Here is a 91,304-nt window from a genome sequence, read left to right as displayed (position 1 = left end):
CTACCCCCGGTACCCGATATCCGCACCGGTCGGTACTCGATACCGCCCTACCGGTACTAAATAGCGTCGCGCGTCATTCAAGGCCCAAGCAACGATTTTCAGCGAGAATTCCGCCACAATCACCCCGAATCGCTTCCATCAAAAAGTGTAGTCTTCATAACCCGCCAAGATGACCGAGAATGTGACCTCCTGTCGCTGATTCTCGCCAGCCAAAACATTGGAGTCGTACGAATTGACAGCGACGGCGAACTCAGTAAAGAGCTATTACCAATAGATAACTTCGGAAGACTGGTTACGGAACATGGCAACACCACGGTGGCAGTAGCTTGGATCCGCCATTTTTCACGCGAATCTATAAAAAATATATCCTGCGCTAAAGAGGAAATAATTTATATCAAAGATCAGGCAATATCCTACATACAAACGCTTGAAGAGATTGCTTTATTTAGCGTAAACCATTTTTGTAACGCTCGGTCACGGCTTGCACAAATTCAGCTCGCCAATTCTATTGGACTTACTACCCCTCAAACGTCAATTGGATATGAAGCGGCGTTTCCCTTTTCAATTGCCAAACCGATTGGCCCCCACTGGGTAGAACCGACTCCGGGAACACTTCTTGGAGCTATGCCTAAACGTTTGAAGCTAGATGAATCAACTCGTGATGAGCCGGTACCTCTCCTATTCCAGAAGTATATGAACTCAGAGTATGAGCTCCGCTGCTACGTAATCGACCAAGAAGTTATCGTTTTCCGAGTATCAGGATATGACAATGCAGACGACCTGTGGCAAGAGAACAACGGCGTGAGCGTATCTCTATATAAATCTACCCAAAGATTAAAAGATATTCTAATTGAATACTCCCAACTATCCGGTTGTAATTTATGTGCCATCGACCTCCTAATACAAGGAGGTGACCCAATATTTCTTGAATGTAACGTTTGCTTCGATTGGCTATTCTACGAAGACCGAGCTGGCACGAATCTCGTCTCCAACGCCATTGCTAGATATTTACAAAGGACTTTAAACGATGCTTAGAATAGCGACAGTGGGCCATTTTCGGTTCAAGGGACCGTACCTCGTTTGGGACAACCCTCTAGAGCAAACTCAGACAATCTTAAACCAGAAGGCAAGGGAGGAACTCTTCCGCTTACTAGATAGTCAAACTATTAGTGGAGTAACGGTCGTGTCTAGCGAAGATTCATTTCCGGAACTCCAGAACTTAGGGGTACTACAGCATTTTTCTAATGAACCCCCCAATACCGAATGCACGGTTCTAGATATGTGGCCCGATACTCCTCCGCTCGCGCGCGACTACGCATTTGCCAGCGGAGTCCGTTCCGGCGAGACAATCGCTCAACTAGATGAGCATCACCAGCATTTAAGGGAAAAACTCGCGCTCACCGGCCCACCGCATCATGTATGGGAGAATCCGATTTTCGCCAAGCAGGAATTGAACCTTCCGCACGGCGAGACAATAAGCTACACCAGAAGCTTCAAATCTGTTTTGAATTCTCGAAAATCTGCACGTTTTACGAATACAGAGCTAAAATCAATTAGCCTTAGGTCACTAGCATCAATCCTTTACGATTCCGCAAGCTTTTCAAAGCGCCCAACAACAAACGAACAGAAGTCCGGAAACATCCATTTTCGTTCGGCCCCATCTGCCGGAGGATTGTGCTCAACCGAGCTCATTGTCCGCGTTAGTAGATGCGATTCAATCGACGATGGTTATTATTTATACCACCCGAAAAACCATTCCTTACTGTTTCTCAATCATCTAGAGCCCTATAAGGAATGGAAGACCGCGGTTGGGAAACAATCGCATGTCGTGGATGCCCCAATACATTTTATTACTGTTGGTGATCCTCGAGTCATATCCTGGAAATACGAAAGTCTAAACTCGATTCGAACGCTCTGGCTAGAAATTGGGCACCTTAGCCAAGTTATTCAAATGGTTGCTACAGCCACTGGCCACCTCTCTCGGGGCATTTCTCTCTTTCGGGAAGACATCATCGCTGACAACGCGGGACTAGATTGGCGATCTTTCCTCTGGGGCATGCTAATTGCAGTTGGGCCTAAGGACGACTGAGATGGCTTTGTTATAGGAGGAGCATTGAATATAAATGAAGTTGATCGCACCAACCCAAGTGATTTTAGACTATTCCTGTGGTCTGACCTCGTGGCTCAGATAGCCGGGGTAGGAGCCGGGCTTGCTATTCCGGTGGTCACTCTACGCTTGAGCGATAGCCTTACCCTTGCCGGCCTGTATGGAACCATCACCGGAATAGCTGCACTGGCAGGCGGAATCATCGGCGGCTCTCTTGCGGATATGTGGCGCCGCAAGCCACTCATCATTGTGACCAACGCTCTGGCCGGGGTACTCAACCTCGCGTTAGCGAGTCTCATCCTATCCGGAAGTTTCTCCCCCATGGTCTTCGGTGCGCTTCTCGGGAGCATGATGTTCTTTTACCGGATAGGTCAAGCTTGCTCCGACCCTTGCCTGCCCCAGCTCGTTGAGGAAGAACAGCTCGCCGCCAAACAAGGGCTCATCCAAGCACGTCTGCAATTTGCGGGACTCATCGGCCCCACTGTGGGCGGCGCGCTTCTAGAAGTCAACGTGGCACTGCCCTTCGTGTTTGTCGGTCTGGCAAATATCCTCACCATTGTCTTCTTCCTCTTCATCAGGGCTCGCCTAGACCCCACAAAGAAGGCAGAGAACAAGCTCCTACGCACGACGAAGGAAGGCTTAGCCATCGTGGCTCGCGCGCCACTACTTCGCGGGCTCATTGCCATGCAAACACTGTCGAACTGCGCAATTAACGGCTCGCTGTTCATGGCGGTCCTCATACTGGAGGAGGGGAATAACCCTGGATGGGTAACGGGACTAGCCCGCACGTCCATAGGCCTCATCGGGATTGTGGGGGCTTTGTCGACGGGTTGGTTGCAGAAGAAGTTCTCCTTCGCCACCCTTCAGGTAGGCACATGCGCCTGGGTTGCTGCATCAATCGCATGTGGTGCCCTGCTCAGCCCCAGCCTGTTGATGATCATCCCCTTAGGGCTGTCTGTTCTTACAGCCCCAGCCGCCGGCGCGGTAACCTATGCCGCACTCCACAGGCTTCTGGCAGAAGAAACTTTTGGCCGAGTCACCAATATCCAAATGAGCACCGTCGTTTCACTCTCTAGTGTGTGTGGTCGACCCCGCTGGCCGCATTGTCTCATCGCTGGACCTTGACCACTGGTTTGTGGGCCAATGCGCTCGCCGGGCTCCTCGCTATCGGGCCTGCCCTTATCTTTGTGCGCCGAGCCGATCGCGTCCTTGCGCAAGCAGACGCGAGGGAGAAAGGGAATTCCCCTAGCCACTCATGAGCGCAAGTCAACTGTTCCTATGAATGAGACTCGGCTTCTTCTTTGTGATTCCACGGAACGATGGCGCTGACATCAGTGGTCTGGCGAGTTTTCCACAGATCGTATTCCTCTTGAGTCCGAGCCAGAACTCCGCGGAATTCCCAAAGTAGGCCGACCAGCGCAAGGCCATATCGGCGCTGATACCGAGCGCACCGCGGGTGATTTTGCAGACTTGAGAGCGGGTAGTGCCAATGTCGTTGGCCAGGCGATACTGGGTAATTCCGCAGGGTTTGAGGAATCCTAGGAGAAGAATTTCTCCGGGATGCGGAACGGGAACAACATCAACATGATTGCGTGCTTCAGTGGTAGTCGATAAAGTCAACGCCAACAGCTCCTTCGGGGGCCTAAACGACAGGATGTGTTGGTGAACTTATATGTTTAGCCCATCTGGCCTTCTGGTATTAGGACTATTTCACTTATCCGGAGGGATAACGCAGCCTCGGACCTGAAATACCGTCGGGGACGTGCTGATGTGCTAGGTGCCGAGGTTCAAGACGATCCGACTCAGACAACGAATGAAACGGGCCCACAACTCCAGGCACAACAACACCCTCCTAAGGGAAAGTGTTGCAACGACCCTCTGAGCTCAAGAGGGGCATATAAAACGGGAGAAACCCCCATCTCCCACCGCGTATAGCGCGGTAAGAGTGGGGGCTTCGAAAGCGTGAAGCTCAGTAAAATTACTTGAGCTCGACGGAAGCGCCAGCCTCTTCCAGCTTGGTCTTAGCAGCCTCAGCGTCGTCCTTGGAAGCGCCTTCGATGATGGCCTTAGGTGCACCCTCAACCATTTCCTTAGCTTCCTTCAGGCCCAGGCCGGAGACGAGCTCGCGGACAGCCTTAATAACGCCGATCTTCTTAGCGCCAGCGTCGGTCAGAACGACGTCGAACTCGGTCTGCTCCTCAGCAGCGGCAGCGCCGCCCTCAGCCGGAGCGCCCGGTGCAGCAGCGGCAACCGGTGCAGCAGCCTCAACGTCGAAGACGTCCTCGAATTCCTTAACGAACTCAGACAGTTCGATGAGGGTCATTTCCTTGAAAGCTTCAATGAGCTCGTCCTTGGTGAGCTTAGCCATGATGGCAAGTCCTTTCTGTGTTGTGTGCTTGTTCCCCGGTGATGAGGTAGCAAGCACGGTGTTTTATATGTGCGTCTGTCGTGACGACTTAAGCTTCTGCTTCCTTCTTGTCCTGCAGAGCAACAACGGTGCGAACCGCCTTGGTTGCAGGAGCGTTGAAGACAGCGGCTGCCTTCGCCATAGAACCCTTCATAGCGCCAGCCAGCTTTGCGAGGGTGGTCTCGCGGTTGTCCAGCTTGGCGATGGCCTGAACCTGCTCCGCAGACAATGCGTCGCCGTCCATGTAGCCACCCTTGATGACGAGTGCCTTGTTGTCATCAGCGAACTTGGTGATGACCTTCGCAGCATCTACTGCCTCGCCCTTGATGAACGCAATTGCGGTCGGGCCAGTCAGCAAATCATCAAGACCTTCGATGCCAGCTTCGTTGGCAGCGATCTTGAAGAGGGTGTTCTTGGCGACGGAGTAGTCAACGTCAAAGCCCAGGTTGTTACGCAGCTCCTGCAGCTGGGATACGGTCAGGCCGCGGTACTCAGTCAAAACGACGGAGCTAGAATCGGCCAGCTTTTCCTTCAGCTCTGCCAAGTCTGCAGTGTTCTTTGGGTTTGCCATTGTCTCTCGCCTCCTTCCAAAACATCTCTTTTATTTTCCGCCGGGGCCTTCCGAAAAGAAAAGCCCCGTGCAAGAGCACAGGGCGTGCGACATGAGAAATGTCGCGGAATGCGCAAAGTGTCTCCTGCGTGGGCCGCCTCCAAGGTGGAGAACTTTCAATCCTTAGTGGATGACCAACGGTCTTCGGTGAACTTTGACTCGGCCACAAGGCCGTTCAAACTTCACAAGGGATACTACCGCGCTTTCCTCGTATTCCCAAATTGCCCACCCGCGTAGGCTATTTAGTATGACTTCCCTCATGTGGTTTCGCGATGACCTGCGCTTATCCGATAACCAGGCCCTTACCCGCGCCGCGGAGGCCGCCGCCGATAAAAACGGTTCAACGCCAGAGTTAGTGGCCGTTGTCCTCGATGAGCCCGCCTACCCCGGCAGCCGGCCGCTCGGTGGCGCCACTCACTGGTGGCGGGAGCGTTCGCTCTATGCCCTAGCGCAGGAGCTTGCCTCCCGTGGGGTGAAGCTTATGCGCGCTACCGGCGATGCCCGCACCGTCATTCCCCGCATCGCCCGCAAGGTTGGCGCCGATACCGTCACCTGGACCCGCCGCTACCACGGCCCGCTGCGCGAGGTAGACGCGAGGGTCAAAGCAACGCTTGCCGATGCCGGAATTAACGCCATCTCCTGCCCCGGTTTCACCCTCGTGGAGCCATGGGAGGTCACCAATGGCCAGGGCAAACCTTATAAGGTCTTTACTCCCTTCGCTGCCGCCGCGCGGTCCCAGCTCGCTGATGACGAACCGCTGCCCGTGCCGGAATTGCTGGCGGGGCGGGAGATGGGGGCATCGGCAAGCAGTAGCTGGCCCAACCCCAGCGCCGATGAACCGCAGTGGGCTGCGTCGCTCGCCCAGTATTGGACTCCCGGAGAGGCCGGTGCGCGCGAACGCCTAGCCCAGCTCGACTTAGCTCACTACGCCGAGGAGCGCGATATACCCGCGCGCAACGCCACGTCCCTGCTCTCGCCGCACTTGCGCTTTGGCGAGGTATCCCCGCGCGAGGTCTGGGTGGCCGCCGCCGAGGAGCCCGACGCGGAGAAATTTCAGTCCGAGTTGCTGTGGCGCGACTTTTCCTGGCACCGGCTCTACCAGCTGCCCGATCTGGCCACCCGCAACGTGCGGCAAAACTTCGACCGCTTCGACTGGTCCTGGGATGACCCGCGGCTGAAGGACTGGCAGGAGGGCACGACAGGCATTCCGCTTGTCGATGCCGGCATGCGCGAGCTCTGGCACACCGGCTACATGCACAATCGCGTGCGCATGGTGGTGGGTTCGTTTCTTACCAAGAACCTGGGCATCCATTGGCGCCTAGGCGAGGAGTGGTTTTGGGACACCCTGGTGGATGCCGACGCCGCCTCCAATCCATTTAACTGGCAATGGGTGGCCGGGTGCGGCGACGATGCCGCACCCTTCTTCCGCATCTTCAACCCGGAAAACCAGGCCCAGCGCTTCGACCCGGATGGTGCGTATATCCGCCAGTGGGCGCCCACGCTATCCGCCCCGCCCATCGTGGACCTCAGGCAGTCGCGCCAGGCGGCCCTAGATGCCTACGCCGAGATCAAAGACGCAGACTAATGCCCAATACCTAGGCCCTTCGTTTACACCGTAGGGCCTGATGATCGATGCAAAAGACCCCAAGGAAAATCCTCGGGGTCTTCGTTCACGCTCTATGCGCTATCACCGTCTTAGTCGGTGTAGCCCTTCTGCACGGAGCCGTCCACAGGAATACCTGGGCCGGAGGTGGTGGAGATGGTAGCGCGCTTGATGTAGATGCCCTTTGCGGAAGCAGGCTTCAGGCGCTGGATTTCATCCATGAGGGCGCCGTAGTTCTCAGCGAGCTTCTCAGCATCGAAGGAAGCCTTACCAAGGATGGCGTGCAGGTTTGCAGCCTTGTCCACGCGGAAGGAGATCTTACCGCCCTTAACCTCGCTAATTGCCTTAGCAACGTCATTGGTCACGGTACCGGTCTTCGGGTTAGGCATCAGACCACGTGGGCCCAAGACGCGGGCGACGCGGCCAACCTTGGCCATCTGGTCGGGGGTAGCGATGGCAACGTCGAAGTTCAGGTTGCCCTCGTTGATCTGCTCGATCAACTCGGAGGTACCAACGATGTCAGCGCCAGCTTCCTGAGCTGCGGTAGCCTTTTCGCCCTCTGCGAAGACGGCGACGCGAACGTCCTTACCGGTGCCGTTAGGCAGGGAAACGGTGCCGCGCACCAGCTGGTCAGCCTTGCGTGGGTCAACGCCCAAGCGGAAGACGACGTCAACGGTGGCGTCGAAGTTCTTGGAGGAGGTCTCCTTGGCCAGCTTTGCGGCCTCGATCGGACGGTACAGGCGGGACTTATCTACCAGTTCCGCAACGGCCTTATAAGCCTTAGACTTGGTGCTCATTTAACAATTCCTTTTCTGGATTGGCGTGGTATTTGGCGGGCCGAAGCTGGCCCTACCACATAAAATTTTTACTTCTCCGGTGCGCCATCGATCTCGAGGCCCATGGAGCGGGCGGTACCAGCGATGATGTGTGCGCCGGCCTCGATGTCGCGGGCGTTGAGGTCCTCGAACTTGGTCTGTGCAATTTCCTTGCACTGATCCCAGGTGACGGAGCCGACCTTATCGGTGTGCGGGACACCGGAGCCCTTCTGAACGCCTGCGGCCTTCAGCAGCAGCTTGGCTGCCGGCGGGGTCTTCAGCTTGAAGTCGAAGGAGCGGTCTTCGTAGACGGTGATCTCAACAGGGACCACGTTGCCACGCTGGTTCTCGGTAGCGGCGTTATAAGCCTTGCAGAATTCCATGATGTTGACGCCGTGGGCACCGAGTGCCGGGCCAACTGGCGGTGCCGGGTTAGCGGCGCCAGCCTCGATCTGCAGCTTGATAAAGCCAGATACCTTCTTCTTTGGAGCCATCGAATTACCTCTTTCCTGTGGTACCGGACCTGCGTCACGATGAATAACGCGGCCCGTCCGGATGCTCACCTCAGTGGGCCACCGGAGGATGAAACGATTTTCGCGTGCGCACGCAAAAGGCGCACGGCGTTCCAGTCTAGAACACCGTGCGCCCTGCACAAAATCATTTTTTAAGAAATGCGCTCGATTTCCGTCGGCGACAACTCCACTGGGGTTTCGCGGCCGAAGATGGAGACTAGGCCCTGCATCTTGCCGGTCTCCGGGTCAATTTCGGAGATGGTGGCGGACACGGCAGCTAGCGGGCCGGACAGGATGGTAACGGCCTCGCCCACCTCGAAGTCGTGGGCGTACTTCTTGGCCACTTCCTTCTCCGGCATTTCAACGACCTGCTCGCCCTCTTGCTCGTTCGGGGCGGCCTCGCCCTTGGTGGCGGGAGCTTCATTCGGCATGAGGAACTTAGCCACGTCGCGAGTCTTCACCGGCGTCGCGTTGCCTTCGTTGCCCACGAAGGAAGTAACGCCGGGGGTTTCGCGGATGACGGACCAGGCGGCATCGTTTAGCTCAGCGCGTACCAGAACGTAGCCCGGCAGCAGCTTGCGCTTTACAATCTTCTTCTTGCCGTCCTTGTTTTCCATGATCTGCTCGATGGGGACGACTACCTCGAAGATGGAGTCTTCCACCTCAAGGGTCTGCGCACGCATGTCGAGGTTCGTGCGCACCTTGTTTTCGTAGCCGGAGTAGCACTGGATGATGTACCACTGACCCGGCTGTTTCTTCAGCTCGCGGGTGAATTCGCGCAGGCGCTTGCGGTAAGCGGCGTCCTCAGCTTCTTCCTCGGTTTCGGCGGAAGCCTCTGCCGTGCCCTCTTCTGCGGCGAGCTCGGACTCCGCCGCAGGCTCGGCCTCCGCCGAAGGGGCATCGGCAAGCGCAGCGTCTTCTGCGCCAGCGGTGTCAGCCTGAGCCGGTGCTGCGGCCTCCTCTTGGGCGTCCTCGACTGCGCTGGCGTGCTCTGCAGCCTGCTCCTGCACGTTGGACTGCATGGCCTCCTCTAGGGAGGTTCCTGGGTTTTCGACGTTATTCTCGTCGCTCATGAGTGGTACTCCAAAATGTCATCGGCGCGTGTTGTAGAACCAGCCTACCCGCGGCGCGTGTGGGCAAAAAGTATCCCGCCGTTCCGGAGTGCGGAAACAGCGGGATAAAAGTTTATAGGACCATTCTAGCTAATTAGTCAGAATCTTCTCAACTCCGAGGCCGGCCAGGGTATCGACGCCCCAGACCAAGGCGGTCATGACGATCAAGAAGGCGAACGTGATAAGGGTGTACTGCACCATCTCCCCACGGGTGGGCCAAACCACCTTCTTCATTTCAGAGACAACCTCACCGGGGAATGCGGCGATGCCGCCACCCGGACTATCGGTGCGGTTTTTATCCTCAACGCGGACGACGTTCTTCTTCGCCGAGTCCGTGGAGGTCGTGGAAGCCGCACCAGAAAGCTGGCGCTTACCGGTGGGACGCGGGGCCGCCGAGCCGTTCGGCTGCTGCTCATCGCTCACAGCTAACCCTCCTTGGGAAATGAAATCTTTTTCCGGGCGCGAAACCCCGCCCAGACATAACTTTGTCAACCCTAGCAAAAGCTGCACGGGCAGGAAAGCACGCCAGGGCGGGTGCGCCAATCTGTGACAAAAATATCCCCGCCACCTGGAAAGCTGGTGACGGGGATTCTTGCAGGGGCGACAGGACTCGAACCTGCAACCTACGGTTTTGGAGACCGTTGCGCTACCAATTGCGCCACGCCCCTATTTTCTTATCCGTGACGCTTGAACGTCACGCGCCGATGACCTTACCAGATCCCTAATTCCGCACGGAAACCAGTGCTCCGCTAAGGCCATAGGCACGGTAGTAAAAAAGCGCCGTAGTGGCGCTTTTCTTTCCCGGTAGCGATGGCGAGAATTGAACTCGCGACACAGCGATTATGAGTCGCTTGCTCTACCACTGAGCTACACCGCCATGGTGAACACCTTCATCCTGAAGGAAGGTAATTCCTCCAGACATGAATGGAGCCCCCTGACAGAATCGAACTGTCGACCTTTTCCTTACCATGGAAACGCTCTGCCGACTGAGCTAAGGGGGCATATCCCAGCATCAAGCACGTCAATATTTCGTTGTGCTCTCCGTTGCGGACTTCAATAATGTAACCTGCCACCTCCACTTTGCACAAATCGCCACGTCAGCGTCCATAAGTGGGGAATTTTCTGCGGCTTAGACGATGGTGCTCCTGCCCGCCCGATGTGCTTGAATGAAAGGCATGCTGGATCATAAAGACTGTCTTTCTCTCGACGCCGCGAAGCTCTACTACAACTCCGGTTTTTCGCAGGCGGAGGTGGCGGCGCACCTGGGGATTTCCCGGCCGACGGTCTCCAAATTGCTCACCCACGCCGCCGAGCGCAGCTTTGTCACCGTGAGCATCACCGATCCCCGCGAGCAGTCCGATGAGCTGGTTTCTGCGCTCTGCGAGCGTTTTTCGCTTGCCGATGCCCGCGTCACCGCCACTCCTCCCGGCGGATCCCTGCTTGCGGATCTAGGCAGCGCCGGCGCCGCCCTACTGGAAGAGCTCATTACCGATCACACTTCAGTGGGGCTTTCCTGGGGCGAAACCATGTCCGCGGTGGCCTCCCACTTGCGCAAGCGTCCGCTAGAGGGCGTGGACATCGTCCAACTCAAGGGCGGACACTCCCACTCGGAGCGCTCCACCAAGGATCTGCACACCATGCAGGCGTTTACCCAGGCTTTTAATGCGGAGGCGCACCTACTCCCCCTCCCGGTCATCTTCGATTCCGTCGAGGCCAAGGAGTGGGTCGTCCGCGACCGGCATATCTCCACAATCCTCGATATGGGGGCGTCGGTAGACGTGGCGGTATTTACCGCGGGGGCCATCGAAAAGGAGTCCCTGGCGCTGAACCTGGGCTACCTCACCGAGGAAGAAAGTGAGGAACTTCTCACCAACGCCGTAGGCGATGTCTGTTCCCGCTTTTATACCGCCGAGGGCGCCATCGCCTCCCCCGCCGTGGATGCGCGCACCGTCGGCATCGATTTGAAGGACTTAGCCCAACGCCCCACGCGCGTGCTCGTTGCCGGTGGGCACACCAAAACCCGCGCCATTAATGTCGCCCTTGAGATGGGCTTGGCCACCCACCTCGTGACTGATCAATCCACAGCTCACAGGCTATTGGAGCTTAATTAACATAAAACGCGTCACACTTAAGGAACATTTGTTAACTTTTCTATTGACATTGGTTCCGGGCGGGCTAGACTAACCCATGTACACACCCGAAGTTCACATGGAGGAGCACGTCAATGTCCGCCACCGACATTTCCACCCCGCACATCAACCCGCACGGCGCACCAATCGCAGAGACCGTCCTGCTGCCCGGTGACCCACTGCGCGCGAAGTTCATTGCTGATAACTTCCTCGAAGACACCGTCCAATTCAACGAGATCCGCAATATGCTGGGCTTTACCGGCACCTATAACGGCAAGCCAGTATCCGTCATGGGAACCGGCATGGGCATCCCGTCCATCGGTATTTACTCCTGGGAGCTCATCCACAAGTTCGGTGCGAAAAAGCTCATCCGCGTCGGCTCTATCGGCGCGATGCAAGAGGACATCGAATTGCACGATGTCATCGTTGCTTCCTCTGCCTCCACCGATTCCAACTTCTTGTCCCAGTATGACCTGCCAGGCACCTACGCCCCCACCGCATCGTGGAAACTGCTTAAAGCGTTGGTGGATGAATCCGAGAAGCAGAACCAGCACATCCACGTGGGCAATATCTTGAGCTCGGACATCTTCTACAACATGGACCAGACCGTGAACGACCGTTGGGCACACATGGGCGTGCTCGGCGTGGAGATGGAATCCGCGGCCCTCTATGCCACCGCCGCCGAGGCCGGTGTTGACGCCTTGGGCCTGTTTACCGTCTCCGACAACATCGTCACCGGCAAGCAGCTTTCCGCTGAAGACCGTCAGACCGCCTTCCGCACCATGGTGGAGCTTGCTCTGCCGCTCAACGCGCTGGATTAATAAGGACCCACCGCCATGCTGAAAAAAGTTAAGGCCACCCCGGGTGAGCGCACCCAGGTAAACCCCAAGGCCGCCGTCCCCATCCTGCTGTTTGTCTTCGTCTTCTCCCTTATCATTGACAATGGTTTCAAGACGATGACCATGCCGATCGCGGAAGCGCTCGAAATTTCCGATAAGACCGCGTCGCTGCAGGCCTCCCTGGCCGGCGTGATCATTGGTATCGGCGCCGTCGTCTACGCCGCCTTGGCGGACTCCATTTCTATCCGGAAACTGATGCTTACCGGCATCGTTTTTGTGGCCGTGGGTTCCATCCTGGCCTTCGTCTTCTCTGGTTCGTGGGCCATGATATTAACCGGCCGCCTGATTCAAACCACCGGTTTGGCCGCCGCTGAGACACTCTATGTCATCTACGTGACCAAGCACTTGAGCGAGGATGATCAAAAGACCTACCTCGGCTTTTCCACCGCCGCCTTCCAGGCTGGCCTGCTCATTGGCGCGCTGACCTCCGGGTTCATCTCCACCCACGTGTCTTGGACGGCGATGTTCCTCATCCCGCTCATCCTCCTGCTGACCATTCCGCCCATCATTAAGAATGTGCCGGAAGATGAGGCCGTGGAAAGCCACCTGGACGCGCTCGGCCTGTTCTACGTTGCCCTCTTTGCCAGCGCTCTTATCTTGTTCATGCAGGATTACACCTGGTACTGGCTCATCTTCGCCATCGTGGGCGTTGCCGCATTCATCGTGCACATCAAGAACGCGAAGAACCCCGTGGTTACCCCGGAATTCTTCACCAATGGCCGCTACGTGTGGACCATTATCATGGTGCTCTTTGTCTATTCCACGCAGCTGGGCTTTATCTTCCTGCTGCCGTTTGCAGCCCATGACATGCACGGCATGAGCTTGGATCAGGCCTCGCTGTTGATGGTGCCGGGCTATATCTGCGCCATCCTCGTCGGCATCTTTTCCGGCAAAATTGGCAAGGTCATGTCCTCTCGCGCCACCATTTACACCGCCTTTGGCATGGTTGCCGGCGCGCTCTTGTTCGCCGCGTTCTTCGCGCAGGTTCACGTTTCCGTGCTCATCATCGCCATCGTGGCCTTTGCCAGCGGCTTTGCCCTGATGTACGCCCCACTGGTCAATACCGCTTTGCGCAATATCAGCGCAGCCAAGTCCGGCATCGCCATTGGTTTCTACAACCTCACCATCAATATCGCCGTGCCCCTGGGCATCGCTTATACCGCCAAGCTGCAGGAATCCACCAGCTACACCACCACGCTGTTGGTCCTCACCTTCATCGCCGCCATCGGCTCTGGCCTCTATGTGGTCTCTGACCTCAAGATGGCCCGTAAAGAATCCGCTGCTATTTCCTAAAGGAGAAAATCATGACTTCTCGCAACGACGTTGCTTCCTACATCGACCACACCCTGCTCAAGCCAGAGGCCACCCCGGAGCAATTCCGCGCCCTGGTAAAAGAGGCCACCGAGCTTGGCACCTACGCCGTGTGCGTCTCCCCTTCCGCCCTGCCGCTCGAGACCCCGAAGTCCCTCCATGTCGCCACGGTCGTGGGCTTTCCCTCCGGCGCCGTCAAGCCGGAAATCAAGGCCGCTGAAGCCGCCCGCGCGGTTGCCGATGGCGCCGAGGAAGTAGACATGGTCATCAACATCCCGCTGGCCATCGAGGGCCGCGCCGAGGAGCTGCAGGCAGAAATCCAGGCCGTGCGCGATGCCATCCCGGGCAAGGTGCTCAAGGTCATCATCGAGTCTGCCGCGCTTTCCGATGCCGCCATCGTCCTCGCCTGCCAGGCCGCCGCTGCCGCCCAGGCGGACTTTGTCAAGACCTCCACCGGCTTCCACCCCGCCGGCGGTGCCTCCACCCACGCCGTCAAGCTCATGCGCGAGACCGTAGGCGACAAGCTGGGCGTGAAGGCCTCCGGCGGCATCCGCACCGCCGAGGATGCTCTCGCCATGATCGAGGCCGGCGCCAGCCGCCTGGGGCTGTCTTCCTCTGCCAAGATCCTCGAGGAGCTTTAAGCCATGTCTGTGGATAAGACCTTCGATTTCGACTACGCCCGCACCTGGGCCGAACACGATCCGGATGCGGACACCGCCCGTCAGGTGCTCACGTGGATCGAGGAAGATAACTCCGAAGAACTCGCCGCCGCCTTCGCGGGCCCCCTGAACTTTGGTACCGCGGGCCTGCGCGCCGCCGTGGGCGCGGGCGAATCCCGCATGAACCGCGCCGTGGTCATTCGCACCACCTACGGTCTTATTACCTGGCTCAAGCAGCAGGTCGATACCCCGGTCGTTGTCATCGGCTGCGATGCCCGCCACGGCTCCGCGCAGTTCCAGCGCGATGCCGCGCAGGTTATCTCCGCCGCTGGCGGAAAGGCCTTAGTCCTGCCTGCGCAGAATCCGACCCCGCTGACCGCCTTCACGGTGCGTTCCTTAGGCGCGGACGCCGGCATTATGGTTACCGCCTCCCACAACCCGCCTGCCGATAATGGCTACAAGGTGTATCTGGGTGGCCGCGTTGCCACCGGCCCGGGCGAGGGCGTGCAGCTCATCTCCCCAGCCGATAAGGAAATCGCCGCCGCCATCGCTAAGGCCCCCTATGCCGATGAGGTCCCGCTCACCTCTGATCACATCGAGGACGTCAATACCCGCGCGGAGTACCTCGACCGCGCCGCCACGTTGGTCGGTGAAAATACCGATATCACCATCGCTCTGACCGCCATGCACGGCGTAGGTGCCGAACTGGGTAAGGAACTGCTGTCTCGCTGCGGCTTTACTGTCTCGCTGGTGCCAGAACAGGCCGCTCCCGACCCAGATTTCCCCACGGTTTCTTTCCCCAACCCGGAGGAGCCCGGCGCCCTAGACCTTGGCATTCAGCATGCTGAGAAAATCGGTGCCGATATCCTTATCGCTTATGACCCTGACGCCGATCGCTGCGCCGCCGCCGTGCCTACCGATGGCACCTGGCGCCAGCTCAGTGGCGATGAGACCGGCGCCTTGCTTGGCGATTACCTCGCCCGCCGCGGCGCTACCGGCAACTTCGCCAACTCCCTCGTATCGTCCCGCCTGCTCGGGCGCATCGCCGCACACTACGGCCTCGGCCACGAGGAAACCCTGACCGGTTTCAAGTGGATCGCCCGCACCCCGGAGCTTGCCTTCGGCTACGAAGAAGCCATTGGTTTCTGCCCCGATCCCAACGCAGTGCGCGATAAGGACGGCATCTCCACCTCCGTGGTGCTCGCCAGCCTCGCCGCCGAATGCAAGGCCGCTGGAAGCAGCCTCCTAGGCCTCTTGGATGACATCTACGCCACGGTCGGCGCCCTGCACACGCAGCCGCTGACTTTCCGCGTCGAGGACTTGAGTCTGATTACCCAAGCAATGGACAAGGTCTCTGCCACCCCACCGACCGAGCTCGCCGGCTCCCCGGTGTCCAAGGTGGAAAAGTTTGCCCAAGGCTCGAAGTTCTTCACCGATAACGATGACCGCGTTATCGTTCGGCCCTCCGGCACCGAGCCCAAGCTCAAGTGCTACCTGGAGTCCCCCGACGCCGGTCGCCTCGATGCCATCGCGGCTGATTTGCGCGATTACTTCGGGCTCTAATCCGCCCGCTTACTGAAAACAGGTTTATGGGCCAGCAGGATTTCGCCACCATAGCGCGAATCTGCTGGCCCATAAGACTTTATAAGGCGGACTAGAGCACAAGGGCTCTTCTTTCCCTACGCGGGAAGCGCCCAACTCGGGCGGGCCCTCATGCCCTCAGGTCAATTACTTAACATCCAAGTATTCGACTAGTTCTTCCGCAATCTTTTTCGCACCCGTTGGGCCAAGACCCAAGAACCAGAGGTCATCGCTGACGCGGAAGGCCTTGCCTTCCTTCACCGCTGACAGATTCTTAAATTGTTCGGATTCAACAATTTTGTCCTCACCAGTGGCCGATGGATCGCCATAGCTGGAGTAGAACAGGTAATCTCCGTCTGCCTCAGAAATGGACTCTGGAGAAATCTCCGCTGCCAGCTCATCAATGTCCTGGTTTTCAGGGCGAGCCAGTCCTGCATCGCGCAGAATGACACCGATAAGGGACTTATTGGCGTACAAGCGGATCTTATCCGGCATGAATCGAAGCATAGAGACCGTCGTGTCCTTCGGCATCTTCTCCTTGATTTCAGCCAAGGTATCCGCATAGTCATTGAGGATATCGACGGTTTTCTCCTCTTCACCGAGCGCATCACCGATCAGCCGGAAGTCTTCCTTCCATGGATATCCTGGGCGGATAGCCAACACGGTCGGCGCGATATCGGAAAGCTGCCCGTACAGATCGTCCACGCGCAGTTGGCTGCCCACAATGAGATCGGGCTTGAGCTCCGCGATTTTTTCGACATTTACCTCCTGAATGGTGCCCACCGAAGGTACGTCTTTCACCTTGTCAGCCAGATAATCCGGCACTGGATTCGCACCCTTAGAGGTAACCATGCCTACCGGCTTAATCCCCAAGGACAGCACAGAGTCGAGCTCACCCATGTCCAGCACCACGACGCGCTCTGGCTTCTCTTTAATCTCAGTTTCACCATTGGCGTGCTTGATGGTGCGGGGGAATTGGCCCGGCTCAGCATCAGTTCCCAACTTGGCGGTTTCTTCATCAGCGGTACCAAAGCGCTCACCGCTATGGGAGACGCTTTCATTGCCCGGACCGCCCTTGGAATCGTCATTTTCGGCAGCACTGCAAGCAGACAGTGACAAGGCAATGGCGACGGCGGCAGCCATGCTTGATAGCAGGCGTTTTTTGTTAAACATTATTTCTGACATAATGGTTAGCCTAAGCTAACTTACTTATTTATTGAAAATAATATGACGCATACCAAATCAACGCTCCCCCCAATGGGTGTACCGAATACTCGTCGCCGCAGGTGGCGGGTCGGCGCCTTCCTTGCACTTGCACTTTTGCTAATGGTGCTTCTGATTGTGCTCAGCCTGTTCATCGGCGCGCAGTCTTTTACCCCCTCTGAAATAGTCGCAGGCCTCCGCGGCGGCCCCGGCAGCAGCACGGCTGGAGACATCCTGTATGAGCGACGAATCCCACGCACCGTCGCCGCCATCCTCGCGGGTACTGGGCTCGCGGTCGCCGGTTGCATTCTCCAGATCATCACCCGAAACCCGCTGGCAGATACCGGAGTATTCGGCATGAACGCCGGCGCCGCCTTCGCGGCCGCGCTCGCTCTTAGCGTATTCGGGCTATCTTCACCCCTAGCTTTTACCGCCGCTGCCTTGATCGGTGCGGGTGGCACCATGCTATTAGTTGCGCGCCTTGGCCGAGACATCTCTGGCGCCATAGATCCGCTCCGTATCGTGCTTGCCGGCGTGGCGTTAAGCGCTGTGTTCGAAGGCCTTTCTGAGGGCATGTCACTCCTAGATCCGCAAGCCTTTGCCCGAATCAAGGCATGGATGGTGGGCAGCATGGATATTGCTTCTACCACCCCGCTTTATCTCATGGGGTGCGGATTGGCCGTCGCCGCAGTGATGTTGGTTTTCCTAGCGCCCCGCCTGACCGTCCTGCCGCTGGGTGAACACGCTGCAGAAGCACTTGGCATCAACGTAGCCCAAACCCGCGCACTGGCCCTCTTTGTTGTATCTTTGCTCGCCGCAACGACCACTGCCGCAGTCGGCGTCTTAGCATTTGTCGGCATGCTTGTCCCCCATTTGGTTCGCCAAGTAGGCATCACCAATGAGCGCGATCAGATTTGGATTAGTGGGTTAATCGGTCCAAATCTGCTTCTCTTCGCCGACATCATTGGGCGGCTTATCTTGCCCGGCGAGTTACCCGCCGGAGTAACCGTCGCAATAATCGGTGCTCCTTTCCTCATTTTCCTTGCACAACGCAAGCAGGTGGTTCTATGAGGACCACAGACCTAAATGCCACGCGAGCCGCTACCACCTCGGTACGCACCATCGCTGCGCGATACCGCCGCCGCGAAACAATTGTGCTTTTTGTGGGCGTCGCCGCAGTCCTTCTCGCTGCCGTCGTAGCGCTGACGTACCCTGGCGCAGGACTAGATCGCGTGTCGGCTTGGCAGGCGCTTATTCACCCCGACTCCGGCTTCGGCACCACCGTAATCTACGAATGGCGCTTGCCCAGAGTCACCGCTGCCATCGTGGTAGGGGCTGGCCTCGCTATTGCCGGCACGCTTTTTCAGACCGTAACCCGCAACCCGCTGGGCTCGCCCGACATCATTGGTTTTAACACCGGTGCCTATACCGGGGTGATCGTGGTGAGCTACTTAGGGTTCAGCAGTTTTATTAACGTCGCATTAGGAGCGGTGGTTGGGGGCGGGATCACCGCACTGATCATCGTCGTCCTAGCCCTACGCAGGCAGGTAAGCGGCATGCGACTCATCCTGGTCGGTATCGGAGTCTCCCTTACGCTCTCCGCGGTCAACCGTTACCTCATCTTGAGCGCAGATTTGGACACGGCTATGGCTGCGGCCACGTGGGCTGCTGGTTCGCTCAACGGCATTGAATGGATTTTCGTCGGCCCAGCGGCCATCGTGCTGGCACTAATCATCGTGCTAACTTTCACGTTGAGGTCGCGTTGCGAGGCCCTAGAGCTTGCCGATGACACCGCCTACTCCCTCGGCCTAAATGTAACCCGCACCCGCCTTGTTCTAGTGTTCCTCTCTGCCCTTTTAACAGCACTGTGCACCGCGCTGGCCGGTCCGATTTCTTTCGTAGCCTTAGCGGCACCACACCTGACAAGGTTCCTTACCGGTGGCCAACGAGTCAGCCTCCCTGCTGGTGCACTTATCGGCGCCACCTTGCTATTGGTCTGCGACATCATAGGGCAACAGCTTTTCCACCCCACCATGCTTCCGGTTGGCGTCGTAACCGTCACCTTGGGCGGCACATACCTGATCATCCTCATGCTCTTCGCGCACCGCACCTACCGCAGGTAATTTTGAAAGGACTTTCCCCAAAATGGCTTTCCCAGATTCAGACAGCGATGGAGACATCGCGGTAGCAGTACAGGGCGCTACCGTCACTTACGGTGACTTCACCGCCGTAAACAACGTAAGCGTGGATTTCCCGCGCGGAAAATTTACGTGCATTATTGGCCCCAATGGCTGTGGCAAATCCACGCTTCTGCGCGCTATGGCGCGAGTATTGCCCACAGAGGCAGGCACTATTTCCTTAGAAAACAAAGCGATTGATTCTTTCGGCCGCAAAGAATTATCGCGGCGCATCGCGCTCATGGCCCAAGATGCAATAGCCCCTGAACATCTCACCGTAACGGAACTGGTAGCACGTGGCCGGTTCGCACACCTGGGAGCGTTGGGGCAACGCAGCAGCCAAGACTTCGACAAGGTATCCCAAGCAATATCGACGGTGGAACTGGATTCGCTGGCTGACCGGCGAATGAATGAATTATCCGGCGGTCAACGCCAACGCGCTTGGTTGGCCATGGCGCTAGCCCAAGACACCCCAGTGCTCCTACTGGATGAGCCCACAACCTTTTTGGATTTGGGCTATCAGCATGACTTGCTCACTCTGGTGAGAAACCTCAGCGAAAACGAGGACAAAACAGTCATCGCCGTAGTACACGACCTCCAGCAAGCGATACGTTTCGCCGACCATCTAGTAGCGATGCAAAGCGGGCAGTTAGTCGCCCACGGAAATCCCGTGGACATAATCACCTCAGAACTAATTGAGCACCTATATGGCCTACCCGTAGAGGTTACCAAGGCTGGGCAGCAAGGACGGACAGTAATCATTCCAGACTGAAGTTTGAAGTGTCCCAGGTTTTTCCTCTGAGTAGACGGGAAATCTGAACTAGGGCCTGACCCCCGGAAAGTAGACACATCGGGGGTCAGGCCCAGCGGATTCATAAGGCCTTGGACTACGCCACCCCACAAAAAGTGGAAACCGAATACTATCTCACTCAGCCCATCAACACAGGGTCGTAAACGGAGCGGAACTCAACCCAGGACGCTTCAAAATTTGGGAATCACCTACCCGTGGCCATTTCCTCTTTATCTTTATCCGGCCATACGGTCACTACTTTGTACGTGTTGTAGACCATTGCTACGAATACAACAATATTTCCAAAGATGAGCCACTGCGGTGCATCGTTCGGCAGAACTATCTGTAGAACAGCACTCACGAAACACAGCATTGCAATGTTCGTACCCAACGAGATGATCAGCATTCTACGTCCAAGGCTCATTTTTATCCCTTACTTTTTCGTGTTTCTTATATTTATCCGCACTGGTCAGCGGCTGTTATGATAGAGCCAGATGCGTTTGCCATGGTAACCGCAGCCATCGTAGGCCCAATAGGGCCTGTGAGCGGCGCGGACGCGACTTCGACTGCGGATCCCACAGTTGCTGCGCCCCCTAGAAGGACAGCCCCCGCACACCCAGCAGCAGACCGAGTCTGAATGAGAGTTGCGTCGACCAACTCTGGATCAACATTCGTTGAATACTTTGCAGCGATCTGGTTGCCCTCTACCGAGTATTCGATGTTTACTTTCTCTCCAGTGATGAGAGTCTTTGAAGTGGGCAGAGCTTCTTCTTTGCCATTCGGGCTTTCTACAACTACTGCGTCTGCTTCTTTATGAACATTGCCGTTTACTACTTCAGCGGAGTATCCACTCTCATTAGCGTCATTGATTACGAGAAGTGCCTGTTGCTCCTCCTGGGCCTTAGCAATCCTTTCCTTAAGGACATCATTTCCCGTCCCTGTGTTGGTTGACTGCTGAACCTCGTTCTGAGAATTTTCTGCGGATGTAGCGACTGGCACTGGTACGAGTACAGAAGCTAGTGCGATAGAAGCAGCAAGCTTAGTTCCAAACTTCAAGGAAAACCTCTTTTTGAATTCTGGAATACGAATGAACTCAGGTGGATGATAAGGTCTGCGCTCGTCCTGCGCAAGACATAACTGGAATATCCCCTTTTGACCTTTAAGCCCCAAGACACACTTTTTGTCGCATATGCCACGAAGCCCCACAAGCTTCAGCTTGTGGGGCTTTATGTTGTGCCAGGTAGAAGATTCGAACTTCTGAAGGCAATGCCGGCGGATTTACAGTCCGCTCCCTTTGGCCGCTCGGGCAACCTGGCATGCACTCTGCGGTGCGTGTATGTACTTTACTATGAATCACCCACCTACCTCCAAATCGCCAGCGCAGCGGGGAGAAATGGAATGTTAGGAGGGGCCACCAGCAAGCAGCTAGCCCACTCGGCGAACGGTGTAATCCGCGAGCTGGCGCAGCGCTTGGCTAGCGGAATTTTCCGGCAGTACGGAAAGCTGTTCTTCTACCGTGCGTAGGTAGGCATTAATGTCCTCTAGCGCCCTCTGCCGGCCGCCAGACTGGCGCAGGAGGGCGATGGCACGCTCGACCTCAGCATCGGTTTCTAGGGGTCCTGTCAGCAGCTCACGCAGCTGGTCGCCCACTTCCCCGTCCTCTTCCAGGGCGTAGAGGACGGGGAGGGTAAACACGCCCTCTCGCAGGTCGGTGCCCGGGGTCTTTCCGGAGTCTTTCGGATCGGAGAAGATATCGATGACATCGTCCACGATCTGGAAGATCATGCCGATGGCACCGCCAATGCGGTACAGCGCCGCAGCGTGGTCGGCCGAGGCGCCGGAGTGGTACGCGCCGAGGTAACCGGCAGAGGCGATAAGCACCGCGGTCTTTTCCTGAATAACGGCCATGTAGTGGTCCACGGGGTTGGCTTCACCGGCACCGATGGTCTCGCGCATCTGGCCGGTCACCAGCTCTTCAAAGGTATCCGCGAAGTGGCCCACGGTATGGGTATCTAGTTGGCTCATCAGGCGGGAGGCGTGCGCGAGGAGGGCATCACCGGCAAGGATGGCCACGGAGTTATTCCACCGGGAGTTGGCGGATTCCACGCCGCGGCGGCGGTCCGCCTCATCCATCACATCATCGTGGTACAGGGTGGCAACGTGCACCATCTCCACAACGGTGGCGGATTTAATAACCTCTTCACAGCCCGGTTTGGCGCCGTACTCAGAGGCAAGCAGGGCCATCATCGGGCGAAAGCGCTTGCCGCCCGCCTTGGACAGATGGCTTACCTTGTCCTTCAAGAAGTCCTGGCCGCGGTCAGTTTCACTGCGCAGCTTTTCTTCTACTGCTTCCATGCCCGCGCCAATGCGTTCATTAAGCTGTGGATCACCAAGATCCACGTGAGTGGCATGCGAGTGGCCGTGAGTCATTAAATAGCGTTCCTTGCAATTAAAAGCCAGAGATAATCGTTTATCTACCGTAGTCCAAACCAGCCCCCTTAACACACTTGAGGGGTTGAACTAGTGCAATGATAGTCCCTATGTCGGAACAGATCGATTCCCCCCGCCCTGTCGAAGTCGCCATCATCGGCGCAGGACCCGCCGGAGCCGCTGCGGCCATCCACGCCGCCCGCGCTGGCTATGAGACTATCCTCATTGATTCAGCCACATTCCCCCGCGATAAAACCTGCGGCGATGGCCTCACCCCACGGGCAATGCACCAGCTAGACAAGCTTGGCATCACCATTAACGCCGTCTACCGCAACCGCGGGCTTAAGCTGCACGGCTACGGCGGGGACGTCACCGCCCCGTGGCCGCAGACCTATCCTTCCCAGGTGGGCACTGCCCTGCCGCGCTTTAGGCTCGATGCGCAGCTGGTAGAGGCTGCCACCGCCGCAGGTGCCACGCTTATATCCGGTACCCCCGCGAGCGCCCCGGTCATGGAGGGCAACCGGGTGACCTCGTTTCGCATCGGCGAGCAGATTATTCGGCCGAAATGGCTCATCGTGGCCGATGGCGTGCGTTCTACCTTTGGCAAGCAATTGGGCCGCACCTGGCACCGCGATGAGGTCTATGGCATCGCCGCGCGCTCCTATGCCGCCTCCCCTCAGGCAACCGAGCCGTGGATGCACTCGCACGTGGAATTAAAAGACGAAGACGATTCCGTCCAGCCCGGCTACGGCTGGATTTTCCCGTTGGGCGCAGAGCTTGGGCAGGTCAATATCGGCGTCGGTGCGCTATCGACCGCACAGCGGCCGGCCAAGATTAATACCAAAAAGTTGCTGGAGTTCTACGCCGCCCAGCAGCGCGCGGAGTGGGGCCTTGGGGACATCGAGCATGTCACCTCTGCCCTGCTGCCCATGGGCGGGGCGGTCTCTAATGTGGCGGGGGCCAATTGGATGCTCATTGGTGATGCCGCCGCGTGCGTCAACCCCTTAAACGGCGAGGGCATCGACTACGGCCTCGAGACCGCAGCGCTCGCGATGGGCATGCTCGGGCCGAAGGATTTCACCCTCGCGTGGCCGGCCACCCTGCGCGAGCACTATGGCGAATCCTTCCTGCTTGCGCGCACGGCCGCCCGCCTGTTGACCTACCCGCAATTCCTGCCCGTGGCGGGCCCATTAGCACTGCGCGGTCCGGTGGGCCGCTTGCTGATGCCCGCTGCCGCACGCCTCATGGGCAACCTCATCACGGAGGAAGACCGCGACCTTATCGCCCGCCTGTGGCGCACGGCGGGCCGCAGCATAGGGGCCGTCCGGCGCGATACGCCCCTGTGGGCCTCCACCGCGGCGGTCTAGGAGGGCTGTAAGGGGTTTACTTCAGGGCATCGGCAAGCGGCTTCGTTGCCGAGTGCAAGGCGACGATGCCCAGGGTGAGGTTTTGCCAGCCCGCGTCGGCCCAGCCATTGCGGTTGATGGCCGCCGCCAACTCCTCTTGTCCAGGCCAAGCGCGGATGGATTCCGCGAGGTAAATATAGGCATCCGGGTTGGAGGAGACCACGCGCGCAACCGGGGGCAGCAGGCGCATGAGGTATTCCTTGTACACGGTGCCGAATACCGGGACGATGGGGGTGGAAAATTCCGCCACCGCCAGGCGCCCGCCCGGCTTGGTCACGCGCGCCATTTCCCGCAGCCCCAGCTCGTAATCGTGGATATTGCGCAGGCCATAGGAGATGGTGACGGCGTCAAACGTATTATCCGCAAAGGGCAATTTCATGCCATCGCCGGCCACCTTGGGTACGTCGCGCTCGCGTCCGGCGGCGAGCATGCCGCGCGAAAAATCGCAGGCTACGCACCACGCGCCGGATTTGGACAGCTCTTCTGTGGATACCGCGGTTCCGGCCGCGAGGTCGAGGACCTTCTCCCCCGGCTGCAGGTTAAGGCGCTCGCGGGTGCGCTTGCGCCAGCGCTTGTCCTGTCCAAAGGACAAGACGGTATTGGTGAGGTCGTATTTTTCGCCGACGGCGTCAAACATGCGCGCGACGTCGAAGGGCTTTTTATCCAGATCTGCCTTAGACACAAATGCCTAGTCTAGGCTACGCGCGCCCCAAGGGCACGAGCCGCCCACCGCGGCAGCTCTGGGCGCTGCCCCAAAATGGTCAGCGGCACCCGGCGGGTATCTTCCAGCACCTCTTCGTAATAGCCCACCAGCTGCTCGCACAGCGCGGTCCACGTCTTCGAAGAAATGGAGGCGCGGGCATTATCCCGCAACTCCGCATGGATCTCTGGGTTTAAGAGCGCATCGACGGCATTGGGCAGGTCATCGACAAAGCTATCCACGTCTAAGAGCAGGCCGTTATAGCCTTCTTGGATAAGGTCCACGGGCCCGCCTGCCCGCGGGCCGATGGTGGGCACGCCAGAGGCTTGGGCCTCCTGGATGGACTGGCAGAAGGTTTCAAATTCGCCGGCGTGCACAAAGACATCGAGCGAGGCATAGGCCTGAGCCAGCTCCTCACCGCTGAGCGCGCCGGTGAACACGGCGTTGGGAAGCTGTGCCTCCAATAGCGGGCGCTCGGGGCCGTCACCGACGATGACCAGCTGAATATCCTCGCGGCCATTAAGCGCGGACAACCGGTGCACGCCCTTTTCCGCGGCCAAGCGGCCGACGAAGCCGACGATGTTTTTCTTTCCACTGCGGTCCCAGCTGCGGCGCAGGCTAGCCGAGCGCTTTTGGGGATGGAAAAGCTCGGTATTGACGCCGCGGCCCCAATGGCGCACGTGCTTGATGTGGTGTTTTTCCAAATCCCGGATGGTCAGCGAGGACGGCGCCAAGGTCATCTGGCAGGAGTTGTGGATCGTGCGCAGCCACTCCCACACAGCGTAAGCCAAGGCGGAGGCGTGGTACTTGGTGGCGAATCCTGCGACATCGGTTTGGTAGAGCGCCACTGCCGGAATGCGCTGTTGGCGGGCCGAAAATGCGCCCGCCGCACCCAGCACAAACGGGCTAGCTAGGTGGATGATATCGGGCTTGAACTTCCGCAGCGCATCATCCACGGCCGTGGTCGGCACGCCCACCGGCAACGAATCCACCAGCGGCACGCGCACGGTGGGCACGCGGTAAATGGGAAAGCCCAAGTAATCAGGGATTTCTTCTTGGCCCTCGCGGGCACCGGGGGCGATGACAATCGCATCGTGTCCGGTTTCTTGCAGGTGCTCCAAAACGCGCAGCACCGAGTTTGTCACGCCATTGACATTGGGGAGGAACGATTCAGCCACGATTGCAACTCGCATGCCACCATAATGACCTATTTTTCTTGGCCTTTGGTGAATCCAATGAAAAATCTGGGTAAATTATTTTTCAGCCCGATTTTCAGCGCGGCGGGTGGTCACGGTAATAAGCCGCCACAGCCCCACGGCGGCAAGCGTAGACACAACCGCCACGGATAGCGCCGGTATGACCGCCAAGGTCCACTCGCGGCCTTCTACCTTCACCAAATCCGGATTATCCTCGGCATACTGCACCCATACCTGCTGGCCCTCGCCCAAGTCCGTGGGATAGAGCAAGCCTTGCCGCGGAGAATGATAGATCCCGTCGCTATCTTGAAAATCCACGGTGGTGCGCAGCGCGCCGACGTCCTTGACCGTTGCCAAAGCCCGGCTAGGCTGCGCGGAAATGGCGCGGTCATTGAGGAGGGGGCCTACCACCAGGCCCACCGAGCCCACGATCAGCGCCACGTAGATGGCCAGCACGAGCTGGTGCAGCCGACGCCGAACAACCGCGGGCCTATAGCGCGGGGCCACTTACTGGCCCACCTTCTGCGTGAGCTTATCCTGCAGCGCCCGGCGCGTGGCACGGGTGGTCTGCGCCTCCACGATGGTGATGCCCGTGGAGTATTCCTTAAGCTCTGCCAGGGTATCCAGCAGCTCCTGCGGGGTGGTCACCAGACGGTAGTCTGCGTCATAAGCCTCTGCCAGCTTGTCGATGCCCACCCCATGCGGCGTTCCAAAGGCCGGCTCGAAGGCATCGCGAAGCGCGGGCGCGCCTTGTTCCAGGGTTTCAAAGATGCCGCCGCCATTGTCATTGGCCACCACGATGGTGAGGTTCTCTGGCCGCGGCTGGTCCTCCGGGATCAGCAGCCCGTTGGCATCGTGCAAAAAGGTCACATCCCCTACCAGGGCCATCACGCGTGGGGCGCGCCAATTAGTGGGATCCAGCGATTGCGTGGCCAGGGCCACGCCGATGGCTTGGGAGACGGTGCCATCGATGCCCGCCACCCCGCGCGGGGCGTAGGTATCCACGCCGTCAAAGGGCAGCCCGATGAGGGAGGCATCGCGCACCGGATTCGAGGCGCCGAGCACCACCGTGTCATTGACCGCGAGCGTATCGCCTACCGCCGCCGCTACGTGCAGGCCGGTGAACCCGAGTTCTTCATCCTCCAGGGTTGTGCGCACGGCCTCGCCGACCATGTCGGTCGCGCCTTGGCAGATCTTGAGCCACTCGCGGCTTGGCTCCCCGGTGGTCTTGACGGTGGTGCCAAGGCGCGCGTTATCCCCGCGCTGGTTGGTAAAGTCCGCCGTGCGCGAGAGCACCACCAGCTCGATATCCGGGTCATTCATCAGCGCGAGCACGCCGCGATGCAGCGTGGGATGGCCCACCACGATGACCTGCTCGACCTTGGTATTGACCACGTAGTCATTGGCGGAGACCTGCGCCTTGCGGAAAATATGCGCCGCGGCCGGGTGCACGGGGTGGAAGGGCCCCGGCGCGGAGGGCTCCGCGATGGTCGGCACGTCTTCTAGGCCCTCGACCTCCCAGGCCTCATCGCCGGCGATAACAAGGGTATTTTTGCTCAAGTCCACCGCGACCTCGCCGTGGTCATAAAACCGCGGGGTGGCCGCGCGGGTGCCATCGCCACCTACTCGCTCCGGCAGGCTATCTCCTACCAGGGGTGCGTCAAAGGCGATATTGATGTGTACCTGGAGGTCGCGCTCAAACCGCTCTGCAATGGCGGCGATATCCTCTTCCGCATTGACCTGGGTGGTATCCGCATAGACGCCGAAGATGCCATCTTGCACGATGGTTTGGGAGGCGCCGGTGCCGATCAACCGCTCCGGGCGGTCCGCGCTGATAATGGCCAGCGGGGTATGGGAATAGTGCGCCTCAACCACCGCGGGCAGCGTATTGGCCACGGCCGTGCCGGAGGTCATCACCACCCCGACGTGGCGGTGCTGCACGCGCGCCATTCCTAAGGCGGTAAACGCAGCGCCGCGCTCATCAATGCGCGTATGCACCCGGATATCCTCGCGCGCGAGGAGGGCGAGCGACAGCGGTGCGTTGCGGGATCCCGGGCACAGCACCACATCGGTAAGGTGGCGCGCCAATTGGGCGGCCACCTGTTCAGCCAGCTGCATCGATTCATTCATGCTGCCAGATTTTACCTACTGCGGCGCAGCGGCCGGCAATCGCGCCGCGCCGCCGCCTTGCCTATAGCCGGTACCGCTGGTTAGCCCTGCTGCTGGTTGCCGCCATTGCCAAAGAGATCCCGCAAAAGGCGTTCCACGTCGAGGTCATCGCCTTCTTCCAGGCGGTCCTGAATTTCCGGTGGCAGCTCGGTAGGAATATCTTCGGGGAGATCGTCTTGCAGATTCGGCAGATTGCGCAGGCGCTCAGAAATACCAGGGCCCGCATCCTCGGTCTCGGTCACTGTGGTGGGCACCTGCGTGGTGGTGGTTTCCGTCACCGGTTCTGGCGCGGGCTTATCGGCATCGCTCGCGGCATTGCGCCACAAGAAGAACAGGGCGCCCGCCGCCAGGATGGCAACGACGGCGATGGCGGCAAAGACCCCGGCCATCCCGCCGTTTTTCTTCTTTCCCCTGCCGCGCTGGTCCGGGTCATAGTCCGACGGCACCGGCTCATACTGCTGCTGGGCGTATTGTTGCTGGCCATACTGCCCACCGGGCTGCTGATAGTTTTGTTGGTAATTCTGCTGGTAATCGGCGTTCGCGTCGAATTGCCGCGTCTCATTCTGCGGCTGCTGCGCGCCCGGGAAATACTGCTGTGGGCGCTGGCTGCGGGCATTACCGCCCGCATTATCTGGGACGCGGCCTATCTGGCGCGTGGCATCCTCGGCCGGGCCAGACCACTGGCGGGTCTCGTCAGTGCCGCGCCCATCATCATGAGAGCCTTTTCGGCCATTGGAACCGTTTTCACCAAAGCCATTATTTGTCATGCCTACCAGATGTACATCATTTTCCTGTGAGATCCCAGGGAATCTCCCAGATGCCAGCGTTGGACCGAGGGGAGATGCTAGCTCTGCAGCTGGCGCGCCCGCAGCGCCCGTCCGGTCGCGGTATCTTCCGCGGCCAGCTGGCTTGGGGTGGCATCCGCGATGATCTGCCCGCCGTCCGCACCGGCGCCGGGGCCCATTTCAATGATGCGGTCCGCGCTCGCTAGAACGTTGAGATCGTGCTCGATGACGATCACGGTATGCCCGGCATCGACAAGCTTGTGCAGCTCCGCATTGAGCAGGGCAATATCGGCTGGGTGCAGGCCGGTGGTGGGCTCATCCAGCATGTAGACCGTGTGCCCGCGCCGCGAATTGCGGGAGCGCTGCAGTTCCGTGGCGAGCTTGATGCGCTGCGCCTCGCCGCCGGAAAGCTCCGGCGCACCCTGTCCCAAGCGGAGGTAGCCCAGGCCCACGGCCTGCAGCGTGGCGATGGCGCGGTGGATCTTTGGTTCCTCGGCAAAGAATTCGGCGGCCTCATCCACGGTGAGCTCCAGCACCTCTGCGATGCTGCGCCCATGCCAGGTCACCTCGAGGGTTTCATCGTTGAAGCGGGCACCGCCGCATTGTGGGCAGGTGGTATAGGAACCCGGCAAAAAGACCAGCTCTACCTCGATTTTTCCGGCGCCACCACAGGTGGGGCACTGGCCCTGCTTCACGTTGTAGGAAAAGCGCGAGACCGTCCACTTGCGCTCCTTGGCCTCCGGGGTGGAGGCAAAGAGCTTGCGCACGTTATCGAAAAGGCCGGTATAGGTGGCCAACGTGGAACGCGGGGTGCGGCCAATGGGCTTTTGGGAAATCTGCACCAGACGGGAGACCTTATCCAGGCCCTCTACCCCGGCAAGCGAGAACTCGTGGCCGCCCTCGTCCGCGTCGTCTTTATCCTCATCGGCCACGGCGGTGGCGGATTCCTTGAGGGTTTCTGCCAGCACGGTGCTCACCAGCGTCGACTTGCCCGAGCCCGAAACCCCGGCCACTGCGGTAAATTGCCCCAGGCCAAAGTCCACATCGAGCCCGTCGATACTGCGCGCCGAAATGCCACGGAGGCGGAGGTGGTTGGAGGGGGTGCGTGGGGCATCGGCAAGCGCGAGCTCACGCTGCGCCAACGCGCGGGCGGTAGGGGTATCGGCGTCGTAGTCCTCGACCGGACCGGAATAAACCACCTTGCCGCCGCCCTCGCCGGCGTAGGGGCCAACGTCCACGAGCCAATCCGCCTGGGCCACCAAATCCATATCGTGTTCAACCAGCAACACCGAATTGCCGGCGTCAATAAACCGGCGGCACATATCCAGCACCGCCCCGCGCTCATCGGGATGCAGGCCGGCAGACGGCTCATCGAGCACATACGCCACGCCAAAGAGCCCGGAACGCAGCTGGGCGGCGAGCCGAATGCGCTGCAATTCACCCGCCGAAAGGCTCTGGGTGGGCCGGTCCAGGCTCAGGTGCGCCAACCCCAGCTCCAGGGCGGAGGTCAGCGCCGGCAACACCTGCTTGAGCAGCAGATCCTCCGCGGAATTCTCCTCCGGTTCCTGCGCGCTGAGTACCTCATAGACCTGGTCCAGCGGCAGGGCGCCCAGCTTGTCGATGCTCATTCCCGCATACATCACCTTGAGCGCCCGCGGGTTCAACCGCCGGCCGTGGCAGGTATCGCACTCGCGGGATTCCATGAAGGACAACGTGCGCTTGCGCAGCGATTCCGATTGGGTCTCCTGCAGCGTCTTGGTGAGGTAACTGGCCACCGAGCGCCACGTGCCCTCATAATTGCGCTGGATCTGGTCCGCGCCGCGCAGGGGTTTTACGGTGACCACGGGGCGTTCTTCGGTAAATAGGATCCAGTCGCGGTCTTCCTGCGGCAAGTCTTGCCAGGGGGAATCCAGGTCATAGCCCAAGTTCATGAGGATATCGTGGAAATTTTTGCCCGCCCACGCACCGGGCCAGGCCTTAATGGCGCCTTCCTCAATGGACAAGGTGGGATCGGGCACCATCGATTGCTCGGTGGGCTCGTGCACCACGCCCGCGCCCTGGCACTGCGGACACATGCCCTCTGGGGTATTTGGTGAAAAGGCATCCGAGTAGAGGCCCTCAGGGTTATCCCCGGCGCGCGAGTACAACAGGCGCACGCTATTAGATAGCGCGGAAACCGTGCCCACCGTGGAGCGCGCCCCGCCGCCGGAGGTGGATTGCTGCAGCGCCACCGTGGGCGGCAAGCCCTCCACCTGGCTTACCTGTGGGTCCACCGCGGAGCTAATGAGCCGGCGCGCAAACGGCGCCACCGATTCCAGGTAGCGGCGCTGCCCTTCCCCGTGGATGGTGCCAAAGGCCAGAGAGGATTTTCCGGAACCGGAGACTCCCGTCACCGCCACGAGTTGGCCGCGCGGCATATCCACATCGACGTTGCGCAGGTTGTGTAAGTGGGCATCGCGAACCTTGATTGTCATGACCACAATCCTACCCGCGCACCAGCTCCCTAAGGCAACGCTTCGGCCCGCCACCCCCGCCGCGCATTGCCTACCGATCTGTCTACCACTCCGCCTGCCCAAGAATTAATTTCACGCCCGCTCAGGGTGTTCCGGCTGGCGAGCGCGCCCTGCAACCACCAAGCTGCCGCCGGTGCATATTTCGCCGCCTCTCTTGCTGATAGACTTCATTGTCTATTATGACGATTCCGCTTGGTCTATAAGCTAGAAGGTAGGGCTCCGCGTTGACCGATAACACTTCATCCATCGCGCTGATTGGACTTGGCCCCCGCGGCATTTCCGTCCTCGAGCGCCTCGTGGCACAACTCAATACCGTCTCCCACCCGCCAGAGAAACTAACGCTGCACCTTATCGATGATGCCCAGCACGGCGGCGGCAAGATTTGGGATATCAACCAGCCCAAATACCTGTGCATGAATACCTTCGCCCACGGTATGACGCTGTTTTCTGAGACCAACTCCACGGTGGAGGCCCCAGTGGTGGAAGGCCCCACCATCTACGAGTGGATCCGCCTGACGCTTGGCGATGCCCACGTGTCCCCCGGCGCCCGCGATTACGTCGCCGCCCACCCGCTCGATCCGCAGGTGCTTGGGGAATTCGGCCGCACAGAGCTAGAGAAGCTGCGCCCCGAATCCTATTTGCCGCGCGCGCTGTACGGCCACTACATCCTGTGGGTCTTCCGCTCCGTCTTGCAGGATGTGCCGGAGTGGGTTGAGGTCAAGCAACACCACGCCCGCGTGGTGGATATTGAATCCCGCGAGGGTGCAGATATTTTGCACCTTAATAACGACACCACCGTTGCGGCCGGCTCCACCTTGGCGGTCACCGGCTGGCAAAACCAGGGCTATACCGAAAACGAGCGGTGGATCTTAAAGACCTTGGAAGATAACCCCAGCCTGCGCTGGATCCGCGCTGATAACCCAATCGACCAGGGTGTTGACTCCATCAAGGACAACGAGAAGGTCCTCGTGCGCGGGCTTGGTATGGGCTTTTTCGATATCCTCATCCTCTCCACTGTGGGCCGCGGTGGTAAGTTCGTCGAGGATTCCTCCAAGCCTTGGGGCATGCGCTATGAGGCCACCGGCACCGAGCCCACCTTTGCAGCCGCATCCCGGCGCGGCTATCCCTTCCTGCCGCAATCCAATGAAGGCGCCCTCCCACCGGCCGCGGAGATCCCGCGGTTAAAGAAGGTCGTCGCCGAGCTATCCCACCGCACGGGCGCGCGCTCCATCAACTATGACACCGAGGTATGGCCTGCGGTCGCCCGCGATGCCTACCAGGCCTATATCGATACCCTCGCCCGCGTCGAGCCGGAAAGCCTGCGCGCCTCCCGCGAGGAGATCATCGCCGCCCTCGATGCCACCCCGGTAGATGCAGGCGTGGCCTATAACGGCCTGGCCCAGCTCGATGAGGTCATTGCGCGCCATACCACCAAGGATTTCAGCCTACTGCGCTGGATGCACCTGCTCACGGAGGATTTTTCCAACCAGCAGGAGCTCACCGAGCACATCGCGCAGAGCCTGTGCGAGGACCTGGCAGAATCCCAGAAGGGCCCGGATAGCCCGGTGCGCGCCGCTTTGTGGTCGGTCGGTTTCTCCCGCAAACCCACCCAGGTTCTGGGCGCTGAGGGCCGCTATACCCTGGAGTCGCGCCACCACATGTTCGATAAGGCCATCTCCTTGGGCCAGACCACGTGCTCCGGCCCGCCGCCCTTCCGCACGCAGCAATTGCTGGCGCTTGTCGATGCCGGCATTGTCAGCTTCGTCGGCGGCAACCCCGTCTTGGGAACGAATGCCGATGCCGGGGAATGGACCATCAGCTCCAGCGCGTCTGGTGGCAAGCGCATCCCGGGCACGACGCTTCTCGATGCCTGGGTGCACAAGCCCGATATCCGCCGCACCCCGCACGATTCCTTCATGCACTCCCTCGTGGAATCCGGGCGCGTGCGCGCCTTTACAGAAACCGCCAGCGATGGCATCGAGGTACCTACCGGCTCGCCCGCCGAAGACCCCGATACCCGCCAGGTCCACAACGCCGATGGCACCGTGGATGAGCGCCTGCACCTCGTAGGAATCCCCGCCCACGCCGAGTACCCGGATACTACCTTGGCCCCGCCGATTCCCGGCACCGATTCGTGGTTCATCCAGGAAGCCGATAAGGCCGCCGTGCACGCGGCCCAGGTAGCACTCGCGGGGCAAGCGTAGCTAGCAGCGAGGGGGCAGGCAACCGCCTGCCCATTACGCTGTTAGCAGTTCCGTTCGGAGGAGCCCAGGATTCATACTCCTAGCCCCATGCTGGGGCAGGTTATGTTTATCTGCGTTCGGACCTGACCCCCATTTGGTGGACACCTGATATCCAGCCCAGTCGGACTGGGAAGAAAGGTAATCTACCATCATGTCCAGGTATTCCGAACAGTTCAAACGCGATGCCGTGGCCCTCTATAAGGAACAATGAGGGCCTCTCGCTGAACTCAGCATTAGCCGAACTCGGCATCAACCGAGCTTCGCTGCATTCTTGGGTCAAAAAGTACGGCACCGGCAAACGTGCCCGCATAAAAGCCGTGCATGATAAAGCCCAAGCGGCGAATGATTCTGCGCGAATCCGCCAGCTAGAGAAAGAAAACGCAAAACTGCGCGAAGAACGCGATATCCTGCGTAAGGCCGCGAAATATTTTGCTTAAAGCAACTCACTGGTGATCCGCTTCCAGTTCGTCGATGACCACCGAATAAAGTACTCGCCTCACACGGATGTGCCACGTGTTAAAGCTCAATCGTTCCTCGTTCTATAAATGGGTCCACACCCGTAAAAAGCGCAGTTTAAAGATGCATTCCGACGGTCTTATTAGTGCAAGAATAAAGACCATCTTCGACGATGAGCACGGGCTTTACGGAGCTCAACGCATCGCCGCAAGCCTTAAAGCCGATGAGAGCTGTGGTCCGACGAATCACAAGAAAGTTGCACGAATCATGAAAACCATGGGACTTCAAGGCTTTACTAAACGGCGTCGATGCACCACCACTAGGCGCAAGCCTGGTCACCGCGTCATGCCAGATCTAGTAGGCCGCAAGTGCACGGACCTGACCCCCTGGTGGTGGACACGCTGAAACCAGCATGTCGCTGGGGAAGTGAGGTACCTTTCCACCATGCCACGCAAGACCTACACCGAGCGGTTCAAGCGTGACGTAGTCTCGTTGTACGAGTCGACTCCCGGAGCAACGATCAACGCGATCGCCTCCGATCTCGGGGTCAACCGCAACTCCCTGCGCACCTGGCTCGATGCCTTCGGCACACGCACCAAAACCAATGCCAACGGTGAGAAAGTCGCCAGCCTCATCGCCGCGTCGGACTCCGCCACCGCTGCCTCAGGACTGTCGGACGCCGAGCGCATCCGCGTACTGGAACGCGAAAACGCCAAACTCCGCGAGGAACGAGAAATCCTTCGTAAGGCGGCCAAGTATTTCGCGGAAGAGACGAACTGGTGAACCGCTTCCGGTTCGTTGACGACCATCGAGACCTCTACGAGGTCAAGCGGTTATGCCAGGTCCTGGAAATCAGCTGCCCCTGCCCGCCGGCAACACCTCGTCGATGACGCGGTGCTGGGAGCGCAGATCAAGACCACCTTCAACGCCGAGAACGGCTGCTACGGCGCGAAACGAGTGACTGCGGCGATCAACTCCGATCCCGTCAACGACCGGGGCAAGGGCGGCCGTCTCAATCACAAGCGCACCGCCCGGCTGATGCGGCAGATGGGCCTTTTTGGTTTCACCAGGAAACGCCGGGTGAAAACGACGACGTCGAGTAAACGGGCCCCGAGGTTTCCGGATCTGCTGCAACGCCGGTTCACTGCGGACAGGCCGAACGCGGTCTACGTCGGCGACATCACGTACCTGCCGATCGCGGACGGGTCGAATATGTACCTGGCCACGGTTATCGACTGCTATTCGCGGCAGTTGACGGGGTTTGCGATCGCTGATCACATGCGCACCGAGTTGGTTGAAGAAGCCCTGACGATGGCCCGGAAGGTTCGCGGGAGCCTAGACGGGGCGATCTTCCACTCGGATCACGGCAGTGTTTATGCCTCTGATCAGTACCGGAGACTATGCGTGCGCTTCGGTGTCACCCAGTCGATGGGCGCGATCGGGACGAGTGCGGACAACTCGTTGGCGGAGTCGTTCAACGCCTCGTTGAAGCGGGAAGTCCTGTAGGATGAGTCTGTTTTCACTAGTCAGTTGGCCTGCCGCCAGGATGTGTTTCGGTGGTGCACGCGGTACAACACCAAACGATTGCATTCATGGTGCGGTTACCGCTCACCGAACGCCTTCGAAGACGCCGGGTTAGCTACACTTACTATCGCATCGTGATTAAATCCCCGTGTCCACTTTCCGGGGTTCGGGCCCCCGTCGTGCGACCGCTGCAGCAGCGACCCCTGCGCCGATAACAGCAATTCGGGTCGTCATCACGCATCCTTTCCGGGGGCAACAGTAAACAGATCACCATGGGCGTCGAAAGACTCAAGAGATTGAAGATCGGTCTCAACAGCAGCACGGTCAGAAGAGCCAAGAAAAACCATGCCAAACGCACCAGTTGTTACGCGATTCGACTTATCGATATAAGTGCCGATCTTTGGTCGCCGCGAGATTCTCTGAACGGTCGGGCGAGTTTGGACAAGATCCCAGTGGCACTGTTGAAGCACACCGTTTGACTGCGGGGTAGGCATGAGCCAGGCGACACACCCGTCAAGATTTCCGGCGAGTACTTCCTGTTCGGCAGCTTGTAAACCATCCACTAGCATCGTGGCGAGAACACTGATCTGGCTGAAACCGCGAGTCGGGAGATAGACCTCGTCGGGTACTTCGGGGCCCATACAGCGACCGTTGTATTCAATAAGTACCCACTGCCCCTTAGACCACCTCAGTTCCACGTGGGAGGCTCCGAAGTTTACTTCCAGAGCGTCAAGGAGCGATAAGGTATATTCCACGGCACCGGAATAGTGGTTGTCCTCCGGTCCTACTGTGATAGCTGAATATATGTGGGGAGCTCCAGATTCCTCCGTAAGTCCGTATCGGAAAACTTCGGTCACAATATGACGCCCTTCGGCTGTCACCGTGTTCACAAAATATTGAGGTCCGTCTACGTACTCCTGAAGAACCACGGAGGGTGATTTTTCTCCTAGCAAAGTCGTAGAATTTTGAATGGTAGTAATCGCTTGAAGAGTCTCGGGTTCTGTTTTGCAGAAATAGACATGGTCACTGCCCCGCTTCCCACAGGCTTGACAACACAATCCTTGACCAGGGACGGGTCTAGATAAAGGCTGTCTTGTGCAGAAGCGGGGGATAGGGTAACAGACCTTGGGGCACGCAGTCCATATTGGTGAGCAACATCAATCATTCCTTGCTTATGGCGACGGTGGCAGATCTTCTCTCTACCGTTATGCGGTAGTCCTAACTCAGCTGAAACCCACTCAGCTATGGATACTCCTGATTCGCTTCCCGGCACAACAAGGTCAAATTTTTCTTGGCTACATTCCCGGAGTAGGGGGCCAGGGCCCATGGATCGGAAATGCTCCCGTCTTCGTTAGCTGAGATGGCATACGGCGGGTTAGCAGTAGCAACCTCTACGTCCCTTTTTGGCGCAGGGTTGCCACCAGATCGGCGCTACTTGAAGAATCATCAACTACTAATATTTTCTTTTTCCGTGTTCCCCACATTGCTTGGCTTATGGTTATTGCCACAATGAGCATCAACAAAGTTAACTGAATTGGTTCGACTTGAGAGCCCAATGCCACCTCGGTAGCCATCACCACGGCCGGAAGGGCCGCGATGATCAGTGCCGAGATGAAAGGCGACGCTAAGGTAATTCCCCACTGCAAGAGCAGGATAGGAAAAGTAATGCACATCACCGATAGCAGGACGATTGACAGGGTAGAGCCTCGAAGCATCTCCGCTTCCACGGAAAAGAAAGCCACGAGACCGCTAATAATCCAAGCTAAGTGAAACCTCACTGCTGCAATCGTGAGAACGCTGTTCCCTTGTTCAGTAGCCCAGCGCGAGGAGTAAAGCACTCCTACCGCAGAAATTCCTGCGCCTACAGCTAGAGCGAAACCCAGATAAGACTGGGGTGAACTGCTTCCCGTTCCTAGGAAGAAAAAACATAGAGCCAGAACCACTACTGCAGTTGTGGACACCAATGAACTGCTGAGCCTTCTGGCCGACCAAGTCATTATTACTGCGACAATAAAAGGGCCGACTCCTGTTTCGATGACACTTGCTGCAGTGGGCTGCATCAAAGTAGTGGAAACATAGAATAAGCAGAAAGCGCCCGCAGTAAACAGATTGAGGCTTGCTGCAGTTGTCATTTTCATGGGGGGATGCGGTGTTTCCGTAGCTCGGTATTTTCTACGATAAAACGCTAAATAGACCACTGTGGAGATAATCGCTGCGATAAGAAACGCTGAAAACGTAGTAAAAGTAGATAGCTCTGGGTCTACTTGGGCTCCGACTATCGCAGTGCCGATTCCTTGCCATAGGACAGCTAGGGCTACGATAACCGCCCCTACACCTGGTTTATTGGACTGGATCATAAAACCTTACCCTCAAAATCCGTAAAGTTAACTTAATAGGTGCTGTTGCAAAGTTGGGCGGAGAGCAGCGAAGACTCAGTTTCTCATTCCCTGATGGCCGCTGCGTGTGGGCGTTGTTAGGCCGTCTCGAAGACCCGGTTGACGATCACCGCGTCCGGGTTCGGTTGCCCGTAGGCCAACATCGTGCCTTGCCCTTTCCGCAATGAGTGCATCGCCTCCATCCCTTTCAACGTCCGATATGCAGATGTCCGGTTCTTAAACGCGCCTTTCGGCCCGAGGATCCGCTTCAGTCGACCATGGTCGCCTTCTAGGATGTTGTTGAGGTATTTCACCTGCCGGTGTGAAGTGCCCCGAGTTTTGTTCCTAGGCATTTGCCTTGATTTCTATTATTCCCTGTTGCGGGGTCTTCTTCCAAAATTCGGTTTCCACCTCGGCTGGGGTTGGTCTGGGCTGGATTAAATAGACCATGTGGTTTGATCGTGTCTTCCGTGACAGCCCTTTGTTGGGCAGGAAGACTGATAATCATGAAGAAGTTTTCAAAACACACTCCTGAGCAGATCGTGGCCAACTTGATAAAGCCCGATCCATGAAGGCCTCGGGTAGTACCGTAGCCGAAGTCTGCCGCGACCTCGGTGTTAGCGAGGCAACCTACCGTCGCTGGGTCAAGCAGTACGGCGAGATGTCCCGCAGCGAAGCCCGCCGCTTTAAAGAACTGCAGGAAGAAAACGCCAAGCTTACCCGCCTACTCGGAGAAGCCGAGTTGGAAAAAGCGCTACTGAAGGAGCTTGCGGAGGGAAAATTCTGACCCCGGCACCCAAATATGAAGCCATCTATGACGCTGTATCCGTGGGCTATTCGGTGCGCTTTGCCTGTCGCGTGGTCGGGGTATCTAGAGCGGCGTACTACAACGCCCGCACACGCCACCAGCAGCCCAGCGTGGATAAGTACGCTGCTCTACGCAGGTGGCTCGTCACTTTCGCTGGTGAGCACCGACGCTGGGGCTATCGCCGTGCTTGGGTGAAAGCCAGGCCAGCTGATTTTACCTGTGGCCGTGATGTGGTGTATTACCTGTGGCGCCAGGAGGGTTTGCGGGTCTTGCCTCGCAAAGCTGGTAAGCAACAGTGCTTGCCTGTGCCAACGCCGCGCACCCAGCCAGCGACATGTCCGGGGCACGTGTGGGCACTGGACTTCCAGTTCGATAGTAACTTTCAGGGCAAAGCCTTTTAAGATCTGCAACGTGATCGACGAGTTTACCCGTGAGCATGTTGGTTTCGAGGTCGCTCGGTCAATCACCGCTACTGCCGTGATTGACCTGCTGGAGAACGTGAGCTGCTGTGCGTGGCAGGCCTCGGGTGTTACGTATGGATAACGGCCCGGAGTTCATCAGCCGTGAGCTGGCTAGTTGGGCTGCTAAGCAAGACACTGTCGAGGCGTTCATCCCACCGGGAATGCCATGGCATAACGGGTTTGTGGAGTCCTTCCACAACCGGCTACGCGACGAGCTGTGAGAGGACGAGATATTCGACGACCCCGACCATGCGTCGCGTTGCCTGCGACTGTGGTCGAAGCGCTATAATACCTATCATCCTCATTCGAGCCTAGGGTTTATCCCGCCGACTGAGTACGCCAACCAATGGCACCACCCCCAGGAAGGCACTCAAACCGCCCGGTCTTAAAAACCAGCCCGGCCCACATCGACATGTTTTCCGCCAAGATGCGGTCTTCCACGAGACGGACCACACGGTCCTTCGCATCCTGGTCAAATTTTCTCGGCACGTTCCAGATTTTCCCATCTACTCAAACGGAACAAAACCTGGGACACTTCACACAAGCATTTAGAAACTACTGCTCATCGTTAGGTGTACGCCAGTCCATGGGCGCGGTTGGAACGAGTGCCGATAATGCCCTGGCAGAATCATTTAACGCCACCTTAAAGCGGGAAGTACTGCGTGATAGGAAACTCTTTGAAAGTCCAATCAGCTGCCGCCAGGAAGTCTTTCGGTGGTGCATGGGCTACAACACCCGAAGGCGCCACTCCTGATGCAATCTTGTAGCTCCTGATGTCTTTGAAGCCGAGACTTCAGCTACACTAATTAAAGCAGCACAGCTACCCCGACGTGTCCACATTTCGGGGTCAGACCCTTATGTCGAATTCGCCCAATCGGGCTGGCAACAAAAAATTAAAGAACGCCCTATAGCAATCGTCTTTTGCATCGATCAGATTCCACGAGCGTTCCCGGCAATTCTATGAACGAAAACGCAAAGAAGGCAAAAGACTCAACGCCGCAGCAACCTAAAGTCAACACACCCCCAACAAGCCCACCCACGAAGTTGACAACCTATATAGGAACATCCTCTCGCTCTAGCCGTTTTCGAGCAGCCCAAGGAGCCGTTCGCGCAGCTCATTTTTGCGCTCCACCACCGCGGAGTCATCGCTACCGCTGCGCGGGCGGGGCAAGCCCACTTCAATGTCCTCGATGATGGTGGCCTCTGGCCCCGGCGACATGACCACAATGCGATCCGAGAGCAATACTGCCTCATCCACGTCGTGGGTGACCATGACCACCGTGCGGCGGTTTTCTTCCCACACATTCAACAGCAGCGACTGCAGCTGGCGGCGGGTAAGCGCATCCAACGCGCCGAAGGGTTCATCGAGCAATAAGATATCCGAGCCGATGGCGAAGGCGCGCGCCAAACCGACGCGCTGCTGCATGCCTCCGGATAACCGCGACGGGCGCCGGTCGGCCGCATGGCCCAAGCTGACCTCGTCGAGGAAGTCCTGCGCAATCTTGGTGCGCTCTGCCTTCGACAGCTCCGGGCGGGCCGATCGCAGTCCGAATTCGATATTCCCGCGCGCCGTCATCCAGGGCAGGAGCGCGTGATTTTGAAATACCACGCCGCGGTCTGGACCTGGGCCGGTCACGGCCTCGCCTCGCGCGCGCACCTCGCCGGTAGAGGGAAATGCGAGGCCCGCGATCATATTCAGCATGGTGGATTTGCCGGAGCCCGATGGCCCCAGCAGGGATACGAACTCGCCCTCCCCAATGGATACCGAGGTATCCCCAATGATCTTGGTTGGGCCGTAGCTTTTGGTAATACCAGCAAATTCGATATGGGCTTTAGTCATAGCGCACCACTTTCTGCAGGGAGGCAACGAGGTAATCCAGGGCCAATCCGATGACACCAATAAGCACGATGACCACGACGATGGCGTCAATATCGAGGCGGTTCCACATATTCCAGACAAAGAAACCGACGCCTTGGCCGCCGACGAGCATTTCCGCAGCCACGATGACTAACCAGGCGGTCGATAGCGATTGCCGCATGCCGGTGATAATCCCTGGCAGCGCAGCCGGCCCGACGATGTAGAGGAGCTGTTGCATCCGGTTCGTGCCGAGCGTGGCCGCTAGGTTCTTATACGTGGGGTGAATCCCGCGGACCGCCTCGATGGTATTGAGCAGCGTCGGCCACAAGGCGGAGAGGATGATGACGAAGACGGCGGTATTTTCGGCATCGCGAAGCAGCGCCAGGCCTAGTGGCAGCCATGCCAGCGGGGAGACGGGGCGCAGGATCTGGACAAAGGGATCCGTCGCGCGGCGGAAGGTTGCAGAAGAGCCCAGCCAAAAGCCCAGCGGAATGGCTATCACCATGGCGATGGCAAAGCCAATGAGCACGCGGCGCAAGGAGGCGACCATATGCCAAAGAATGCCCACTGAGGCCGGCCCATCCCGGTAGAAGGGATCCGAAAGAATCTCTACGGCCCTATCCCAGGTGTGCGCGGGAGTGGGGGCGATATCGGAAAGCCAGCCCGCAGCCGCGACCGCCTGCCAGAGGGCGATGAAGGCAATGAAAAGCGCAATACCCAGGCCCATTGCCTTCCACGGGCTCTCCCGCCGCTTCTTCCGGCTGGCGGTGCGGCCCGAATGGGGCGCTGCTGTGTGAGTGTCAGTGGAGTGCGCTGTACTGGTGCTAGCGCTGTCATTTTTTACTGTGGTCATAAGGCAAGAGTCCTTAACGCTGGTATCCGGCGGTGGGGTGCAGGGGATCGAAGCTATGGCCGTTGATTTTCACCGGGTCCGTGGTGAGATCGGCTTCGCGCGGTAAGACGGATTTCGTGACATCTAGCAACGCTTGGTCATCCATCCGCATCGCGCTTCCGCCCAGATCCCAGCGGGCCATTTGGGTGCCCATCCACGTAATTGCGGTGGCGGAGGTGCGGCCGCCAAACTTGATCATCTGTGGATCCACCGTGTCCTTGCCGTCCCAAGTGGTGTAGTTTCCGGCGAGCGCCCGCGAAATCAGCTCTTCCTTCTGGTTCAGGTACTTCTCCTTAGCCAGCATGGACGCCGATTCATGGACGTGGTCTGGGCTATCGACGTACTGCGCGCCTTCCTGCAGCGCCGCGACGACGCGGTCGCGCACGCCCCGGTCCACTTCCTTCGCCACGGCAACCGAGCAGCACGGGTGGTTGTCCCACATCTGGCGGGTGGGAACAAAGGCGCGGCCCGAGCCGGTAGTCAGGGCGCGCTGGTTGAAGGGCTCTGGGCCAATGAAGCCGTCGATGGTGCCGACCGAAAGTTGCGCCACCATATCGGCCGGGCGCAATAGGCGCAGCTCCACATCGGAAACTGGGTCGACCCCGCCGGCCACGAGATAATCGCGCAGCAAGAGGGCATGCACGGAGTACTCAAAGGGAATTCCCAGCACCATGCCCTTCAGGTCCGCTGGCCGCGACACGGTATCCAGGTGAGAGGTGGACAAGGTCAGTGCCTGCCCGTTGGTGTTTTGCGTAAAGGCTAACTCGGTGGGCCGGGAGGCGTTGGTGGCACCGGCATCAATGGCTAGCGGCATGGGCGAGAGCATGTGCGCTACGTCTAAGGCGCCGGTGGCATAGGCGGTCCAGAGATCTGCCCACCCCGCGAATTTGCGCAGCTCAACGTTGAGGCCCTGCTTTGCGAAGGCGCCCAGGCCATCGGCGGCGACCAGCGGGGACGCGCACGCGATGGGCACGAATCCGATGGTGAGGGTTTCCCCGCCCTGCCCGGATGTCCCGGACTGGGCATTGTCCTCCTGCCGCGGCGAGGAACACGCAGAGAGGACCTGCGAGCCCACTGCTACCCCGCCCATTGCTACTGCGCTGCGCAGTATCTGCCGTCGCGACAGCTTCCGATTGTGAACCATGCGTTCTTTCTTAACTAGACCAAGTGGTTTGTTCAGAACGAACCTAGGCCGGGCGCACTACGGTGTCAATTTCTAAATTCACAGGTCAGCAAATGCGGTGCACACATTTATATTCACTCTAGACCTGGCATTCTCTACAAAATAGACCCCTTGTTCTAGATTTATATTTGCCTTCGCGTTACCATGGCGCCATCAGTTAATAAACATCTGATACAAGGAGCAATTTAATGTCTGATCTCACCCCAAACCACAACGAAGGCGACGCTCTCGAGCCCATCGACGGCGAGAAGCTCAACGACCTAGCACAGAAGAACATCGACAACCCTGAGGGTGCCAAGAAGCACGTCCGCACCCACACCGAGGCTGACGGTTTCTTCCGCAATAACACCACCGTGCGCGACCACACCATCAAGGTGGGCGAGCCTTTGCCGCTGCTTGGCGATGACTCCGCACCCAACCCCACCGAGGTCGCTCAGGCCGGTCTTGGCGCCTGCATCAACGTTGGCATCCAGGCCATCGCTCAGCACCGCGGCGTTACCCTGACCAAGCTGGAGCTCGACATCGTTGGCGACATCGACCTCTCCCCAACCTGGGGCGTTGGTGACTTGGGCGAGGACAAGCGCCCGGGCGTTTCCGACGTCAACGTTAAGGTCAATATCGACGGCGACGCCGACAAGGAGACCCTGCAGAAGATCGTGGACGACGCCATCAAGTGGTCCCCGGTTGTTAATACCTACACCCGCCCGGCCAACCTCACCCACGAGTTGGTCTAAGGTTTAGATAGATAAAAGCGCCTGGCAAGTGCCAGGCGCTTTTTCTTATGCTTTTAGGCGCAACTACAGGTGCTGCCACGATTCCCGGAGGCGCTCGAACCACCACTCGCGGCGTTCGGCCGGCGCGGCTAGGTCGGACAGGCGGTCCGGTTCTGGGGCGAGGATCTCGGCGCGCAGGTGCCCGTCGTGTAGCTGGCGTGGCGCGGTGACGTCTTCCTCAAAAAGGCTGCCCGTGGCCAGGCCCGCTGCGGCCGGGGTAACGTCGATGTCCTCGTCATCATAGATTTGCGGCAACGCCGCCACCGCCGCCAAGCCCATATTGATGCCGATGGAGGTATCCAGCGCCGAGGCCACTGTAATATCCATGTGCCGTTCGCGCAGGTGCTGTGCCACCTCGAGGACGCGGCGCACCCCGCCCAGCGGTGCAGGTTTAACCACTGCTACATCGGCCGCCTGCAGATCCGCCACGCGGTATGGATCCTCAACCTTGCGAATGGATTCATCCGCGGCCACGCGCACAAAAAGCCCGTTGCGCATGAGCTGCCTGCGCACCTCCACCAGTTCTTCCGCGCTCGCGCAGGGTTGCTCCATATAGTCCAGCGGCATGAGTGCCTGGGCGGCCTCTACCGCTTCGGCCACACTCCAGCCGCCATTGGCATCCACGCGCAGCACCGGGATAACCCCCCGGGCGCTGACGTGCTCGCGAACGGCGTGGACGCGCGCAATGTCATCGGCAAGCGTCTGGCCTTTCTCCGCCACCTTGATCTTGAACGTCCGGCAGCCGGGGTAGCGATCCACAATCGCGGGTACCTCGCTGGCGGGAACGGCGGGAATGGTGGCGTTGACCTCTACCCACTCTCGGACTGGCTCCGGAAATCCCTCGTAAGCGGCCTCCAACCCGGCGCGCAGCCACGCGGCCGATTCCGCGGGCCCGTATTCCAGGAACGGCGCAAATTCACCCCAACCGGCTGGCCCATCAATAAGCAACGCCTCTCGCGTGGTGATGCCGCGAAACTTCACGGCCAGCGGGAGGGAGACTACGTGGGCGCGGTCGAGAACGTCATCGATGTTCATAGGCTCATGGTAGCTGGCACGCCGCTCGCGCTGCGGACCACAACCCATTGACCCCAGCCCCCACCCCGGCTACGTTGGTTCCTACCTACCCCTGAAGGAGGAACCATGTTACTGGCAGAGGCATTAGCAGAGCGCGCCCAGGCGCAGGACCGGCTCAATGAGCTGCGCGAGCGTCTACTTTCCGTCGTACGCGTGCAGGAGGGCGATACCCCGGACGAGGATCCGGCCGAGCTTTTGCGCGAGTTGGAGGGCATTACCGGGCGCATCGATAAGCTCGTGCAGGCCATCAATGCCACGAACGTGGCCACGGATTTTGATGGCGAGAAGAACCTGATGCAGGCCCTTGCGCTTCGCGATGGCCTCGTGCGCACCCGCCGCATCTACCACGACCTCGCCCAAGCCGCGGGCGCGCGGCAGGACCGCTATTCCCGCGCGGAGATTAAGTTTGTGGCCACGCTGCCGGTAGCAGAGCTGCGCAAGCGGGTCGATGACCTGTCCAAGCAGTTCCGGGAGCTTGATACCCGCATCCAGCAGTTGAACTGGAATACGGAACTGATAACTCCATAGCGAAGCTTTAGTCATGCCACGCCGCGCGCGTGGCGGTAGCCTTTACGCACATGCAGCGAGTATGCCCCCGCCTTCGAGGGGAAATTCGAGGACATGTAGGCACCCTTTGGCGTTAAAGGGTTGAGGGAGTTCGAGTCTTCCCACAGTATTGATGACCGCGCCAGCATAGGGTACACGGGTACATTGCGGGATAACCCCTCGCAGTTATTGAGTATCGATTATTACCAGCATGCTGGGCAGTGCGTAGAGGTGAGGGTTGGGAATGGGGACTAAACTTTTCGCGCCCACTATGCTGGGCGCTATGAGCGAGCAGAAGAAATACAGCACCGAAAATCCGTTCCGCGAGGAATTGTGGCGCCCGGTTGAGGGCTTTGGGGATCTCACGGACGTCACCTACCACCGCCTGGCGGCGGACGGCCGGAAGAATGGCATCGTGCGCATCGCCATCGACAGGCCCGAGGTGCGCAATGCCTTCCGGCCACACACCGTAGATGAGCTGTATCGCACCTTGGATCACGCCCGCCGCACCCCGGATGTGGGCACGATCTTGCTTACTGGCAATGGGCCCTCGCAAAAGGATGGCGGCTGGGCGTTTTGTTCCGGCGGTGACCAGCGCATTCGCGGCCGGTCGGGGTATCGCTACGCCACCGAGCACGCCCACGATGATGCGACGGCGGATGAATCCAGCGTCGACGAGGCCCGCGCCAAGGTCGAAGGCGGCCGCCTGCACATCCTGGAGGTCCAACGGCTTATCCGCACCATGCCCAAGGTGGTTATCGCCGTGGTCAATGGGTGGGCCGCCGGCGGCGGGCACTCGCTGCACGTGGTCTGCGATATGACCGTGGCCTCCCGCCAGGAGGCGCGCTTTAAGCAGACGGATGCGGACGTCGGATCCTTCGATGCGGGCTATGGCTCGGCCTACCTGGCCAAGATGGTGGGCCAGAAATTCGCCCGCGAGATCTTCTTTTTGGGCCGCACCTACGATGCCCAGCGCATGTATGAGATGGGCGCGGTCAATGAGGTCGCAGACCACGGCGAGCTCGAGGACACCGCCATCCGCATGGGCCAGGAAATCAATATGAAATCCCCCACCGCCCAGCGCATGCTGAAATTCGCATTCAACCTTACCGATGATGGCCTGATGGGCCAGCAGGTCTTCGCCGGCGAGGCCACCCGCCTGGCTTATATGACCGATGAGGCCGTCGAGGGCAAGCAGTCCTTCCTGGACAAGCGCGAGCCTAACTGGGACGAATTCCCCTATTACTACTAAGGAGTGCCCCGCACCGTGCTCATCGCATTTTGTATCCTGCTTGCGATCCTCGCCGTCGGGGGCGTTCTCGGCTCGCGCGTGTGGATGCTGCGCCGCATTAAAGAAGCCGAGGCCAATAACGAGCGGCCCTTTGATCAAGAGGACACGTACCGCTGATTCCCGCATCGACTCACCCCGGCCGCAACCGGGCTTTGTCCCGCCGTAGCCTTAAGATCTACTGCCGTGACTATCCTCGCCCCCTTGCCCGTTGATCCGCATGACCCCGCGGCCATCCTGCCGGACCTCGAATCAGCCATTGCCGGTAGGTCCTGCTTTTTGCCGCTGCCGCTTGCCGATGCCACCCGCGCCACCCTCCTGCGCAATTCCCAACGCGCCGGCGAGCCCATCGCCGCGGACATCGCGCTCGTGGTCTCCACCTCAGGGTCCACCGGCACCCCAAAGGGCGCTCAACTAACGCCGGCCAACCTGGTCGCCAGCGCCGATGCCACCCACCAGGTCCTCGGTGGCCCTGGGCAATGGCTCTTGGCGATGCCCGCCCACCACATCGCCGGCATCCAAGTCCTCGTCCGTTCCCTGGTGGCCGGGGTGGATCCGCTCTGCCTCGATCTCAGCGCAGGCTTTAATATCTCCGCCTTCGCCCGCGCCGCCGCGGAGCTCTCCCGCACCGGTGATCGCACCTACACCGCGCTGACCCCGCTGCAACTGGCCAAGGCCATGGATACACCGGAAGGTATCGACGCGCTCCAGAGTTTCGATGCCATCTTGGTGGGCGGGGCCGCCATCCACCCGCGCCTGCACGCCGCGGCCACGGAGCGGGGCATCACTATCACCACCACCTACGGTTCCTCCGAAACCGCCGGCGGCTGCGTCTACGATGGCCGCCCCCTGCCCGGGACGACCGCCCGCGTCCAAGACGGCCGCATCCTACTCGGCGGGCCCACCATCGCGCAGGGCTACCGCAACGCCCCAAGCCACGAGGCGTTTCCCGGAAACGGGTGGTTTGCCACTTCCGATGCCGGCGTCATCGAAGATGGCATCCTCACCGTAACCGGACGCCTCGATAATGTCATCGACTCCGGTGGGCTCAAGCTGCACCCAGAGGTCTTGGAACGCGAGATCCTCCGCGTGCCGGGTGTTGAGGAGGCGTGTGTCGTCGGTATCCCGCACCCGCGGCTGGGCCAGGCCATCGTGGCCGCCTATACCGGTAATGCCGAGCTTGGCGATATCTTCGAAGCCCTCGAAGACGCCGAACTTCCCCGCTGGCAGCTGCCTAAGGACTTAAAGCGCCTCGCGGACTTTCCCACCACCGGCCCCGGCAAGATCGACCGCCAGGCCGTTGCCGCCCTCTTTAGCGCCTAACCTCCACCGCGGGCCCCGGCCTCGACTCCGGCCTCGGCCCCGGCTTCCTGATTGCTAAACGCTGCCAGCCCAGTGGCACAATGGTGGCTATGACTTCATCAGCCGGTAATTATTCCGCTACCGCACAGGATTGGATCAATGGCGCCCGCCCGCATACGTGGGCTAATGCCTTCGCACCCGTTATCGCCGGTACGGGCGCGGCCTTCGGCATTAATAGCGGGCATATCGGCCGCGCGGTGCTCGCGCTCATCGTGGCGTGGGCGCTTATCATCGGCGTGAACTTTGCCAATGACCATTCCGATGGTATCCGCGGTACCGATGATGACCGCACCGGCCCGCAGCGCCTGACCGGCAGCGGGCTTGCGCAGCCGCGCCACGTGAAATACGCCGCCTTTGGCTGCTTTGCCGTCGCCGGTCTGGCCGGAATCTTCCTGTCGCTGGCCGCTGGTGCCTGGTGGCTCATCCTCATCGGTGCGCTGTGCATCGCCGGCGCGTGGTTTTATACCGGCGGCAAGAACCCCTACGGCTACCGCGGCCTGGGCGAGGTCGCCGTCTTTATATTCTTCGGCCTCGTCGCCGTGCTCGGCACCGAATTTACCCAAGCCGGTCGCATTTCTTGGACGGGCCTGGCCCTCGCCATCGGCATCGGCGCCATGAGCTCCGGGGTGAACCTGGCCAATAATATCCGCGATATTCCCTCCGATGCCGAGGCCGGCAAGATCACCCTCGCGGTGCGGCTGGGCAATAAGAACGCCCGCCTGCTCTTTACCGGCCTGCTGCTGTTGCCCTTCATACTCACCATCGCGGTCGCCTTTGGCAGCTGGCTCGCGCTCGCAGGCCTGGTCTACTTCCCGTTTGCACTCCGCGCGGTGCGCACCGTCAACCGCGGCGCCACCGGACCCCAGCTCATCCCCGTGCTAGGGCTGACCGGGCGCGCCATGCTCATCTGGGCAGTCATCGAGGCCATCGCCGTCGCCCTCGTCTAGTCAAGGGCCAGGCTTGCGCGCCTAGGCCTCCGCGCGGCCTTCCAATTCGGCTTGCACCCAGCGCTTGTGCGCCTTGCGCTGCGCGGAGTATTCCGCCAGCGTCTGCGTGGCCTCGATGCGCCAGTTTTTAAACATCAGCATCGATAGCGGCAGGGCAACAAAGAGCGCCAGGAGCGCTGCCATGAGGACGGGGATGGGGAAACCAATCGCTACCGCCAGCAGCTCAATGACCGCGGTGAGCGCGATAAAAAGCACCACGCGCGCGAGCCCGTATTTCCAAAGCGCCTTGCGGGAGCGACGGCGCAGTTCGGGGTCCGGTTTCGGTGGCTCAGGGTTGTGCGTCATGGGGGTCGATTGTACGCCGTACAGGTAGAATAATCTGCATGGGTCGACTAATCCTCCTACTGCTTTTTGTCCTCGCCGCCTACCTGGTGTGGAAGGCCTTTGGGCCATCATCCTGGAAGTCCCGCCAGGTTGAAGAACAACCGCGTTCCATCAAGGGCCCCGATGATGACGAGGAGTTCCTGTGGAACCTGGAAAAGGAGCGCTTCAAGCAGCGCCGCAAACAGGAGGTCGAGGAAGAAAAACGCCGCCAGCGCCGCACTCGCGACGCCGACGGCAACAATGGTTCAAAGGGCCAAGAAGACAACCAGGATTAATCCTTTGGCACGAACCGCATCTCCAAGCCCAGCGCTTCTGCCACGGCGGTAACCTTTTCCCACCGCACGCCTGCCCCACCGTGTTCGATGGTGTGGAGGGTGGAGCGGGAGATGTGGGCGGCATCGGCAAGCTGCTGCTGGACGATGCCCAACTCACGCCGCCGCTGCGCAATCTGCGCGCCCAAGCCCAGGATGAGCTCGTTATCGCCGGCGGGCTTTCCCTGCTTATTGCGCGGGCTATGGTTGGTGGCCATTTAGTTCAGCCCCGCATAGGAGTGCAGGCCGGAGACCACCATATTGATGAAGAAGAGGTTGAATACCATCGCCGCCATGGCCAAAACGTTGATCCACGGCGCCGCCTTGCGGAAGGCCGGGGTGGCGCGCGCATGCAGGTAGGCCGCATAAAGAATCCAGGTGGCAAAGGACATGGTTTCCTTCGGATCCCAGCCCCAGAAGCGACCCCACGCGGATTCGGCCCAGATGGCACCCAAGATGATGCCTAGGCCCAGGGTGGGCAGGGTGATAACGGCCAAGCGGTACGCCAAGCGGTCAATCTTGGCCGCGGATGGCAGCGGATAAGCCAGAGCACCAAAAATGCCACGCTCCGCGTTCTTTGGCTGCCACTGGCGCAACAGGGTCAATAGCGAGATGATGCCGGAAATGATGCCGATGGACGCGCCCAAGGACACCACCGTGACGTGAATGGGCAGCCAGTGCGATTGCAGGGCCGGCACCACAGGTGCGGACTCCGCATACAGCTTGGTAGACCCGTAAAACATCAGCGCCAGCACTGGGGTAAGGATCCACGGCCAGACCGTGCGCCATTCCTTGCGCTGCATGGCGATATTGCCCACCAAGAGCACGCCGAAGGACACCATCAACACGTACTCGTAAAGGTTGCCAAACGGGAAACGCCCCGTGGCCAGCCCGCGCAGCACGATAGCCGCGGCGTGCAGGGCAATGCCCACCCACATCAGCGAGCTGGTCATGCCGCCAAGCTTATCCAGCTTGCGTTCCTTGTCCGCGACTTCTTCCTCGCTCAAGGTTGCAGCCGCAGACGACGCCTCAGCCTCGTAGTCGGTGCCGACATCCGTTGCGCCCGTGCCGGTTGCAGCGTCAGCACCGGTATCGCCGCCGCCAGCTCCGGCGGCGGGAGCAGCCGCGGCACCAGCCTCGGCTCCAGCGCCGACCAATACCTTGGACGCCTCCGAGCGGTTGACGCGGTGCGCCTCGATAAGGCTGCGTATGCGGCCGTAGTACAACAGCGACATAAGAAGCGCGACGCAGTACACCACGAATGCGGTCTGCACCGCGAGATCCGAGAAGTTCGACAGATTCTGATCGATCTGCAAGGGAGTCCACCTAGCCTTCACACGTGCGGGATGATGCTGATTACCTTACTCATGCACACAGCGGGATCCAACTATAGTTGGATTACTCATCAGTATAGAGTTTGTCTTCTTCCACCTCATCTGGATCCGGAAGCTCCAAGAGCGCGCGGTGCAGCTCATGGAATTCCTCGGACCAGCCGGCGCGGTCGGTGCGGGCGAGACCACCCATCTCAATGGTGGTGCCGCCGGCGGAATCCGGCCGCAGGCGAATATAGACGCGGCGGCGCTTAATCATCAACGAGGCCACCAGGGATACCAACATGATTAGCGCGGATGCCAGCACCCACTTCTGGAATGGGTCATAGGAGACCTGATAATTGGCAAACTCGTTGGCGCCGTTGAAGGTGATCTTGGTGCCATCGTCAAGCGTGACGTCATCGCCTTGGCTCAGGTTCACGCGGTCGATCTTCTGCAGCTGCCCGGAGTGTACGAGGCTTGAATCCAGCGAAAAGAGCGACTGCGGCGTACCGGTATCGAGGCCAGCATCGCCGCGGTAAATATCGACCGCCAGCGCCGGATCATTCAGGCCCGGGTGAGAGGACTGCAAAAGCTTGCCGTTCTCACCGCTCCACTCGGCCGTTGGGGCGAAGAGGCCCTGGATGGCCAGCTGGTTTTGGCGGCGCTCGAAAAGATCCGGGTACATGCCCGCCGGCGGGTCAAAGCGCAGCACGCCCGAAGACAGGAAGAAGGTCGTGTCAGTGGGCTGGAATTGAATGGTCTGCGTGCGCTTTTCACCATCCGGCCACTCCACGGTCACCGTCGGCGCATAGCCGTGGCCCTGCAGGTAGACGCGGTTTTGTGCCAGGCGCAGCGGGTGGTTGACCTTGAGCTCGTAGTCCTTCCATTCGGAAGGATCCTTATAAATATCGTCGCCTTCCGCATAAGAGACATTGGAGGTAAACATCTCCGCCTGGCCATTGGGCAGGTACTTCGCGGTGAAGTCGTGCGCGGTCATGCAGAAGGGGTGGAGCCCGGTGCCATCGAAAAGCGGCCCTGCCCGGAAGGAGTCAAAGTTCGAGGTGGAGGTATTACAGAACTCCGTGGACTGCTCCAGCGAGGTATTGCCGCCCTGCGAGCCGGATTCCGTAACCACGATGACCTGGCCCTCGTAGTTGACCAGGCGGCCGGCGGCCACGGTGACCAAGATCGCCACCAGGGCGACGTGGAAAATGAGGTTGGCCAGCTCGCGGCCGTAGCCGCGCTCAGCGGAAAAGGCGTGCACCCCGGCGCGGTCCTCATTCGGGGTGTATTCTGCCACGCGCCACTTTTTCAGGCGCTTGTGGATCTCCGCGCTGAGTTCTTCCTCGCTCTTATCCGAATGCCCCTCGGCGCTTAGCGGCAGGCGGTGCAGGTACTTCGGCGCGCGCGTGGGCTGTGTGCGCCACGCCTTGTAGTGATCGATCGAGCGCGGAATGATGCAGCCAATGAGCGAGACCGCCAACAGCAGGAAGATGGCTTGGAACCAGATGGAGGAAAAGACATCAAAAAGCTGCAGCTTATCGTAGATTTCCGCCACGGTGCCATTGGATTCGATGAACTCCTGCACGTTCTGCTCGTTCAGATCGCGCTGCGGCAAGAGGGAGCCGGGGATGGCGGCGAGCGCCAGCAGGAAAAGCAGGGCCAGCGCGGTGCGCATGCTGGTAAGCCAGCGCCAGGCTTTGCGGATATATTTCACGTTTCTCCTAAATGAGGGTTGCGCCGTAGTCCACGGTCCATTTCTGGATATAGGAAATAAACTCGCCCCACAGGCCGGTAATCAGGGCAACGCCCACGAGGATCATCGCCACGCCGCCAATAATCTGAATGGTGCGCGAGTGCTTGCGGGCCCACGAGATGGTGCGCATCGCCCGGGCGGATCCCAGCGCCACCAGCAGGAACGGCAGGCCAAGGCCCAGGCAATAGCCCACGATGAGCAGGGCGCCGCGGGCGGCGGTCACGCCTTCGGTACCGGCGGAAATGGACACAATCGCCGCCAGCGTGGGTCCCAGGCACGGCGTCCAGCCCAGCGCGAACACGCCGCCCAAAAGTGGCGCGCCCAGCCACGTGGTCCAGCGCTTTGGCGCCAAGCGCGTGTCTTTCTGCAGCGCCGGAATCGCGCCCAGGAAAACCACGCCCATCAAGATGGTGACGCCGCCGCCCACGCGCATCAGCGTATCGGCGTTGAGCGTGAGCGCGGAAATCGCGCCAAAGACCGAGACCGTCGCCAGCACAAAGACCACGGTAAAGCCCAAGATGAACAGCGCTGCCGCCAGCACGACGGCCCATTGCCTGCGCTTGCCGACGCCCACCCCCAGCTTCTCGTCATAGCTCACCTCACCGCCAACCACGCTGGCGAGGTACGAGATATAGCCGGGCACCAGCGGGATGACGCAGGGGCTGGCAAAGCTGACGAGACCCGCCAGAGCCGCGGCGAGGATGCCGAGGATCAACGGGCCGGAGGTGGCAGCTTCGGCAAACTGGCCGCCGATATTTGCTGCGTAATCCATTTATTCCTTTTCTAACTTATCCACAACATCCATCACGTCATCGGTAGTGATGGACCGCAAGAAAACGGTAGCCGGACGGTGTTGTTTATCCAAGACGATCGTGGTCGGCACCACGGACGTAGGCACGCCGCCGAGCGCCGCGGCCGTCTTAAACGGCGGGTCATAGATGGAGGGGTACTCCAGCCCGTTATCGTCCAAGAAGTCATTGGATACCTGCGGGTTATAGTCGCGCACGTTGATGCCTAAGACGGTACCCAGGTCGCGTTTTTGCAGCTCTGCGTGCACTGCCTGCAGGTCATCGGCCTCAGCGCGGCACGGCGCGCACCACTGGCCCCAGGAATTCAAGACCACGACTTCACCCTCGTAGTCATCCAAGGAAATGGTCTTATTCGTATCGCGGACATCGGCGCCGCTGAAACTGCGCAGCGGTTTCCTATCGGCTTCCTCGTAGTGGATTTCCCGCTCCCCGCCCGGGGAGATGAATTCGAATTCGCCGCCGGTGGCCACCGCGTTCTGCGCGTTCTCGGCGTCCTGCGTGCAGGCGGTCAAGGTCAGGGCGGTTATAGAAAGCGCGGCTGCCACAACGCGCGTTGCCGCACGGGTGCGTGTACGTGCCATTAAATCTCCTGCGCCGGCGAGGAGTAGAAGATATCGGTGACCTGGTTATCCTCAAAAAGCAGCGAGGTTACCGAGGCCAACGCGCACTCGCGGTTCCACGGCGCATGCGGCAGGCGCTGGCCCAGCACCGTGCGCTGCACCATCACGATGGGCAGCTGGTGACTCACCAGCACGGCTTCATGCCCCTCCGCCGCGGTATGCGCGCGGTCGACCGCACCGAGCATGCGCTCGGCGATGCCCTCATACGCCTCACCCCACGACGGCTCCAGCGGGTTGACCATCTTCGGCCAGTGCCGCGGGTTCCACAGCGCCGAGCGCAAACCCTTGGTGCGCAGGCCCTCGAATTGGTTACCGGACTCGATGAGCGTCTTATCGACGTCCACATTTAGCCCCGTCACCTGCGCAATCGGCCGCGCCGTTTCCTGCGCGCGCTGCAGCGGCGAGGCCGCCAAATAGGTCACATCATGATCGCGGAAGCTTTCCGCCGTCCGCGCGGCCATGGAACGCCCGCGCGAGGATAGGTGATAGCCCGGGATGCGCCCGTACAGGATCTTGCCCGGGTTGTGTACCTCGCCATGGCGCACGAGGTGAACGATGGTGCGTGTCATGTCTCTCCTTATTGAGCAGGCCTAGTTACGCAGGCCTTATTGTGCGGGACGCGCTGCGGCCGCGGCCTTCGCGGCAGGCTTGAGGGCGGCATCGATGCGCTCGAAGTCGGCATCGCCAAGAGCATCAGAGACGAACCAGGTCTCGAACGCGCTCGGTGCCACGTAGATGCCGTTTTCAAGCAGCGCGTGGAAGAACGGGGCAAAGCGGAAGTTCTCCGCGGCCTGCATATCCGCGAAGTTGCGGCCCTCGCCCTCTGCGAAGCGAATGGAGAACATGGATGCCGCGCGCTGAATGTGGTGCGCCACGCCCTCGGCCTCCAGCGCGGAAGAAATCATCGCGCCGAGCTGGTCGGCCTTTTCTTGCAGGCGGGGGTAGAGGGATTCATCGGCAAGCTGCAGCGACTTCAGGCCCGAGGCCATCGCCACCGGGTTACCGGACAAGGTGCCCGCCTGGTAGACCGGACCATCCGGCGCCAGGTAGTCCATGACCTCGGCGCGACCGCCAAAGGCCGCAGCCGGCAGGCCACCGGAAACCACCTTGCCAAAGGTCACCAGGTCCGCCGCCACGCCATCGACGCCGTACCAGCCCTTATAGGAGGTGCGGAAGCCGGTCATAACCTCGTCGAGGATGAGCAGGGCGCCATCGGCATGCGCGATTTCCTTCAGCGCCGCGTTGAAACCCTCATTCGGAGCCACGGTGCCCATATTGCCGGCAGAGGCCTCCGCAATGATGCAGGCAATCTGCCCCTCGTTCTCCGCGAAGGCCTCGCGCACCGCATCCAGATCGTTATAAGGAACGACGATGGTGTCCTTCGCCGTCGCACCCGTCACGCCCGGCGAATCCGGCAGGCCGAACGTCGCCACGCCCGAGCCTGCCGATGCCAACAGCGCATCCACGTGCCCGTGGTAGCAACCCTCAAACTTCAGCACCTTCGCGCGGCCGGTGTAACCGCGGGCCAAACGCACCGCCGACATGGTCGCCTCCGTGCCGGAGTTAACCATGCGCACCTTATCGGCCGCAGTGCGCTTGACGATTTCCTCCGCCAGCAGCGCCTCACCCTCCGTCGGCGTGCCGAAGCTCAGCCCGCCGGTGGCAGCCTGCTGCACGGCCTCGACGATTTCCGGGTGCGCATTGCCGTGGATCATCGGGCCGTAGGAGCTCACGAGGTCGACGTACTCATTGCCGTCGACATCCCACAGGCGCGATCCCTCGCCCCGCTCAATCACGCGGGCCTGGCCGCCCACGGAGCCGAAAGCGCGCACCGGCGAGTTCACCCCGCCCGGGATGACTTTGGAGGAACGCTCGAACCACTGTTGCGACTGGGAAGTATTAGGCATGTCTGTCATTCTAGCGACTCGCGCGCCATACAAAAGTTTGACTGTGCATGTCGGTGGAATTCACAGCAACCCGCCAACGTTCCCTGAGGTTCCGTGATACGTCATAGAAAACGGCATTCACGCTGAGATGGCACACTGGGGAGGTATGAAGATCGCATTTTTAGGAACCGGACGCATGGGCACCGAGCTTGCCCGCCACCTACTCTCTGAGCACGAGCTGACGGTGTGGAACCGCACCGCCGAGCGCGCGCAACCCCTCGTGGACGAGGGCGCGGCGCGCGCCGATACCCCCGCCGCGGCCATCGAGGGCGCCGAGGTCATCATCACCTCCCTCTTCGGCCCCGACCAGATCCGCGAGGTGATCATCGAGCCGCAGCTTATCCCCGAGGGCATTACCTGGATCGACACTACGACGGTCTCGCCTGACGATGCCCGCGAGTTCGCCGCCGCCGTCGACTCCTACGTCCACTCCCCCGTCGTGGGCTCGCTGGGCCCGGCGCGCGAGGGCAACCTGGGCGTTTATGTTGGCACGCCCGACGATGACCGCCGCGAGGTCGCCCTCGGCCTTGCCGAGGCCTGGGCCGGCGAAGAGAAGCTGATTGGGGTGGAAACGGCGGCGACGGCGGCCATCGGCAAGCTGCTGGCCAACCTTGCCCTAGCCGTGACCGCCGAAGGCCTGCTCGAGGCCCTGCAGCTCGGCGAGTCCGAGGGTCTCGATTCCGAGGTAATCCTGCAGATGCTCGACATCACTGGCCTGTCGTTCATGTCCAATATGAAAGGCCCGTTCATCACCGGCGAGCGCAATACCGACCCCGGCGATTTCACCGTCGACGCCCTGGCCAAGGACGCCAAGCTCATGGAGAAGACCTCCGATAAGCCCCTGCCCGCCGTGTCCGCCGCCATCGAGCGCTTCGCCGAGATGCAGGACATGGGCCACGGAAACCAGGACTTCTCATCCATCTTCGTTTTCCGCAATAAGGGCTAGTTATTCACATGTCGCGTCAACGAACCGCGGCTTTTTAGCGCCTTTGGGCCGAATTATCCACAGGCTGCGCCCGCGCGCCGCGCTTTAGTTGCGCTATCACCTTAAGCTGCGGGGCATGACAGCACTTCAGGCATACCTCGCGGCCCTGGCGCCCGGCATCGACATCGTCGCCGGGTGCGCAGGCATGTCCGCCCGCGAGCTGCGCGCGGCCGGTGCGCCGAATCGGACGGCGCGCACGCTGCTCACGCTTGCCGATGCCTTCTTCTCCCCCACCTCCTTTTCCCGGCAACAACGCCGCGCCGTGGCCGCCGCCCGCGAACGCGCCCACGCGCTGCCAACGCTCGAGGTCATCGAGCGCTACGCCACGCGCGCCAAGACCAAGCGCCAGGCGTGGCAGCTGAGGGTGGAGCTCTGCCGCACCGCCGCGGATACCGATGAGATGGAAAAGCTCGCGCGCAAGAAGCTGCGTGAGATTAATCCGCCCACCCCGCCGCGCCCCGGCGTCCGCATTCGCCGCCGCAAGGATGCGCCGTGGACGCTCGCGATTACTGGGCCCTCCGCCCTCATCGCTGACTTGGAGTCCAACCTGGACGAAGATGCGCCCTTAGACTCCGTCGCGGGCCTTTTCTCCGGCTCCGCCGCCCCGCGCCCCACGGTGACGACCAATGCGATCATCACGCTCGACGAGCTCGACCGCATCATCGATGGTGACGGCGAAGAAATCACCATCCAGCTCACCAACGGGGCGCGGCTGACCGGCGCCGAATTGGTCGCGCGCACCCTTTCCGAGCGCGGCCTTATCACCCTCGTGCATCCCTTCGAGGGCGCGGTGAACCTCTACCGCACCGAGCGCATGGCCAACGAGAAGCAGCGGCTCATGGCCGCCGCTGAAAACCCCGTCTGCCCGTGGCCGCGGTGCAACTATCCCGCGGATAAGTGCCAAATCCACCACCTCGAAGCCTGGCAGCACGGCGGCGATACCAATATGGCCAACCTCGCGGCCTGCTGCCCGTACCACAACGGCGTCAACGACGATGACCCGAATGCCCCACCTCGCCGCGGTCGCCTCACCCGCAGGCGCGGGCGGGTGGTGTGGCAACCGCCCTGGGCCGATGCCGTGCCCGATGCCGTGCCCGGCCCCAGCGCCGGAACCTAGTATTCGCACCTAGCGCCCAGGTCCCGCCGCCATTCTTGGGAGAGGGACAGGTCCTCGCACATGCCAATTATCTGCGCGCATGTCAGGTTTCCGCACGCGCGGAATCGGCCGCAAACGCCTGTTCAGGCAGCAGTAACCCTGCTGCCTGTTTAGGCATGCCTAAAACCGTCGCGCTCCAGCTCCGGACCGCGACACGGTTCAGGCGCGGGACCGCCGGCGATTCTTAACTACCGGCAGCGCCAGCCACCAACTTCGCTAGGTGCGACCGGCACCAGTTGCAGCCGGCGCTAGTTGCAGCCGAGGCCAGCTTCTGATGCTCGATGCGGGTCCCAGCCGCCCAGCCACGCGAGCTAGCTGCCAGCGATGCGGGCGGCGGCAGCGCGCGCATCCGCGATGACCGCAGGCACGCCCACGCCGCCGGCCCAGGCACCCGTGACGTCGACGCCTGGGGACTGGGATAAGGCATCGCGCACGGCGGCCACGGTGTCGAGGTGGGTGGAATCAAAGCGGGGCAGGCCGCCGAACCAGCGCTGTGTGAAGATTTCGGCAACGCCAGCCGCGCGGCCGTCGAAGCCGGTCAGGTGCTGCAGGTCATCGAGGGCGTAGTCCACGAGGTCGTCTTCCTCGGCGCGGACGATGGCGTCGTCGCCGAACCGGCCGAACGAGGCGCGCACCAACGCTCCGCCGCGCTCTGCCAGGTGGGGCCACTTGCGCGATGACAACGTAAACGCCTTTGCATGCACGTCATCTTGGTCGGTGGCGACGAGGATGCCGGAGTTTTGCGGCAGCGCGGTGCCGGAGGGATCGGTGTCGGATTCGAATTTGAGGCCCACGACTGCCGATGCCGCCAGCTTCACCCCCTTCAACCGCGTCGCCGCATCCGGAGCCACCTTGGGCAGCAGACGCGCGGCGGTCGGTGCTGGTGTAGCTACCAGCACGCGGTCGAAGGGCGCGGTATCGCCCGGCGCGCCGGTCAGGTGGAACTTATCGCCATTGCGCGTGATGCCAGAAATGAACGTGTCAACGAAAATCTTCGCGTCGGATTTTTCCGCCAGGGTCTCGTAAACCTCGGCGTAGCCACCGCGGAAGGTCTGGAAAACGGGCCCGGAACCGCTGGGGTTATCCGCACGGGCTTCCTCAAGGGAGCGCACGGCCGCAGAAAGGGTGACGGGGTGGGAGGCGGCGAGGGAATCGAGGGCATCGGCAAGCGTGGGGATGGTGGCGCGCAGGCCCAGGTCATCGGCGGTGCATGAGTACACCCCGCCCAGCAGCGCGGAAACCACGCGGTCCACCAGGTCGCCGCCGTATTGTTGACGCACCAACTCACCGACCGAAACGTCGCCGCCCACGGTCCACTCGAAGGGCTGCTCGTTATCGATGCGCCGCGCCGTCTCCTCCGAAACCAGGTGCGCGACCGGCGCGGAATGCGACGGAATGCCCATCACCCCGCCCTGCGGCAGGGCCTTGAGCTCCCCGCTGTAAACCAGCGAGCGCAAACCTGACGGGTCAACTAAACTGCCGGCAAGGCCGAGGGAGTGGAAGAACTCCACCGCATCGCGCCGCCGGGCGAGGAAGGCCTCGGCGCCCATGTCGGTGGGGCCGTCATTAAACGGCACGGAATACAGCTTGCCGCCAATGCGCCCGGCGGCCTCGAAAACCTCGACGTCGTGATCACGCAGTTCGTAGGCGGCGGTAAGGCCGGCGAGGCCGGCACCGATGATGGCAATACGCATTTAGCCCTCCTCGTGAATGATGGATACGGCGCGGGTGATGGCCTCCGCGTCGGTGGTGGGCAGCACCCCGTGCCCAAGGTTCCAGATGTGGGTGTCGATATCGCCGCGCTGCTGGGCGCGCTCCACCTCGCCGCGGATGGTGCGCACGGCCTGGCGCACGGCATCGTCGCCGGCAAAAAGCAGCGCCGGGTCGAGGTTGCCCTGCAGCACACGCGAGTTCACGCGCTGGGCGGCGGCGTCCATGGCCACGCGGTAGTCCACGCCCATGACCTCGGAGCCGGCTTCGGACATCGCCTGTAGCAGCTCCCCGGTGCCCACGCCGAAGTGGATGCGCGGAATATCGACGCTGGCGAGGATTTCCTGCGAATATGGCAGCACGAACTCGCGGTAGTCACGCTCGTTGAGGTAGCCGGCCCAGGAATCGAAAAGCTGCATGGCGTCGATGCCGGCATCGACCTGCACCCGCAGGAAATTAATGATGGTGGGCACGAGCCGGCGCATGAGCATGTGCCACGTCTCGGGCTCGGCGTGCATGAGCGCCTTGGTGCGCTCGTGGTTCTTGGACGGCCCGCCCTCAATGAGGTAGCTGGCCAGGGTAAATGGCGCGCCGACGAACCCGATGAGCGCTTGGGTCTCGGTAAGCTCGCCGAGGATGCCCGCAATGCCTTGGGCGACTTCGGGCACGTCGGTATCAAGGATAGGCAGCTTGCCGATGTCCCCCTTCTCCCTCACCGCCTTCTCCATCACCGGCCCGCGGCCGGGCACGATGTCGACGTTGACGCCGGCGGCCTTGAGCGGGACGACGATATCGGAGAAGAGGATGGCCGCGTCCACGTCGTGGCGGCGCACCGGTTGCAGGGTGATTTCTGCGAGGAGTTCCGGCATGAAGCAAGAGTCCAGCATGCTGATGCCCTCGCGGGCGGCGCGGTACTCCGGCAGGGAGCGACCAGCTTGACGCATCAACCACACTGGCGGGCGGGAGGGGGTGCGGCCGAGGGCGGCATCGATAATGGGGGCGCGGTTAAGTCGAGACATACCCCTCATTATGAATCAAAAGTTGGAGCAGGGGCTAATTTGCCGCGCACGTCAGTCGCGCCCGTGGAGGCTGCGGTGGGCGATAAACCGGTTGGACTGGGGCCGGAAGAGCAGAACCACCGCGATTAGCAGCGTCACGGCGATAATCAGCAGGCCAAGCCCGCCAATGCCAAGCGCTAGGGCCGCGATATTGAAGAAGAGGGCAATCGCAATGACGACGGAGATAATACGGCGCGCCCACTTCGATCCGTTGGCGAGTTGCGCGGAAAAGAGCGCCAGAAGGATCGCGCCGATGATATTAAATACCGAGACGAATAGGCGGTTCGACCGCACGTACTCGGCGATGCGCGAATCCGAAGGCTCCATCTGCTCGCCGCCTCCGCCGAAGATGCCGACCATGCCGCTGACCAGCATGATGACGGCTGCAACAACGAGAACCCAATACGCCCACTGGAGCGGGCGCGGCCACACGGACAAGTCTTGATCCTGGGTGGTGTGCTGCACAGGGCGGTTATAGTCACGGGGCCCCGGGCGATGATTCTTATCCGCAGAACCGCCGTTCCGATCATCATCGCGCCGGCCGTGGCCGGGGAACATGCTGGTCATCGGTTGGCCTTGTGGTCATCGCCCCTGTTTTGGGAGCCGGAATTCCGCGGAGGCTGATTGCGACCGACTTTATCTTTGGGGTCCTTTTGCTTGGCGTCCTTCTCTTGGGCGTCTTTCTCCTTGGCCTCCTGCTTTTCGCGCTTCTCGCGCTCTTTATCCCGGCGCGCCTGTTCGAGTTCCTTTTCCAGCTCGCGCATTTGCTCCAGCTCGCCGGTGTAGTCGAGGGTCTCGGGCTTTATGGAGAAAATAAGACCTAATACGGCGGCGACGCCGACCAGGATTTGCACCATGCCGTCGGAGGCGAAGAGCCAGTCGGGGACGTCGGCACCCGCGGGCGTGACCATGAAGGTCAGCAGGATGCGGAAGCCAAAGTAAATGGAAAAGGCGAACCAGATGCGGCGCGAGGTGCCCGCGCGTTTTGATGGCCCCGCCAGCGACTTCAGCAAAAACAGCAGCAGCACCAGCACGCCGACGGCAATGGCAGCCGACAGCGCCACCGATCCATAGGCGGCCATTTCGATAAAGGAATCCGATACTTCCTCGCCGTCTTCGCCACCCGAGGTGCTTTCGACCATTTGCTTGGCCTGCGCCATGAGCACATCGTGGTTGAGCAGGGTCAGCACCACGTTGAGGATCTGGTGAACTGTCTCGCCGACGACGACGCCCAGCCATAGCCACAGCATGTAGACCACGGTCTCGGGGCGCTTGGAACCGCCCTTCGCGTCCTTGCCGCCCTGCCGGCCGCCGCCAGTTTGATTCGGACTCGGCTTCCCCTGCTGGCCGCGCGGTTTGCCGGGCTCCGGCTTGGGCCGCGATTCTCGTTGAGGCTCACGCTGCTTATCGCGCTGCGGCCCCGGGGTTCCGGGTTGTTGCCCCTGCTGGCCACGCGGATCCCCGGGCTGTGCCCCTGGAGCGCCCGGTTGCGGCTCCTGTTGACCGTGCTGTGGTCGCGGGTCGCCTGGCTGTGGGCCTGGGTTGCCCGGCTGTGGCTCCTTCTTGCCTAGCAGATCTCCAGGCTGCGCCCCCGGGTCACCCGGTTGTGGGCTCGGGGTGCCGGGGTGCGGCTCCTGCTGGCCGCGCGGGTCGCCCGGCTGCTGCGGCCCCAGGTCTCCCGGCTGCTGCGGCGAAGGCGGCGAAGCGGGCGGCGGCGTCGGACGAGAAGAAGGCTGTGTCACAAAAATCCTTTACTTGAGCAGGCGTGCGGCTTCGGTGGCGAAGTACGTCAGGATCTGGTCGGCACCGGCACGCTTGAAGGCGGTAAGAGACTCGAGCATGATGGCCTCGCCATCGACCCAGCCGTTGGCGGCGCCGGCCTTGATCATCGCGTACTCGCCAGAGACTTGGTACACGGCGACGGGTACCGAGGAAGTCTCCGCGATTGCGGACAAGACATCCAAATACGGCAAGCCCGGCTTGACCATGACGAAGTCGGCGCCCTCCTCGATATCGAGCTCGGCCTCCAGCAGGGATTCGCGGAAGTTGCGCGGGTCTTGCTGGTAGGTGCGGCGGTCTCCCTCAAGGGAGGAACCGACGGCCTCGCGGAACGGTCCGAAGAAGGCGGAGGCGTACTTCGCGGAGTAGGCCATGATGGAGACGTCGTCGCGCCCGGCCTCATCGAGATCGGCGCGGATGGCGGCAACCTGGCCGTCCATCATGCCAGACGGCGAAATGATCTGAGCGCCGGCTTCGGCCTGGGAGCGGGCCATCTTTTGGTAGAGCTGGACGGATTCATCGTTAAGCACGCGGCCCTGGTCATCGAGGACACCGCAGTGCCCGTGCGAGGTGAACTCGTCGAGGCAGGTATCGGCCATGATGATGAGGTCATCGCCAAATTCCTCGCGCAGGGCGGCGATGCCGCGGTTCAAAATGCCGTCGGGATTCCAGGCCACGGAGCCGGTGGCGTCCTTGTCCTTGTCCAGCGGCACGCCGAACAGATCCACGCAGGTAACCCCGGCCTCGAGGGCCTCCTCGGTCGCGCGGCGCAGCGAGTCAAAAGTGTGCTGGTACACGCCGGGCATGGAAGAAATCTCATTCGGCTCATCGAGGCCGTCTGCGATAAACATCGGCAGAATTAAGTCCGATGGACGCAGCGTGGTTTCGGCGACGAGGTTGCGCATCTGCGGCGTGGAGCGCAGGCGACGGGGGCGGCGGGCAGGAAATGAGCTCATTGGGTACTCCTTAGAGCGAGACTAAAAACTTACGCCTTCTCGACCTTAGTAGTCTTCTTGCGAGCGCGACGCTTCTTGCGGGGCGCGGGCAGGTTACCGGCGGCGCGGAGGGCGGCGACGTGGCTGGCGAGGGCATCGACAAGCGCGGGCACGTCCGCAACATCCGGCACGACATCAACGCGCAGGCCCAGCTCTTCTGCTGCTGCGCTTGCCGATGGCCCGATGCACGCAATGATCGTCCGTTGGTGCGGCTTGCCGGCGATGCCCACCAGGTTGCGCACGGTGGAACCGGAGGTAAAGGCCACGGCGTCGAAGCCGCCGGTCTTGATCATGTCGCGGATTTCTGCCGAGGGCGGGGCGGCGCGCACGGTGCGGTAGGCCACGACGTCGTCGACGTCCCACTGGAGGGCTTGGAGGCCATCGACAAGCGTATCGGCGGCGATATCGGTGCGCGGCAGGAGAACGCGGCTGACGGCGTCGATGTCCTCGACGTAATTGGGAAAAACCTCGAGCAGCCCTTCGGCGTTTTGCTTCTTCTTGTGCGGCAAAAGCTCCGGCACCATGCCCTTGGCGCGGATGGCATCGGCGGTCTTGGTGCCCACGGCGGCAAGATGCACGCCGGCAAAATCGCGCGCATCCAGGCCGAGCTGGGAAATCTTATCCCACACGGCGGTCACGGCGTTGACGGAGGTAAAGACGATCCACTTGTAGCGGCCCTCGACGATGCCCTTGATGGCGCGGTCCATCTGCGCCGGGTTGCGCGGCGGCTCGATGGAAATCGTCGGCACGTTCTGCGGGATGGCGCCGTAGCCGGCCAGGCGCGCGGACATGGGCCCGGCCTGTTCCTTGGTGCGCGGAACTAGCACGCGCCAACCGTAGAGCGGGCGGTTTTCCCACCACGAGTATTTGGTGCGGTCATCGATGCTGCGGCCGAGCGTCACCACCAGCGGGCCGGACAGGTCCGCGTCCAGCTTGGGGATGGTCCCCAGCGTCGTCTCGTACGTGCGCTGCAGACGCGTGGTGCCGTGGACGGTCACAAATGCCTCGGTTTCCGCCGGCATGCCGCGCTGCTGCAGCTCGGTGGAAATCTCCGCCAAGTCTTCCTTGGTGGCCTGCAAGACGATGGGCTGGGTGGCATTGGCGAGCGCGTCCCAGTCGGCGCCATCGGTGACATCGGCCTCTGTGTACGTCGAGCCCAAGGCTAGCCCGGCAAAAGACGGCACGGTTGAGGGCAGGGACATGCCCGGCACGACCTGGAACTCCAGGCCGGCGGAAGCCACGGCGTTGATCTCGGCCTTGATGGATTCGCGGTTGAGCGGGTTGCCGGTCACGAGGCGGATGACATCCTCGCCATCGGCCTCGGCAAGGCACTCGCGCAGCTGGCTCACGATGTCCTCGCCCGGTGCATAGATAACCGCGGCGGTCGGCGCCGGCGGGCGGGGCGGCTTGCGGCGCGCGCCCTTGGCCTTGGCATCGGCGCACATCTGCGCGTATTCCTCTTCCGCGGCGTCGAGCAGCTCTTGCGGGACGGGCAGCGCGGTGGCGACGGCATCGCGCACGCCCTGCATGACCTGCGGATCGGCCACGGCGATAGCGTTATTGGCCAGAACTTCGCGGGCGCGGACGGTCAGCAGGTCTGGGTTTCCCGGACCAGCGCCCACGAAGACGATCTTGCCCAACTGGGTGTCTGACACAGCATTGCTCATAAAGTTCTTTTCTAGATCTGGGCCCGCGGCACCGCACACGGACATGATCGCCTGCAGTGTTTCTCCCCGCGCCGTCGGTGGGTATCAAGGTCATAACGGCCAAAATCCCAGGCGCGACGTCCTGGGATGCCCTTAAAGGGGGCCGGGTATCATTGCAAAAAATGATCTATGGTATCTACACCTTAAATTATTAGCGCTTAAAGTAGAAATTACTGACCTAGCAGGTCGGCCGCGCCTTGGGCGAAAAGCTCATCAGAGACCCGCGTGCCCAACTCCGCCGCTTCCGCTGCGTCCATCGCAGCGCCGGAGGCGGTGGCGGTCAATTGGCGGGAACCATCCAGCGCAAAGACGCCGCCGCGCACCGTGAGTTGATCGCCGTTCCAGCGGGACGTAGCGGCCACGGGCGCGGTACAGCCCGCCTCGAGGCGGGCGAGAACGGCGCGCTCGGCAAGGGCGGCGGAGGTGGCTTGATAATCAACAATGGCGTCTAATGCCGCGGCCGCCTCGGTGCCGGCGGCGGCCTCGATGGCCAGTGCACCCTGGGCTGGGGCAGGCATGAATAATTCTGGATCGAAGATATCGCTCGCCCGATCCTCGTAGCCGCCGCGCAGCAGGCCGGCATAGGCCAGCACCACGGCATCAAGCTCGCCGTCGGTCACCTTGGACATGCGGGTATCGATATTGCCGCGCAGCGGGCGGATCTCCAGGTCCGGGCGCAAGGCGGCCAGCTGGGAGATGCGGCGCGGCGCCGAGGTTCCTACCCGCGCGCCCTCTGGCAGTTGCATCAAGGTCATCCCATCGCGGGCAACCAGCACCTCGCGGCTGTCCTGGCGCTGCGGGATGACCAGGCGGAAGCGGTCATCCTCGGCCGTGGGCAGGTCCTTGAAGGAATGCACGGCGATATCGCATTCGCCGCGGTACAGCGCCTCACGCAGCGCCTGGGTGAATACGCCCACGCCGATGCGCTCGACCGGGGCCATATTGGTATCGCCGGCGGTGGTGACGATGTGGAGTTCGGAATCGAATCCGGCATCGATAAGCCAATCGCGGACGTGTCCTGCCTGGGTGGTGGCGAGCTTGGAGCCACGGGTACCAATCTGGAACATTTACGCCTCCTTATTCAGCGTGGGCAATTCATTGACGGCCACGGCAACGCCGGAGCCTTCCAGCTGCAGGCCAAAGAGTTCCTGCAGGGCATTTTCGCTGCTAAAACTGCTATCCGATGCCGCCAGCTTCTTCGCCCGCACCGTCGGTTCATGCAGCAGCTTGTCGGCGACGCGCTTGAGGGCGCCTTGGACATCGGCAAGCTGCTTGCCCTCTAGCTCCGGGTGCTTTTGCTGCAGGCGAGCCGCCTCGCACTCCACGAGGTCCGCCGCGCGGCGGTGCAGGGCGCTGACAGCCGGCGCCACATCGCGCACGCGCTGGGCGGAGGTATAGGCGGCGAGCTCCTCATCCACGATGGCGCGGGCCTGCTCGTGCGGGTCCGTGCCAGCCGCAACATCGGTGGCGGCCGCAGACAGGGACTTGCTCAGGCGCTCGATATTCACCAAATCCACGTCATCGATTTTCGTTGCCGCGTCATCGATATCGCGTGGGAGGGAGAGGTCAATGAACATCAGCGGGTGCGCGGGCGGGATGTCGGCCGCGGTAATGGTAAAGCCCTCGGCGCCGGTGGCGGAGATGGCGAGGTCGACATCGGCAAGCGCGGTGGCGCGGTCCTGAAAGTCCACCACGCGGGTGCGCACGCCGGCCTCCTCAGCGTGGCCGGCGAGGCGCTCGGCGCGCTCGCGGGTGCGGTTGGCAATCACCAGCTCGCCGATGCCCAGCCGGCCCGCGTGGGTGGCCGCAAGCGAGGCCATCGCCCCGGCGCCGAGCACGAGCGCGGACTTGCCCTGCAGATCCTCCGCATTCAGGCGCTGCAGCGCCTGGTCAAAGGCGAAAGTCACCATTGAGACGCCGGCCTTATCGATCTCCGTCTCCGAGTGCACGCGCTTGCCGGCACGCAGCGCGGACTGCGCCAAGGCGTGGATGCGCGGGCCAACCGTGCCCTGCTCGGAGGCGGACTGGTAGGCAGAACGCACCTGACCGATGATCTGTTGCTCGCCCACCACCATCGAATCCAGGCCGGAGGTAACGGACATGAGGTGTTCCGCGGCGGCATCGGCATAGCGCACGTAAAGGTAATTGCGCAGCTCTTCCTCATCGACGTGGGAGACTTCCTGCAGCACCCGGATGACGTCCTGCACGCCGGTGTGGAAGGAATTGGTCACCGTATAGACCTCGAGGCGGTTACACGTGGAAATGATCATCGCCTCAGTAAGGGACTCGGTGTCAACCAACCGCCCGCAAGCGGAATGCTGCACCACATCGTCCATACTCAATTTTTCCAGCAACGCCACGGGTGCCGATTGGTGGGACATTCCCACAACGAGCACGCTCATGCTCCACACTCCTCAACCTTTTGATTGACCGCAATGGTTCCAAAGACTACCCCGCGTGGGCGCGGAACCCGAATCGTCAGCGCAGCTCCGCAGCCAACTCTTCGTTATCGACTTCCCAGCAGGCGAATTCTTCTCCGTCTATCACTACAACGGGAACGCGGTCACCGAATTCCATCTCGAGCTCGCGGCTATCTTCCACGTTGCGCACTTCCAGCTGGGCACCGGCCTCCTGGATAACGGGGGTAATCTGCTCTTTTACCCGTTTACAGGAACCGCAGGTGGGGCGCACCATGAGCTCAACTAGATGCTGGGACATAGGGGCGGGATTCTCCTCATAAGGACGCAGACGGGGGAAACGTTTACTATGGACATGTTAGTCCACCCCGCGTTTGCGAAAGCTGTTTATTCCACTCGTGTCCGCTTTACCTCCCCCCGGATTCCCCGAATCTCCCCGCGACTTTTTGGCCAATTGGACGGCCTCGCGCGGCAATCTGCGCAACTTTTTAGAAAACCAGGCGCTGGCCCCCTTGGGCGAGGAAGAACAGCGCGCCGCAGGTGAGGCGGCCGCTGCCGCCGCCTTAGAGGAATTCGGGCTCGAGCTCGAGGACTTCGCCTCCGGCATAGCCTCCGTCTCCGGTTCTTATGACGCCGCAGGCTCCCAGCGCATCACGGCCCAGGATCCGGACGTCCCCGTCGACGTGGGCGCCGCCGCCTTTTTCGACGTGGACAATACCCTCGTTCAGGGTTCCTCCTTGGTGGAATTCGGATTTGGGCTCGCCCGCCGACGCTACATCCGCATCTCTGAGATACTCCCGGTTGCCTGGAAGCAGCTTAAATTCCGCCTTTCTGGCGCAGAGAATGCAAAGGACGTCGCCGCCGGCCGCGCGCAGGCATTGGAGTTTGTCAAAGGCCGCAGCGTGGACGAGCTTATCGATCTCTGCGAGGAAATCGTCGAAGCCTCCCTCGCCCGCCGCGCGTACCCCGGCACCACGCAGCTCGCTGAGATGCATCTGGCCGCCGGCCAACAGGTGTGGCTGGTCACCGCTACCCCAGTCCAGCTCGCCCAGGTCTTGGCGCGTCGCTTTGGCTTTACCGGCGCCCTCGGCACCGTCGCGGAGGTAGAAGACGGCAAGTTCACCGGCCGCTTGGTTGGCGATATCCTCCACGGCCCAGGTAAGAAGCACGCCGTGGCCGCCCTCGCTACCATCGAGGGCCTCGATTTGGACCGGTGCACCGCCTACTCCGACTCCGCCAATGACATGCCCATGCTCACCATGGTGGGCACCCCCGTGGCCATCAACCCGGACCGCAAGCTGCGCAACATTGCAGAGAAGCGCGGCTGGATCGTCCGCGACTATCGCTCCATCCGCCGCGCCATCCGCACCTACGGCCTCCCAGCGCTTGTCACTGCGGCCTTTTCCTATGGCGGCTGGCGCTATTTCCGGAAGTAGCAGCGTACGCGGCGAAGCACTCTCAGCGTAGAAGCAGCTTCGGCACTAAAACCAGAAATCCTCCGCCGCCGCGCTAAGGCACGGTGCGGAGGATTCGTGGGCTGTTGGGTTTACTTGCCCAACTTGCGACGCTGCACGCGGGTGCGGCGCAGCATCTTGCGGTGCTTCTTCTTGGACATGCGCTTGCGGCGCTTCTTGATGACAGAACCCATAACAGGCGTCCTCACTTTCTTTTAGTACGTACTGTGAACCTGCCGGCGCCTGAAACGGCAAAGGTGCACTCTTTGCCACCTTGGCCGCACATATGCGGGCCATCACGGCGTGCCGACACGAATGCGATCTATCTTACCTAGTCCCCAGCGCGTCTCCAAAAGTGGCCCCGGCGGCGACCCGCGGAAACGGCGCGCAGCATATCGCTGCGCGCCGCAAAAGGGTGAAACGCGCTGCACAAGGGTGATGTGCGGTAATCGGACGACACACGGGAAACGAGACAGCGCCCACCACCGCTGACCAAGATTGGCCAACAGAAGTGGGCGCTGCCTTAAAGGCGCGAGCACCTACGCTCCGTAAACGGATGCCTCGAGGTACTCGTTAACGGCAGACTCGTGAACGCGGAAAGAGCGTCCGACGCGCACGGCCGGCATTTCGCCTGCGTGAACCAAACGGTAGACAGTCATCTTGGAGACGCGCATGATTTCGGCGACCTCCGCGATCGTCAGAAAGGTTCCTTTTTCTTCATTTGCCATAATTATCTAACCCTTCAGCTCGTTACGCGCTGTAGGCTTCCCCTCCCACAGGACTTCACGCACGTGCTTGTCCCAGCCTATCGTGAAACATGTGACTAATGCGACCCAAGTGCCAAATTTTTTCACAGCAGTTGTTCAGCTCACCGCCAAAAGCGCTGCGTAACAACCACCCCATGGCTCCCGTATGGCCCCTGAGTGGTGAGAGGTACCTACACCCCCACCACGGGGAACTGGCCGCATTAGGCGGGCTGCTAGCCCAGCTCCTTGGCCTTATCGGAGCAGGCTTGGGCGGCGCGGTAGAACGCACCACGCAGGCCGGACTCCTCCAGCTCGCGCACGGCCGCGGCGGTGGTGCCGCCTGGCGAGGTCACACCCGCGCGCAGCTGCGTTGCCGAGCGGCCGGAGTTGGCCAACATATCGCCGGAGCCGGCAGCTGCTTGGGCGGCGAGCTTTTCGGCGATATCGCGGGGAAGGCCGAGCTGCACGCCGGCATCGACAAGCGCCTCTGCCACAAGGAAGAAGTAGGCCGGCGAGGAACCAGCCAGGGCTGTCGCGGCGTCGATGTTCTTCTCCGGAATGACCGCGACCTCACCCACGGCCTCGAGCAGCTCCGTCACGCCCTGCATCTGGGCCTCAGTGACGTGCTCGCCGGCGGCGCAGGTGCACATGCCGCGGCGCACCAACATCGGCGTATTGGGCATAACGCGCACAACCGGCACGCCGTCGCCCGCAGCAGCCTGCAGGGCCTCCAGCGTCAGCCCTGCGGCCATAGAGACCACCACGGCGTCCTTAGCCGGGTTAATCTCGCCCAGCAGGTCCAGGATGGCATAAGGCTTGACGGAGGCGAAGATATAATCCGCGCCGTCCACCGCCTCAGCGTTATCCGTCGTGACGTTGACGCCATAGTTGCTCTTGAGCTCTTCACCGCGAGAGGCCGTGCGGTTGGTCACCGTGATATCGGAAGCATTGAAGCCCGATTCCACAAGACCCGAGGTCAAAGCCTCACCGATTTGTCCTCCACCTAAAATTGCAATCTTTGTCATAGTCTCCACAATGCCAAAAATAACGCCACCCGGCTACCTCCACGAAGGAAGCAGCCGGGTGGTTCTCAGCAATTCGCTGGTTTAGAGCATGACCAAAAGCAGTGGTCCGAACGTCAATATGAGGCCGGTAATGCCTGCAAGGAACATGGAGAACCCATCGCGGGCCGTGCGCAGCGCATGCGTAACGCCAGCCATAATTGCGGTCACGCCGAGTGCCAAGATAGATACGACGACGCGCGGGAAGTTATCCCAGAGCACTTCAAAGCCCTTGAAGATGACGATGGCCAAGACGATGCCCACGACCACCATGATGAGGATGGACATGGGGTTGAGCTTCTCGTGCTCTTCGGTGACTTCCTCGTCCCGCACCTGAGACAGCTCGCCGGTATCGTCAGACTTCTTCGCAGCCGCCGCAGGCTTCTGCTCAGGCGCGGCAGCCTTGCCCTTGGTTCCAGCGTCCTTGGTGTCTGCTGCGGTCTTCGCGCCAGCCTTCGCTCCCGTTACGGTCGCTGCAGCAGCGCCTGCCCCGGCAGCGCCAGCTGCGCCCGCCTTCTCCTTGGCTTCCTTGGCACCGGATTCAGCGGCATCAGCGGCGTCCTTGCGCTTGTCCTGCGAGGACTGCGACTTACCGATGCGCTGCATTACCGCCGTGTCATCCGCGGATGGCTGATGGGACTTCTTGTCGGCGTCCTTAGCGCCCGCCTTGTCCTCCGGACCCGACTGCGCAGGCTTCTTTGCCTCCTGTGCGTTTGTCTTCTGCGCTGGGGCAGGCTTGGCCGTCGGCTTCGAGCCAGACCCCGCCGCAGGCTTGGGAGAGGCGGTCGGCTCACTCGGCTTCCCGTTCTTCTTCGGCGCAGGGGACGCGGTTGGGGTACCAGCGGAAGGCTTCTCGGCAGCCGGCTTAGGAGAGGAGGATTGGGACTGAGATTGCTTGCTTTGCGCAGGCTTGCCGATGCCCTCCTGCCCCGCGGACGGCTTGCCTGCAGCGGACTTGGCGCCAGCAGGCTTAGCACCGGCAGGCTTGGACCCAGCTGGCTTGGAGCCAGTCGGCTGCGCCGCGGAGTTGTTCGCCGCGGTCTTTTTCTCAGCGGCGTTTTTCTCAGCGGACTGTTCGTCCTTGGACTTCGGCGCGCGGATGACAGGGGCGTCATCGTCGATGGATACGTTGGTGTGCTTCGCCTCAGGCGGGGTGGACTTTACCTTCTTCAGGCTGCCGGTGAGCTCGGCAACGGATACGCCGCCCTCATCGAGGCTCCGCCGACGACGGCGAGAGGTCTTCTCGTCTTTATCCGTGCGGTCCTTCTTATTGCGAGCCAGCAGCTCGGCCACGGTCAACTGTTTTTCGTCAGCCATGATCTCTTCCTATTCCAATCCCTTGTCGGTCCGGCGCAAAATAACACCTTCGCGCAGCGCCCATGGGCAGATTTCCAACTTCTCGATTCCAAGAGCTCGCATGCTTGCCTCGGCAACCAAAGCGCCGGCGACGATTTGGTGCGATCGGTTCGAACTTACACCCTCAAGGTCCGCTCTGTCTGCTGCAGTCATGCGCGTGATGAATGAAATCAACTGGCGCAGGCCCGGTGCGGTCAAGGTGCGCTTGACGTATGGCCCCGCAGACGATGGCGCCGCACCGGTAAGCCGCGAGAGGGTGCGGAAGGTTTTCGAGGTGCCCACGGCCAGGCCAGCCGGGCCCATTGCCTTCATCTGCGTGACGGCATCTTCAAGCTCCGCATCGATGAAATCGCGCAGCGCACTGACCTTCTTTTTCTCCGGCGGATCGGTATCGAACCAGTTGTGGGTCAGCCGGCCTGCGCCCAGATCGAGCGAGAAAGCCAGGTCAGGGTGTTCATCGGTACCGGTGGATAGCTCTAGGGAGCCACCGCCGATGTCCAAGTTGGTGATGCGTCCGGCGGACCAGCCGTACCAGCGGCGGGCAGCGAGGAAAGTAAGCTGTGCTTCCTCCACGCCCGAGAGGATCTGCAGGCGCACGCCGGTCTGCTTTTCCACCTCATCGAGTACCTCTTCAGAGTTAGGGGCAGAGCGGACCGCGGAGGTCGCGAAGGCGATGAATTCGGAGCACCCGAGTTTGTCACCCAGCTCACTTGCCTCACCCACGGCGGAAACGAGCTTTTTCAGGCCCTTTTCGTGGATGTTTCCCTTCTTATCCAGCTGTTCTACCAGCCGGAGTGGGGTCTTCCAATCGCTCATCGGAGTAGGCCGTCCCCCCGTTGCGGCATCGACCGCAACGAGGTGGACGGTATTACTTCCGACGTCTAATACACCTAATCGCACACCCATAGCGTAGTAGGTCTACCGTGGTTAGGTGTGAATCGCCCAAAATCTGACACCGTTTACCTAGGTTTTCCCGCGAGCTCGCCAGCGGCGGCATCGATTAAAGCCGGGCACGAAGAGGCCCCAGATTTTCCGCGGGAGTGGTTCGAATTTACCAACCCAAACGACCCTTACCACGTCTTTTCCATCGATCTCACGTGGGTGGAATCGCACTACAGCTGCCAATTTGGCACGTCGGCGTGCCGGGGCATCGATAAGAGCCAGCCCGATGTGGGCTGCTGCGTGCACGGTGCATATATGGCCGATGAACAAGACCGCGACCAGCTTTACGATGCCGTCTCCCGCATGCCCGCGCGCTATTGGCAGCTGCGCCCAGCGGGGGTAGATGAGTTCCTGGCGCAAGAAAACACCGATGAGCTAGAGCCCTGGTTGGAATGGGACGAGCTCGATGGCGAGGACGGCGAACCGGAACCGGCGCTGAAAACGCCCATCGTGGATGGCGCCTGCATCTTTGCCAACCGCGCCGGCTGGGAAACGGGCACGGGCTGCGCTCTGCACCAATGGGCAGTAGATAGCGGCGAGGAGCTGACCGTGGTCAAGCCGGAGGTGTGCTGGCAGCTGCCGCTGTGGCGCTACGAGGATTATGAAGAACGCCCCGATGGGCAGGAAATTTTGCGCACCACCATCGGCGAATATGACCGCCGCGGCTGGGGCAATGGCGGCGAAGACTTTGATTGGTACTGCTCTACCGATGGCGCCTGCCACGCCAATCCGCTGCCGATGTGGCAATCGCACGAGGACGAGCTCGTCGCGCTCATGGGGCGCGAAAGCTACGATATTTTGGCCCAACAATGCCGTGCCCGCGCAGAAGCCGCCGAGCACGGCGTGCAGCTTACCCAGCACCCGGCCAGCATCAAGGCCGGCTGGTACTAGAGCGCTAGCCGGCGCTAGAGTTCGAATTTATAGCCCAGTCCGCGCACCGTTACCAAGTGCTTCGGGCGGGAAGGGTGCTCCTCAATCTTGGTGCGCAGGCGCTTGATGTGCACGTCGAGCGTTTTGGTATCGCCCACGTAATCCGCACCCCAGATGCGGTCAATGAGCTGGCCGCGGGTCAGCACGCGCCCAGCGTTGCGCAGGAGGTATTCCAGCAGGTCAAACTCCTTGAGTGGCATGGCCACCGGCTCGTCCGCCACGGTGACGATGTGGCGCTCCACATCCATCTTCACGCGGCCGCCGGATAGGATCTGCTGGTCTTCTACCTCGGCGTCCTCCGCGGCGTCCGCGTGGGAGGACTGATCGTTGCCGCGGCGCAGCACGGCGCGGATGCGGGCGATGAGCTCGCGGGAGGAATACGGTTTGGTGACGTAATCGTCCGCGCCCAGCTCTAGGCCCACGACCTTATCGATTTCCGCATCGCGCGCGGTGACCATAATGACCGGTACGGAGGAGGTGGCACGTAGCTGCTTGCACACGTCGGTGCCGGACATACCGGGCAGCATGAGGTCAAGTAGCACGATGTCGATGTCATTGTCGGCGAATTTCTCCAGCGCGGAGGGGCCATCGAGGGCGATAATCGGCTCGAAGCCTTCCTTGCGGAGTAAGAATGCCAGCGGATCGGCCAGCGACTCTTCATCTTCCACGATGAGAATGGTGGTCATTGTGCTTTATCCTTTCGACGTGCTGCAACGCGTGCTACCGCACGCTGGAGCCCAGGAGCCGCCGCATCGACGGAATCCTTGTCTTCATTATCCTGCAAGTCAGCCTCGTGCGCTGGCTTCTCTTCCTTATATATGGGCAACTCGATGGTAAAAGTAGAGCCCGTGCCAGGCCGCGACCACAGCTTGATATTGCCCCCGTGGTTGGCCACCACGTGTTTGACAATTGCTAATCCTAGGCCAGTGCCTCCAGTCTGCCGCGACCGGGCTTGGTCAACGCGGAAAAAGCGCTCGAAGACGCGCTTTTGATGCTCCGGCGGGATGCCGATGCCCCGGTCCGTCACCCGGATCAGCACGACATCATCCCCCACTACCTTCTGTGAGACGGAGACCGGCAATTCCTCTGGCGAATAATTGATCGCGTTGGAAATAAGATTGGACAGCGCGGTTACCAAGAGGGACCGGTCGCCCATGACCTGCACGCCTACGGACGGCCCTTGAGTCAACCTGATGGAGCGCGCGTCTGCGGCAAGCTGATTGCGCGAAATCGCCTCATCAATCAAATCGTCTACGTAGAGCGGTTCCATCTCCGGCAGCGCCTCGGCGCCCTGCAGCTTGGACAGGGAAATCAGCTCGCTGACCATATCCGCCATGCGGTTGGCCTCTTTTTGCACCTTGGTACCGAAGTACTTCACGTGCTCCGGATCCTCGGGGTCTTGCAGTAGGGCCTCTGCCAGCAGCGCGATGCCACCCACCGGGGTTTTCAGCTCGTGGGAGACGTTGGCTACGAAGTCACGGCGCGCGGATTCCATGCGCACGTTTTCGCTCTCATCAGTGCCGTAGATGATGATGAAGCGGCCATCGTTCAGCGTCAGCGGCTTGATAACGGCCCTCACCTGCGTGACGCGGTGCCCGGTGCGGCGCTTAGGGATGGCCAAGTCCACGGTGCGGGTTTCCTTATCCTCGAAGACCTGCTCCGCGGTCTTCCAGATTTCCGGATTGACGGCGCGATCGTGGACCACAGACATCTCGTGCGCCGCGGGGTTGGACAGGATGATTTCCTGGTTCCTATCGAGCACCGTCAGCGCCGTGGGCGAGCCCTGGACCGCGAGGTGGAGGCCTTGGCTCACGGTGGTGACCTGGTTTGCCTGGGCATCGCTCGCGCGCTGGCGGCGTGCCATGCGCTCGCGCACCCGGGAAATCAATGGCAGCGCCACCGCGCAGGCAACCACGCCCGCGAGAAAGACAAAAATTAATTCCACGTCATTAAGCCTAACCATTAGAAAGTCCCCAGGGAGCACCTCCCCGGGGACTTATATGCAGTAGTGGGGTTACTTGTCACCACCCTGCGCGGCGACGGCAGCGGCCCCGGCCTCGGCGGCCTCTGGGTCCAGGTAAGTGCCGCCCTCGTTGACCACGGAGCCATCCTCCGCAATCTCGTACACCAGCGGAATGCCGGTCGGGATATTCAGCCCGGCGATGTCATCATCGGAAATGCCATCGAGGTGCTTGACCAACGCGCGCAGGGAGTTGCCGTGCGCTGCGATCATGACGGATTCGCCCTTCTTGGCCCGCGGCAGGATCTCTTCCTCGAAGTAGGGCACGAAGCGCTCGACAACGTCCTTCAGGCACTCCGTCTGTGGGACCTTGTCCAAATCCGCGTAGCGGGGGTCGTTGGCCTGGGAGTACTCGGCGTCATCGGCAAGCTCGGGCGGGCGCGTGTCATAGGAACGGCGCCATGCCATGAACTGGTCCTCGCCGTACTCTTCCTTGGTCTCGGCCTTGTTCAGGCCCTGCAGCGCACCGTAGTGGCGCTCGTTGAGGCGCCAGTCGCGGATGACCGGGATCCAGTGGCGGTCGGCCGCATCCAGCGCGATATTGGCGGTGCGGATTGCGCGGCGCAGTAACGAGGTGTACAGCACGTTGGGCAGGATGCCCTCTTGCGCGAGCAGCTCGCCGCCGCGCTTGGCCTCTGCCTCACCCTTTTCTGTCAGATCAACATCGACCCAACCGGTAAATTGGTTGGATTCATTCCAGGTGGATTGGCCGTGGCGAAGAAGAATCAGTTTTCCGTTAGTCATGCCTCCAGCATGCCACGAAACCGCCCGGCGCGTCAGTGAGGCTAGTCTCCCATCGCGCGGCGTTGGTGGCAGTCAGGCACGGGAATCTGCTGGGCTTCGGCATAAATCTCCGTCAGCTCCCGGGCCGTGTTGGTCCAGCTAAAGCGCACGGCGTGCGCGACGGCGGCCTCGCCCATGGCGATGCGCCGGGGGTCATCGTCCAGCAGCTGGGTCAAGGAATCCGCCCACTCCTTCGGATCGTGGGACGGCACCAGCAGCCCGGTCTCACCATCGACGACAGCGATGGACAGCCCACCCACGGCCGCGGCGACGACCGGCGTGCCAGAAGCCTGGGCCTCGAGCGCCACTAGACCAAAGGACTCGTTGTAGCTGGGTACCGCCACAATATCCGCTGCGCGGTACACACCCACCAGCTCCTCGGGCGGGCGGGGCCCTAAAAAGCGCACGCGCTTTTGCACGCCCAACTCCCGCGCCAATTCCCTATACGCCTCCGGCGAGGCATTGGCCCCGGATGGCCCACCGCAGATGAGCACCCGAAAATCGCGGGTGGGCTCGCGGTGGCACAGTTCGGCGGCGGTCCGGATAAGGACTTCGGGCCCCTTGAATTTCTGTAGCCGCCCCACAAAGGCCACGACCTTGGTATGCAGCGGGATGCCCAGCTCGCGGCGGGAACGCTCCGTATTGCGGTCGGTACCTGGGGTAAATAGCCCCACGTCGGCGCCCGGGGAGACCACGCGGATGATATCGCGGTCAGCATCGTAATGCTCGGCTAGGTCGCGGGCTTCCTGATCGGTATTGACCACGAGGAGGTCTGCGTTATCCACCAATTGTTGCTCGCAGATGCGCCGCGCTTCTGATTCCACGGTGTCCTCGGCCGTGCGGTAGGCGTTTTTCACCGCGGCCAAGGTGTGGGCGGTGTGGACCAGCGGAATGCCCCATAGATCGCGCAGCAGCCACCCCACCTGGCCAGAAAGCCAGTAGTGGGAATGAATGAGGTCATATTTTTTGCCCTGCCATTTAGCAAATTGCACCACGCCGCCGGAAAAGGCCGCGAGTTGGGTGGGCAGATCTTCTTTTTCTAGCCCCTCAAAGGGGCCTGCCACGATGTTGATCACCCGCAGGTTGGGGGCCACGTCCACGATTTCTTTGTGGCTGGGGCGGGTCGCACGGGTATAGACATCTACCTCTACGCCTAGCTGGGCTAATTGGCAGGCAATATTTAAAACGTAGACGTTCATTCCGCCGGCATCCCCGGAGCCAGGCTGCTCAATGGGGGAGGTATGCATAGAAATCATGGCGATGCGCATGGTGACCCATCTTAGCGGCGCTATACTGGCCCCTGCCAATAACCTACGCTACCGAAAGGTCACGCATTGTCCGCTTATGAATCAAAGGCATGGCTCCAGTATTACCCGGAGTGGACGCCGCATAGCCTCGACTATGGCAACACCACCCTGTTAGACCTGTATGACAACAACCTCAAGGTCAATGGCGATAAGTCAGCCACGTATTTCTTTGGACGCAGCCAAAACTATTCCGAGCTGGACCGCCAAGTGCGCGCCGCCGCAGCCGGCTTGAAGGCCTTCGGCGTGCGCCCCGGTGACCGCGTAGCCATCGTTGCCCCCAATAGCCCGCAGTACATCGCGGCCTTTTATGCCATCTTGAAGCTCGGCGCCCAGGTTGTGCTGCACAACCCGCTTTATACCGCCCACGAGCTGGAGGGGCTTTTCCAGGATCACGGCGCGCGCATCGCCATCGCCTGGGACAAGGCCGCCCCCACCCTGGAGAAGCTGCGGGCTACCACCAACCTGGAAACGGTCGTGTCCATCAACATGATCAACGCCATGCCCACCCTGCAGCGCGCCGCGCTGCGCCTGCCGCTTCCCCCGCTCAAGGCCAAGCGCGAGCAGCTTTCTGCCCCGGCACCAAATACCGTGCCGTGGGAGGCGCTGATTGGCGATGCCATCGGTGGCAACGGCAGCGATATTAAGACGCCAGAGGACATTGATAAAGACACCGTCGCGCTGGTGATGTACACCTCCGGTACGACCGGTGCGCCCAAGGGCGCGATGCTCTCGCACGGCAACCTCGTATCCAACCTGCTGCAGGGCAAGGCTTGGGTTCCAGGCTTGGGCGATAAGCCAGAGCGCATGCTCGCCGCCCTACCCTTCTTCCACGCATATGGCCTGACCATGAACGTCACCTTGGCACAGCTTATCGGCGGCGAATTGGTCATCCTCCCCGTGCCGCAGATCCCGCTCATCATGCAGCTGATGAAGAAGCACACCCCGACCTGGGTCCCGGGCGTTCCTACCTTGTACGAGCGCATCGTCAAGGCCGCCGAGGAGCAAGAAGTACCCATCAAGGGCGTGCGCGCGGCCTTCTCTGGCGCATCCACCCTGCCTTCTGAGACCGTCAATAAGTGGGAAAACGCCACCGGCGGCTTACTCGTGGAAGGCTACGGGCTTACCGAGTGCTCCCCCATTATCGTGGGCAACCCCATGAGCACCGACCGCCGCCCCGGCTACGTGGGCATTCCCTTCCCGGATACCGAGGTGCGCATCGCCAACCCCGATAACCTGGATGAGACCCAGCCAGACGGTGTTGAGGGCGAGGTGCTGGCCCGCGGCCCGCAGATTTTCAAGGGCTATCTTAATAACCAGGAAGCCACCGATGCCGCCTTCCACGATGACTGGTTCCGCACCGGTGACATGGGCATCATGGAAGAAGACGGCTTCATCCGCCTAGTCAGCCGCATCAAGGAAATCATCATCACCGGCGGCTTCAACGTCTACCCGGGCGAGGTCGAAGAAATCCTGCGCGAGCACCCCAGCGTCGACGACGCCGCTGTCGTGGGCCGCCCGCGCGACGATGGCTCCGAAGATGTCGTTGCCTGCCTCGATCTTGCCGATGGCGCCGCGCTCGACCCCGAAGGCCTCAAGGAGTACTGCCGCGAGCGCCTGACCCGCTACAAGGTCCCGCGCACCTTCTACCACTTCGAAGAACTGGCCAAGGACCAAATGGGCAAGATCCGCCGCCGTGAGGTACAAGAAGACCTCATCAACCGCCTCGAAGCGGAGAAGAACTCCTAAAACACCTAGAGTTCCCACCACCATGCTGCGCACCATCGATACCCCCATCGGCCCGCTGCTGCTCACCGCGGATGCAGACGGGCTGTCCCGCGTTGACTTCGTCGCGATCCAGTTGGGTCGCGACGGAACCAGCAAGGGTCGCCGCAAACCCAATGAGGTTCGCGACGAAAACAGCAAGGGGCACCGCAAAACCAATCAGGTTCGCGGCGAGGAAAGCGGCGGAGTACATGGGGGCATCGACAAGCGCGGTGCAGACATCTTAGATGCGGCGCAAGAGCAGCTCGCGGAGTATTTCGCTGGGCGCCGCCGCGAGTTTGACCTGCCGCTCAACCCGGCGCCGACGACGGAATTTCGCGCCCAAATTCACGCGCAGTTGGACACCATTGGCTACGGCGAAATCTCAAGCTATGGCGAGCTCGCAGCCGCCGTGGGGCGCCCCGCTGCTACCCGGGCGGTCGGCACCGCCTGCGGCGCCAATCCCCTGCCGATTATTCGGCCCTGCCACCGCGTGCTGCGCAGCGATGGAACGCTCGGCGGCTATGCCGGTGGCCTGGATATCAAGCGTTTTTTGCTGACACTCGAAGAAAACTAGAGGATTTCCTCACGTTCTGGGTATACTCGCCCTTTGTAATATTTTTCTTTAGCAAACGAAAGGGCAGCGCGTGTCCGCATACGAATCCCGGGCCTGGATTAAGCACTACAGCGACTGGACCCCCGCCACGCTTGATTACGGCGATAAAACCATCGTTGACTACTACGTCAATAACCTCCGCATCAATGCGAATAAGTCCGCTACCTACTTCTTCGGCAGTACACAGAGCTACGCGGACCTAGACGCACAGGTGCGCGCCGCCGCTGCGGGACTTAAGGCCTTTGGCATCCGGCCTGGCGATAGGGTCGCCATCGTCATGCCTAACTGCCCCCAACACGTGGTGGCGTTTTATGCCATCCAGCTGCTCGGGGCCACCGCGGTGGAACACAATCCCCTCTACACCGCCCACGAGCTCGAGGGGCTTTTCCAGGACCATGGCGCGCGTGTGGCCATCGCCTGGGATAAGACGGCGCAGACGCTGAATAAGCTGCGCGCCACCACCCCACTAGAGACCATCGTGTCCGTCAACATGATCGATGCGATGCCACCGCTCAAGCGCCTCGCACTCCGGATTCCCCTGCCGCCGCTGGCCGCCAAGCGCGAGCAGCTAACCGGCACGGCCCCGAATACCGTGGCCTGGTCCACGCTTATCGGTTCTGCCATCGGCGGCGATGGCAAGGACCTCGAGATTGCCAAGGTCACGCAGGACGATATCGCGCTTATCCTCTACACCTCCGGCACCACAGGCAAGCCCAAGGGCGCGCTGCTTTCGCACGGCAACCTCATCTCCAACTGCGTGCAGGGCGAAGCCTGGCTGACGAATATGGACGCCACCGACCAGCGCTTCCTCGCCGCATTGCCGCTCTTCCACGCCTACGGCATGACCACGCTGTGCGTGCTCAGCATCTACTTCGGCGCCGAGCTCATCTTGGTTCCATCCCCGCAGATGCCGCTCATCATGGACATCGTTAAGAAGCACACCCCCACCTGGCTACCGGGCGTGCCCACGTTATACGAGAAGATCATGGACGCCGCCGAGGACAAGGGCGTGGATCTTGCCGGCATCAGCAACGCCTTCTCCGGCGCCGCTACCCTGCCGGTTGACGTGATGGAGCGCTGGGAATCCATGACCGGCGGCCGCCTCGTGGAGGGATTTGGTATGACCGAGACCTCCCCCGTGCTCATTGGCAACCCCATGAACGGCAACCGCCGCCCGGGCTATGTGGGCCTGCCCTTTCCCGATACCGAGGTGCGCATTGGCAACCCGGATAACCTCGATGAAACCCAGCCAGATGGCGAGCCGGGCGAGATGCTGGCTCGCGGGCCGCAGATCTTCCAGGGCTATTTCAATAACGAAAAGGCCACCGAGGAGTCCTTCCACAACGGCTGGTTCCGCACCGGCGATATGGCCACCATGGATGAGGACGGCTGGGTCAAGCTGGTTAGCCGCATCAAGGAAATCATCATCACCGGCGGCTTTAACGTCTACCCGGCCGAAGTCGAAGAGGTGGTGCGCAAGCACCCAGACATCAAGGAGGTCGCCGTGGTGGGCCGCCCGCGCAAGGATGGCTCCGAGGACGTCGTCGCCTGTCTCATCCTGCGCGATGGCGCCGTCTTGGACCCAGAAGGCCTCAAATCCTTCTGCCGCGAGCGCCTGACCCGCTACAAGGTTCCGCGCACCTTCTACCACTTTGAGGAGCTGGCTTCGGACCAGCTGGGCAAGGTCCGCCGCCGCATGGTGCAGCAGGATCTCCTCGATCTCCTCAAACAGAAGGCTTAGTATTAACCACCATGTCAGACCTCGAGTACGACGCCACGCTGACGGATTTCCTCGCCACCGCCGTAGCCAACTTCCCCCACCGTCCCGCCACCTTTTTCGCGGGCGAGACCCTGAGCTACGCGGAGTTGGATACCCGTATCGCCGCTGCCGCCGGCGCCCTGCGGGAGATGGGAATCCGCCCCGGCGACCGGGTGGCGCTGGTCTTGCCCAACTCCCCGCAGCACCTCATTGCCTTTTTCGCGGTGCTGCGCCTGGGCGCGGTCGTGGTCGAGCATAACCCTCAGTACACCGCCCACGAGTTGGCCCCGCTCTTTGCCCACCACGGCGCCCGCATCGCCTTGGTCTGGGATCAGGTCGCCGCCGTGGTCGATGGCCTAGCCAGCACGGTGATTCCCGTGTCCTTGGAGGCGCCCCTTCCCCTCTCCGGCGCCCCAGTGCCTCACCGCCAGGCCGCGCTTGCCGATGCCGCCCTCATCCTCTACACCTCCGGCACCACCGGCCAGCCCAAGGGCGTGGTGCTCACGCACGGCAACCTCGCCGCGAACTGCATCCAATTGGAAGCCCAGGCCGATCTGCGCCCGGGCCACGAGCGTTTCCTCGCCACGCTGCCGATGTTCCACTCTTATGGATTGACCATGAGCGTCTTGCTCGCGGTGCGCTGCGCCGCCGAGATCATCCTGCTGCCCTCCCCACGCCCCGCAGCCGTGGTCGGCGCCTTGGCACAGCGCCGCCCGACCTGGATGCCGGGCGTTCCCACCATTTATGAGCGCGCCATGGGCGAGCTGGCGGCAGAATCTGCCTCCGAGGCGGCCGCTGAGCCGACCGCCGAGCAGGCCACAGACCTGGGCGGGGTGCGCTACGCCATTTCCGGCGCGGCATCGCTGCCCGCGCGCATCATCGAGCCCTGGCAAGACCGCACCGGCGGCATGCTTGTCGAGGGCTACGGTCTTACCGAGGCCTCCCCCGTGCTGACCATCAACCCGCTTGGTGAGGGTCGGCGCGTGGGGACCATCGGCAAGCCGCTTGCCGATACCGACTTGCGCATCGGGGATCCCGCTGACCTTGACCGCAGCCAACCCGATGGCACGCCCGGCGAGATCCTTGCCCGCGGGCCCCAGGTTTTTTCGGGCTACCTCGATAATCCCGCCGCCACGCGGGAGGCATTCCACGGCGATTGGCTGCGCACCGGCGATATGGGTGTGCGCGAGGCCGATGGCCATTTCCGGCTGGTGGGCCGGATTAAAGAGGTCATCATCACCGGTGGCTTTAACGTCTTTCCCAGCGAGGTGGAACATGCATTGTTGAGCCACCCCGCGATAAGCCAAGCCGCGGTGGCCGGCGTCCCGCGTGCCGATGGTTCCGAGGATGTCGCCGCCTGCCTTGTGCTCCACCCCGGCGCCACCTTCGACGCGGAAGCGCTGCGCGAGCACTGCCGCGGCCTCCTGGCCCGCTATAAGGTCCCGCGGCATTTCGTGGTGCAAGAAGAATTGCCCACCGATCAGCTGGGCAAGCTGCGCCGCCGCCAGGTACAGGAAATCTTGGTGGCGGAAGTGTCCTCCCGCTAACTCGCGGCGCACAGTCGGCTGAAGAATCTATTCTGTGAAGTGACACTCGCAGCGATTAGGCTGGGGAGTATGACTGAACAGAACCAAGAAAAGATTAACGTCAAGTCCTTCGAGCTCGACCACCGCCTCGTCAGCGCGCCTTATATCCGGGTGGCTGACCGCACCGATTTGGGCGGCGGCGTCGAGATTATCAAGTACGACCTGCGCTTCTGCCAGCCCAATAAGGAGCACCTGGACACGGAGGCGCTGCACTCCGTGGAGCACATGATGGCCAACTTTATGCGCAACTACACCGATAAGCTCACCGGCTTTGCCCCTATGGGCTGCCGCACCGGCTTCTACGCCATTACCAACGGCATGGAGCAGGATGAATTGCTGCGCGCCGTTGAGGGTGCGCTGAACGATATCCTCACCGCCACCGAGGTTCCCGCCGCCAACGAAGAGCAGTGCGGTTGGGGCGCACACCACAGCTTGAAGGGCGCGCAGGATGCGGCCCGCAAGTTCCTAGACGCCAAGCCGGAGTGGCTCGAGGTCATGGCTGCCTAGGAGCCCGCAAGCAACACTTCCGTCCAAAACAACCGCGTTTCGCCAAAAATGAGGGCGAATTTTAGAAGAACGCGGTTGTTTTGGACGTTTTTATCTCCGCGCGGGCCTAAAACCCGGCGCGAACCCAGCGGCTAAGGCCCCGTCGCGCCGAGAGGCGCGGCCTAGTCCTCGTCCATGGATAGGCCCAGCCACACGGGCTCGGGCACGAGCTCGACGCCGAAGGCCTCGCGGACGCCATCGCGAATAGTGCGGGCCAGCGCGACAATATCGGCGGCGCTCGCGTTTCCGCGGTTAGTCAGCGCCAGGGTGTGCTTGGTGGATAGCGTTGCCGGGCCGGATCCGGGGTAGCCCTTTGTAAAGCCGGCGTTATCGATAAGCCAAGCGGCCGAGAGCTTCTCGTGCGGGGACGATTCGCCCTGTGCGGTGGCGACGGGGTGGCGGGGCATGCGGTCGGCGGGGGCATCGCCAAGCGTGGCGCGCACCTTGTCTTGGATGGCGTCGGCGACGCTGGATTCGACCACGGGGTTGGTGAAGAAAGAGCCGGCGGACCAGGTGTCATGGTCGGCGGCATCGAGCACCATGCCCTTGCCGCGGCGCAGGGCGAGGACCTCCTCGCGGACCTGGGCGACGGGGCGGCGCTCGCCGGGGGCATCGGTAAGCTGCCCAAAGCGCAGGGGGCGAGAGAGCCCATCCGTGGTCAATTGCAATTCGACCTCGAGCACCACCGCGCGGCCGGTGAATTTCAGGTTGGAATAGCGGTAGGCCAGATCGAGATCGGAGACGGGAACCCACTCATCGGCATCGGTGCGCAGGTTATACAGGCGCACACGGGTCAAGACCTCAGAAATCTCGGCGCCATAGGCACCCACGTTTTGCACGGGCACCGCGCCCACCGTGCCGGGGATGCCGGACAGGCACTCGATGCCGCCCAGGGACTGCGTCACGGATTCCGCCACGACCTCGTCCCATACCGCACCGGCTTGGGCGCGCACGAGGCCAGTTTCGGTATCCATGTCCACCGCGGCAAAGTCGAGGACGACGGCGACCACGTCTACCTCACCATCAGAAACCAGCAGGTTGGAGCCGCCGCCAACCACAATGAAGGGAACTTTTTCTTTCTCGAGGTACCGCAGTGCCGCAACTGCCGCTTCAGGCAGCGAGCAACGCAACGTGACCCGTGGCTTTCCCCCCACGCGCAAGGTGGTGAGATCAGCAAAGCTCGCCGTGGGATCCACGTCTACGCCGTCGATTGCTGTGAGTTGTTGCGTCAAAAATTTATCAAGCACGTATACCAAGGTAGTCTGTTAAGCATGTCAACTCGTAGTGAAAACACCGTAACCATCAATCAGCCTATCGACATGGTTCACAAGGCGCTGCTCACCCAGGGGTACTGGGAGTACATCGTGGCAAACCTTTCCCCGGAGGCAGGCCAGGTTCACGATTTCTCCGATAACGTAGCCACGCTCTACGAGGTCCTGCCGACCACCCTTTTGCCAGAGGCAGTGCGCGCCATGGTCTCGCAGGACCTCAAGGTCAAGCGCGTGGTCACCGTGGGCGAGCTCAACGGCCAGGCCGCTGACGTCAACTACACCGCTGACGTCAAGGGCACCCCGGTGGACTTCAAGGGCGATATTTCCCTGGCCGGCGAGGGCGAGATGACCAAGCTGACCTACACCAACGAGATCTCCGTCAAGATCCCGATGATGGGCGCAGCCATCGAGCCGAAGGTGGGCGAATCCCTGGCAGAGCTCTTTGATAACGAGGGCAAGCTGACCGAACAGTGGATTTCTGAAAACTCCTAAGGCACTCCCAACCTTAGAATCCACCGATTCCCATGGCCGACCACGCTCATAACCTGCGCGCCAGCGCAGCAGCGGGTCGGCCTTTTGGCGTTATTACCCGCGGCACCACCAATTACAACCGGCTGCGGCGCTGCGATAGGTGGATGGTCGCCCACCCAGAAATTTCGGCGCTGCTGCGCCACGTGCGCACCCCGCTCGCGCTCGACGTGGGCTACGGTGCCTCCCATACCACCACCGTGGAGTGGGCGCGGTGGCTGCGCCGCATCAATCCCCGCGTGGATGTGCGCGGGCTGGAAATCCACCCGGACCGGGTGCTACCGCCGCGCGATGGCGTGCGCTTTGAGCTGGGCGGATTTGAGCTTGCGGGCTACCGTCCGCAGGTGGTGCGTGCCTTTAATGTGCTGCGCCAATACGACGTGGACCAGGTTGCGGAGGCCTGGCAGACGGTGTGTTCCCGCCTGGCCCCTGGCGGGTTCTTCGTGGAAGGCACCTGCGATGAGCTGGGCCGGCGCGCGGCGTGGATCCTGCTCGATCAGCATGGCCCGAAGACGCTGACGCTCGCGTGGGATCCCTTCGACGTGGCCCGCCCCTCCGATGTGGCCGAGCGCCTGCCCAAAGTGCTCATCCACCGCAACGTGCCCGGCGAGCCCATCCACGAGCTCCTGCAGGCCGCCGATAGGGCCTGGGATCGCGCCGCTGGGTGGGCCCCGCACGGCCCGCGGGTGCGATGGCGCATGGCACAAGCCCTGTTTGCCGATGCCCCCTTTAACCTCCAGCCTCCCCGCCGCCGGCTGCGCGATAATACGCTCACTGTGAGCTGGGAGAGCATCGCGCCCCGCTAATATCCAGCACACATTGCCACCGGCCGCCTCATGCGCCACACTGGTAGTCATGGCTGCAAAGAAATCGGGCGGATCGCTCGCTTGGAAAATTGTCGTAGGCGTCCTCGTAGCGCTGCTTATTATCATCCTCATCGCCGAATTTGGCCTGCGCTGGTTCATTAGTAATCAGATGACCGAGGAGTTTAAAAATAGCGCCAAAGAAGAAGGCATCGAGGCAACGGAAGATCCCTCGGTAAGCTTTGGCGGCAGCCCCCTCCTCTTTGGGCTTATGCGCGGCTCGATTTCCCAGATGGACATGACCACGCCGTCGACCCTGCAGATCGAAGGCTCCCAGATCAAGGGGCAACCCGCCTCCGAAATCCACGTGGAAGATATGTCCACGGATGCGGATAACCCAGTGGCCGGCTCCCTCCGCGCCACCACCACCGTTCCGGATGACTACCTGCTGGCTAGCTTCCAAAAAGGAATCTCGGACCAATCCGGCAGCGACACCATTGGGAATATGGTGGTTACTGAAATCACCGCGAATGACCAGAGCGACGAGCTGGAAGTGAAGTTCGGCGGCGGCTTGGCCAGCCTTTCGCTCAAGCCCACCGCCCGCGACGGCAAGCTAGAGATCAATGCCACCGAGGCCGCCATCTTTGGCCTGTCGCTTCCTGAGCAAGCAACTAGTTCCATTTCCGAGGCACTGCAGGAAGGCATGTCTGATGAGCTCATTGCCAAGGACTTGCAGGTCGAATCCGTGGACGTGGGCGATGGCAAGCTCACGCTCACCTTTACGGGCACCGATGTTCCCTTGAATGATTTGGAACACTTCTCGGGCGAAAGCGACGAACAGAAGAAAGCCGCCTAACAACGTCGGCCGCAGAAGCGGCCGACCTAGGGAGAGACTTAGGCGGTGGGAAATTCTACGACGGGCAGCGAGCTGGACAGCTCGCTGCCTTTTTCTATGACGAGTGCGTGAAATCCCGCCTGGGCGGCGGCGGTTTCCGCGAGGGACCGCGCCGGCTCCACCTCCGGCAAGATGAGGCCCACGCGGGCTGGGTCCGGGCAGGCCTCGCGGATGGCGACGAGCTCGGAGAGGATAGGGGTAACATCGGCAAGCGTGGCATCAACGCTGACCCACACCTCGTCCGCGCCGGACTGGATGGCCAGGCGGGCCTCAGAAGCCTTGATGAGCGTGTGGTGCCGGCCGGTGGGATAGCCCGCCACGGCCGTAATGCCCGCTGGATCGGCTGCGGCCGCCACCGTCACGTGATGCGGCGAGACCAAAACATGCTGCCCGGCGGCCTGCTCCCTGACCTCAGTGGCGGAAGCGTGCAAGAGATTTTTCATGCTTAGTAGCTGTAGTCGCCGTTGATGATGGCCTTGAGCTGCGGGCGCACGTCAAACCAGTAGATGCCGGTGATGACCGTGCCAATCCACGCCAAAATTTGGAGGCCGGTAGCCATCGCAACCGCCGAGCCCGCAAGTAGGCCTACCCATACCCATTTACCCTTGCGGTCGCCGGCCCGAAACGCGTCCTCGCGCGTAGATGCCGCGAGCACGGCCCCGATGATGGCGGTAATGGTCAGGACCTGGAAGAAGTAGATGGGAAAATTATAGGCAATGTCAAGTAAGAGGTACATGCAGATTAATTCGTGGGTTCGTCGGTATCGATAACTTCGCCATCGATAATATTATCGTCCTTGTCCGCCGCAGCGGAATTACCGTTCTTGGGCGCGTTCTTCTTCTCGTTCACGCGCTCCTGGGCATAGCCATACGCGTCCTTCACGCCCTCGCGGGTTTCCTGGTACGCATCCGCGAACTTGTCCTTCGCCTCAGAGAAAGCCTCCGAGTCGCGGGTTTCTTCCGCGGCCTTCTTGATGGACGCGCCCCACTGCTTGGCGGTGTTGGTGGCCTTATCCAGCATGCCGTCCTTATCGCCCTGTGGGCCCTGCGCACCTGCGCCCTGCGCGCCCTGGTTCTCGCGCTCTTCCTGCAGGCGGCCGCCGAAATCCTTGGCGGTATTTAGCGCGGACGCACCGGCTTCCTTCAGGGAATCAAAAAGCTTCTTCTTCTCAGTCATGAAATCCTCCGTGTGATGAATTATTCCGGCGCATTAGGCGCCGAAAATGAGATGATTAACAGCATATATGGCCAAGCCTGCCAGGGAGCCGACGATAGTGCCGTTAAGGCGAATAAATTGCAGATCCTTGCCCACCATCAGCTCGATATTTTGCGAGGCCTCCTGCGCATCCCAGCGCTTGATGGTCTCCGGGATGATCGCGATGATCTCCGGGGCGAATTTCTCCACCGCGTAGCGCGCGGCCTTGTCCACAAGATCATTGGCCTGGGCCAAGAACTCGGAATCCTCGAGCAACCGGTGCGCTAGTTCCTTCACCTTGGCCGTCATCTTCTGCCGCAGGAAGGACTCCGGGTCATTGAACTGATCAATCAGCGTGGTAGAAATCGTGCGCCACATCGCCGCCGGCGCCTGCTGCACCTGATCAGAGGCAAGCATCTCTTGCTTGATGTTCTCAATGCGCTCGCGCATATCCGCATCCCACTGCAGATCCGCAGCCAGCTTGGATAGGTTGCGGCGAATGGCCAGGCGGGCCTCGTGGTTGCCATCGCGGCGAACTTCCTCGGCGAAATTAACGAGCTCGCTATAGACCTTGTCCCCCACCATCTCGCGGGCAAAGCGCGGCGCCCACCCGGGCATGCGCTCATCGATGGCCGTGACCACCGTCGATTCCATGCCAAGAATCTTCTTGTGTGCCCAGTCAATGAGGTCATCCTCCAGCGGGCGCGCCTTGCCGTCCGCGATATAGCCCTCCAGCAACCGGCCCAATGGCGGCCCCCACTCCGGCTCCGCCAGGCGGTCCATGACCTGGGTGCGGATGAACTGCTCCGCCTCAGCCGGGTCAAGGTCCTCCACCACGCTGGCGGCGCGCTGGCCAATCCATTCGGAGACCTCCTCCGCCTTGCCGGGTGCTGCCCCCTGGCGCGCCAACCACAGCGGCAGCTCCGCCTCCCGCACCTTGGCACTCAGCGCATCCGCGGTAAGGAAGTTCTCCTCCACAAAGTCCTTCAGCGCATCGCCCACGCGGTCCTTATTATTCGGAATCAGCGCCGTGTGCGGAATGGGCAGGCCCATCGGCCGGCGGAACAGTGCCGTCACCGCAAACCAGTCCGCCAGGCCACCGACCATGCCGGCCTCCGCCGCCGCACGCACGTAGCCCACCCACACTGGAGCCCCGCTTTCCGACGCCTGCCACCACGAACACCCCAAAAAGATCACCGCCGCACCAATCAGGAACGACAGCGCAATCGCCTTCCACCGCCGCAAGTCCGCCCGCCGGGCCTCCTGGTTACCGGCCTGCGGAACGGGAGCAGCGCCCGACGGCGCCGTTGCAGTTTCCGGCTCCGGTGCCGAAGCGGTTGCCGATTCGAGGCCTTCGTCCGCGCGGTGGTTCATGTGGTCTCCTTGGGATTGGGAAGGTGCTTTCGAGCTTCATTCTCTAACACTAGTGCGTCCTAAAACACTCGCTAAACCACGCGACCAATTCAGTTAGGGGTTAGACCTATGCCCCTACGGATCCTGATCTTTATTCGAAGGTCACGTTCCATTTCCAGCGCTTTCCGGTGAATAGCCTTTGCACATGGATACCTATACGTAAACTGGTTCCGCGCCTTCTATCTATGACAATCAAACCCCTGAAACAAAACTTAGCTTCGGTCTTCGAAAGTTTTCCGTCATATCACCGAATTGATATTGCAACGGGATATTTTAGCCTTCGCGGCTGGTCTTCGATTGACCCTTTAGTACGTGAGAGCTTTGAAACAGGGGATGTTGATGGGCCAATCGAGAGTGTCTGATGGTTTGTGTGTGTAGGTACCTAACCCGCATAAGAAGATGGAGGGCCTGACCCCTGTTTGGTGGACACCTGATATCCAGCCCAGTCGGGCTGGAAAGAAAGGTAATCTACCACCATGTCCAG

At 61.0% G+C, this 91,304-nt stretch carries 93 protein-coding genes, 4 tRNA genes and 4 pseudogenes; 42 read left to right on the top strand and 59 right to left on the bottom strand.

All coding sequences use genetic code 11. The features are described 5' to 3' along the window. Positions 1 to 315 precede the first annotated feature (315 nt). From QP908_RS08800 to QP908_RS08790, 3 genes are all read left to right on the top strand, one after another. Positions 316 to 1,035 (top strand): ATP-grasp domain-containing protein, encoded by a 720-nt coding sequence (locus QP908_RS08800; protein WP_239270077.1) that lies wholly within the window; start codon positions 316 to 318, stop codon positions 1,033 to 1,035. Positions 1,036 to 1,183: 148 nt separating this feature from the next. Further along, on the top strand, positions 1,184 to 2,089 hold the full coding sequence (locus tag QP908_RS08795; protein WP_284772092.1) for a SagB/ThcOx family dehydrogenase: 906 nt from the start codon (positions 1,184 to 1,186) through the stop codon (positions 2,087 to 2,089). A gap of 24 nt (positions 2,090 to 2,113) precedes the next feature. Then, entirely contained in the window at positions 2,114 to 3,232 is a 1,119-nt protein-coding gene (locus QP908_RS08790) for an MFS transporter (RefSeq protein ID WP_284772091.1), read from the top strand. Positions 3,233 to 3,373: 141 nt separating this feature from the next. Here QP908_RS08790 and QP908_RS08785 read toward each other — a convergent pair whose 3' ends face one another. The 3 genes from QP908_RS08785 to rplJ form a co-directional block, all read right to left on the bottom strand. Continuing rightward, entirely contained in the window at positions 3,374 to 3,727 is a 354-nt protein-coding gene (locus tag QP908_RS08785) for a HigA family addiction module antitoxin (RefSeq protein WP_239270074.1), read from the bottom strand. Positions 3,728 to 4,085: 358 nt separating this feature from the next. Then, a complete protein-coding gene (gene rplL, locus QP908_RS08780) occupies positions 4,086 to 4,475 on the bottom strand; it encodes a 50S ribosomal protein L7/L12 (RefSeq protein ID WP_023025160.1) in 390 nt (129 codons plus the stop codon). A gap of 88 nt (positions 4,476 to 4,563) precedes the next feature. Then, positions 4,564 to 5,085 carry a 50S ribosomal protein L10 gene (gene rplJ / locus QP908_RS08775; RefSeq protein ID WP_023025159.1) on the bottom strand — a complete coding sequence of 174 codons (522 nt, stop codon included), beginning with the start codon at positions 5,083 to 5,085 and terminating at the stop codon, positions 4,564 to 4,566. A 286-nt stretch (positions 5,086 to 5,371) separates the two neighbouring features. On the opposite strand from rplJ, the gene QP908_RS08770 reads away from it, so the two are divergent. Continuing rightward, positions 5,372 to 6,709 (top strand): cryptochrome/photolyase family protein, encoded by a 1,338-nt coding sequence (locus QP908_RS08770; RefSeq protein ID WP_239270073.1) that lies wholly within the window; start codon positions 5,372 to 5,374, stop codon positions 6,707 to 6,709. 110 nt (positions 6,710 to 6,819) lie between these two features. On the opposite strand, the gene rplA is transcribed toward QP908_RS08770, so the two are convergent. The 7 genes from rplA to QP908_RS08735 form a co-directional block, all read right to left on the bottom strand. Beyond that, entirely contained in the window at positions 6,820 to 7,524 is a 705-nt protein-coding gene (rplA, locus tag QP908_RS08765) for a 50S ribosomal protein L1 (protein WP_239270072.1), read from the bottom strand. A 68-nt stretch (positions 7,525 to 7,592) separates the two neighbouring features. Beyond that, positions 7,593 to 8,036, bottom strand: a complete 444-nt coding sequence (gene rplK, locus QP908_RS08760) for a 50S ribosomal protein L11 (protein ID WP_237791528.1) — start codon at positions 8,034 to 8,036, stop codon at positions 7,593 to 7,595. Between the two features lie 170 nt (positions 8,037 to 8,206). After that, positions 8,207 to 9,127: a transcription termination/antitermination protein NusG gene (gene nusG, locus QP908_RS08755; protein ID WP_239270071.1), complete on the bottom strand. Its 921-nt coding sequence runs from the start codon at positions 9,125 to 9,127 to the stop codon at positions 8,207 to 8,209. Between the two features lie 129 nt (positions 9,128 to 9,256). Then, entirely contained in the window at positions 9,257 to 9,589 is a 333-nt protein-coding gene (secE, locus tag QP908_RS08750) for a preprotein translocase subunit SecE (protein WP_239270070.1), read from the bottom strand. Positions 9,590 to 9,761: 172 nt separating this feature from the next. After that, positions 9,762 to 9,834, bottom strand: a tRNA-Trp gene (locus QP908_RS08745). A 137-nt stretch (positions 9,835 to 9,971) separates the two neighbouring features. Beyond that, a tRNA-Met gene (locus QP908_RS08740) sits at positions 9,972 to 10,043 on the bottom strand. Between the two features lie 48 nt (positions 10,044 to 10,091). Next, a tRNA-Thr gene (locus QP908_RS08735) sits at positions 10,092 to 10,167 on the bottom strand. Between the two features lie 174 nt (positions 10,168 to 10,341). Here QP908_RS08735 and QP908_RS08730 point away from each other — a divergent pair. From QP908_RS08730 to QP908_RS08710, 5 genes are all read left to right on the top strand, one after another. Beyond that, positions 10,342 to 11,277 carry a sugar-binding transcriptional regulator gene (locus QP908_RS08730; protein WP_239270069.1) on the top strand — a complete coding sequence of 312 codons (936 nt, stop codon included), beginning with the start codon at positions 10,342 to 10,344 and terminating at the stop codon, positions 11,275 to 11,277. 113 nt (positions 11,278 to 11,390) lie between these two features. Next, positions 11,391 to 12,116, top strand: a complete 726-nt coding sequence (gene deoD / locus QP908_RS08725; RefSeq protein ID WP_239270068.1) for a purine-nucleoside phosphorylase — start codon at positions 11,391 to 11,393, stop codon at positions 12,114 to 12,116. Positions 12,117 to 12,131: 15 nt separating this feature from the next. Further along, positions 12,132 to 13,487: an MFS transporter gene (locus QP908_RS08720; RefSeq protein ID WP_284772090.1), complete on the top strand. Its 1,356-nt coding sequence runs from the start codon at positions 12,132 to 12,134 to the stop codon at positions 13,485 to 13,487. Positions 13,488 to 13,498: 11 nt separating this feature from the next. Next, positions 13,499 to 14,146, top strand: a complete 648-nt coding sequence (deoC, locus tag QP908_RS08715; RefSeq protein WP_239270066.1) for a deoxyribose-phosphate aldolase — start codon at positions 13,499 to 13,501, stop codon at positions 14,144 to 14,146. A 3-nt stretch (positions 14,147 to 14,149) separates the two neighbouring features. Then, complete coding sequence (locus QP908_RS08710) at positions 14,150 to 15,727, top strand: phospho-sugar mutase (protein ID WP_239270065.1); 1,578 nt, start codon at positions 14,150 to 14,152, stop codon at positions 15,725 to 15,727. A 165-nt stretch (positions 15,728 to 15,892) separates the two neighbouring features. Here the strand turns inward: QP908_RS08710 and QP908_RS08705 are convergent, their stop codons facing one another. Continuing rightward, on the bottom strand, positions 15,893 to 16,930 hold the full coding sequence (locus QP908_RS08705; protein ID WP_239270064.1) for an ABC transporter substrate-binding protein: 1,038 nt from the start codon (positions 16,928 to 16,930) through the stop codon (positions 15,893 to 15,895). A 141-nt stretch (positions 16,931 to 17,071) separates the two neighbouring features. Between QP908_RS08705 and QP908_RS08700 the strand changes: the two genes are divergently transcribed. The 3 genes from QP908_RS08700 to QP908_RS08690 are packed head-to-tail and all read left to right on the top strand — an operon-like array spanning position 17,072 to position 19,897. After that, on the top strand, positions 17,072 to 18,019 hold the full coding sequence (locus QP908_RS08700) for a FecCD family ABC transporter permease (RefSeq protein ID WP_239275285.1): 948 nt from the start codon (positions 17,072 to 17,074) through the stop codon (positions 18,017 to 18,019). After that, the gene (locus QP908_RS08695) at positions 18,016 to 19,071 is read left to right on the top strand and encodes a FecCD family ABC transporter permease (RefSeq protein ID WP_284772089.1); all 1,056 of its coding nucleotides are present in this window, start codon (positions 18,016 to 18,018) and stop codon (positions 19,069 to 19,071) included. The genes QP908_RS08700 and QP908_RS08695 overlap by 4 nt, the downstream gene beginning before the upstream one ends. A gap of 22 nt (positions 19,072 to 19,093) precedes the next feature. After that, a complete protein-coding gene (locus QP908_RS08690; RefSeq protein WP_239270061.1) occupies positions 19,094 to 19,897 on the top strand; it encodes an ABC transporter ATP-binding protein in 804 nt (267 codons plus the stop codon). 474 nt (positions 19,898 to 20,371) lie between these two features. Here QP908_RS08690 and QP908_RS08685 read toward each other — a convergent pair whose 3' ends face one another. From QP908_RS08685 to QP908_RS08675, 3 genes are all read right to left on the bottom strand, one after another. After that, positions 20,372 to 21,121: a hypothetical protein gene (locus QP908_RS08685; RefSeq protein WP_239270060.1), complete on the bottom strand. Its 750-nt coding sequence runs from the start codon at positions 21,119 to 21,121 to the stop codon at positions 20,372 to 20,374. A gap of 28 nt (positions 21,122 to 21,149) precedes the next feature. Further along, positions 21,150 to 21,231, bottom strand: a tRNA-Tyr gene (locus QP908_RS08680). 109 nt (positions 21,232 to 21,340) lie between these two features. Further along, positions 21,341 to 22,345, bottom strand: a complete 1,005-nt coding sequence (locus tag QP908_RS08675) for a polyprenyl synthetase family protein (RefSeq protein WP_239270059.1) — start codon at positions 22,343 to 22,345, stop codon at positions 21,341 to 21,343. A gap of 98 nt (positions 22,346 to 22,443) precedes the next feature. Between QP908_RS08675 and QP908_RS08670 the strand changes: the two genes are divergently transcribed. Further along, entirely contained in the window at positions 22,444 to 23,712 is a 1,269-nt protein-coding gene (locus QP908_RS08670) for a geranylgeranyl reductase family protein (protein WP_239270058.1), read from the top strand. A 16-nt stretch (positions 23,713 to 23,728) separates the two neighbouring features. On the opposite strand, the gene QP908_RS08665 is transcribed toward QP908_RS08670, so the two are convergent. From QP908_RS08665 to QP908_RS08640, 6 genes are all read right to left on the bottom strand, one after another. After that, positions 23,729 to 24,433: a demethylmenaquinone methyltransferase gene (locus tag QP908_RS08665; RefSeq protein WP_239270057.1), complete on the bottom strand. Its 705-nt coding sequence runs from the start codon at positions 24,431 to 24,433 to the stop codon at positions 23,729 to 23,731. An 11-nt stretch (positions 24,434 to 24,444) separates the two neighbouring features. Next, on the bottom strand, positions 24,445 to 25,644 hold the full coding sequence (locus QP908_RS08660) for a glycosyltransferase family 4 protein (RefSeq protein ID WP_239270056.1): 1,200 nt from the start codon (positions 25,642 to 25,644) through the stop codon (positions 24,445 to 24,447). Between the two features lie 60 nt (positions 25,645 to 25,704). Next, the gene (locus QP908_RS08655) at positions 25,705 to 26,154 is read right to left on the bottom strand and encodes a DUF3592 domain-containing protein (RefSeq protein WP_239275281.1); all 450 of its coding nucleotides are present in this window, start codon (positions 26,152 to 26,154) and stop codon (positions 25,705 to 25,707) included. Then, positions 26,155 to 27,777, bottom strand: a complete 1,623-nt coding sequence (menD, locus tag QP908_RS08650; protein WP_239270144.1) for a 2-succinyl-5-enolpyruvyl-6-hydroxy-3-cyclohexene-1-carboxylic-acid synthase — start codon at positions 27,775 to 27,777, stop codon at positions 26,155 to 26,157. Between the two features lie 80 nt (positions 27,778 to 27,857). After that, a complete protein-coding gene (locus QP908_RS08645; RefSeq protein WP_239270143.1) occupies positions 27,858 to 28,583 on the bottom strand; it encodes a hypothetical protein in 726 nt (241 codons plus the stop codon). Positions 28,584 to 28,660: 77 nt separating this feature from the next. Further along, the gene (locus QP908_RS08640; protein ID WP_239270142.1) at positions 28,661 to 31,075 is read right to left on the bottom strand and encodes an excinuclease ABC subunit UvrA; all 2,415 of its coding nucleotides are present in this window, start codon (positions 31,073 to 31,075) and stop codon (positions 28,661 to 28,663) included. A 263-nt stretch (positions 31,076 to 31,338) separates the two neighbouring features. Here QP908_RS08640 and QP908_RS08635 point away from each other — a divergent pair, with 263 nt between their 5' ends. The 5 genes from QP908_RS08635 to QP908_RS08620 all read left to right on the top strand — a co-directional run bounded on the left by QP908_RS08635 (position 31,339) and on the right by QP908_RS08620 (position 35,319). After that, positions 31,339 to 33,318, top strand: coding sequence for an FAD/NAD(P)-binding protein (locus QP908_RS08635; RefSeq protein WP_239270141.1), 1,980 nt, complete (start codon positions 31,339 to 31,341; stop codon positions 33,316 to 33,318). 221 nt (positions 33,319 to 33,539) lie between these two features. Beyond that, a complete protein-coding gene (locus tag QP908_RS08630) occupies positions 33,540 to 33,794 on the top strand; it encodes a hypothetical protein (protein ID WP_239270140.1) in 255 nt (84 codons plus the stop codon). Between the two features lie 67 nt (positions 33,795 to 33,861). Further along, complete coding sequence (locus QP908_RS11835; RefSeq protein WP_350338377.1) at positions 33,862 to 34,218, top strand: IS3 family transposase; 357 nt, start codon at positions 33,862 to 33,864, stop codon at positions 34,216 to 34,218. Positions 34,219 to 34,239: 21 nt separating this feature from the next. Further along, positions 34,240 to 34,596, top strand: coding sequence for a transposase (locus tag QP908_RS08625; protein ID WP_284772088.1), 357 nt, complete (start codon positions 34,240 to 34,242; stop codon positions 34,594 to 34,596). A 15-nt stretch (positions 34,597 to 34,611) separates the two neighbouring features. Next, entirely contained in the window at positions 34,612 to 35,319 is a 708-nt protein-coding gene (locus tag QP908_RS08620; RefSeq protein WP_255722740.1) for an IS3 family transposase, read from the top strand. A 251-nt stretch (positions 35,320 to 35,570) separates the two neighbouring features. Here QP908_RS08620 and QP908_RS08615 read toward each other — a convergent pair whose 3' ends face one another. From QP908_RS08615 to QP908_RS08605, 3 genes and pseudogenes are all read right to left on the bottom strand, one after another. Then, positions 35,571 to 36,395 carry an ATP-grasp domain-containing protein gene (locus tag QP908_RS08615; protein WP_239268778.1) on the bottom strand — a complete coding sequence of 275 codons (825 nt, stop codon included), beginning with the start codon at positions 36,393 to 36,395 and terminating at the stop codon, positions 35,571 to 35,573. A gap of 333 nt (positions 36,396 to 36,728) precedes the next feature. After that, positions 36,729 to 37,694, bottom strand: a complete 966-nt coding sequence (locus QP908_RS08610) for a DMT family transporter (protein ID WP_239268780.1) — start codon at positions 37,692 to 37,694, stop codon at positions 36,729 to 36,731. Positions 37,695 to 37,810: 116 nt separating this feature from the next. Further along, positions 37,811 to 38,035: pseudogene (locus tag QP908_RS08605) on the bottom strand (DDE-type integrase/transposase/recombinase); the annotation flags it as partial. A gap of 245 nt (positions 38,036 to 38,280) precedes the next feature. On the opposite strand from QP908_RS08605, the gene QP908_RS08600 reads away from it, so the two are divergent. The 3 genes and pseudogenes from QP908_RS08600 (at position 38,281) to QP908_RS08595 (ending at position 39,370) form a co-directional block, all read left to right on the top strand. Beyond that, complete coding sequence (locus QP908_RS08600; RefSeq protein WP_239268782.1) at positions 38,281 to 38,499, top strand: transposase; 219 nt, start codon at positions 38,281 to 38,283, stop codon at positions 38,497 to 38,499. Positions 38,500 to 38,540: 41 nt separating this feature from the next. Then, entirely contained in the window at positions 38,541 to 38,921 is a 381-nt protein-coding gene (locus QP908_RS11830; RefSeq protein ID WP_350309413.1) for an IS3 family transposase, read from the top strand. 134 nt (positions 38,922 to 39,055) lie between these two features. Beyond that, positions 39,056 to 39,370, top strand: a pseudogene (locus QP908_RS08595) (integrase core domain-containing protein). On the opposite strand, the gene QP908_RS08590 reads toward QP908_RS08595, so the two are convergent. Further along, positions 39,300 to 39,470 (bottom strand): hypothetical protein, encoded by a 171-nt coding sequence (locus QP908_RS08590; RefSeq protein WP_284772093.1) that lies wholly within the window; start codon positions 39,468 to 39,470, stop codon positions 39,300 to 39,302. The pseudogene QP908_RS08595 and the gene QP908_RS08590 sit on opposite strands and share 71 nt — an antisense overlap. A 76-nt stretch (positions 39,471 to 39,546) precedes the next feature. On the opposite strand from QP908_RS08590, the pseudogene QP908_RS08585 reads away from it, so the two are divergent. Both QP908_RS08585 and QP908_RS08580 read left to right on the top strand, forming a co-directional pair. Beyond that, positions 39,547 to 39,735, top strand: a pseudogene (locus QP908_RS08585) (integrase core domain-containing protein); the annotation flags it as partial. A gap of 91 nt (positions 39,736 to 39,826) precedes the next feature. Continuing rightward, a pseudogene (locus QP908_RS08580) lies at positions 39,827 to 39,982 on the top strand (IS110 family transposase); the annotation flags it as partial. Between the two features lie 74 nt (positions 39,983 to 40,056). Here QP908_RS08580 and QP908_RS08575 read toward each other — a convergent pair. From QP908_RS08575 to QP908_RS08565, 3 genes are read right to left on the bottom strand one after another with little or no spacing between them, the layout of a single operon-like run. Further along, complete coding sequence (locus QP908_RS08575) at positions 40,057 to 40,821, bottom strand: ABC transporter ATP-binding protein (RefSeq protein ID WP_239268784.1); 765 nt, start codon at positions 40,819 to 40,821, stop codon at positions 40,057 to 40,059. Then, on the bottom strand, positions 40,814 to 41,692 hold the full coding sequence (locus QP908_RS08570) for an ABC transporter permease (protein WP_239268786.1): 879 nt from the start codon (positions 41,690 to 41,692) through the stop codon (positions 40,814 to 40,816). Before QP908_RS08570 ends, QP908_RS08575 begins: the two co-directional genes overlap by 8 nt. A 13-nt stretch (positions 41,693 to 41,705) precedes the next feature. Next, positions 41,706 to 42,875, bottom strand: a complete 1,170-nt coding sequence (locus QP908_RS08565; RefSeq protein WP_284772087.1) for an ABC transporter substrate-binding protein — start codon at positions 42,873 to 42,875, stop codon at positions 41,706 to 41,708. Between the two features lie 227 nt (positions 42,876 to 43,102). On the opposite strand from QP908_RS08565, the gene QP908_RS08560 reads away from it, so the two are divergent. Further along, on the top strand, positions 43,103 to 43,648 hold the full coding sequence (locus QP908_RS08560) for an OsmC family protein (RefSeq protein ID WP_239268790.1): 546 nt from the start codon (positions 43,103 to 43,105) through the stop codon (positions 43,646 to 43,648). A gap of 63 nt (positions 43,649 to 43,711) precedes the next feature. Here the strand turns inward: QP908_RS08560 and QP908_RS08555 are convergent, their stop codons facing one another. Next, positions 43,712 to 44,722: an o-succinylbenzoate synthase gene (locus tag QP908_RS08555; protein WP_284772086.1), complete on the bottom strand. Its 1,011-nt coding sequence runs from the start codon at positions 44,720 to 44,722 to the stop codon at positions 43,712 to 43,714. Between the two features lie 105 nt (positions 44,723 to 44,827). Between QP908_RS08555 and QP908_RS08550 the strand changes: the two genes are divergently transcribed. The 5 genes from QP908_RS08550 to QP908_RS08530 all read left to right on the top strand — a co-directional run bounded on the left by QP908_RS08550 (position 44,828) and on the right by QP908_RS08530 (position 48,904). After that, a complete protein-coding gene (locus tag QP908_RS08550) occupies positions 44,828 to 45,289 on the top strand; it encodes a DIP1984 family protein (RefSeq protein ID WP_239268794.1) in 462 nt (153 codons plus the stop codon). Positions 45,290 to 45,590: 301 nt separating this feature from the next. Continuing rightward, positions 45,591 to 46,559, top strand: a complete 969-nt coding sequence (locus QP908_RS08545) for a 1,4-dihydroxy-2-naphthoyl-CoA synthase (RefSeq protein WP_239268796.1) — start codon at positions 45,591 to 45,593, stop codon at positions 46,557 to 46,559. A gap of 15 nt (positions 46,560 to 46,574) precedes the next feature. Then, the gene (locus tag QP908_RS08540) at positions 46,575 to 46,715 is read left to right on the top strand and encodes a hypothetical protein (RefSeq protein ID WP_023025121.1); all 141 of its coding nucleotides are present in this window, start codon (positions 46,575 to 46,577) and stop codon (positions 46,713 to 46,715) included. A gap of 66 nt (positions 46,716 to 46,781) precedes the next feature. Then, on the top strand, positions 46,782 to 47,918 hold the full coding sequence (gene menE / locus QP908_RS08535) for an o-succinylbenzoate--CoA ligase (RefSeq protein WP_239268798.1): 1,137 nt from the start codon (positions 46,782 to 46,784) through the stop codon (positions 47,916 to 47,918). Between the two features lie 80 nt (positions 47,919 to 47,998). Further along, on the top strand, positions 47,999 to 48,904 hold the full coding sequence (locus QP908_RS08530) for a 1,4-dihydroxy-2-naphthoate polyprenyltransferase (RefSeq protein WP_239268800.1): 906 nt from the start codon (positions 47,999 to 48,001) through the stop codon (positions 48,902 to 48,904). Between the two features lie 21 nt (positions 48,905 to 48,925). On the opposite strand, the gene QP908_RS08525 is transcribed toward QP908_RS08530, so the two are convergent. Continuing rightward, positions 48,926 to 49,249, bottom strand: a complete 324-nt coding sequence (locus tag QP908_RS08525) for a DUF4229 domain-containing protein (protein ID WP_239268802.1) — start codon at positions 49,247 to 49,249, stop codon at positions 48,926 to 48,928. A gap of 38 nt (positions 49,250 to 49,287) precedes the next feature. On the opposite strand from QP908_RS08525, the gene QP908_RS08520 reads away from it, so the two are divergent. Then, complete coding sequence (locus tag QP908_RS08520; RefSeq protein ID WP_239268804.1) at positions 49,288 to 49,563, top strand: hypothetical protein; 276 nt, start codon at positions 49,288 to 49,290, stop codon at positions 49,561 to 49,563. On the opposite strand, the gene QP908_RS08515 is transcribed toward QP908_RS08520, so the two are convergent. The 7 genes from QP908_RS08515 to hemL all read right to left on the bottom strand — a co-directional run bounded on the left by QP908_RS08515 (position 49,560) and on the right by hemL (position 56,013). Beyond that, a complete protein-coding gene (locus QP908_RS08515) occupies positions 49,560 to 49,817 on the bottom strand; it encodes a helix-turn-helix domain-containing protein (RefSeq protein WP_239268805.1) in 258 nt (85 codons plus the stop codon). The two genes, QP908_RS08520 and QP908_RS08515, sit on opposite strands and share 4 nt — an antisense overlap. Then, entirely contained in the window at positions 49,818 to 50,915 is a 1,098-nt protein-coding gene (gene ccsB / locus QP908_RS08510; protein ID WP_239268806.1) for a c-type cytochrome biogenesis protein CcsB, read from the bottom strand. 82 nt (positions 50,916 to 50,997) lie between these two features. Further along, on the bottom strand, positions 50,998 to 52,629 hold the full coding sequence (locus QP908_RS08505; RefSeq protein ID WP_239268808.1) for a cytochrome c biogenesis protein ResB: 1,632 nt from the start codon (positions 52,627 to 52,629) through the stop codon (positions 50,998 to 51,000). A gap of 7 nt (positions 52,630 to 52,636) precedes the next feature. After that, on the bottom strand, positions 52,637 to 53,440 hold the full coding sequence (locus tag QP908_RS08500) for a cytochrome c biogenesis CcdA family protein (RefSeq protein ID WP_239268810.1): 804 nt from the start codon (positions 53,438 to 53,440) through the stop codon (positions 52,637 to 52,639). Next, positions 53,441 to 54,058: a TlpA disulfide reductase family protein gene (locus QP908_RS08495; RefSeq protein WP_239268812.1), complete on the bottom strand. Its 618-nt coding sequence runs from the start codon at positions 54,056 to 54,058 to the stop codon at positions 53,441 to 53,443. Then, complete coding sequence (locus tag QP908_RS08490) at positions 54,058 to 54,666, bottom strand: histidine phosphatase family protein (RefSeq protein WP_239268816.1); 609 nt, start codon at positions 54,664 to 54,666, stop codon at positions 54,058 to 54,060. Before QP908_RS08490 ends, QP908_RS08495 begins: the two co-directional genes overlap by 1 nt. A gap of 36 nt (positions 54,667 to 54,702) precedes the next feature. After that, entirely contained in the window at positions 54,703 to 56,013 is a 1,311-nt protein-coding gene (gene hemL, locus QP908_RS08485; RefSeq protein WP_239268818.1) for a glutamate-1-semialdehyde 2,1-aminomutase, read from the bottom strand. Between the two features lie 136 nt (positions 56,014 to 56,149). Here hemL and QP908_RS08480 point away from each other — a divergent pair, with 136 nt between their 5' ends. Together QP908_RS08480 and QP908_RS08475 are read left to right on the top strand one after the other, a co-directional pair. Then, positions 56,150 to 56,989, top strand: a complete 840-nt coding sequence (locus QP908_RS08480) for an NAD(P)-dependent oxidoreductase (protein WP_284772085.1) — start codon at positions 56,150 to 56,152, stop codon at positions 56,987 to 56,989. A 115-nt stretch (positions 56,990 to 57,104) separates the two neighbouring features. Then, the gene (locus QP908_RS08475; RefSeq protein ID WP_284772084.1) at positions 57,105 to 58,145 is read left to right on the top strand and encodes an HNH endonuclease signature motif containing protein; all 1,041 of its coding nucleotides are present in this window, start codon (positions 57,105 to 57,107) and stop codon (positions 58,143 to 58,145) included. Between the two features lie 350 nt (positions 58,146 to 58,495). On the opposite strand, the gene QP908_RS08470 is transcribed toward QP908_RS08475, so the two are convergent. From QP908_RS08470 to QP908_RS08430, 9 genes are all read right to left on the bottom strand, one after another. Continuing rightward, entirely contained in the window at positions 58,496 to 59,878 is a 1,383-nt protein-coding gene (locus QP908_RS08470; RefSeq protein ID WP_284772083.1) for a protoporphyrinogen oxidase, read from the bottom strand. Then, positions 59,879 to 60,913: a uroporphyrinogen decarboxylase gene (gene hemE / locus QP908_RS08465; RefSeq protein ID WP_284772082.1), complete on the bottom strand. Its 1,035-nt coding sequence runs from the start codon at positions 60,911 to 60,913 to the stop codon at positions 59,879 to 59,881. A 51-nt stretch (positions 60,914 to 60,964) separates the two neighbouring features. Then, positions 60,965 to 61,519, bottom strand: coding sequence for a tellurium resistance protein TerC (locus QP908_RS08460; RefSeq protein ID WP_284772081.1), 555 nt, complete (start codon positions 61,517 to 61,519; stop codon positions 60,965 to 60,967). Next, positions 61,516 to 62,694, bottom strand: coding sequence for a hypothetical protein (locus tag QP908_RS08455; protein WP_284772080.1), 1,179 nt, complete (start codon positions 62,692 to 62,694; stop codon positions 61,516 to 61,518). The genes QP908_RS08460 and QP908_RS08455 overlap by 4 nt, the downstream gene beginning before the upstream one ends. 9 nt (positions 62,695 to 62,703) lie before the next feature. Then, a complete protein-coding gene (hemB, locus tag QP908_RS08450) occupies positions 62,704 to 63,687 on the bottom strand; it encodes a porphobilinogen synthase (RefSeq protein WP_284772079.1) in 984 nt (327 codons plus the stop codon). Between the two features lie 29 nt (positions 63,688 to 63,716). Continuing rightward, positions 63,717 to 65,438 (bottom strand): bifunctional uroporphyrinogen-III C-methyltransferase/uroporphyrinogen-III synthase, encoded by a 1,722-nt coding sequence (locus tag QP908_RS08445; RefSeq protein ID WP_284772078.1) that lies wholly within the window; start codon positions 65,436 to 65,438, stop codon positions 63,717 to 63,719. A 164-nt stretch (positions 65,439 to 65,602) separates the two neighbouring features. Then, complete coding sequence (gene hemC / locus QP908_RS08440) at positions 65,603 to 66,499, bottom strand: hydroxymethylbilane synthase (RefSeq protein ID WP_284772077.1); 897 nt, start codon at positions 66,497 to 66,499, stop codon at positions 65,603 to 65,605. Beyond that, complete coding sequence (locus tag QP908_RS08435) at positions 66,500 to 67,834, bottom strand: glutamyl-tRNA reductase (RefSeq protein ID WP_284772076.1); 1,335 nt, start codon at positions 67,832 to 67,834, stop codon at positions 66,500 to 66,502. Between the two features lie 76 nt (positions 67,835 to 67,910). Beyond that, positions 67,911 to 68,150, bottom strand: a complete 240-nt coding sequence (locus QP908_RS08430) for a glutaredoxin family protein (protein ID WP_239268840.1) — start codon at positions 68,148 to 68,150, stop codon at positions 67,911 to 67,913. A gap of 97 nt (positions 68,151 to 68,247) precedes the next feature. On the opposite strand from QP908_RS08430, the gene QP908_RS08425 reads away from it, so the two are divergent. Next, on the top strand, positions 68,248 to 69,285 hold the full coding sequence (locus QP908_RS08425; RefSeq protein ID WP_284772075.1) for an HAD family hydrolase: 1,038 nt from the start codon (positions 68,248 to 68,250) through the stop codon (positions 69,283 to 69,285). A gap of 110 nt (positions 69,286 to 69,395) precedes the next feature. On the opposite strand, the gene QP908_RS08420 is transcribed toward QP908_RS08425, so the two are convergent. The 5 genes from QP908_RS08420 to QP908_RS08400 form a co-directional block, all read right to left on the bottom strand. Then, positions 69,396 to 69,497, bottom strand: a complete 102-nt coding sequence (locus tag QP908_RS08420; RefSeq protein WP_003855542.1) for a 30S ribosomal protein bS22 — start codon at positions 69,495 to 69,497, stop codon at positions 69,396 to 69,398. 345 nt (positions 69,498 to 69,842) lie between these two features. Beyond that, positions 69,843 to 70,031 (bottom strand): helix-turn-helix domain-containing protein, encoded by a 189-nt coding sequence (locus QP908_RS08415; protein ID WP_005276651.1) that lies wholly within the window; start codon positions 70,029 to 70,031, stop codon positions 69,843 to 69,845. Between the two features lie 251 nt (positions 70,032 to 70,282). Then, positions 70,283 to 71,074, bottom strand: coding sequence for a pyrroline-5-carboxylate reductase (gene proC, locus QP908_RS08410; RefSeq protein ID WP_239268844.1), 792 nt, complete (start codon positions 71,072 to 71,074; stop codon positions 70,283 to 70,285). 81 nt (positions 71,075 to 71,155) lie between these two features. Beyond that, a complete protein-coding gene (locus tag QP908_RS08405) occupies positions 71,156 to 72,427 on the bottom strand; it encodes an Rv0497 family membrane protein (RefSeq protein WP_284772074.1) in 1,272 nt (423 codons plus the stop codon). A gap of 9 nt (positions 72,428 to 72,436) precedes the next feature. Continuing rightward, positions 72,437 to 73,366 carry a Ppx/GppA family phosphatase gene (locus QP908_RS08400; protein ID WP_284772073.1) on the bottom strand — a complete coding sequence of 310 codons (930 nt, stop codon included), beginning with the start codon at positions 73,364 to 73,366 and terminating at the stop codon, positions 72,437 to 72,439. Between the two features lie 33 nt (positions 73,367 to 73,399). Between QP908_RS08400 and QP908_RS08395 the strand changes: the two genes are divergently transcribed. Continuing rightward, positions 73,400 to 74,299, top strand: a complete 900-nt coding sequence (locus tag QP908_RS08395) for a DUF3109 family protein (RefSeq protein ID WP_284772072.1) — start codon at positions 73,400 to 73,402, stop codon at positions 74,297 to 74,299. Between the two features lie 14 nt (positions 74,300 to 74,313). On the opposite strand, the gene QP908_RS08390 is transcribed toward QP908_RS08395, so the two are convergent. From QP908_RS08390 to mshA, 4 genes are read right to left on the bottom strand one after another with little or no spacing between them, the layout of a single operon-like run. Next, a complete protein-coding gene (locus QP908_RS08390; RefSeq protein ID WP_284772071.1) occupies positions 74,314 to 75,024 on the bottom strand; it encodes a response regulator transcription factor in 711 nt (236 codons plus the stop codon). Then, positions 75,021 to 76,301 carry a sensor histidine kinase gene (locus QP908_RS08385; protein WP_284772070.1) on the bottom strand — a complete coding sequence of 427 codons (1,281 nt, stop codon included), beginning with the start codon at positions 76,299 to 76,301 and terminating at the stop codon, positions 75,021 to 75,023. The genes QP908_RS08390 and QP908_RS08385 overlap by 4 nt, the downstream gene beginning before the upstream one ends. Before the next feature lie 51 nt (positions 76,302 to 76,352). Continuing rightward, positions 76,353 to 77,102, bottom strand: coding sequence for a phosphoglyceromutase (locus QP908_RS08380; RefSeq protein WP_284772069.1), 750 nt, complete (start codon positions 77,100 to 77,102; stop codon positions 76,353 to 76,355). Between the two features lie 41 nt (positions 77,103 to 77,143). Beyond that, complete coding sequence (gene mshA, locus QP908_RS08375) at positions 77,144 to 78,409, bottom strand: D-inositol-3-phosphate glycosyltransferase (protein ID WP_284772068.1); 1,266 nt, start codon at positions 78,407 to 78,409, stop codon at positions 77,144 to 77,146. Positions 78,410 to 78,475: 66 nt separating this feature from the next. Between mshA and QP908_RS08370 the strand changes: the two genes are divergently transcribed. The 5 genes from QP908_RS08370 to QP908_RS08350 all read left to right on the top strand — a co-directional run bounded on the left by QP908_RS08370 (position 78,476) and on the right by QP908_RS08350 (position 84,677). After that, positions 78,476 to 80,194, top strand: coding sequence for a long-chain-fatty-acid--CoA ligase (locus tag QP908_RS08370; protein WP_284772067.1), 1,719 nt, complete (start codon positions 78,476 to 78,478; stop codon positions 80,192 to 80,194). A gap of 22 nt (positions 80,195 to 80,216) precedes the next feature. Beyond that, positions 80,217 to 80,786, top strand: a complete 570-nt coding sequence (locus QP908_RS08365) for a methylated-DNA--[protein]-cysteine S-methyltransferase (RefSeq protein WP_284772066.1) — start codon at positions 80,217 to 80,219, stop codon at positions 80,784 to 80,786. Positions 80,787 to 80,856: 70 nt separating this feature from the next. Further along, entirely contained in the window at positions 80,857 to 82,566 is a 1,710-nt protein-coding gene (locus QP908_RS08360; RefSeq protein WP_284772065.1) for a long-chain-fatty-acid--CoA ligase, read from the top strand. A gap of 11 nt (positions 82,567 to 82,577) precedes the next feature. After that, a complete protein-coding gene (locus QP908_RS08355) occupies positions 82,578 to 84,131 on the top strand; it encodes an AMP-binding protein (RefSeq protein WP_284772064.1) in 1,554 nt (517 codons plus the stop codon). Between the two features lie 69 nt (positions 84,132 to 84,200). Continuing rightward, positions 84,201 to 84,677: an S-ribosylhomocysteine lyase gene (locus QP908_RS08350; RefSeq protein WP_284772063.1), complete on the top strand. Its 477-nt coding sequence runs from the start codon at positions 84,201 to 84,203 to the stop codon at positions 84,675 to 84,677. Positions 84,678 to 84,838: 161 nt separating this feature from the next. Here QP908_RS08350 and QP908_RS08345 read toward each other — a convergent pair whose 3' ends face one another. Next, positions 84,839 to 85,963: a UDP-N-acetylmuramate dehydrogenase gene (locus tag QP908_RS08345; protein WP_284772062.1), complete on the bottom strand. Its 1,125-nt coding sequence runs from the start codon at positions 85,961 to 85,963 to the stop codon at positions 84,839 to 84,841. Positions 85,964 to 85,987: 24 nt separating this feature from the next. On the opposite strand from QP908_RS08345, the gene QP908_RS08340 reads away from it, so the two are divergent. Genes QP908_RS08340 through QP908_RS08330 form a run of 3 tightly spaced genes read left to right on the top strand, consistent with a single transcriptional unit; the run spans position 85,988 to position 88,174 of the window. Continuing rightward, positions 85,988 to 86,479, top strand: a complete 492-nt coding sequence (locus tag QP908_RS08340) for a DUF2505 domain-containing protein (RefSeq protein WP_284772061.1) — start codon at positions 85,988 to 85,990, stop codon at positions 86,477 to 86,479. A 32-nt stretch (positions 86,480 to 86,511) separates the two neighbouring features. Then, on the top strand, positions 86,512 to 87,321 hold the full coding sequence (locus tag QP908_RS08335) for a class I SAM-dependent methyltransferase (protein WP_284772060.1): 810 nt from the start codon (positions 86,512 to 86,514) through the stop codon (positions 87,319 to 87,321). 49 nt (positions 87,322 to 87,370) lie between these two features. Further along, the gene (locus QP908_RS08330; protein ID WP_284772059.1) at positions 87,371 to 88,174 is read left to right on the top strand and encodes an LmeA family phospholipid-binding protein; all 804 of its coding nucleotides are present in this window, start codon (positions 87,371 to 87,373) and stop codon (positions 88,172 to 88,174) included. Between the two features lie 38 nt (positions 88,175 to 88,212). On the opposite strand, the gene QP908_RS08325 is transcribed toward QP908_RS08330, so the two are convergent. The 4 genes from QP908_RS08325 to QP908_RS08310 are packed head-to-tail and all read right to left on the bottom strand — an operon-like array spanning position 88,213 to position 90,781. Continuing rightward, positions 88,213 to 88,656, bottom strand: coding sequence for a deoxyribose-phosphate aldolase (locus QP908_RS08325; protein WP_284772058.1), 444 nt, complete (start codon positions 88,654 to 88,656; stop codon positions 88,213 to 88,215). A gap of 2 nt (positions 88,657 to 88,658) precedes the next feature. Next, entirely contained in the window at positions 88,659 to 88,949 is a 291-nt protein-coding gene (locus tag QP908_RS08320; protein WP_284770986.1) for a DUF2516 family protein, read from the bottom strand. Between the two features lie 5 nt (positions 88,950 to 88,954). Further along, positions 88,955 to 89,389, bottom strand: a complete 435-nt coding sequence (locus tag QP908_RS08315; protein ID WP_284772057.1) for a CGLAU_01105 family protein — start codon at positions 89,387 to 89,389, stop codon at positions 88,955 to 88,957. Positions 89,390 to 89,422: 33 nt separating this feature from the next. Beyond that, on the bottom strand, positions 89,423 to 90,781 hold the full coding sequence (locus QP908_RS08310; RefSeq protein WP_284772056.1) for a DUF445 domain-containing protein: 1,359 nt from the start codon (positions 90,779 to 90,781) through the stop codon (positions 89,423 to 89,425). Between the last annotated feature and the right edge of the window lie 523 nt (positions 90,782 to 91,304).

It is taken from the genome of Corynebacterium sp. MSK204 (genome assembly GCF_030229885.1).
Taxonomy (GTDB): domain Bacteria; phylum Actinomycetota; class Actinomycetes; order Mycobacteriales; family Mycobacteriaceae; genus Corynebacterium.
The sequence above is the reverse complement of the archived record's forward strand: the minus strand, read 5'-3'. Positions and strand labels throughout refer to the sequence as shown.

What these genes read in the sequence shown, in the direction of transcription:
- QP908_RS08600 (WP_239268782.1), top strand. Translation starts at nt 38,281, where the DNA reads ATGAAGGCCTCGGGTAGTACCGTAGCCGAAGTCTGCCGCGACCTCGGT.
- QP908_RS08570 (WP_239268786.1), bottom strand. Translation starts at nt 41,692, where the DNA reads ATGACCACAGTAAAAAATGACAGCGCTAGCACCAGTACAGCGCACTCC.
- QP908_RS08385 (WP_284772070.1), bottom strand. Translation starts at nt 76,301, where the DNA reads ATGGTTAGGCTTAATGACGTGGAATTAATTTTTGTCTTTCTCGCGGGC.
- QP908_RS08700 (WP_239275285.1), top strand. Translation starts at nt 17,072, where the DNA reads ATGGTGCTTCTGATTGTGCTCAGCCTGTTCATCGGCGCGCAGTCTTTT.
- QP908_RS08495 (WP_239268812.1), bottom strand. Translation starts at nt 54,058, where the DNA reads ATGGCACGTACACGCACCCGTGCGGCAACGCGCGTTGTGGCAGCCGCG.
- hemB (WP_284772079.1), bottom strand. Translation starts at nt 63,687, where the DNA reads ATGAGCTCATTTCCTGCCCGCCGCCCCCGTCGCCTGCGCTCCACGCCG.
- rplL (WP_023025160.1), bottom strand. Translation starts at nt 4,475, where the DNA reads ATGGCTAAGCTCACCAAGGACGAGCTCATTGAAGCTTTCAAGGAAATG.
- QP908_RS11835 (WP_350338377.1), top strand. Translation starts at nt 33,862, where the DNA reads ATGTGCCACGTGTTAAAGCTCAATCGTTCCTCGTTCTATAAATGGGTC.
- rplA (WP_239270072.1), bottom strand. Translation starts at nt 7,524, where the DNA reads ATGAGCACCAAGTCTAAGGCTTATAAGGCCGTTGCGGAACTGGTAGAT.
- QP908_RS08355 (WP_284772064.1), top strand. Translation starts at nt 82,578, where the DNA reads ATGTCAGACCTCGAGTACGACGCCACGCTGACGGATTTCCTCGCCACC.
- QP908_RS08645 (WP_239270143.1), bottom strand. Translation starts at nt 28,583, where the DNA reads ATGACAAATAATGGCTTTGGTGAAAACGGTTCCAATGGCCGAAAAGGC.
- hemL (WP_239268818.1), bottom strand. Translation starts at nt 56,013, where the DNA reads ATGACAGACATGCCTAATACTTCCCAGTCGCAACAGTGGTTCGAGCGT.
- menD (WP_239270144.1), bottom strand. Translation starts at nt 27,777, where the DNA reads ATGAATGAATCGATGCAGCTGGCTGAACAGGTGGCCGCCCAATTGGCG.
- QP908_RS08430 (WP_239268840.1), bottom strand. Translation starts at nt 68,150, where the DNA reads ATGTCCCAGCATCTAGTTGAGCTCATGGTGCGCCCCACCTGCGGTTCC.
- QP908_RS08720 (WP_284772090.1), top strand. Translation starts at nt 12,132, where the DNA reads ATGCTGAAAAAAGTTAAGGCCACCCCGGGTGAGCGCACCCAGGTAAAC.
- QP908_RS08460 (WP_284772081.1), bottom strand. Translation starts at nt 61,519, where the DNA reads ATGACCAGCATGTTCCCCGGCCACGGCCGGCGCGATGATGATCGGAAC.
- QP908_RS08435 (WP_284772076.1), bottom strand. Translation starts at nt 67,834, where the DNA reads ATGAGCGTGCTCGTTGTGGGAATGTCCCACCAATCGGCACCCGTGGCG.
- QP908_RS08670 (WP_239270058.1), top strand. Translation starts at nt 22,444, where the DNA reads ATGATAGTCCCTATGTCGGAACAGATCGATTCCCCCCGCCCTGTCGAA.
- QP908_RS08315 (WP_284772057.1), bottom strand. Translation starts at nt 89,389, where the DNA reads ATGACTGAGAAGAAGAAGCTTTTTGATTCCCTGAAGGAAGCCGGTGCG.
- QP908_RS08730 (WP_239270069.1), top strand. Translation starts at nt 10,342, where the DNA reads ATGCTGGATCATAAAGACTGTCTTTCTCTCGACGCCGCGAAGCTCTAC.
- QP908_RS08705 (WP_239270064.1), bottom strand. Translation starts at nt 16,930, where the DNA reads ATGTCAGAAATAATGTTTAACAAAAAACGCCTGCTATCAAGCATGGCT.
- QP908_RS08335 (WP_284772060.1), top strand. Translation starts at nt 86,512, where the DNA reads ATGGCCGACCACGCTCATAACCTGCGCGCCAGCGCAGCAGCGGGTCGG.
- QP908_RS08475 (WP_284772084.1), top strand. Translation starts at nt 57,105, where the DNA reads ATGACAGCACTTCAGGCATACCTCGCGGCCCTGGCGCCCGGCATCGAC.
- QP908_RS08640 (WP_239270142.1), bottom strand. Translation starts at nt 31,075, where the DNA reads ATGACAATCAAGGTTCGCGATGCCCACTTACACAACCTGCGCAACGTC.
- nusG (WP_239270071.1), bottom strand. Translation starts at nt 9,127, where the DNA reads ATGAGCGACGAGAATAACGTCGAAAACCCAGGAACCTCCCTAGAGGAG.
- QP908_RS08565 (WP_284772087.1), bottom strand. Translation starts at nt 42,875, where the DNA reads ATGGTTCACAATCGGAAGCTGTCGCGACGGCAGATACTGCGCAGCGCA.
- proC (WP_239268844.1), bottom strand. Translation starts at nt 71,074, where the DNA reads ATGACAAAGATTGCAATTTTAGGTGGAGGACAAATCGGTGAGGCTTTG.
- QP908_RS08420 (WP_003855542.1), bottom strand. Translation starts at nt 69,497, where the DNA reads ATGGGTTCTGTCATCAAGAAGCGCCGCAAGCGCATGTCCAAGAAGAAG.
- QP908_RS08660 (WP_239270056.1), bottom strand. Translation starts at nt 25,644, where the DNA reads ATGCGAGTTGCAATCGTGGCTGAATCGTTCCTCCCCAATGTCAATGGC.
- QP908_RS08710 (WP_239270065.1), top strand. Translation starts at nt 14,150, where the DNA reads ATGTCTGTGGATAAGACCTTCGATTTCGACTACGCCCGCACCTGGGCC.
- QP908_RS08310 (WP_284772056.1), bottom strand. Translation starts at nt 90,781, where the DNA reads ATGAACCACCGCGCGGACGAAGGCCTCGAATCGGCAACCGCTTCGGCA.
- hemC (WP_284772077.1), bottom strand. Translation starts at nt 66,499, where the DNA reads ATGTTCCAGATTGGTACCCGTGGCTCCAAGCTCGCCACCACCCAGGCA.
- QP908_RS08530 (WP_239268800.1), top strand. Translation starts at nt 47,999, where the DNA reads ATGGTGGCTATGACTTCATCAGCCGGTAATTATTCCGCTACCGCACAG.
- QP908_RS08675 (WP_239270059.1), bottom strand. Translation starts at nt 22,345, where the DNA reads ATGACTCACGGCCACTCGCATGCCACTCACGTGGATCTTGGTGATCCA.
- QP908_RS08350 (WP_284772063.1), top strand. Translation starts at nt 84,201, where the DNA reads ATGACTGAACAGAACCAAGAAAAGATTAACGTCAAGTCCTTCGAGCTC.
- QP908_RS08630 (WP_239270140.1), top strand. Translation starts at nt 33,540, where the DNA reads ATGCCGTGGCCCTCTATAAGGAACAATGAGGGCCTCTCGCTGAACTCA.
- QP908_RS08365 (WP_284772066.1), top strand. Translation starts at nt 80,217, where the DNA reads ATGCTGCGCACCATCGATACCCCCATCGGCCCGCTGCTGCTCACCGCG.
- QP908_RS08480 (WP_284772085.1), top strand. Translation starts at nt 56,150, where the DNA reads ATGAAGATCGCATTTTTAGGAACCGGACGCATGGGCACCGAGCTTGCC.
- QP908_RS08340 (WP_284772061.1), top strand. Translation starts at nt 85,988, where the DNA reads ATGTCAACTCGTAGTGAAAACACCGTAACCATCAATCAGCCTATCGAC.
- deoD (WP_239270068.1), top strand. Translation starts at nt 11,391, where the DNA reads ATGTCCGCCACCGACATTTCCACCCCGCACATCAACCCGCACGGCGCA.
- QP908_RS08550 (WP_239268794.1), top strand. Translation starts at nt 44,828, where the DNA reads ATGTTACTGGCAGAGGCATTAGCAGAGCGCGCCCAGGCGCAGGACCGG.
- QP908_RS08520 (WP_239268804.1), top strand. Translation starts at nt 49,288, where the DNA reads ATGGGTCGACTAATCCTCCTACTGCTTTTTGTCCTCGCCGCCTACCTG.
- QP908_RS08515 (WP_239268805.1), bottom strand. Translation starts at nt 49,817, where the DNA reads ATGGCCACCAACCATAGCCCGCGCAATAAGCAGGGAAAGCCCGCCGGC.
- QP908_RS08445 (WP_284772078.1), bottom strand. Translation starts at nt 65,438, where the DNA reads ATGTCCGTGTGCGGTGCCGCGGGCCCAGATCTAGAAAAGAACTTTATG.
- QP908_RS08380 (WP_284772069.1), bottom strand. Translation starts at nt 77,102, where the DNA reads ATGACTAACGGAAAACTGATTCTTCTTCGCCACGGCCAATCCACCTGG.
- hemE (WP_284772082.1), bottom strand. Translation starts at nt 60,913, where the DNA reads ATGTCTCGACTTAACCGCGCCCCCATTATCGATGCCGCCCTCGGCCGC.
- QP908_RS08500 (WP_239268810.1), bottom strand. Translation starts at nt 53,440, where the DNA reads ATGGATTACGCAGCAAATATCGGCGGCCAGTTTGCCGAAGCTGCCACC.
- rplK (WP_237791528.1), bottom strand. Translation starts at nt 8,036, where the DNA reads ATGGCTCCAAAGAAGAAGGTATCTGGCTTTATCAAGCTGCAGATCGAG.
- QP908_RS08330 (WP_284772059.1), top strand. Translation starts at nt 87,371, where the DNA reads ATGGCTGCAAAGAAATCGGGCGGATCGCTCGCTTGGAAAATTGTCGTA.
- QP908_RS08560 (WP_239268790.1), top strand. Translation starts at nt 43,103, where the DNA reads ATGTCTGATCTCACCCCAAACCACAACGAAGGCGACGCTCTCGAGCCC.
- QP908_RS08575 (WP_239268784.1), bottom strand. Translation starts at nt 40,821, where the DNA reads ATGACTAAAGCCCATATCGAATTTGCTGGTATTACCAAAAGCTACGGC.
- QP908_RS08690 (WP_239270061.1), top strand. Translation starts at nt 19,094, where the DNA reads ATGGCTTTCCCAGATTCAGACAGCGATGGAGACATCGCGGTAGCAGTA.
- QP908_RS08770 (WP_239270073.1), top strand. Translation starts at nt 5,372, where the DNA reads ATGACTTCCCTCATGTGGTTTCGCGATGACCTGCGCTTATCCGATAAC.
- QP908_RS08695 (WP_284772089.1), top strand. Translation starts at nt 18,016, where the DNA reads ATGAGGACCACAGACCTAAATGCCACGCGAGCCGCTACCACCTCGGTA.
- mshA (WP_284772068.1), bottom strand. Translation starts at nt 78,409, where the DNA reads ATGCGCATCGCCATGATTTCTATGCATACCTCCCCCATTGAGCAGCCT.
- QP908_RS08490 (WP_239268816.1), bottom strand. Translation starts at nt 54,666, where the DNA reads ATGACACGCACCATCGTTCACCTCGTGCGCCATGGCGAGGTACACAAC.
- QP908_RS08545 (WP_239268796.1), top strand. Translation starts at nt 45,591, where the DNA reads ATGAGCGAGCAGAAGAAATACAGCACCGAAAATCCGTTCCGCGAGGAA.
- QP908_RS08320 (WP_284770986.1), bottom strand. Translation starts at nt 88,949, where the DNA reads ATGTACCTCTTACTTGACATTGCCTATAATTTTCCCATCTACTTCTTC.
- QP908_RS08325 (WP_284772058.1), bottom strand. Translation starts at nt 88,656, where the DNA reads ATGAAAAATCTCTTGCACGCTTCCGCCACTGAGGTCAGGGAGCAGGCC.
- deoC (WP_239270066.1), top strand. Translation starts at nt 13,499, where the DNA reads ATGACTTCTCGCAACGACGTTGCTTCCTACATCGACCACACCCTGCTC.
- QP908_RS08610 (WP_239268780.1), bottom strand. Translation starts at nt 37,694, where the DNA reads ATGATCCAGTCCAATAAACCAGGTGTAGGGGCGGTTATCGTAGCCCTA.
- rplJ (WP_023025159.1), bottom strand. Translation starts at nt 5,085, where the DNA reads ATGGCAAACCCAAAGAACACTGCAGACTTGGCAGAGCTGAAGGAAAAG.
- QP908_RS08470 (WP_284772083.1), bottom strand. Translation starts at nt 59,878, where the DNA reads ATGCGTATTGCCATCATCGGTGCCGGCCTCGCCGGCCTTACCGCCGCC.
- QP908_RS08525 (WP_239268802.1), bottom strand. Translation starts at nt 49,249, where the DNA reads ATGACGCACAACCCTGAGCCACCGAAACCGGACCCCGAACTGCGCCGT.
- QP908_RS08555 (WP_284772086.1), bottom strand. Translation starts at nt 44,722, where the DNA reads ATGAACATCGATGACGTTCTCGACCGCGCCCACGTAGTCTCCCTCCCG.
- QP908_RS08405 (WP_284772074.1), bottom strand. Translation starts at nt 72,427, where the DNA reads ATGGCTGACGAAAAACAGTTGACCGTGGCCGAGCTGCTGGCTCGCAAT.
- QP908_RS08390 (WP_284772071.1), bottom strand. Translation starts at nt 75,024, where the DNA reads ATGACCACCATTCTCATCGTGGAAGATGAAGAGTCGCTGGCCGATCCG.
- QP908_RS08415 (WP_005276651.1), bottom strand. Translation starts at nt 70,031, where the DNA reads ATGGCAAATGAAGAAAAAGGAACCTTTCTGACGATCGCGGAGGTCGCC.